94 protein-coding genes and 4 pseudogenes (2 of these 98 running past the window's edge) are annotated in these 115,343 nt (G+C 61.1%); 39 read left to right on the plus strand and 59 right to left on the minus strand.

Annotated elements, in window-relative coordinates; genetic code table 11:
* Positions 1-1,309, plus strand: the 3' portion of a protein-coding gene (mdoH, locus tag AB9L16_RS01500) for a glucans biosynthesis glucosyltransferase MdoH (RefSeq protein ID WP_375123006.1). Its footprint begins 1,262 nt before the window's first position; 1,309 of the gene's 2,571 nt are visible here — the last part of the coding sequence; its start codon lies beyond the left edge, outside the window; it ends in the stop codon at positions 1,307-1,309.
* Positions 1,310-1,562: 253 nt separating this feature from the next.
* Here the strand turns inward: mdoH and AB9L16_RS01505 are convergent, their stop codons facing one another.
* From AB9L16_RS01505 to ubiE, 11 genes and pseudogenes are all read right to left on the minus strand, one after another.
* On the minus strand, positions 1,563-2,435 hold the full coding sequence (locus AB9L16_RS01505; RefSeq protein ID WP_370695128.1) for a methyl-accepting chemotaxis protein: 873 nt from the start codon (positions 2,433-2,435) through the stop codon (positions 1,563-1,565).
* Positions 2,418-3,479 (minus strand): annotated as a pseudogene (locus AB9L16_RS01510) (methyl-accepting chemotaxis protein); the annotation flags it as partial. The gene AB9L16_RS01505 and the pseudogene AB9L16_RS01510, both read right to left, overlap by 18 nt.
* A gap of 206 nt (positions 3,480-3,685) precedes the next feature.
* A complete protein-coding gene (locus tag AB9L16_RS01515; protein WP_041477553.1) occupies positions 3,686-4,393 on the minus strand; it encodes a 16S rRNA (uracil(1498)-N(3))-methyltransferase in 708 nt (235 codons plus the stop codon).
* Positions 4,390-5,181 (minus strand): twin-arginine translocase subunit TatC, encoded by a 792-nt coding sequence (tatC, locus tag AB9L16_RS01520; RefSeq protein ID WP_016772075.1) that lies wholly within the window; start codon positions 5,179-5,181, stop codon positions 4,390-4,392. The genes AB9L16_RS01515 and tatC overlap by 4 nt, the downstream gene beginning before the upstream one ends.
* A complete protein-coding gene (tatB, locus tag AB9L16_RS01525) occupies positions 5,178-5,621 on the minus strand; it encodes a Sec-independent protein translocase protein TatB (RefSeq protein ID WP_258707481.1) in 444 nt (147 codons plus the stop codon). Before tatB ends, tatC begins: the two co-directional genes overlap by 4 nt.
* 10 nt (positions 5,622-5,631) lie before the next feature.
* Positions 5,632-5,913 carry a twin-arginine translocase TatA/TatE family subunit gene (locus AB9L16_RS01530; protein ID WP_016772073.1) on the minus strand — a complete coding sequence of 94 codons (282 nt, stop codon included), beginning with the start codon at positions 5,911-5,913 and terminating at the stop codon, positions 5,632-5,634.
* Positions 5,914-5,938: 25 nt separating this feature from the next.
* Complete coding sequence (locus tag AB9L16_RS01535) at positions 5,939-6,271, minus strand: phosphoribosyl-ATP diphosphatase (protein ID WP_003220849.1); 333 nt, start codon at positions 6,269-6,271, stop codon at positions 5,939-5,941.
* Positions 6,264-6,665 (minus strand): phosphoribosyl-AMP cyclohydrolase, encoded by a 402-nt coding sequence (gene hisI / locus AB9L16_RS01540; protein ID WP_007899278.1) that lies wholly within the window; start codon positions 6,663-6,665, stop codon positions 6,264-6,266. Before hisI ends, AB9L16_RS01535 begins: the two co-directional genes overlap by 8 nt.
* Before the next feature lie 120 nt (positions 6,666-6,785).
* A complete protein-coding gene (ubiB, locus tag AB9L16_RS01545) occupies positions 6,786-8,390 on the minus strand; it encodes a ubiquinone biosynthesis regulatory protein kinase UbiB (RefSeq protein ID WP_150741728.1) in 1,605 nt (534 codons plus the stop codon).
* A complete protein-coding gene (locus AB9L16_RS01550; RefSeq protein WP_375123007.1) occupies positions 8,387-9,010 on the minus strand; it encodes an SCP2 domain-containing protein in 624 nt (207 codons plus the stop codon). Before AB9L16_RS01550 ends, ubiB begins: the two co-directional genes overlap by 4 nt.
* Positions 9,010-9,780, minus strand: a complete 771-nt coding sequence (gene ubiE, locus AB9L16_RS01555) for a bifunctional demethylmenaquinone methyltransferase/2-methoxy-6-polyprenyl-1,4-benzoquinol methylase UbiE (RefSeq protein WP_016772069.1) — start codon at positions 9,778-9,780, stop codon at positions 9,010-9,012. The genes AB9L16_RS01550 and ubiE overlap by 1 nt, the downstream gene beginning before the upstream one ends.
* Before the next feature lie 154 nt (positions 9,781-9,934).
* Here ubiE and AB9L16_RS01560 point away from each other — a divergent pair, with 154 nt between their 5' ends.
* From AB9L16_RS01560 to AB9L16_RS01570, 3 genes are all read left to right on the plus strand, one after another.
* Positions 9,935-10,210, plus strand: a complete 276-nt coding sequence (locus tag AB9L16_RS01560; RefSeq protein ID WP_150638023.1) for a polyhydroxyalkanoic acid system family protein — start codon at positions 9,935-9,937, stop codon at positions 10,208-10,210.
* A 231-nt stretch (positions 10,211-10,441) separates the two neighbouring features.
* Entirely contained in the window at positions 10,442-10,864 is a 423-nt protein-coding gene (locus AB9L16_RS01565; RefSeq protein WP_375123008.1) for a phasin family protein, read from the plus strand.
* Between the two features lie 10 nt (positions 10,865-10,874).
* The gene (locus tag AB9L16_RS01570) at positions 10,875-11,756 is read left to right on the plus strand and encodes a phasin family protein (protein ID WP_252877282.1); all 882 of its coding nucleotides are present in this window, start codon (positions 10,875-10,877) and stop codon (positions 11,754-11,756) included.
* 254 nt (positions 11,757-12,010) lie between these two features.
* Here AB9L16_RS01570 and AB9L16_RS01575 read toward each other — a convergent pair whose 3' ends face one another.
* From AB9L16_RS01575 to argS, 9 genes are all read right to left on the minus strand, one after another.
* A complete protein-coding gene (locus AB9L16_RS01575) occupies positions 12,011-12,631 on the minus strand; it encodes a TetR/AcrR family transcriptional regulator (RefSeq protein WP_024011259.1) in 621 nt (206 codons plus the stop codon).
* 30 nt (positions 12,632-12,661) lie between these two features.
* The gene (phaC, locus tag AB9L16_RS01580; RefSeq protein ID WP_073471594.1) at positions 12,662-14,344 is read right to left on the minus strand and encodes a class II poly(R)-hydroxyalkanoic acid synthase; all 1,683 of its coding nucleotides are present in this window, start codon (positions 14,342-14,344) and stop codon (positions 12,662-12,664) included.
* A 140-nt stretch (positions 14,345-14,484) separates the two neighbouring features.
* A complete protein-coding gene (phaZ, locus tag AB9L16_RS01585) occupies positions 14,485-15,339 on the minus strand; it encodes a poly(3-hydroxyalkanoate) depolymerase (protein ID WP_016772063.1) in 855 nt (284 codons plus the stop codon).
* A 215-nt stretch (positions 15,340-15,554) separates the two neighbouring features.
* Positions 15,555-17,234, minus strand: a complete 1,680-nt coding sequence (gene phaC / locus AB9L16_RS01590; protein WP_041477559.1) for a class II poly(R)-hydroxyalkanoic acid synthase — start codon at positions 17,232-17,234, stop codon at positions 15,555-15,557.
* A gap of 257 nt (positions 17,235-17,491) precedes the next feature.
* On the minus strand, positions 17,492-17,869 hold the full coding sequence (locus AB9L16_RS01595; RefSeq protein WP_133337328.1) for a gamma-butyrobetaine hydroxylase-like domain-containing protein: 378 nt from the start codon (positions 17,867-17,869) through the stop codon (positions 17,492-17,494).
* A gap of 153 nt (positions 17,870-18,022) precedes the next feature.
* Complete coding sequence (gene hslU / locus AB9L16_RS01600) at positions 18,023-19,360, minus strand: ATP-dependent protease ATPase subunit HslU (protein ID WP_016772060.1); 1,338 nt, start codon at positions 19,358-19,360, stop codon at positions 18,023-18,025.
* 55 nt (positions 19,361-19,415) lie between these two features.
* Positions 19,416-19,946: an ATP-dependent protease subunit HslV gene (hslV, locus tag AB9L16_RS01605; protein WP_007968352.1), complete on the minus strand. Its 531-nt coding sequence runs from the start codon at positions 19,944-19,946 to the stop codon at positions 19,416-19,418.
* Positions 19,947-20,236: 290 nt separating this feature from the next.
* On the minus strand, positions 20,237-20,947 hold the full coding sequence (locus AB9L16_RS01610) for an SPOR domain-containing protein (protein WP_076565226.1): 711 nt from the start codon (positions 20,945-20,947) through the stop codon (positions 20,237-20,239).
* Position 20,948: 1 nt separating this feature from the next.
* Entirely contained in the window at positions 20,949-22,685 is a 1,737-nt protein-coding gene (argS, locus tag AB9L16_RS01615) for an arginine--tRNA ligase (protein WP_041477563.1), read from the minus strand.
* On the opposite strand from argS, the gene AB9L16_RS01620 reads away from it, so the two are divergent.
* Positions 22,684-22,806, plus strand: a complete 123-nt coding sequence (locus AB9L16_RS01620) for a hypothetical protein (protein ID WP_016772057.1) — start codon at positions 22,684-22,686, stop codon at positions 22,804-22,806. The genes argS and AB9L16_RS01620 overlap by 2 nt on opposite strands.
* 119 nt (positions 22,807-22,925) lie before the next feature.
* Here AB9L16_RS01620 and AB9L16_RS01625 read toward each other — a convergent pair whose 3' ends face one another.
* Positions 22,926-25,145 (minus strand): primosomal protein N', encoded by a 2,220-nt coding sequence (locus tag AB9L16_RS01625; RefSeq protein ID WP_064363276.1) that lies wholly within the window; start codon positions 25,143-25,145, stop codon positions 22,926-22,928.
* A gap of 284 nt (positions 25,146-25,429) precedes the next feature.
* Here AB9L16_RS01625 and rpmE point away from each other — a divergent pair, with 284 nt between their 5' ends.
* The 3 genes from rpmE (at position 25,430) to AB9L16_RS01640 (ending at position 27,928) form a co-directional block, all read left to right on the plus strand.
* A complete protein-coding gene (gene rpmE, locus AB9L16_RS01630) occupies positions 25,430-25,651 on the plus strand; it encodes a 50S ribosomal protein L31 (protein WP_041477565.1) in 222 nt (73 codons plus the stop codon).
* A gap of 41 nt (positions 25,652-25,692) precedes the next feature.
* On the plus strand, positions 25,693-26,475 hold the full coding sequence (locus tag AB9L16_RS01635; protein ID WP_375123009.1) for a thermonuclease family protein: 783 nt from the start codon (positions 25,693-25,695) through the stop codon (positions 26,473-26,475).
* Between the two features lie 184 nt (positions 26,476-26,659).
* Positions 26,660-27,928 carry a malic enzyme-like NAD(P)-binding protein gene (locus tag AB9L16_RS01640; protein ID WP_016772053.1) on the plus strand — a complete coding sequence of 423 codons (1,269 nt, stop codon included), beginning with the start codon at positions 26,660-26,662 and terminating at the stop codon, positions 27,926-27,928.
* Positions 27,929-28,248: 320 nt separating this feature from the next.
* On the opposite strand, the gene AB9L16_RS01645 is transcribed toward AB9L16_RS01640, so the two are convergent.
* Positions 28,249-30,693 carry a penicillin-binding protein 1A gene (locus AB9L16_RS01645; RefSeq protein ID WP_375123749.1) on the minus strand — a complete coding sequence of 815 codons (2,445 nt, stop codon included), beginning with the start codon at positions 30,691-30,693 and terminating at the stop codon, positions 28,249-28,251.
* Between the two features lie 219 nt (positions 30,694-30,912).
* On the opposite strand from AB9L16_RS01645, the gene AB9L16_RS01650 reads away from it, so the two are divergent.
* The 11 genes from AB9L16_RS01650 to hemE all read left to right on the plus strand — a co-directional run bounded on the left by AB9L16_RS01650 (position 30,913) and on the right by hemE (position 46,725).
* Positions 30,913-31,977: a pilus assembly protein PilM gene (locus tag AB9L16_RS01650; RefSeq protein WP_056787331.1), complete on the plus strand. Its 1,065-nt coding sequence runs from the start codon at positions 30,913-30,915 to the stop codon at positions 31,975-31,977.
* Positions 31,977-32,543: a PilN domain-containing protein gene (locus AB9L16_RS01655; protein ID WP_056787334.1), complete on the plus strand. Its 567-nt coding sequence runs from the start codon at positions 31,977-31,979 to the stop codon at positions 32,541-32,543. The genes AB9L16_RS01650 and AB9L16_RS01655 overlap by 1 nt, the downstream gene beginning before the upstream one ends.
* Positions 32,540-33,163 (plus strand): type 4a pilus biogenesis protein PilO, encoded by a 624-nt coding sequence (pilO, locus tag AB9L16_RS01660; RefSeq protein ID WP_041477570.1) that lies wholly within the window; start codon positions 32,540-32,542, stop codon positions 33,161-33,163. Before AB9L16_RS01655 ends, pilO begins: the two co-directional genes overlap by 4 nt.
* On the plus strand, positions 33,160-33,684 hold the full coding sequence (locus AB9L16_RS01665; RefSeq protein ID WP_041477571.1) for a pilus assembly protein PilP: 525 nt from the start codon (positions 33,160-33,162) through the stop codon (positions 33,682-33,684). The genes pilO and AB9L16_RS01665 overlap by 4 nt, the downstream gene beginning before the upstream one ends.
* A 13-nt stretch (positions 33,685-33,697) precedes the next feature.
* Positions 33,698-35,785, plus strand: coding sequence for a type IV pilus secretin PilQ (gene pilQ, locus AB9L16_RS01670; protein WP_056787342.1), 2,088 nt, complete (start codon positions 33,698-33,700; stop codon positions 35,783-35,785).
* Positions 35,786-35,789: 4 nt separating this feature from the next.
* On the plus strand, positions 35,790-36,308 hold the full coding sequence (aroK, locus tag AB9L16_RS01675) for a shikimate kinase AroK (RefSeq protein WP_024011270.1): 519 nt from the start codon (positions 35,790-35,792) through the stop codon (positions 36,306-36,308).
* Positions 36,309-36,460: 152 nt separating this feature from the next.
* The gene (aroB, locus tag AB9L16_RS01680; protein ID WP_073471604.1) at positions 36,461-37,561 is read left to right on the plus strand and encodes a 3-dehydroquinate synthase; all 1,101 of its coding nucleotides are present in this window, start codon (positions 36,461-36,463) and stop codon (positions 37,559-37,561) included.
* A gap of 10 nt (positions 37,562-37,571) precedes the next feature.
* Positions 37,572-39,158, plus strand: coding sequence for an AAA family ATPase (locus tag AB9L16_RS01685; RefSeq protein WP_041477574.1), 1,587 nt, complete (start codon positions 37,572-37,574; stop codon positions 39,156-39,158).
* 350 nt (positions 39,159-39,508) lie between these two features.
* On the plus strand, positions 39,509-43,954 hold the full coding sequence (gene gltB, locus AB9L16_RS01690; RefSeq protein ID WP_323620112.1) for a glutamate synthase large subunit: 4,446 nt from the start codon (positions 39,509-39,511) through the stop codon (positions 43,952-43,954).
* Between the two features lie 33 nt (positions 43,955-43,987).
* Complete coding sequence (locus AB9L16_RS01695; RefSeq protein WP_007909438.1) at positions 43,988-45,406, plus strand: FAD-dependent oxidoreductase; 1,419 nt, start codon at positions 43,988-43,990, stop codon at positions 45,404-45,406.
* Between the two features lie 251 nt (positions 45,407-45,657).
* Positions 45,658-46,725 (plus strand): uroporphyrinogen decarboxylase, encoded by a 1,068-nt coding sequence (gene hemE / locus AB9L16_RS01700; protein ID WP_056787355.1) that lies wholly within the window; start codon positions 45,658-45,660, stop codon positions 46,723-46,725.
* Positions 46,726-46,901: 176 nt separating this feature from the next.
* Here the strand turns inward: hemE and AB9L16_RS01705 are convergent, their stop codons facing one another.
* Positions 46,902-48,176 carry an MFS transporter gene (locus AB9L16_RS01705; protein WP_375123010.1) on the minus strand — a complete coding sequence of 425 codons (1,275 nt, stop codon included), beginning with the start codon at positions 48,174-48,176 and terminating at the stop codon, positions 46,902-46,904.
* Between the two features lie 118 nt (positions 48,177-48,294).
* Here AB9L16_RS01705 and AB9L16_RS01710 point away from each other — a divergent pair, with 118 nt between their 5' ends.
* Positions 48,295-49,197, plus strand: a complete 903-nt coding sequence (locus tag AB9L16_RS01710) for a LysR family transcriptional regulator (RefSeq protein ID WP_076565243.1) — start codon at positions 48,295-48,297, stop codon at positions 49,195-49,197.
* A gap of 103 nt (positions 49,198-49,300) precedes the next feature.
* On the opposite strand, the gene AB9L16_RS01715 is transcribed toward AB9L16_RS01710, so the two are convergent.
* From AB9L16_RS01715 to AB9L16_RS01820, 22 genes are all read right to left on the minus strand, one after another.
* On the minus strand, positions 49,301-49,738 hold the full coding sequence (locus AB9L16_RS01715; RefSeq protein WP_095181024.1) for an excinuclease: 438 nt from the start codon (positions 49,736-49,738) through the stop codon (positions 49,301-49,303).
* Positions 49,739-49,873: 135 nt separating this feature from the next.
* The gene (locus tag AB9L16_RS01720; protein WP_041477580.1) at positions 49,874-50,317 is read right to left on the minus strand and encodes a hypothetical protein; all 444 of its coding nucleotides are present in this window, start codon (positions 50,315-50,317) and stop codon (positions 49,874-49,876) included.
* A gap of 29 nt (positions 50,318-50,346) precedes the next feature.
* The gene (locus AB9L16_RS01725) at positions 50,347-51,573 is read right to left on the minus strand and encodes a beta-ketoacyl-ACP synthase (protein WP_375123011.1); all 1,227 of its coding nucleotides are present in this window, start codon (positions 51,571-51,573) and stop codon (positions 50,347-50,349) included.
* Positions 51,573-52,301, minus strand: coding sequence for a 3-oxoacyl-ACP reductase FabG (gene fabG / locus AB9L16_RS01730; RefSeq protein ID WP_375123012.1), 729 nt, complete (start codon positions 52,299-52,301; stop codon positions 51,573-51,575). Before fabG ends, AB9L16_RS01725 begins: the two co-directional genes overlap by 1 nt.
* On the minus strand, positions 52,294-52,758 hold the full coding sequence (locus AB9L16_RS01735) for a hotdog family protein (protein WP_056787367.1): 465 nt from the start codon (positions 52,756-52,758) through the stop codon (positions 52,294-52,296). Before AB9L16_RS01735 ends, fabG begins: the two co-directional genes overlap by 8 nt.
* Positions 52,755-53,951 carry a beta-ketoacyl-[acyl-carrier-protein] synthase family protein gene (locus AB9L16_RS01740; RefSeq protein WP_150638046.1) on the minus strand — a complete coding sequence of 399 codons (1,197 nt, stop codon included), beginning with the start codon at positions 53,949-53,951 and terminating at the stop codon, positions 52,755-52,757. Before AB9L16_RS01740 ends, AB9L16_RS01735 begins: the two co-directional genes overlap by 4 nt.
* The gene (locus AB9L16_RS01745; RefSeq protein WP_177327007.1) at positions 53,948-54,559 is read right to left on the minus strand and encodes a hypothetical protein; all 612 of its coding nucleotides are present in this window, start codon (positions 54,557-54,559) and stop codon (positions 53,948-53,950) included. Before AB9L16_RS01745 ends, AB9L16_RS01740 begins: the two co-directional genes overlap by 4 nt.
* Entirely contained in the window at positions 54,559-55,284 is a 726-nt protein-coding gene (locus AB9L16_RS01750; protein ID WP_375123013.1) for a class I SAM-dependent methyltransferase, read from the minus strand. Before AB9L16_RS01750 ends, AB9L16_RS01745 begins: the two co-directional genes overlap by 1 nt.
* Positions 55,281-56,528, minus strand: a complete 1,248-nt coding sequence (locus tag AB9L16_RS01755; RefSeq protein WP_122705111.1) for an NAD(P)/FAD-dependent oxidoreductase — start codon at positions 56,526-56,528, stop codon at positions 55,281-55,283. The genes AB9L16_RS01750 and AB9L16_RS01755 overlap by 4 nt, the downstream gene beginning before the upstream one ends.
* A complete protein-coding gene (locus AB9L16_RS01760) occupies positions 56,515-57,678 on the minus strand; it encodes a sodium:proton antiporter (protein WP_375123014.1) in 1,164 nt (387 codons plus the stop codon). The genes AB9L16_RS01755 and AB9L16_RS01760 overlap by 14 nt, the downstream gene beginning before the upstream one ends.
* The gene (locus AB9L16_RS01765) at positions 57,675-60,005 is read right to left on the minus strand and encodes an MMPL family transporter (RefSeq protein ID WP_375123015.1); all 2,331 of its coding nucleotides are present in this window, start codon (positions 60,003-60,005) and stop codon (positions 57,675-57,677) included. Before AB9L16_RS01765 ends, AB9L16_RS01760 begins: the two co-directional genes overlap by 4 nt.
* Positions 59,989-60,591, minus strand: a complete 603-nt coding sequence (locus AB9L16_RS01770; protein ID WP_056787382.1) for an outer membrane lipoprotein carrier protein LolA — start codon at positions 60,589-60,591, stop codon at positions 59,989-59,991. Before AB9L16_RS01770 ends, AB9L16_RS01765 begins: the two co-directional genes overlap by 17 nt.
* Positions 60,588-61,013 (minus strand): thioesterase family protein, encoded by a 426-nt coding sequence (locus AB9L16_RS01775; protein ID WP_056787385.1) that lies wholly within the window; start codon positions 61,011-61,013, stop codon positions 60,588-60,590. The genes AB9L16_RS01770 and AB9L16_RS01775 overlap by 4 nt, the downstream gene beginning before the upstream one ends.
* A complete protein-coding gene (hutH, locus tag AB9L16_RS01780; RefSeq protein WP_375123016.1) occupies positions 61,006-62,550 on the minus strand; it encodes a histidine ammonia-lyase in 1,545 nt (514 codons plus the stop codon). Before hutH ends, AB9L16_RS01775 begins: the two co-directional genes overlap by 8 nt.
* A complete protein-coding gene (locus AB9L16_RS01785; RefSeq protein WP_375123017.1) occupies positions 62,531-63,478 on the minus strand; it encodes a glycosyl transferase in 948 nt (315 codons plus the stop codon). Before AB9L16_RS01785 ends, hutH begins: the two co-directional genes overlap by 20 nt.
* Positions 63,475-64,209 (minus strand): glycosyltransferase family 2 protein, encoded by a 735-nt coding sequence (locus AB9L16_RS01790; RefSeq protein ID WP_056787395.1) that lies wholly within the window; start codon positions 64,207-64,209, stop codon positions 63,475-63,477. The genes AB9L16_RS01785 and AB9L16_RS01790 overlap by 4 nt, the downstream gene beginning before the upstream one ends.
* Complete coding sequence (locus tag AB9L16_RS01795; RefSeq protein WP_375123018.1) at positions 64,202-65,881, minus strand: AMP-binding protein; 1,680 nt, start codon at positions 65,879-65,881, stop codon at positions 64,202-64,204. The genes AB9L16_RS01790 and AB9L16_RS01795 overlap by 8 nt, the downstream gene beginning before the upstream one ends.
* Positions 65,878-66,423 (minus strand): hypothetical protein, encoded by a 546-nt coding sequence (locus AB9L16_RS01800; protein ID WP_076565270.1) that lies wholly within the window; start codon positions 66,421-66,423, stop codon positions 65,878-65,880. Before AB9L16_RS01800 ends, AB9L16_RS01795 begins: the two co-directional genes overlap by 4 nt.
* On the minus strand, positions 66,420-66,674 hold the full coding sequence (locus AB9L16_RS01805) for an acyl carrier protein (protein ID WP_150638062.1): 255 nt from the start codon (positions 66,672-66,674) through the stop codon (positions 66,420-66,422). The genes AB9L16_RS01800 and AB9L16_RS01805 overlap by 4 nt, the downstream gene beginning before the upstream one ends.
* A 9-nt stretch (positions 66,675-66,683) precedes the next feature.
* Positions 66,684-66,959: a phosphopantetheine-binding protein gene (locus tag AB9L16_RS01810; RefSeq protein WP_039756723.1), complete on the minus strand. Its 276-nt coding sequence runs from the start codon at positions 66,957-66,959 to the stop codon at positions 66,684-66,686.
* Positions 66,937-67,749 (minus strand): 1-acyl-sn-glycerol-3-phosphate acyltransferase, encoded by an 813-nt coding sequence (locus tag AB9L16_RS01815; protein WP_041477597.1) that lies wholly within the window; start codon positions 67,747-67,749, stop codon positions 66,937-66,939. The genes AB9L16_RS01810 and AB9L16_RS01815 overlap by 23 nt, the downstream gene beginning before the upstream one ends.
* Entirely contained in the window at positions 67,725-68,450 is a 726-nt protein-coding gene (locus tag AB9L16_RS01820; protein WP_041477598.1) for a beta-ketoacyl synthase chain length factor, read from the minus strand. Before AB9L16_RS01820 ends, AB9L16_RS01815 begins: the two co-directional genes overlap by 25 nt.
* A 356-nt stretch (positions 68,451-68,806) precedes the next feature.
* Here AB9L16_RS01820 and AB9L16_RS01825 point away from each other — a divergent pair, with 356 nt between their 5' ends.
* A complete protein-coding gene (locus AB9L16_RS01825; RefSeq protein WP_056787407.1) occupies positions 68,807-69,577 on the plus strand; it encodes a ParA family protein in 771 nt (256 codons plus the stop codon).
* A 132-nt stretch (positions 69,578-69,709) separates the two neighbouring features.
* Here the strand turns inward: AB9L16_RS01825 and trxC are convergent, their stop codons facing one another.
* Positions 69,710-70,144 (minus strand): thioredoxin TrxC, encoded by a 435-nt coding sequence (gene trxC / locus AB9L16_RS01830; RefSeq protein WP_375123019.1) that lies wholly within the window; start codon positions 70,142-70,144, stop codon positions 69,710-69,712.
* Positions 70,145-70,380: 236 nt separating this feature from the next.
* Between trxC and AB9L16_RS01835 the strand changes: the two genes are divergently transcribed.
* Together AB9L16_RS01835 and AB9L16_RS01840 are read left to right on the plus strand one after the other, a co-directional pair.
* A complete protein-coding gene (locus AB9L16_RS01835; RefSeq protein WP_008077592.1) occupies positions 70,381-70,650 on the plus strand; it encodes a hypothetical protein in 270 nt (89 codons plus the stop codon).
* A complete protein-coding gene (locus AB9L16_RS01840; RefSeq protein WP_056787412.1) occupies positions 70,650-71,012 on the plus strand; it encodes a type II toxin-antitoxin system PemK/MazF family toxin in 363 nt (120 codons plus the stop codon). The genes AB9L16_RS01835 and AB9L16_RS01840 overlap by 1 nt, the downstream gene beginning before the upstream one ends.
* Before the next feature lie 5 nt (positions 71,013-71,017).
* On the opposite strand, the gene selO is transcribed toward AB9L16_RS01840, so the two are convergent.
* The 5 genes and pseudogenes from selO to AB9L16_RS01865 all read right to left on the minus strand — a co-directional run.
* On the minus strand, positions 71,018-72,481 hold the full coding sequence (gene selO, locus AB9L16_RS01845; protein WP_375123020.1) for a protein adenylyltransferase SelO: 1,464 nt from the start codon (positions 72,479-72,481) through the stop codon (positions 71,018-71,020).
* A 48-nt stretch (positions 72,482-72,529) separates the two neighbouring features.
* Positions 72,530-75,883, minus strand: coding sequence for a mechanosensitive channel MscK (mscK, locus tag AB9L16_RS01850; protein WP_095181005.1), 3,354 nt, complete (start codon positions 75,881-75,883; stop codon positions 72,530-72,532).
* 34 nt (positions 75,884-75,917) lie between these two features.
* Entirely contained in the window at positions 75,918-77,660 is a 1,743-nt protein-coding gene (locus tag AB9L16_RS01855) for a potassium/proton antiporter (protein WP_056787420.1), read from the minus strand.
* A gap of 314 nt (positions 77,661-77,974) precedes the next feature.
* Positions 77,975-78,847: a methyl-accepting chemotaxis protein gene (locus AB9L16_RS01860; RefSeq protein WP_370695130.1), complete on the minus strand. Its 873-nt coding sequence runs from the start codon at positions 78,845-78,847 to the stop codon at positions 77,975-77,977.
* A gap of 30 nt (positions 78,848-78,877) precedes the next feature.
* A pseudogene (locus tag AB9L16_RS01865) lies at positions 78,878-79,600 on the minus strand (MCP four helix bundle domain-containing protein); the annotation flags it as partial.
* Between the two features lie 277 nt (positions 79,601-79,877).
* Between AB9L16_RS01865 and AB9L16_RS01870 the strand changes: the two are divergent.
* The 4 genes and pseudogenes from AB9L16_RS01870 to AB9L16_RS01885 all read left to right on the plus strand — a co-directional run bounded on the left by AB9L16_RS01870 (position 79,878) and on the right by AB9L16_RS01885 (position 82,444).
* A complete protein-coding gene (locus AB9L16_RS01870; RefSeq protein WP_122508526.1) occupies positions 79,878-80,108 on the plus strand; it encodes a hypothetical protein in 231 nt (76 codons plus the stop codon).
* Positions 80,105-80,407 (plus strand): cell division protein ZapA, encoded by a 303-nt coding sequence (locus AB9L16_RS01875; RefSeq protein WP_039756738.1) that lies wholly within the window; start codon positions 80,105-80,107, stop codon positions 80,405-80,407. Before AB9L16_RS01870 ends, AB9L16_RS01875 begins: the two co-directional genes overlap by 4 nt.
* Before the next feature lie 144 nt (positions 80,408-80,551).
* Positions 80,552-81,577, plus strand: a pseudogene (locus AB9L16_RS01880) (cache domain-containing protein); the annotation flags it as partial.
* Positions 81,578-81,712: 135 nt separating this feature from the next.
* Positions 81,713-82,444: a methyl-accepting chemotaxis protein gene (locus AB9L16_RS01885; protein WP_375123750.1), complete on the plus strand. Its 732-nt coding sequence runs from the start codon at positions 81,713-81,715 to the stop codon at positions 82,442-82,444.
* 201 nt (positions 82,445-82,645) lie between these two features.
* Here the strand turns inward: AB9L16_RS01885 and AB9L16_RS01890 are convergent, their stop codons facing one another.
* Both AB9L16_RS01890 and putA read right to left on the minus strand, forming a co-directional pair.
* Complete coding sequence (locus AB9L16_RS01890; protein ID WP_375123021.1) at positions 82,646-84,448, minus strand: acyl-CoA dehydrogenase; 1,803 nt, start codon at positions 84,446-84,448, stop codon at positions 82,646-82,648.
* A 312-nt stretch (positions 84,449-84,760) separates the two neighbouring features.
* On the minus strand, positions 84,761-88,714 hold the full coding sequence (putA, locus tag AB9L16_RS01895) for a trifunctional transcriptional regulator/proline dehydrogenase/L-glutamate gamma-semialdehyde dehydrogenase (protein WP_375123022.1): 3,954 nt from the start codon (positions 88,712-88,714) through the stop codon (positions 84,761-84,763).
* 458 nt (positions 88,715-89,172) lie between these two features.
* Here putA and putP point away from each other — a divergent pair, with 458 nt between their 5' ends.
* The 4 genes and pseudogenes from putP to AB9L16_RS01915 all read left to right on the plus strand — a co-directional run bounded on the left by putP (position 89,173) and on the right by AB9L16_RS01915 (position 94,376).
* Positions 89,173-90,657, plus strand: coding sequence for a sodium/proline symporter PutP (gene putP / locus AB9L16_RS01900; RefSeq protein WP_150638076.1), 1,485 nt, complete (start codon positions 89,173-89,175; stop codon positions 90,655-90,657).
* Between the two features lie 350 nt (positions 90,658-91,007).
* Positions 91,008-93,021: pseudogene (gene tssI / locus AB9L16_RS01905) on the plus strand (type VI secretion system tip protein TssI/VgrG).
* Complete coding sequence (locus AB9L16_RS01910; RefSeq protein ID WP_375123023.1) at positions 93,002-93,724, plus strand: DUF4123 domain-containing protein; 723 nt, start codon at positions 93,002-93,004, stop codon at positions 93,722-93,724. Before tssI ends, AB9L16_RS01910 begins: the two are co-directional and overlap by 20 nt.
* Positions 93,725-94,055: 331 nt before the next feature.
* On the plus strand, positions 94,056-94,376 hold the full coding sequence (locus AB9L16_RS01915) for a hypothetical protein (protein ID WP_122751665.1): 321 nt from the start codon (positions 94,056-94,058) through the stop codon (positions 94,374-94,376).
* Between the two features lie 165 nt (positions 94,377-94,541).
* Here the strand turns inward: AB9L16_RS01915 and AB9L16_RS01920 are convergent, their stop codons facing one another.
* The gene (locus AB9L16_RS01920) at positions 94,542-94,775 is read right to left on the minus strand and encodes a hypothetical protein (RefSeq protein WP_150638083.1); all 234 of its coding nucleotides are present in this window, start codon (positions 94,773-94,775) and stop codon (positions 94,542-94,544) included.
* A gap of 1,396 nt (positions 94,776-96,171) precedes the next feature.
* Here AB9L16_RS01920 and AB9L16_RS01925 point away from each other — a divergent pair.
* A complete protein-coding gene (locus tag AB9L16_RS01925; protein WP_016772007.1) occupies positions 96,172-97,011 on the plus strand; it encodes a 23S rRNA (adenine(2030)-N(6))-methyltransferase RlmJ in 840 nt (279 codons plus the stop codon).
* Positions 97,012-97,062: 51 nt separating this feature from the next.
* Here the strand turns inward: AB9L16_RS01925 and msrA are convergent, their stop codons facing one another.
* The 5 genes from msrA to aceE form a co-directional block, all read right to left on the minus strand.
* Positions 97,063-97,728, minus strand: a complete 666-nt coding sequence (gene msrA / locus AB9L16_RS01930) for a peptide-methionine (S)-S-oxide reductase MsrA (RefSeq protein WP_252883057.1) — start codon at positions 97,726-97,728, stop codon at positions 97,063-97,065.
* A 202-nt stretch (positions 97,729-97,930) separates the two neighbouring features.
* Positions 97,931-100,627, minus strand: coding sequence for a bifunctional diguanylate cyclase/phosphodiesterase (locus AB9L16_RS01935; protein WP_095180997.1), 2,697 nt, complete (start codon positions 100,625-100,627; stop codon positions 97,931-97,933).
* A gap of 254 nt (positions 100,628-100,881) precedes the next feature.
* Entirely contained in the window at positions 100,882-102,279 is a 1,398-nt protein-coding gene (locus AB9L16_RS01940) for an alkaline phosphatase D family protein (protein ID WP_375123024.1), read from the minus strand.
* A gap of 277 nt (positions 102,280-102,556) precedes the next feature.
* Positions 102,557-104,515, minus strand: coding sequence for a dihydrolipoyllysine-residue acetyltransferase (aceF, locus tag AB9L16_RS01945; RefSeq protein ID WP_375123025.1), 1,959 nt, complete (start codon positions 104,513-104,515; stop codon positions 102,557-102,559).
* Between the two features lie 11 nt (positions 104,516-104,526).
* Positions 104,527-107,172 (minus strand): pyruvate dehydrogenase (acetyl-transferring), homodimeric type, encoded by a 2,646-nt coding sequence (gene aceE / locus AB9L16_RS01950; RefSeq protein ID WP_024011316.1) that lies wholly within the window; start codon positions 107,170-107,172, stop codon positions 104,527-104,529.
* A gap of 262 nt (positions 107,173-107,434) precedes the next feature.
* Here aceE and AB9L16_RS01955 point away from each other — a divergent pair, with 262 nt between their 5' ends.
* The 7 genes from AB9L16_RS01955 to AB9L16_RS01985 all read left to right on the plus strand — a co-directional run.
* Complete coding sequence (locus tag AB9L16_RS01955; RefSeq protein ID WP_256584330.1) at positions 107,435-107,560, plus strand: hypothetical protein; 126 nt, start codon at positions 107,435-107,437, stop codon at positions 107,558-107,560.
* Complete coding sequence (glnE, locus tag AB9L16_RS01960; RefSeq protein ID WP_375123026.1) at positions 107,557-110,496, plus strand: bifunctional [glutamate--ammonia ligase]-adenylyl-L-tyrosine phosphorylase/[glutamate--ammonia-ligase] adenylyltransferase; 2,940 nt, start codon at positions 107,557-107,559, stop codon at positions 110,494-110,496. The genes AB9L16_RS01955 and glnE overlap by 4 nt, the downstream gene beginning before the upstream one ends.
* Positions 110,497-110,806: 310 nt before the next feature.
* The gene (waaF, locus tag AB9L16_RS01965) at positions 110,807-111,841 is read left to right on the plus strand and encodes a lipopolysaccharide heptosyltransferase II (RefSeq protein ID WP_056787465.1); all 1,035 of its coding nucleotides are present in this window, start codon (positions 110,807-110,809) and stop codon (positions 111,839-111,841) included.
* 1 nt (position 111,842) lies between these two features.
* On the plus strand, positions 111,843-112,904 hold the full coding sequence (gene rfaC, locus AB9L16_RS01970) for a lipopolysaccharide heptosyltransferase RfaC (RefSeq protein ID WP_252885200.1): 1,062 nt from the start codon (positions 111,843-111,845) through the stop codon (positions 112,902-112,904).
* Complete coding sequence (locus AB9L16_RS01975) at positions 112,904-114,025, plus strand: glycosyltransferase family 4 protein (RefSeq protein ID WP_041477621.1); 1,122 nt, start codon at positions 112,904-112,906, stop codon at positions 114,023-114,025. Before rfaC ends, AB9L16_RS01975 begins: the two co-directional genes overlap by 1 nt.
* A complete protein-coding gene (gene rfaP, locus AB9L16_RS01980; protein WP_375123027.1) occupies positions 114,025-114,831 on the plus strand; it encodes a lipopolysaccharide core heptose(I) kinase RfaP in 807 nt (268 codons plus the stop codon). The genes AB9L16_RS01975 and rfaP overlap by 1 nt, the downstream gene beginning before the upstream one ends.
* On the plus strand, positions 114,831-115,343 hold the 5' portion of the coding sequence (locus tag AB9L16_RS01985) for a lipopolysaccharide kinase InaA family protein (RefSeq protein ID WP_041477623.1). It continues 222 nt past the right edge of the window; the window shows 513 of its 735 coding nt (coding positions 1-513); it begins with the start codon at positions 114,831-114,833; its stop codon lies off the right edge, out of view. Before rfaP ends, AB9L16_RS01985 begins: the two co-directional genes overlap by 1 nt.

Below are 115,343 nucleotides of genomic sequence, written 5' to 3' on the forward strand. Positions count from 1 at the left end.
CAACGCGATCATCCGCATGAAGCCGTTTATCGACCACTGCGCTTTGGCGCCGTTGCCGGGCAAGGGCGCGTTCTCCGGTGCGATCCTGTCCCACGACTTCGTCGAAGCTGCGCTGATGCGCCGTGCCGGCTGGGGCGTGTGGATTGCCTACGACCTGCCGGGCAGTTACGAAGAGTTGCCGCCGAACCTGCTCGACGAGCTCAAGCGTGACCGGCGCTGGTGCCACGGCAACCTGATGAACTTCCGCCTGTTCCTGGTCAAGGGCATGCACCCGGTGCACCGCGCGGTGTTCCTCACCGGCGTGATGTCTTACCTGTCGGCGCCGTTGTGGTTCTTCTTCCTGGTGTTGTCGACCGCGCTGCTGGCGGTGAACACGCTGATGGAGCCGCAGTACTTCCTCGAACCGCGCCAGCTCTATCCGCTGTGGCCACAATGGCACCCGGACAAGGCCATCGCGCTGTTCTCGACGACCATCGTGCTGCTGTTCCTGCCGAAGCTGTTGAGCATCATCCTGATCTGGGCCAAGGGCGCGAAAGAGTTCGGCGGCAAGTTCAAGGTGACCCTGTCGATGCTGCTGGAGATGCTGTTCTCCATGCTGCTGGCGCCGGTGCGGATGATTTTCCACACCCGCTTCGTCCTCGCCGCGTTCCTCGGCTGGGCCGCGACCTGGAACTCGCCGCAGCGTGACGACGACTCGACGCCGTGGAGCGAAGCGGTCAAGCGCCACGGTCCGCAGACGTTGCTGGGCTTCTTGTGGGCGCTGCTGGTGATCTGGCTGAACCCGAGCTTCCTCTGGTGGCTGGTGCCGATCGTCGGTTCGCTGATGCTGTCGATCCCGGTATCGGTGATCTCCAGCCGTGTCGGCCTTGGTCTGAAGACCCGTGACGAGAGCCTGTTCCTCATCCCTGAGGAATACAATCCGCCACAGGCCTTGCTGGCAACCGATCAGTACACCCACGAGAACCGCTATCACGCCCTCAACGACGGCTTCGTCCGCGCCGTGGTCGATCCACAGCAGAACGCCTTGGCGTGCTCGCTGGCGACCTCGCGTCACGGCCAGGCCGAGCCGATCGAGTGGCTGCGTCAGGAACGTGTGCGCCACGCGATCAAGGTCGGCCCGGCCGGGCTGAACAACCATGATCGTCTGCAACTGCTCAGCGACCCTGTTGCACTGGCACGTTTGCACGAGCAGGTCTGGGCCGAAGGGCTTGCCGAGTGGCTCGATGCTTGGCGCGCTTCGGTGAAAGCCGATCCGCATGCGCCGTTGCTGCCGCTGCGACCGGTGAGCCTGCAGGCTCAGCCGGCCTGATAAGAGAACCCCGCTGATTCAGCGGGGTTTTTTATGTCCGCTGTTGAGCTGCGAACAAATCCCGATCAAACCTAAAAACCAGTGCATAGCATCCGTCGCCGAATTGGCGCGCCCGTTACCTACGACGCGCAGACCGCGCCGCTGCCTTCGCGAGCAGGCTCGCTCCCACCTTGGAATGCGTGTCCCTGTGGGAGCGAGCCTGCTCGCGAATGGCATCACCTCGGTTTCAGGCGAACCGAGGTTGTACATCAACTCAGACTTTAAAGCGGCCCACCAGCATCTGCAGATGCGTGCCCAACCGCGCCAGTTCAACGCTGGACGCAGCGGTCTCTTCACTCGCCGCCGAGGTCTGATCCGACACATCGCGCACGTTCAGCACGCTGCGGTTGATCTCTTCGGCCACGGCGCTCTGCTGCTCGGCAGCGGCGGCGATCTGCTGGTTCATCGCCTGAATCGCCGAGACGGTGCGAGTGATGCTCTCCAGTGAGCCGCCGGCGCGACGGGTCAGTTCGACGCTGCTGTCGGTGAGGCTGCGGCTGTTGTCCATGATCGTCGCCACTTGCTGAGTGCCGTTTTGCAGGCCGACGATCAGCTCTTCGATCTCTTCGGTGGACTTCTGGGTGCGCTGGGCGAGGCTGCGCACTTCGTCGGCAACCACGGCGAAACCACGTCCGGCTTCCCCGGCACGGGCCGCTTCGATGGCAGCGTTGAGGGCCAACAGGTTGGTTTGTTGGGCGACAGACTTGATCACGTCGAGGACGCTGCCGATCTTGTCGCTTTCACGCTTGAGCTCGCCCATGGCTTCAGTGGAGTGACCCACCTCGATTGCCAGACGCTCGATCTGGGCGATGGCTTCGCCGACGACCTTGTCACCTTCGCGGGCCTGTTGATCAGCGGCGACAGCGGCCTCGGAAGCTTCTTCAGCGTTGCGTGCGACTTCCTGCACGGTGGCGGCCATTTCGTTCATGGCGGTGGCGACCTGATCGGTCTCGACCTTCTGATTGTTGACCCCGGCGCTGGTCTGCTCGGTCACCGCCGAAAGTTCTTCAGCGGCGCTGGCGATCTGCGTGACGCCGTCGCTGATGCCACCGATCAACTCGCGCAGGCCCTGGGTCATGCTTTGCATCGAGCGCTGTAACTGGCCGAGTTCGTCGCGACGCAGGGAAACCAGGTTGTGGGTCAAGTCACCGGCGGCCACGCGCTCGGCGACTTTCAGGGTCTGGGTCAGCGGAATGATGATTTGTCGGGTGATCGCCCAAGCGGCAATCAGACCGAAGGCCAGCGCCAGCGCAGTGGCGATCAGCAGCATGTTCTTGGCGTGGGCGGCATCGGTGTCGCGCACCACGGTTTGCGATTCGGTGAGCTTTTTGCTCGCCGCGATCAGGATGTCGCCCTGAGCCGACATGTTGGCCAGTGCGGCGGCGTTCTTGACCTGTGAATCACGGAACTGAGCGACAGCGGCGCGGTAAGCCTTGAGCGAGTCGGTGGCTTGCTGCAGGTTGGCGATGTGCTGCTCTGGCACGCGGGTCGGCAGGCTTTCGAGGTTCTTCAAGGCGTTGTCGATGGCGGTCAGCGCCGGTTGCTCGGCATCGGCCTTGCCGCTGTAGGTGTAACCGCGCACCTGATAGCGCGCCTGCTGCAACAGTTTGCTCAGCTCGATGACAGCGTTGTACTGCGCAACGCTGTCGCCTTGCAGCAGCGCACTTTCGACTTCGCCGACCTTGGCCACAGCATTGTCAGCGTTGGCGCCAAGCTTGCTGCGCGCATCTTCACGGTGCACGGTGGCCTGGGTCATTTCGCCGAAAGCGCGTTTGTATTCGGCAACCGCAGCCAGTTGCTGGTCGACCATCGCCACATCGGACGGCTGCTCGATCATGCCGCGTGCCGACTGCAGACCGCTTTCGAGTTTGCTGAGCAATTCATTGACCGCGCCCGGACCCTGTTCACCACGACGCATGTCGTAGTCCATGCGCGCCAGGCGCAGGTCTTTGGTCAGCTCATTGAGGCTGGAAATGAAGCCGAGCTTGTCGCCACGGCTAATGATGCCGCTCATGCCGGTCCAGCCGGTGAACGTGATCAACAGCGTCAGCAACAGCACCAGGCCGAAACCGATGCCCAGCTTGCGTTTGACGCTGACGTTTCCAAGACTCTCGGCTAACCAACGGTACATGCGACCACTCCCTTCGGACCACTTAATTGGACTTATAGGGGTTGTATCGGCTGGGTGGTGGCAATCTGTAACGCCACTTGTCTGCGACTGTAGGGGCTTGTAGGAGCTGACGAGTGCAACGAGGCTGCGATCCTTTGATCTTGCTTTTAAAAACAAGATCAAAAGATCGCAGCCTTCGGCAGCTCCTACACAGGATCGGGGTCGCGTCAGAACAGGCGTGCGAGCAGGGCGGTGACGGCGGTTTCGACGCGCAGGATGCGCTCGCCCAATTGCACCGGTTGCAGGCCGGATTTTGCCAGCAGGTCGATTTCGTAGGGAATCCAGCCACCCTCGGGGCCAATGGCCAGGGTCACCGGTTCGTTCAGGGCGCGCGGGCAGGGCGGGAAGTGGCCGGGGTGGCCGACCAGGCCGAGGGTGCCCGCGCTGATCGCCGGCAGCCGATCCTCAACGAAAGGCTTGAAGCGCTTTTCGATGACGATCTCCGGCAATACCGTATCGCGAGCCTGTTCGAGCCCGAGGATCAACTGCTCACGAATCGCTTCCGGCTCCAGAAACGGAGTCTGCCAGAAGCTTTTCTCCACGCGATAACTGTTGACCAGAATCACCTTGGCCACACCCATGGTCGCGACGGTCTGGAACACGCGGCGCAGCATTTTCGGCCGGGGCAGGGCCAGCACCAGGGTCAGCGGCAGCTTGGCCGGCGGTGGCTGATCAAGGCTGACACGCAACTCTGCTTCGCCCGCTTCCAGACGCAGCAGCTCAGCCGAACCCATCAGTCCGTTGATGCGCCCGACGCGCAGGCTGTCACCGACTTCGGAGCGATGCACTTCCTGCATGTGGGTCAGGCGCCGGTCGCGCAGGATCACGCGGTCGGCCGCAATGAAGTCGGCCTCTTCGAGCAGCAGCAGGTTCATGCCTGAGTCGCTGGCGGCTGGTCGTTGTGGTCGTCGGCCGGGGTTTCGTCCGGGCGTTCGCGCTTGCTGACCAGCGCGCCGAAGAGGATGCCGATCTCGAACAGCATCCACATCGGCACAGCCAGCAGGGTCTGCGAGAAGATGTCCGGCGGGGTGAGGATCATGCCGACCACGAAGCAGCCGATGATCACGTACGGGCGGATCTTCTTCAGGTATTTGACGTCGACCACGCCGATCCACACCAGCAGGACCACGGCCACCGGGATTTCGAACGCCACGCCGAAGGCGAAGAACAGCGTCATGACGAAATCGAGGTAGCTGGCGATGTCGGTCATCATTTCCACGCCGGCCGGGGTGGCAGCGGCGAAGAATTTGAAGATCAATGGAAAGACGAAGTAATAGGCGAACGCCATGCCGATGTAGAACAGCAGGATGCTGGAGATCAACAGCGGTACCGCGACGCGTTTTTCATGCTTGTACAGGCCCGGCGCGATAAAGCCCCAGATCTGATGCAGGATCACCGGAATCGCGAGGAATAGCGAAACCATCATGGTCAGTTTCAGCGGCGTCAGGAACGGCGACGACACGTCGGTGGCGATCATCGTCGCGCCGACCGGCAGGTACTGGCGCAACGGCGTCGAGACGAAGGTGTAGATCTGCTGGGTGAACGCGAACAGCCCGGCAAAGATAATGAAGATCGCCGCCACGCAACGCAGCAGGCGGGTGCGCAACTCGGTGAGGTGCGATACCAGCGGCATGTGCTGGTCGTTTTCCGGAAGATCGCTCATGGGGCTCGCGGCGGCAGTGTAGGGTCTTGAGGCGCTGGTGTAGTCGGCGCGGCGGAGGGCGCTACGTGTTCAACCGATGTGTCTGTGGTAACCGGCGCCGGTCCTGGCGGTGTTACAACAGGTGAAGGAGTCGGAGCGGCAGCGCTGTGAATCGTCTGCTCGCCCACAGGCTCGACCGGCGTCGGCTCCTGCTGGTTCGGATTGAAGATCTTCCGCGCCTCTTGCTCCAGCGACAGAATATGTTCGTTGTGCAGTTGCCGACGGATCTCGTCGGCACCTATTTCACGTTCAACTTCCTGTTTGATCGCGTTGAAGCTGCGCTTCAGGCGGCCGACCCACAGACCGGCGGTGCGCGCCGCGCCCGGCAGACGCTCGGGGCCGAGCACCAGCAGGGCGACGAGGCCGACGAGCAGCAGTTCAGAGAAGCTGATACCAAACATTAGTCAGTGCTCACACGTCTTTGCGGATCGGCTCTTCGACTTTCTGCGCCTGCACGTCGATGGTGTGCGGCGGGTTGGCCTGAGCGGTGGTTTGCGGCTGCACCGGTGGCACTGGCTGGGCTGGCGGGGTCACGCTCGGTTCGGCCGGTTTTTCGTCGTCGTTCATGGCTTTGCGAAAGCCCTTGATCGATTCGCCAACGTCGGTGCCGAGGTTTTTCAGTTTTTTGGTACCGAACACCAGCACCACGACAATCAGAATGACGACCCAGTGTTTCCAGTCAAAAATGCCCATGTGGCGATTCCTCTCTAAAAGTTGTTCAGGCGGACGGACGCGAGGCTTTCTCGACGTGTCCGGACAAGCCGAAGCGACGGTCCAGTTCATCCAGCACGGCCTGCGGATGCTGCCCCAGTTGGGCGAGCATGACCATACTGTGGAACCACAGGTCGGCGGTCTCGTAGATCACATCACTGCAATCGCCGCTGATCGCGGCATCCTTGGCGGCAATAATGGTTTCGACCGACTCTTCGCCGACTTTCTCCAGAATCTTGTTCAGCCCCTTGTGATACAGGCTGGCGACATACGAACTGTCGGCGGCTGCGCCTTTGCGCTCTTCAAGTACCTGAGCGAGGCGGGTCAGGGTGTCACTCATGTGTGTGTCCTGCGGAATAGATAGCGTGCGGGTCTTTCAGTACCGGGTCGACCGTTTTCCAGTCGCCGTTTTCGAAGACCCGGTAAAAGCAGCTTTGACGGCCGGTGTGGCAGGCGATGTCGCCGATCTGTTCAACCATCAGGATGATCACGTCGGCGTCACAGTCCAGACGCATTTCATGCAGGGTCTGCACATGGCCGGACTCTTCGCCCTTGCGCCACAGCTTGCCACGGGAACGTGACCAGTAGATTGCACGATTCTCCGCAGCGGTCAGTTCCAGCGCTTCGCGGTTCATCCAGGCCATCATCAATACGCGCCCGGTCTTGTGATCCTGGGCAATCGCCGGCACCAGGCCGTCAGCATCCCACTTGATCTCGTCCAGCCAGTTTTTCATCGTCAAATCTCGAAAAGCAGCAGCAAGCCATGAGCTTCGAGCTGCAAGTAAACGCACGTTGCGGCGTGCCTGTAGCGTCAAGCTTGAAGCTGGCAGCTTATAACTTGCAGCTCAATCGTGCTATCGGCGAACGACCAGATACAAACCGACCGCGATCATGATTCCGGCGGGCCAGTGCGCCCACTCGGTCAACGGACCACCCGCTGCGAGGATCGCGCCGCCGGCCAGATGCGCGCAGCCGAGCAGGCGCAGGAACCAGTCGTCCTTGCGTTTGTGCCACGGCGGCGGAGGGTCTTTGGCGTGGGGTTGCGACATGCGTTCGAGCAGATCGCGGGCCATGTTCGACAGGTGCGGAATCTGCTCCAGCTGGCTCTGCACGTTGCCCAGCAAGGCTTTCGGGCTGACGCGTTCGCGCATCCAGCGCTCGAGAAACGGCTGCGCGGTGTTCCACAGATCCAGATCCGGATACAACTGACGACCGAGGCCTTCGATGTTCAGCAAGGTCTTCTGCAACAGCACCAGTTGCGGCTGCACTTCCATGTTGAAGCGGCGTGCGGTCTGGAACAGGCGCATCAGCACCTGGCCAAATGAAATATCTTTTAACGGTTTTTCGAAGATCGGTTCGCACACCGTACGGATCGCCGCTTCGAATTCGTTGAGTTTGGTTTCCGCCGGCACCCAGCCCGAATCGATGTGCAACTGCGCGACACGGCGGTAGTCACGCTTGAAGAAGGCGAACAGGTTGCGCGCCAGATAGTCCTGGTCTTCCGGGGTCAGGCTGCCGACGATGCCGCAGTCGATCGCGATGTACTGCGGGCTCCACGGATTGACGGTGCTGACAAAGATGTTGCCCGGGTGCATGTCGGCGTGGAAGAAGCTGTCGCGGAACACTTGAGTGAAGAAGATCTCCACGCCACGCTCGGCGAGCATTTTCATGTCGGTGCGCTGGTCAGCGAGGGTCGCCAGATCGGTGACCTGGATGCCGTAGATGCGCTCCATCACCAGCACTTTCGGCCGGCACCAGTCCCAATAGACTTGCGGTACATAAAGCAGCTGCGAGCCCTCGAAGTTGCGGCGCAACTGGCTGGCGTTGGCCGCCTCGCGCAACAGATCGAGTTCGTCGTAAATGGTCTTTTCGTAATCCTGCACCACGTCGACCGGGTGCAGCAGGCGTGCATCAGCGGAGAACTTTTCCGCCGCGCGGGCGAGGATGAACAGCCACGCCAGGTCCTGCGCGATGATCGGTTTCAGGCCTGGGCGAATGACCTTGACCACGACTTCTTCGCCGCTTTTGAGCTGCGCCGCATGCACCTGCGCTACCGAGGCCGAGGCCAGCGGGGCGACGTCGAAACGGCTGAACACTTCGCTGATTTTCTTGCCCAGCTGTTCTTCGATCAGCTTGATCGACACTTGCGAATCGAACGGCGGCACGCGGTCCTGCAGCAGCATCAGCTCATCGGCGATGTCTTCCGGCAACAGGTCGCGGCGGGTCGAAAGAATCTGCCCGAACTTGATGAAGATCGGCCCCAGATCCTGCAACGCCAGACGCAAGCGCGCACCACGATTGAGCTCCAGCGGCTTGCGCGGCAGCCAGCGCCACGGCAGCAAAAAGCGCACGGCCAGAAGGAACCAGGGCAGTGGCAGATCGAACAGCAGGTCATCGAGGCGGTAGCGGATCACGACGCGCTGGATGCGCAACAGACGGCGGACGGCAAGCAGCTTCATGCGTTATCGCTTGGGTCGAGGGATCGGGAAAGGCGCTCGAAACGCGCCTCGAGTCGTTCCAGATCAAGTTTGATCCGGTCCAGTTCGCTGAACCGCGCTTCGGCTTCGCGTTGCCCGACGAGGGTGCGCGATTCTTCGGCGAGGTATTCGGCAAGATTCTGGTTGAGGCTGGCAAATCCTTGTTGATACCAGCGTGCGCGGCTGCGCATATGGCCACCGAGCAATTGCGTGGCGACCGGACCGAGCCAGCGCGAGAGTTCGTACTCCCAGTCCAGCTCAAGATCCTGCAGCACGCCGGCCAGCTCCAGCAACACACCGCTGTCGCCATCGAGCTCGACTTCCGGTGCATGCAGCACGGCGGTCTTGTCCTTGCTCAGGGCCAGTTTCAGCAGGCTTGAGGCCGGTGCACGCAACGTGCAATCGACGTCCGCTGCCCACTGCGAAGCCAGCATCAGGCCTTCGTCACTGGGCAGTATGAACAGTTGCAGCGCCGGGCTGCGGCAGTCGACGGCAATCACCTTGCCGGTCAGATGCGCCAGGCGCGGCAGCGCCGTGCTGTCGAGACGCAGCACCCGGTTGAGGCCGAGTTCGACGCTGGCGAGCAGCCCGGTGAGCAACATCAGGGTTTGATGCCGCGGTGCAGGGCGACGATGCCTGCGGTCATGTTGTGATAGGTCACGCGGTCGAAACCGGCCTCCACCATCATCGACTTCAGGGTTTCCTGATTCGGGTGCATGCGGATCGATTCGGCCAGGTAGCGATAGCTTTCCGAGTCATTGGTGATCAGCTTGCCCATCAGCGGCATGAAGGCGAACGAGTAGGCGTCGTAGGCTTTGGACATCAGCGCGTTGGTCGGCTTGGAGAATTCCAGCACCAGCAGGCGGCCGCCGGGCTTGAGCACGCGCAGCATCGAACGCAACGCGTCCTCTTTGTGCGTGACGTTGCGCAGGCCGAAGGCGATGGTCACGCAGTCGAAATGGTTGTCCGGGAACGGCAGTTTTTCCGCGTCGGCCTGGACGAATTCGACGTTGCCGGCAACGCCCAGATCGAGCAGACGATCACGGCCGACCTTGAGCATCGACTCGTTGATGTCGGCCAGCACGACCTGGCCGGTCGGGCCGACGAGGTTCGAGAACTTGCGGGTCAGGTCGCCGGTGCCACCAGCGATGTCGAGTACGCGGTTGCCGCTGCGCACGCCGGAAAGCTCGATCGCGAAACGCTTCCACAGACGGTGCATGCCGCCCGACAGAAGGTCGTTCATGAGGTCGTATTTAGCGGCTACGGAATGGAAAACCTCAGCGACTTTTTCCGCTTTCTGGCTTTCCGGAACGTTTTTGAAGCCGAAGTGAGTGGTGGGTTCGGCATCGCTGCCTTTGCGCTGATCAGTCATATCGCTGTCACCAAAAGAGAATGCGCGACATTCTAATCCCCAAGCCATGCTTTGTCTTGGAATGGCTAAAGGTAAGATGGGCAACCTTCGGGACGATTTGCCGCAGATGCGGTCAAGATTCAACGTCAGCCATTCAATCATCAGGAGTCATTCCATGGCCAAAATCAGTGTTGAGCGCGCCCACACCCTGGGCAAGGAAGCCGCCCGCGAAAAGGCCGACAAACTGGCCACAAAGCTCAATGAACAATACGGCCTGGAGCCGCAGTGGTCGGGCGACACCCTGAACCTCAAGCGCTCCGGCGTGAAAGGCGAAGTGCATGTGGCGGACGATTCGATCAGGGTCGACGTCGAACTGGGCCTGATGATGTCGGCCATGAGCGGCATGATCAAAGCCGAGATCGAGAAAGCCCTCGACAAAGCCCTGGCCTGATTTCCAGATTGAAATCCAGTCCCCTGTGGGAGCGAGCCTGCTCGCGAAAGCGGTGTATCAGTTGACTGAAATGTTGGCTGATATGACGCATTCGCGAGCAGGCTCGCTCCCACATTTGTTTTGTTATGCTCCCGCTGGTTAGGGTGCCCTTTCTAATTTTTCTCCCTACTTTGTGCCTGAGCCCGACACTCGTCCGGCAGTTCCTCAAACCTTCTGCGCGTGAGGTGCACCATGGCCAAAGTCATTTTGAAGAAAAAAATCGACGCTCCGACTTCCACTCTGAGCGACGTCAAATCCTATGCCCGCAAGATCTGGCTGGCAGGCCTGGGCGCCTACACCAAGGTCGGCCAAGAGGGCAGCGAGTACTTTCAAGAACTCGTAGCCGCCGGTCAAACTGTTGAAAAGAAAGGCAAAAAAGCCGTCAGCGAAAAACTCCATGCGGCCAACGCCGAGATCGATGACGCGGCCACTCAGGTCAGCTCGTTCAAGGGTCGCGTTGAAGTTCAGCTCGACAAGGTCGAGAAGTCCTTCGACAACCGTGTGGCCAGCGCCTTGAATCGGATCGGCATTCCGTCTAAACATGACGTTGAGGCACTCTCTGCTAAGCTCGATGAGCTGACGGCATTGCTCGAACGCGTCGCGCGAAAATCTTAAGGAGAACGGGATGGCTGGCAAAAAGAACACCGATAAAGAAAGCAGCTCGTGGGTCGGGAAGGTCGAGTCCTACTCCCGCAAAATCTGGCTGGCTGGTTTAGGCGTGTACTCGAAGATCGACACTGACGGCAGCAAACTCTTCGATGCATTGGTCAAAGACGGCGAGAAAGCCGAGAAGCTCACCAAGACTGCCGTCGGCAAGAAAGTCGAGGACTCGACCTCCTCGGCCAAGTCGCGTATCAGCGGCGTGAAAGATCGCGCACTGGGCAAGTGGGACGAGCTGGAAGGGGCTTTCGACAAGCGCCTGAACAGCGCGATTTCGCGCCTGGGTGTGCCGAGCCGCAATGAGGTCAAGGCGCTCAACGCCAAGGTCGATACGCTGACAAAGCAGATCGAAAAACTCACCGGTCTGAAAGCTCAGCCCGTAGCGGCGAAAACCGCTGCGGCGAAACCTGCCAGTAAAACTGCAGCGGCCAAACCTGCGGCGAAAACCGCAGCCAAGCCACTGGCCAAAGCGGCGGCAAAACCGGCTGCGAAAGCTGCGGCAAAAACTGCAGCCGCCAAGCCTGCGGCCAAAGCGGCAGCCAAACCGGTTGCCGCCAAAGCAGCAGCAAAACCTGCGGCTAAAGCAGTAGCAAAACCAGCGGCCAAGCCAGCAGCGAAAACTGCTGCCGCCAAACCCGCTGCGAAGCCTGCGGCCAAACCGGCTGCGGCGAAAAAGCCAGCAGTGAAAAAGCCGGCCGCGCCGAAAGCCGCTGCGCCGAAACCGGCCGCCGCACCATCGACTGCGCCAACAGCTCTGGCCAACGCGGCAAACTCCGCTGCGGCACCCACGGCAGCAGCTACTCCGACTGCGGCATCGACACCGTCGACGCCATCCAGTCAGTCCTGATTTCAGGGCAAATCAAAAACGCCCGGCCTGTGAAGGTCGGGCGTTTTTGTTTGTGCATTCCAAGCGGCCCCTCACCCCAGCCCTCTCCCCAAGGAGAGGGAGCCGACCGAGGTGTCCTGCGTCATACGTCGACCTGAACAAATCGAGTCGATTATCGATTCAAAGAAGCTCGCTCAGGTCGGCGTAGCTCGCGAACATCCCCCAATCAGTCCCCTCTCCCTCCGGGAGAGGGTTAGGGTGAGGGGCTTTTCGGGTCAGTCGTGATCCTCAAGGTATTGCAAGGCCATCCGCTCTGTCGCCACCTTCACTGGCGGCAGCAAATGCGGCGCCACCAGCATCATGATCTGATAAACCACCAACCGAACCTCTCCCTCACGATCAAGAATCCGCTGGTAATCCAGCGAGAACAGCAACGTCATGGTCACCTGCTCCACCAGTTGCCCCAATGCCTGGGTATCGCTGACCAGTTGCCCCGAAGCCTTCAATCGCGCCAGCAACGACGCCAGCGTGCGCTTCAGCGCATTGAGCAGATTGCGAATCCCCTTGGCCAGTTTCGGCAAGCGCCCGGCGAGGTTCGACAGGTCCTGGAACAGGAACCGATACTGCGCCAGGCGCTCGACGATCAAATGCAGAAACAGCCAGTAATCCTCCGGTGCAAGCTCCACGTCCGGCGGCGGGTCGAGCAGGGGCGCGAGCTCGTGCTGGAAGCGTTCGAACAGGCCGAGAATCAGCGGTTCCTTACCGTGGAAGTGGTAGTAGAGATTGCCCGGGCTGATCCCCATTTCGTTGGCCACCTCCATGGTGGAAACGTTCGGTTCACCCTTTTCGTTGAACAGTTGCAGCGCACATTCGAGGATCCGGTCGCGGGTTTTCATCCAGTCTTCTTAGAAAATTTCGGTTGAGCGTCAGCGCACATGCACATAGGTGCCAGGTGCTGCTTCCATCGGTGGATAGTTCGGATTGCCGAGGGTGGTGCGAGTCTCATTCAGGGCGCCGGAGCGCTGGGCGACCCATTCCAGCCACTGCGGCCACCAGCTGCCGTCGACGTGTTTGGCATCGTAGTACCAGGCACGCGGGTCGCTGCTCAGTTTGGCGTTCTCGACGTAGGCAGCTTTCGGGTTGCTCGGCGGGTTGAGGATGCTCTGCACGTGGCCGCTGTTGGACAGCACGAAACGTCGTTCGCCACCGAGCAGCAGGGTCGAGCGATACACCGCGTCCCACGGCGTGATGTGGTCGTTCATGCCGGCGACGCTGAAGCTGTCGACATTGACCTTCTGCAGATCGATCGGCGTACCGCACACCTCGAGACCGCCCGCGTGGATCAGCGGGTTGTGCTTGAAGAAGTCCAGCAGATCGCCGTGCAGCGCCGCCGGCAGGCGCGTGTTGTCGTTGTTCCAGTAGAGGATGTCGAAGGCTGGCGGCTCCTTGCCCAGCAGGTAGTTGTTGACGAAATAGCTCCAGATCAAATCGTTGGGGCGCATCCAGGCGAAGACCTTGGCCATGTCGCGACCGTCGAGCACGCCTCGCTGGTACGAGCGACGTTTGGCCGCTTCCAGTGTTTGCTCGTCGGCGAACAGCGTGGCCGGGGTCTCGATCTGGCTGTCGAGCAGACTGACCAGATAGGTCGCGCTGGCGACCCGGCGCAGTTGCCGTTTGGCCTGCAAATGCCCTTGCAGGGCGGCAATGGTCAGGCCGCCGGCGCAGGCGCCCATCAGGTTCACTTCGCGGGCGCCGGTAATCGCCCGGCAGATGTTCATCGCTTCTTCGACCGCTTCGACGTAACTCGACAGGCCCCACTCGCGATGGCGCACATCAGGGTTGCGCCAGCTGATCATGAAGGTCTGCAGGCTGTTTTTCAGGGCGTACTGGACGAAGCTGTTCTGCGGGCTCAGATCGAAGATGTAGTACTTGTTGATTTGCGGCGGCACCACCAGCAAGGGCTTGGCGTACTGCTTTTCGCTCATCGATTTGTACTGGATCAACTCGAACATTTCATTGCGAAACACCACAGCCCCAGTGGTGGTCGCTACGGTTTTGCCGACCTCGAACGCCTGCCTGGTCACTTGCCGTGGCAGGCCGTCGTTGTGCAACAGATCATCGAACAGATGGCTCAGACCACGCACCAGACTCTGCCCGCCGGAATTGAACAACTCCTTGACCGCCAGCGGATTGAGCAGGGTGTTGGAGGGCGCTACGGCGTCATTGAGCAGAGTGAAAGCGAAGTGCGCACGGGCACGATCTTCAGGGCTCATGTCGCCTTCATCGATCCAGCTCTTGACCTGTTTCTGCCAGGCCAGATAAGCCTGCAGGCTGCGTCGGTAGAACGGGTTGAGGCTCCACGCCGGATCGGCGAAGCGGCTGTCTTGCGGATTGGTCGGGTGCAGGGTTTCGCCGAGCAGCACGCGCCCCAACTGTCCGCCAAGCTTCAGCGCATGCTTTGCGCTGTGCAACGGATTGCGCAAGCCGTGGGCGGCGACGCTGCGCAGTGTCGACAGCAGATCCCTGCCACGCAGACCGGCGATCGCACTCTGGGCGTTGATAAACACGGCGGGGCTGGGCACCACGCCCGTCGCTGGTTTTTCGCGCATGACTCAACACTCCTTCGTCTTCAGGGCAAAAACACACTCACCGAACCAGAACACCATAGACGCTGTTACCGGTTGCTGCCTGCGCGGCGTCCTGCCGCGCGCTTGATTTGAAAAGTGCTGCATAAAGCAGGCCGCCGCGATCAGCCGCCGAGCGGGGTCGGATGCGGGTGCATGACTGCGCGCAGACGCTCCTCTTCGAGAAACTTCATGATGATCGGCGCCACCGCTTCGGCGCGGGTAATCAGGAACAGATGGCCGTCATCGATGATGTGCAACTGGGCGTTGGGAATGCGCCAGGCGAGCATGCGCATGTTGATCAGCGGGATCAGCGGATCGTCATCGCCGGCCAGCACCAGCGTCGGCTGATGGATCTTGTGCAGCCAGTGGATGCTGGTCCAGCCGAGGCCGGCGAACAGTTGCCAGTAGTAACCGAGCTTGCCCGCCGAGCGCACTTTCGCCGCATGGCTGGCAGCCAGCGTCGGGTCGCGACGGAACGAGCCGCCGTAGATCATTGGCGCGATGCGGATCACATGGGATGGCTGAATGTAGCGGCGCGGGCTGGCCATCATCCACAGCACTTTCGGTTTGCCCGGCACCATCACCGCACCGGCCGCAGTGGCCGCCAGTACCAGTTTCTTGCAGCGCTCGGGATAGTCGTAGGCAAACTGCTGCGCCAGAGCTCCGCCCCACGACACGCCGATCACATTGACCTGACCGTAGTCGAGATAGTCGAGCATCCGCGCCGTCAGTTTGGCCAGGCCGGGAAAGCGATACGGCCGGTTGGGCGTCGAGGAGCCGCCGACCCCGGGCACGTCGAAGGCGATCACTTCCAGATCCGGGTCGAGCGCAGCGACAAACGGGAACACCAGCTCCAGGTTGGCGCCGATGCCGTTGAAAATCAGCAGAGGCGTCAAATGAGGCTTGCCGGGACGCACCGCCGTGCGGAGGGTCTGGCCATCCAGATCGACGGTGCGGAATATGAACGGTTGCGGCATGCTTCAGGCCCTGTAGATTTCAAGTCCACCCGTATTCCTGTAGGAGCGGACCTTGTGGTGAGGGGATTTATCCCCGTTCGGCTGCGAAGCAGTCGTGAATCGAGTAGCCGCGGTGCGTCTGACAAATCACGGTTTCAGGATTCGGGGTCGCTTCGCAACCCAACGGGGATAAATCCCCTCGCCACAAGGCCCTCTCCCACAATGGGTGGTGTCAGTTACCGTTCGTGAACATAAGTGCCCGGCGAAGCCTCGCCTGCCGGGTACGCTTTGTTGCCCAATTTCGTCGGGGCCTTTTTCAGGTTGCCCGAGCGCTCGGCCAGCCATGCCTGCCAGTACAGCCACCAGGAATCGGTGTGCTTGGTCGAGTTTTCCTGCCAGTCATCGGCAGTCGCCGCCATCTCTTCGCTGGTCATGTAACGCGATTTCGGATTGCCCGGCGGGTTGAGGATGCTTTGGATATGGCCGCTGCTCGACAGCACGAATTCAACTTTACCGCCGAACAGTTGCGCCGACTTGTAGCAGGACTTCCACGGCGTGATGTGATCGTTGGTGCCGGCCAGCGAGAAGATGTCGGCGGTGACCTGCTTGAGGTCGATCGGCGTGCCGCACACTTCCAGTGCATTGGGGCGGATCAGTGGATTGTTTTTGAACATCTCGATCAGGTCGCCGTGGAACGCAGCGGGCAGGCGGGTGGTGTCGTTGTTCCAGAACAGAATGTCGAACACTGGCGGCTCATTGCCGAGCAGGTAGTTGTTGACCCAGTAGTTCCAGATCAGATCGTTGGGGCGCATCCAGGCGAAGACCTTGGCCATGTCTTTGCCTTCGAGCACGCCGGCCTGGTAGGAGTGGCGCTTGGCGGTCTCCAGAGTCTGCTCATCGACGAACAGGGCGACGTCGCTGTCCAGGGTGGTGTCGAGCACGCTGACCAGCAGGGTGAGGGCGTTGACCTTGTTCTCGCCGAGGGCGGCGTAGTGGCCGAGCAGGGCGGTGCAGGTGATGCCGCCGGAGCAGGCGCCGAGCATGTTCACATCTTTGCTGCCGGTGATCGCCGTGACCACATCGACGGCTTCTTTCAGCGCTTCGATGTAGGTAGACAGGCCCCACTCGCGCTGGGCCTTGGTCGGGTTGCGCCAGCTGATGATGAAGGTCGGCACGTTGTTGCGCAGGCAGAAGCGCGCCAGGCTCTTGTCCGGGCTCAAGTCGAAGACGTAGAACTTGTTGATCTGCGGCGGCACTACCAGCAGCGGGCGTTCGTGGACCTGCTCGGTGATCGGCCGGTACTGGATCAGCTCCAGCACATCATTGCGGAACACCACAGCACCTTCGGTGACGCCCAGGCTCTTGCCGACCTCGAACGCGCCCATGTTGACCTGGCTCGGCATGCCGCCGTTGTGCACCAGATCCTTGGCCAGATGCGAGAGGCCATCGAGCAGGCTTTTGCCGCCGGTTTCGAAGAAGCGTTTGACCGCCGCCGGGTTGGCCGCCGTGTTGGTCGGCGCCATGGCTTCGGTCATCAGGTTGATGACGAAATGGCCGCGAGCGATGTCCTTGGGGGACAGGCTGCTGTCATCGATCCAGGCATGCAGTTCCTTGCGCCAGGCCAGGTAGGTTTGCAGATAACGTTTGTACAGCGGGTTCTGGCTCCACGCCGGGTCGGCGAAACGGCGGTCGTCACCGGCCGGTTGCAGCGCGGACTTACCCAGCAGCACGTTCTTCAGCTCGAGGCCGAAATGGGTCACGTGCCTGACGCTGTGAATCGGTTGTCTGATGGCCTGTTTCAGCACCATTCGAGCAGAGGCCAGCAGATCCTTTCCGCGCAGCCCGACGACGGGGTTAAGCCCCAGAGTGTTTTCCGAGGCTTGGTACTTCAGGTCATCGTTATTCTTGTCACTCATCTACGACGCTCCATTGTCCTGAGACGAGTACCCGGTTTCACGCTGTCGCTTCCACAGCCAATGCCGGGTACTACTGCTCGGGTGACCGTTGATTCTGCATAGCTGCTTTACAGTCGTAGAGCACTGCAGGGAACTTGCCAGCTCCATTGGTTACCCGAGTTTAATTTTTTTCGCAAGCGGCCGATCCGGGGCCATATGCGCGGAGCATTCAAACAGATGAAGTTAGAAAATGCCCTCTAAAGAGCAAGAGCCACGGCCTAGAGCATCAGCTTGACGAACGACTCGTTCGGATCGCGGGATTTTCCGGCAGCGCGCAGCTCGGCAAGATAATCGTCCCAGAGTTCGTTCTGGCGCTTGCCGAGTTCATAGAGGTATTCCCAAGTGAACAGGCCGCTGTCGTGACCGTCGTCGAAGGTCAGTTTCAGTGCATAGTTGCCGGCCGGCTCCAGCTTGCTCAGACCCACGTTGAGCTTGCCGAATTGCAGGATCGGTTTGCCGTGGCCCTGGACCTCGGCGGAGGGGGAGTGCACGCGCAGAAACTCCGCGGGCAGGGTGAATTCCTCGCCGGACGCGTAAGTGAGCGTCAGGGTTTTCGAGGCTTTGTGCAGTTTGATGTCGGTGGGGATTCGATTCATGGGCTGGCGTCCGATGTGTGGGCGACCCTGATTCAAATGTGGGAGCGAGCCTGCTCGCGAAAGCGGCGGGTCAGACGGCATTGATACCGCCTGACACGACCTCTTCGCGAGCAGGCTCGCTCCCACAGGGTCCGCTACCGCTGTAAGTATGGCTTACAGGATATAACGGGACAGATCTTCGTTCTGCGCCAATTCGCCGAGGTGGCTGTTGACGTAGTCGGCGTCGATCAGAATCGCCTTGTCATCGTGGGCGCTGGCCAGGTCGCCGGCGCTGAACGACACCTCTTCGAGCAGACGCTCAAGCAGGGTGTGCAGGCGACGGGCACCGATGTTCTCGGTTTTCTCGTTGACCTGCCAGGCGATCTCCGCCAGACGCTTGATGCCCTCGGGCTGGAACTGGATGTTCAGGCCTTCGGTTTTCAGCAGCGCGCAGTATTGCTCGGTGAGCGAGGCGTGCGGTTCGCTGAGGATGCGTTCGAAGTCTTCCGGGCTCAGGGCCTTGAGCTCGACGCGGATCGGCAGACGACCTTGCAGCTCCGGCACCAGATCGCTTGGCTTGCTCAAGTGGAACGCGCCGGAGGCGATGAACAGGATGTGGTCAGTCTTGACCATGCCCAGCTTGGTGTTGACGGTGCAGCCTTCGATCAGCGGCAGCAGGTCGCGCTGTACGCCTTCACGGGAGACATCGGCGCCGCCGACATTGCCGCGCTTGGCGACCTTGTCGATCTCGTCGATGAAGACGATACCGTGCTGCTCGACCGCTTCCAGCGCCTTGGCCTTCAGTTCTTCTTCGTTGACCAGACGCCCGGCTTCTTCATCGCGCACCAGTTTCAGCGCTTCCTTGACCTTGAGCTTGCGCGACTTCTTCTTGCCCTTGCCCATGTTGGCAAACAGCGATTGCAGCTGGTTGGTCATCTCTTCCATGCCTGGCGGCGTGGCGATCTCGATGCCGGAGACTTCGGCGACTTCGATTTCGATTTCCTTGTCGTCCAGCTGGCCTTCGCGCAGACGCTTGCGGAACAGCTGACGGGTGTTGGAATCGGAGCTCGGCGCTTCTTCGTTGCTGAAGCCCATGCGTGCCGGCGGCAGCAGCGCGTCGAGGATGCGGTCCTCGGCGGCGTCTTCGGCGCGGTGGCGTACGCGGGTCATTTCCTGCTCGCGGAGCATTTTGATCGCGGCATCGGCCAGATCACGAATGATCGACTCGACGTCACGGCCGACATAACCGACTTCGGTGAATTTGGTCGCTTCGACCTTGATGAACGGCGCATTGGCCAGTTTCGCCAGGCGACGGGCGATCTCGGTTTTACCGACACCGGTCGGGCCGATCATCAGGATGTTCTTCGGGGTCACCTCAACGCGCAGCTCTTCAGGCAGCTGCATGCGGCGCCAGCGGTTGCGCAGGGCAATCGCGACGGCGCGCTTGGCATCGTCCTGGCCGATGATATGGCGGTTGAGTTCGTGGACGATTTCGCGGGGAGTCATGGACATAGTAATTGACGGTCCTCAAGCAGAAACAAGCCGTGGCACACGGGCCGCAACATGCTTATTCAGCGAGATCCTGCTCCTCAATGGTCTGGGTGTGGTTGGTGAATACACAGATGTCGCCGGCGATGCCGAGAGCGGTTTCGACGATCTCGCGCGCCGACAGGTCGGTCTTTTTCAGCAGGGCGCTGGCGGCGGCTTGCGCGTAGGCGCCGCCGGAACCCATGGCGATCAGGCCATCTTCGGGTTCGACCACATCACCGTTGCCGGTGATGATCAGCGAAGCATCCTTGTTGGCGACCGCGAGCATCGCTTCGAGGCGGCTCAGGGAGCGGTCGGTGCGCCATTCTTTGGCGAGTTCGACGGCGGCGCGGATCAGGTGACCCTGATGTTTTTCGAGCTGGCCTTCGAAACGTTCGAACAGGGTGAAGGCGTCGGCGGTGGCGCCGGCGAAACCGGCGATGACCTGGCCGTGGTACAGGCGACGGACCTTTTTGGCGTTGCCTTTCATCACGGTGTTGCCGAGAGAAACCTGGCCGTCGCCGCCCATGACGACTTTGCCGTGGCGGCGGACTGAAACGATGGTGGTCAAGGGAAGAGTCTCCACGCAGCGGGGCGAAAATGCCTTATGCCCATTCATATGGGGGTGCTGGAGGGGATTTCAACCGGCAGGGACGATGGGAGACGAATGGTGTGTGTGATGACTGTGGCGAGGGGATTTATCCCCGTTCGGCTGCGGAGCAGTCGCGAAACCATCATTTGCGGTATGCCTGCTGCACCGCAATGGCTGGTTTCAGGGCTGCTCCGCAGCCAAACGGGTATAAATCCCCTCGCCACAAAGTTTGAAGGTCACCTGCAAGTTGCAGCTGACCTCTGAGAGCCTTAGCGGCTCTGGCGTTGTTGTAACAACAGGTTGCTGAAGCCGGCACCGGCCAGTTGTTTCTGCGCCGTGGTCAGTTGTTCGCGGTTGCTGAACGGGCCGACCAAGACGCGATACCAGGTTTCATCCTTGACCGTGCCGGACTCCACCGACACGGCTTGGCCGAGCAGAATGATCTGCGCGCGAACCTTGTCGGCATCGGTTTCCTTGCGGAACGAACCGGCCTGGAGGAAAAACTTGGTCACTGGCGCGGCCTTGCTCACCGGTGGCGCTGGCGGCGGCGTGATCCCCGCCAGAGCTGCCTGTGCCCGTGCGGTGTCGATCTTCGCCGCTTCGGCCGGGGTTACCGGCGTGGTCGGGACGGCCGGCACTTGCGGCGTCGGCAGGGTCTTTTCCGGCACCGCGTCCGGCGGCACGATCACTTCCGATTCCGGCAGCAGGGTGTAGAAGTCGTACTTCGGTTTCACCGGTTGCGTCGGGCTCGGCGGGGTCTTGTTGGCCTCGGCGATCTTCGACGCTTTCTGCTGCTGTTCGACCTTCTCGCGCTTGACCGTGTCGCTGCCCTTGCCCGGTTCCAGTTTCATCAGAAACACGATGAACGCGCCGACGGTCAGGCCGATGGCCATCCACAGCCAGCCCGGAATCGGTTGTTTCGCCGGGGCCTGATAGCGGCTGGCGCCGCGTTTGGGTGCAGGTTTTTTCTTGGCAGCCAACTTACATACGCTCCAGAGTTTCCAGACCCAACAGCTCCAGGCCTTGCTTGAGGGTGCGACCGGTCAGTGCGGCCAGACGCAGACGGCTCTGCATCTGCGCCGGGGTGTCGGCGGCGAGGATCGGGCAGTTCTCGTAGAAGCTGGAGAACAGGCCGGCGACGTCGTACAGGTAGGTGCAGAGAATGTGCGGCGTGCCTTTTTCAGCCACGTTGTTCAGCACTTCGCCGAACTGCGCCAGCTTCGCCGCCAGCTCCTGCTCGTGCGCCGCTTCGAGGACGATCTGGCCGTCGACTTCGCTGAAGTCCTTGCCCAGTTTGCGGAACACACCGGCCACACGGGTGTAGGCGTACAGCAGATACGGCGCGGTGTTGCCTTCGAAATTGAGCATCAGGTCGAAGTTGAAGCTGTAGTCGCTGGTGCGATGCTTGGACAGGTCGGCGTATTTCACCGCGCCGATGCCGACGACCTTGGCGATGTTGCGCAACTCGTCTTCGGCCAGGGTCGGGTTCTTCTCTTTCACCAGGTTGTAGGCGCGTTCCTGGGCTTCGGTCAGCAGGTCGATCAGCTTCACGGTGCCGCCATCACGGGTCTTGAACGGACGCCCATCGGCGCCGTTCATGGTGCCGAAACCCATGTGTTCCATTTCCATCGGATGGGTGACGAAACCGGCCTTGCGCGCCACCGCGAAGACCTGCTGAAAGTGCAGGGCCTGGCGCTGGTCGACGAAATACAACGCGCGATCAGCCTTGAGCTTGCCGCTGCGGTAGCGCACGGCCGCCAGGTCAGTGGTGGCGTACAGGTAACCGCCATCGGCCTTGACGATGATCACCGGCAGCGGGTCGCCATCGGCGTTCTTGAACTCGTCGAGGAACACGCACTGGGCGCCGTTGCTCTCGACCAGCATGCCCGCTGCTTTCAGGTCGTTGACCACGTTGATCAGGTCGTCGTTGTAGGCGCTTTCGCCCATCACGTCGGCCATGGTCAGTTTGACGTTGAGCAGTTCGTAGATCTTCTGGCAGTGCGACAGCGAGATGTCCTTGAACTTGGTCCACAGTGCCAGGCATTCAGCGTCGCCAGCCTGCAACTTGACCACCAGGCCACGCGCGCGATCGGCAAATTCTTCGGACTCGTCGAAACGCTGCTTGGCCGCACGGTAGAAGTTTTCCAGATCGGACAATTCGTCGCTGGTGATCGGATTTTCCTGCAGATAAGCCATCAGCATGCCGAACTGAGTGCCCCAGTCGCCGACGTGATTCTGGCGGATCACTTCGTCGCCGAGGAACTCAAGCACGCGGGCCACGCCGTCGCCGATGATGGTCGAGCGCAAGTGGCCGACGTGCATCTCTTTGGCCAGGTTCGGCGCCGACAGATCGACCACGGTGCGCTGCGCCGGGCCGGCCTTGCGCACGCCGACATGGGCGTCGGCCAGTGCGGCGTCGAGGCGCGAGGCCAGTGCCTGGGTGTTCTGGAAAAAATTGATGAAGCCCGGGCCGGCGATTTCGGCCTTGGTGACGTTCTCGTCAGCGGGCAGTGCGGCGATGATTTTCTCCGCCAGATCCCGTGGCTTCATGCCGGCCGGCTTGGCCAGCATCATGGCGATGTTGCTGGCGAAGTCGCCGTGGGTCTTGTCGCGGGCGTTCTCCACCTGGATCGCCGGCGTCAGGCCTTCAGGCAACACACCTTCGTTGACGAGTTGGGTGAGGGCTTGCTGGATCAGCTGGCGAATGGTGTCTTTCATGGTCTTCTCTTTCGACCGCAAGCGCGGCGGGCGCATCGATGCGCGGGTGGAAAAACTGGGCATTATCCGTTGCGAAGACGGGCTTGCCAACCTTAGCAGGCAGGATGTGGATATGTGGTGACAAAAAGTCCGCTTTCGCGAGCAGGCTCGCTCCCACAAGGTTTTTGCGCAGGACACACAAGGTATGTACGGCGCTGATCCACTGTGGGAGCGAGCCTGCTCGCGAAAGCGATCTTCAGCTCAATACAGATCCACCGGATCAACATCCAGCGACCAGCGCACTGCCCGCCCACTCGGCATCTGCTCCAGCACCAGCATCCAGCTCGCCAGCAAGCGGTGCAGCGGTGCCCGCGCGGTCGCCTGTAACAACAGCTGGGCGCGATAACGCCCGGCACGGCGCTCCATCGGCGCCGGCACCGGCCCGAGCAACTCGATGCCGCTCAGATTCAATTCGGCCAGCAAGCGTTCGGCTTCGCTGCACGCTTCATCGAGAAAACCTTCCGCCTGCCCCGGCTTGTGCGCTTCGGCACGCAACAGCGCCAAATGGGCAAACGGCGGCAACCCGGCCGCGCGGCGCTCGCTCAAGGCTTGTTCGGCGAAGGCGAAATAACCCTGCTCGGTCAGTTGCACCAATAAAGGGTGGTCGGCCAAATGCGTCTGGATGATCACCCTGCCCGGCTCCTCAGCCCGGCCGGCGCGCCCGGCGACCTGGACGATCAACTGCGCCATGCGCTCGCTGGCGCGGAAGTCGCCGGAAAACAGGCCACCGTCGGCATCCAGAATCGATACCAGCGTCACCCGGGGGAAATGGTGCCCTTTGGCCAACATCTGCGTGCCGACCAGAATGCACGGCTGGCCTTTCTGGATTGTCGCGAACAGCTGATTCATCGCGTCCTTTCGCGAGGTGCTGTCGCGATCGACGCGCAGTACCGGGTAATCCGGGAATAGAATCGCCAGACGCTCTTCGGCGCGTTCGGTGCCGGCGCCGACGGGGCGCAGATCGACCTTGCTGCACTTCGGGCACTGGCGTGGCGTGCGCTCAACGTTGCCGCAGTGGTGACAGCGCAACTCGCCGTAACGCTGGTGTACGGTCATGCGCGCATCGCAGCGCGAACACTCGGACATCCAGCCGCAATCGTGGCAGAGCAGGGTCGGGGCAAAGCCGCGACGGTTGAGGAACACCAGCACCTGCTGACCGTTGGCGAGGGTCTGGCCGATGGCTTGCTGCATCGGCCCGGAAATACCGCTGTCGAGCGGACGGCTTTTGACGTCCAGACGCAGAAAGCGCGGTTGCTTGGCGCCGCCGGCGCGCTCGTTCAGGCGCAGCAGGCCGTAGCGGCCGGTGTAAGCGTTGTGCAGACTTTCCAGCGACGGCGTGGCGGAGCCGAGCACGATCGGGATGTTTTCCTGCCGCGCGCGCACCAGCGCCAGATCGCGAGCGTGGTAGCGCAGACCTTCCTGCTGTTTATAGGAACCGTCGTGCTCTTCATCGATGATGATCAGCCCGGGATTTTTCATCGGCGTGAACAGCGCCGAACGGGTGCCGATAATAATGTCGGCCTCGCCATCACGGGCGGCGAGCCACGCGTCGAGGCGTTCGCGATCATTCACTGCCGAATGCAGCAGGGCGATACGCGCATTGAAGCGCTGTTCGAAACGCGCCAGGGTTTGCGGGCCGAGGTTGATCTCCGGAATCAGCACCAAGGCTTGCTTGCCGGCTTCGAGGGTTTCGCGGATCAGTTGCAGATAGACTTCGGTCTTGCCGCTGCCGGTGACGCCGGCCAGGAGAAACGCGTGATAACTGTCGAAACCGGCGCGAATCGCTTCATACGCCGCGCGTTGTTCGCTGTTGAGCGGCAGCTCCGGTTGTGCCAGCCAGTGTTCATGGCGAGCGCCGGGGGCGTGGCGGCGGATTTCGACCTGCACCAGCCCCTTGGCCAGCAGCAGATCGAGGCTGTCCTTGCTCAGCATCAGTTTGCTCAACAACTGATGGGCGACGCCGTGGGGGTGCTGGGCCAGCGTGGTCAGCGCCTCGCGCTGGCGTGGCGCACGGGCGACTCGCGGGTCATCGACGCTGGCGCCGGGGGCCACCGACCAGAAGCGTTCCTGGCGGGCTTCGGCCAACTCGCCCTGACGCAGCAGCACTGGCAAGGCCCAGTTCAAGGTGTCGCCGAGGCTGTGCTGATAATACTGCGCCGTCCACAGGCACAGCTTGAACAGCGCCGGCGGCAGCGGTGAAGTCGAGTCGAGGAGGGCCAGTGCCGGTTTGAGTTTTTCTGCCGGCACCTCGCTGGTGTCGGTGACCTCGACCAGAATGCCGATCATCTCGCGCCGACCGAACGGCACCCGCAAGCGCATGCCCGGCTGCAATTGCTCACGCCGCACCCCGGCCGGCGCCCGGTAATCGAACAGGCGGCGCAGAGGCGAAGGCAGGGCAAGGCGCAAAATGGCGTCGGGCACGCGGGGGGATCTCGATACGCAAAATGATCGGATATGCATGACCTGTGGGAGCGAGCCTGCTCGCGAAGGCGGTGGGTCAGGCAACACATGTGTCGACTGCCATGGCGCCTTCGCGAGCAGGCTCGCTCCCACAGGGAAGTGCGTTCAAGGCCGGGAGCCTAGCAGACGGTCGGTCTCGGTGACAGCTTGCGCGATTGAAAAGGTCTGGTAGAATCCGCGGCCTAATTACGTGCGGTATTCAACAATAGTGTTGGGTGGCGGCACGCTAGCCTGAGGAAGACACCATGAAAGCCGATATCCATCCGAACTACCCGGAAATTGCTGTTACCTGCAGCTGCGGTAACAAGTTCGAAACTCGTTCGACCTACGGCAAAGCCCTGGCGATCGACGTTTGCAACGAATGCCACCCGTTCTACACCGGTAAGCAGAAGACTCTGGACACCGGCGGCCGTGTGCAGAAGTTCGCAGACCGTTTCGCTACTTTCGGCGTCGGCAAAAAAGCCTGAGGCTGATCATTTTGGATGGTCGTTTCGACTTCTCCAGACTGATGAAAAAGGCGTCCCTTGCGGGCGCCTTTTTTGTGTCTGCGATTTGGCTGTCCGCCGCCCAGGCGTTCTGCCCGACACCCGCAGGGCTGACCAGCGTCAGCGTGCAGCGGGTGGTCGATGGCGACACCCTGCGCCTGAGCGACGGGCGCAATGTGCGCATGATCGGCCTCAATACGCCGGAACTGGGCAAGCAGGGCCGCAGCGACGAACCCTTCGCCGTGGCGGCGCGTAAACGCCTGCAAGCGCTGGTGGATGAGAGCGGCGGCCGGGTCGGCTTGCGGCCCGGCAAGCAGGCGAAAGACCATTACGGCCGTACGCTCGCGCATGTTTACAGCGTCAGCGGAGTGAATCTCGAAGCGCAAATGCTTGCCGATGGCCTGGGTTTTCACGTTGCGGTCGCGCCGAATGTCGACCTGGTCGCCTGCCAGCAGGCCGCCGAACGCAGCGCTCGACAGGCCGGGGTTGGTCTCTGGCGGCAATCGCCGGTGCGGAAAGCGCAGGAGATCCAGCGTTCAGGCTTTGCCGTAGTCAGCGGTCGGGTGAGCAAGGTGCAGCGCAATCGCGGCGGAATCTGGATCGAGTTGCAGGACAGGGTTGTATTGCGGGTTGCACCCAATCTGCTCGGACGATTTGACAGTACTGATCTGGAAGCACTGAAAGGCAGGCAGATCGAGGCGCGTGGCTGGGTGGTTGACCGATCCCGGCGCGGTGGATTGCAAAAGGGTCAGGCGCGCTGGTTGTTGCCGTTGACCGATCCTTCGATGCTGCACGTACCGCGTTGAAGAAAAATTGTAGACATTTTTACAGCTGATTGTGAACAGTCCAGCCCTTGTGCGCCGTGGCTCTTGGCCCAAAGTCGTAGGGCAGGGCGCTTGACAGCGGTGACTGCCCAGTCTTGTGGGGACTTTGCGAGGCGCGTATCCTCGCTGACCAGTCTGTCCAACAGTAAAAAAGCGGAATGCCAAAATGTCTGATCTGAAAACTGCCGCTCTCGAATACCACGCCAATCCTCGTCCGGGGAAGCTGAGTGTCGAGCTCACCAAGGCCACTGCTACCGCCCGCGACCTGTCGCTGGCCTACAGCCCCGGCGTAGCTGAACCAGTACGCGAGATCGCTCGCGATCCTGAACTGGCCTACAAATACACCGGCAAGGGCAACCTGGTGGCAGTCATTTCCGATGGCACCGCGATTCTCGGCCTGGGCAACCTCGGCCCGTTGGCTTCCAAGCCTGTGATGGAAGGCAAGGGCGTGCTGTTCAAGCGCTTCGCCGGCATCGACGTATTCGACATCGAAGTCGACTCGGAAAGCCCGCAAGCCTTCATCGACACCGTCAAGCGCATCTCCATCACCTTCGGTGGCATCAACCTGGAAGACATCAAGGCGCCAGAGTGCTTTGAGATCGAACGCGCTCTGATCGAGCAGTGCGACATTCCGGTGTTCCACGATGACCAGCATGGCACCGCAATCGTGACCGCTGCCGGCATGATCAACGCCCTGGAAATCGCTGGCAAAACCCTGCCGGAAGCAAAAATCGTCTGCCTCGGCGCCGGCGCTGCCGCCATCTCCTGCATGAAACTGCTGGTGAGCATGGGCGCTCGCATCGAAAACATCTTCATGGTTGACCGTACCGGCGTGATCCACTCCGGCCGTGACGACCTGAACCAGTACAAAGCCGTGTTCGCCCACGCTACCGAGAAGCGCACCCTGGCAGACGCACTGGCAGGCGCTGACGTATTCGTCGGTCTGTCCGGTCCGAACCTGCTGAGCGCCGAAGGCCTGCTCTCGATGGCGGCCAACCCGATCGTGTTCGCCTGCTCCAACCCGGATCCGGAAATCTCCCCGGAACTGGCGCACGCCACCCGTAGCGATGTGATCATGGCAACCGGCCGTTCGGACTACCCGAATCAGGTCAACAACGTACTGGGCTTCCCGTTCATCTTCCGTGGTGCCCTGGACGTTCGCGCCAAGCGCATCAACGAAGAAATGAAAGTCGCCGCCGCCAACGCCCTGCGCGAACTGGCCAAACTGCCTGTTCCACAGGACGTGTGCGATGCCTACGGCGGTGCTCCGCTGGAATTCGGCCGTGAGTACATCATTCCGAAGCCAATGGACAAGCGCCTGATCACCCTGATCTCCGACGCCGTGGCCAAGGCTGCGATCGAGACCGGCGTGGCCACCCTGCCGTATCCGAAGAACTACCCGCTGAAAAGCGTGGATGACGTGTTCAACGGCTAAGTCGTTGTAGCGTGTCAAACAAAAGCCCCGGCTCGTGAGAGTCGGGGCTTTTTTATGCCTGAAGATCAAGAGCCCCTCACCCTAACCCTCTCCCAGAGGGAGAGGGGACTGATTGGGGGACGCTTGGGAGCTACGCCGACCTGAATGTATGGTTTTGAATCCATAATCGACACCACACTTTCAGGTCGGTGTTTGACCCCAGACAACTCGGTAAGTCCCCTCTCCCTCTGGGAGAGGGTTAGGGTGAGGGGCTTTTGATCTTCGGGTAATAAAAAGCCCCGCACTTCTCACGAAGACGGGGCCTTTTTGCGGCATCAGGATCAGAACAAATCGATCGGCGCCTGTTCATCCGCCGGCAGCGGGCTGCCCGGTACGGCGCCGTTGCCCAGCTCGTTCACCGATGGCGGCGTGTCTTCGGCCTTGAACAGTTCGAAGTACGCCCCCGGTGTGCTCGGTGTTGCTGCACGGCCGCTGATCGGGTCTACCCGCAGGCTGAGCAAGCCTTCTGGCTCAGGCTGCACATGCGGCGGCTTGTCTTTCAGCGCGGCCGACATGTAATTCATCCATATTGGCAGCGCCACAGTACCGCCGAACTCACGGCGTCCGAGGCTTTCCGGTTGGTCGAAACCAGTCCACACCGTGGTTACGTAATCAGCGTTGTAGCCAGAGAACCAGGCATCTTTCGATTCGTTGGTGGTACCGGTCTTGCCCGCGATGTCACTGCGGCCCATGGCCAGTGCGCGCCGGCCGGTGCCGAGTTTGATTACGTCCTGCAGCATGCTGTTGAGGATGTAGGTGGTACGTCCATCGACAATCCGTTCGGCCACGGCCGGCGCTTGCGGCACTGCCGGATTGGCCGACGCTTCACCGGCAACCGGAGCGGCATTGACCGTGAACGACTCGGTAGCCGGCGCAGCGATACCGTCGGTCGCCGCGCCACCCTGTGGCACGGTCGGCGGGTTGGCGACGAACAAAGTGTCACCGTTACGGCTTTCGATCTTGTCGATGATGTACGGGGTGATCTTGTAGCCACCGTTGGCAAAGGTGCTCCAGCCAGTGGCGATTTCCATCGGCGTCAGCGTTGCGGTGCCGAGTGCCAGCGACAGGTTCGGCGGCAGGTCCTGCTTGTTGAAGCCGAAGCGGGTGATGTAGTCGATGGTCTTGCCCACGCCCATGGCCTGCAACAGGCGGATCGACACCAGGTTGCGCGACTTGTACAGCGCTTCACGCAGGCGGATCGGGCCGAGGAAGGTGTTGGTGTCGTTCTTCGGGCGCCAGACCTTGTCCAGGTACTCGTCGACGAACACGATCGGCGCATCGTTGACCAGGCTGGCAGCGGTGTAGCCGTTATCCAGCGCGGCGCTGTAAACGAATGGCTTGAAGCTCGAACCCGGCTGACGCTTGGCCTGCATGGCGCGGTTGTAGTTGCTCTGCTCGAAAGCGAAGCCACCCACCAGCGAACGGATCGCACCGTTTTGCGGATCCAGCGACACCAGTGCGCCCTGAGCCTGTGGTATCTGGCTGAATTTCAGCGAATTGTCCGTCTGGCGCTGCACGCGGATCAAATCACCGACCTGCGCCACATCCGACGGCTGGCGCGGGTTGGCGCCCATGCTGTTGGTGTTGAGGAACGGTCGCGCCCATTTCATCGTGTCCCAGGCTACGTGCTCTTCACCGGTGCGGGTCAACACCTGCAGGCCGGTTTTATCGACCTGGGTGACGATCGCAGGTTCGAGGCTGCTGATGGTGCGCTGCTTGGTCAGCTCGCTGGCCCAGGCTTCGCGGGTCTTGCCCGGCAGGCGCGACTCGGGGCCACGGTAGCCGTGGCGCTGGTCGTAGGTCATCAAGCCTTCGTGCAGCGCGGTGTTGGCCATTTCCTGCAGATTGCTTGGCACCGTGGTGGTGACACGGAAGCCTTCGGTGTAGGCGTCGCTGCCATAACGGCCGACCATTTCGGCACGGGCCATTTCGGCGATGTACGGTGCGTTCACTTCCGGGGTCGGCACGTGGTAGCTGGCGTTCAGCGGCTCGTTGATCGCCGCGGTGTAGTCGGCTTCGCTGATCTTGCCCAGCTTATACATGCGCCCGAGGATCCAGTCGCGGCGTTCTTTGCTGCGCGCCGGGTTGGCCAGCGGGTTGAAACGCGACGGTGCTTTTGGCAGACCGGCGATCATCGCCATCTGCGCCAGGCTGATGTCACGGATCGATTTGCCGTAATACACCTGCGCCGCCGCCTCGATGCCGTAGGCGCGGTTGCCCAGGTAGATCTTGTTGACGTACAGCTCAAGAATCTCGTCCTTGGTCAGCTGTCGCTCGATCTGCAGGGCCAGAAGAATTTCGGTGGTTTTGCGCGAGAAGCTGCGCTCGCTGGTGAGGAAGAAGTTCTTCGCCACCTGCATGGTGATGGTGCTGCCGCCGGACTGAATATGCCCGCTCTTGACCAGTTGCGTCGCCGCGCGCATCAGGCTGCTCGGGTCGACGCCATAGTGGTTGGCAAAATTGTCGTCTTCAGCACTTAGTAACGCATTGATGAAGTTGGGCGGAATGTCGGCGAAACGAATCGGTGTACGGCGCATTTCGCCAAATTCTGCGATCAACTTGTTGTCGCTGCTGTATACGCGCAGAGGAATCTGCAACTGAATGCTTCTCAGCGCCTCCACAGACGGCAAACCCGGACTAAGGTAAAGAAAGGCGCCGCTGAGACCTAAGAGCAGTCCGCAGAAAACGGCGACGATGGACCAACCGAAAAATTTCAGCAGACGAATCAAGGCTTTTGGACATCCAGGGCAAAGAATGAATTTGGCACGGGGCTGCGGTTACACACAGAGCCATCCGCGCTGGCAGTAAAAAGCGGAAAAAATCGCTGGGCATTATAAGCACTTTTCCGTCGGGGGCGTCATTGGCGCTTCTGTCAAGACGGGGGTGAAGGAACGCAATGCGTATTACAGAGTCCGTAACTCACGGAAAGTCATAGGGAATTGGTAGTGCTGGGACTCTTCAATAAAAAGACCAATGCGTTACTGGGGATCGACATCAGCTCCACGTCGGTGAAGCTGCTGGAACTGAGCCGTCAGGGCGAGCGCTACCGGGTCGAGGCCTATGCGGTGGAGCCCTTGCCGGCGAACGCCGTGGTCGAAAAGAACATCGCCGACCTCGAAGGCGTCGGCCAGGCGCTGAGCCGGTTGCTGGTGAAAGCGCGAACCGGGGTCAAGAGCGTGGCGGTGGCAGTGGCCGGTTCTGCGGTGATCACCAAGGTCATCGAGATGGACGCCGGGCTGTCCGACGACGAACTGGAAAACCAGCTCAAGATCGAGGCCGACCAATACATTCCCTATCCGCTGGACGAAGTCGCCATCGATTTTGAAGTCCAGGGCGTCTCGCCGCGCAACCCGGATCGGGTCAACGTGCTACTTGCCGCCTGTCGCAAGGAAAACGTCGAGGTGCGTGAAGCGGCGCTGGCGCTCGCCGGCCTGACCGCGCGGGTGGTGGACGTCGAGGCCTACGCCCTCGAGCGCTCGTTCGGTCTGCTGGCGACGCATCTGGCGGCCTCCCAGGAGCGCCTGACCGTGGCGGTGGTCGATATTGGCGCGACCATGACCACTCTCAGCGTCCTGCACAACGGCAAGATCATCTATACCCGAGAGCAATTGTTCGGCGGACGCCAGCTCACCGAAGAGATCCAGCGCCGCTACGGCCTCACGGTCGAACAGGCGGGCCTGGCGAAAAAACAGGGCGGGCTGCCTGACGATTACGTCAGCGAGGTCTTGCAGCCATTTCGCGAGGCGCTGGTGCAGCAAGTCTCGCGTTCGCTGCAGTTCTTCTTCGCCTCCGGGCAGTACAACGCGGTCGACCATATCCTGTTGGCCGGCGGCACCGCCTCGGTGCCCGGCCTGGACCGTCTGATCGAACAGCGGCTGGACACGCCGACGCAGGTCGCCAACCCATTCGCCGACATGGCCTTGGGCAGCAAGGTCAACGCAGGAGCGCTGGCCAGCGACGCGCCAGCCTTGATGATTGCCTGCGGGCTCGCGCTCAGGAGTTTCGACTGATGGCGCGGATCAACCTTCTCCCCTGGCGCGAGGAACGCCGCGAAGAACGGCGCAAACGCTTTCTGCTGGTACTTATCGGCGTGCTGGCCGGCTCGATCGGCGCGGTGCTGATTGCCGACCAGATCATCACCGCAGCGATCGAGCGGCAGATGGCGCGCAACGATTACATCGGCAAACAGATTGCCGTGGTCGACGAGCGCATCAAGCAGATCAGTGAACTCAAGGCGCGCCGCCAGCAACTGGTCGAGCGCATGCGCATCATCCAGGACCTGCAGGGCAATCGGCAGATCAGCGGGCGGGTCTTCGACCAACTGGCGCGTACCCTGCCGGACGGCGTGTATTTCACCGATGTGAAAATGGCCGGCAAGACCCTGTCCATCAGTGGCGCGGCGGAGTCGAACAACCGGGTCTCCGAGCTGATGCGCAATCTCGACGCGTCCGACTGGTTCGACGCGCCAAGCCTGAATGAGGTCAAGGCCACCAGCGCTGATCAGGTCGAACAAGCCAACGTCTTCCAGCTGACCGTTCGTCAGACCCAGCCCAAGGTTGTGGAGGACGAGCAATGAACGCCTCCGAATGGCTGCAAAGCCTGCGCAATATCGATTTCAACGACCTCGACACCAGCAACATCGGCTCCTGGCCCCCGGCGGTAAAAACCCTGTGCGGTGCGCTGGTGATGGTGTTGATCCTCGCGCTTGGCTATTACTTCTTCATCAGCGACATGGAAAATCAGCTCGACCTCAAGCGCGAAGAGGAAACCACCCTCAAGGAACAATTCGCCAGCAAGGCGCGGCTGTCGGCGAACCTTGAGCTGTATACCCAGCAAATGAAGGAAATGGAAAACACCTTCGGCGTGCTGCTGCGGCAATTGCCCAGCGACACCGAAGTGCCGGGCCTGCTCGAAGACATCACTCGCACCGGTCTGGGCAGCGGCCTGGAATTCGAAGAGATCAAGCTGCTGCCGGAAGTGACCCAGCCGTTCTACATCGAGCTGCCGATCCAGATCACCGTGACAGGCGCCTATCACGACCTCGCGACCTTCGTCAGCGGCGTCGCCGGGCTGCCACGAATTGTCACTCTGCACGATTTCGAACTGGCGCCAGCCAATCCCGAGGGCGGGACGAAGCTGCGCATGAGCATTCTTGCCAAGACGTACCGCTATAACGACAAGGGGCTGGAGAAATGACCCCGATTCGTTATCTCGTCCTGCCCATGATGCTGGCGTTAAGCGGCTGCGGTGGCGGCGATGACTTCAGCGACCTCGACGCGTACCTCAACGAAGTGCGCCTGCGTCCGGCGGGCAGGATTGAACCAACGCCGACATTCCGGTCTTACCCCACATTCACTTACAGCGCCGCCAACCTGCGCAGCCCGTTTTCGCGGCAGGCGCGGGTCGATCTGGCCGGGCAGAAACACGGTTCGCGCAACGTCAAACCCGACCCCAATCGGGTCAAGCAATACCTTGAAGGGTTCAATATCGAGCAGTTCGAAATGGTCGGCACGATTGCCAATGCCTCGGGCTCGTTTGCGCTGTTGCGCGGCGCAGGCGGGGTGCATCGTCTCAAGGTCGGAGACTACCTGGGCCGCAACGACGGCCGCATCGTCGCCATCAGCCCTACCCAGGTCGATGTCGTCGAGATCGTGCCCGACGGCGCCGGCGCCTGGCTGGAGCGGCCGCGCACCATTCCTTTGAAAGAGCACTCATAGTGGAAGTCGAATAATGAACAGGATTTTCTCCACCCTCGGTTTTTCGCTATGGATAGCGCTGGTGTCACCGATGGTAATGGCGGCCAGTCTGAAAGCGCTGGATGTTGCCGCGCTGCCGGGTGACCGCGTCGAACTGAAGCTGTCGTTCGACGGCCCGCCACCACAGCCCAAGGGCTACACAACCGAGTCACCGGCACGCATTGCACTGGATCTGCCGGGCGTGACCAGCCAGATGGCCAACAAGAATCTTGATCTGGGCAGCGGCAACGCGCGCACGGCCACGGTGGCCGAAGCCAAGGATCGCACGCGGCTGATTGTCAGCCTGACGCAGTTGGCGCCTTACAGCACGCGGGTCGAGGGCAATAATCTGTTTGTGGTGGTCGGTCAGGGCGCTTCCGCGACTGCGCCGCGCCCGGCTGCCGTTGCACCGCGTGCCGCCACGGCCGCCACGGCCGCTGCGGCACCTGCCAGACCAGCCGCGCAACGCAGCAGGGCGATTCGCGGCGTCGATTTCCAGCGCGGCACCGAGGGCGAGGGCAATGTGGTCATCGATCTCTCTGATCCGACCATCGCCCCGGATATCCAGGAGCACGACGGCAAGATCATCCTCAGCTTCGCCCGTACGCAACTGCCGGAAAAACTGCGCGTGCGCCTCGACGTCAAGGACTTCGCCACCCCGGTGCAGTTCGTCAACGCAGCGCTCACCGGCGATCGTACGGTGATCAGTGTCGAGCCCAGCGGCACCTTCGACTATTCCACATTCCAGACCGACAACAAGCTCACCGTGAGCGTTCGTCCGATGAGCATCGACGACCTGCAAAAGCGCAACGCCGACCGTCAGGCCTATGTCGGCGACAAGCTCTCGCTGAATTTTCAGGACATCGACGTGCGCTCGGTGCTGCAACTGATCGCGGACTTCACCAATCTCAACCTGGTGGCGAGCGACACGGTGCAGGGCGGCATCACGTTGCGTCTGCAAAACGTGCCGTGGGATCAGGCACTGGATCTGGTGCTGAAAACCAAGGGGCTGGACAAGCGCAAGATCGGCAACGTGCTGCTGGTCGCGCCGGCCGATGAAATTGCCGCTCGCGAGCGTCAGGAACTGGAATCGCAGAAGCAGATCGCCGAGCTGGCGCCCCTGCGTCGTGAGCTGCTGCAAGTCAATTACGCCAAGGCAGCGGACATTGCCAAGCTGTTCCAGTCGGTGACCAGTGCCGAGGCCAAGGTCGACGAGCGCGGTTCGATTACCGTCGATGAGCGAACCAACAACATCATTGCCTACCAGACCCAGGATCGCCTCGACGAACTCCGGCGGATCGTCGCGCAGCTGGATATTCCGGTACGCCAGGTGATGATCGAGGCGCGCATCGTTGAGGCCAACGTCGATTACGACAAGAGCCTGGGCGTGCGCTGGGGCGGTTCGGTGCAGAACAAGGGCAACTGGAACGCCTCCGGGGTCAACGGTTCGTCGAGCACTATCGGTACGCCGGGCAGCACCGGCACCAACTCGCCGTTCGTCGACATGGGCACGGTCAATAACACTTCGGGGATCGGCATTGCTTTCATCACCGACAACGTACTGCTGGATCTCGAACTGACGGCGATGGAAAAAACCGGCAACGGCGAAATCGTCTCACAGCCGAAGGTGGTCACCTCGGACAAGGAAACCGCGAAGATCCTCAAAGGCACCGAGATTCCCTATCAGGAGGCCAGCTCCAGCGGCGCGACCTCGGTGTCGTTCAAGGAGGCTTCGCTGTCACTGGAAGTCACCCCGCAGATCACCCCGGACAACCGCATCATCATGGAGGTCAAGGTCACCAAGGATGAGCCCGATTACCTGAACAAAGTGCAGGATGTGCCGCCGATCAAGAAAAACGAGGTCAACGCCAAAGTGCTGGTAAATGACGGCGAGACCATCGTAATCGGCGGTGTTTTTTCAAATACTCAGAGCAAGGTCGTAGATAAGGTGCCATTTCTTGGCGATGTGCCGTATCTTGGCCGCCTTTTCCGGCGTGATGTGGTTTCGGAGAAAAAATCCGAGCTGCTGGTATTTCTCACTCCGCGTATCATGAATAACCAGGCGATTGCTGTGAGTCGTTGATTCTGTGCGAAATTTGATACTTGTAGGACCGATGGGTGCTGGCAAAAGCACCATCGGCCGATTGCTGGCCAAAGAGCTGCGCCTGCCGTTCAAGGATTCCGACAAGGAAATTGAGCTGCGCACGGGTGCCAATATCCCATGGATCTTCGACAAGGAAGGCGAGCCCGGCTTTCGTGACCGTGAGCAGGCGATGATCGCCGAGCTGTGCGCGTTCGATGGCGTGGTGCTGGCGACCGGCGGCGGCGCAGTGATGCGTGATGCCAATCGCAAGGCCCTGCATGAAGGCGGGCGCGTGGTGTATCTGCACGCCTCCGTCGAGCAGCAGGTCGGCCGCACCTCCCGCGATCGCAATCGGCCGCTGCTGCGTACCGCCGATCCGGCGAAAACCCTGCGCGACCTGCTCGAGATCCGTGATCCGCTTTATCGGGAAATTGCCGATCTGGTGGTGGAAACCGACGAGCGGCCGCCACGCATGGTGGTGCTCGACATTCTCGACCGTCTCGCGCAGTTGCCACCCCGTTAAAGCATCGCCCGAAATGCGCTATCCTCGGCGTCCTGTCAGCGCCCGCCGAGGGTGTGGCGGATGCCGGGCGAGCGGCGTCATACCGCTACAGGCCGCAGAACACCAATAATTTCAGGGCAGGACGCCTGCTTCCATCTTCACTGTGGGGACACATGCAGACACTCAAGGTCGATCTAGGCGAGCGCAGCTACCCGATTCATATTGGCGAAGGTCTGTTGGATCAGCCGGAACTGCTGGCGCCGCATATCCACGGGCGGCAGGTGGCAATCATCTCCAACGAAACCGTCGCGCCGCTCTATCTCGAACGTCTGACCCGCAGCCTTGCGCAGTTTTCGGTTATCTCGGTGGTGTTGCCTGACGGCGAAGCCTTCAAGAACTGGGAAACCCTGCAACTGATTTTCGATGGTCTGCTGACCGCCCGTCATGACCGCCGCACCACCGTGATCGCCTTGGGCGGCGGGGTGATCGGCGACATGGCCGGTTTCGCTGCCGCCTGTTATCAGCGCGGTGTCGATTTCATCCAGATTCCTACCACGCTGCTGTCGCAGGTCGATTCCTCGGTCGGCGGTAAGACCGGCATCAACCATCCGCTGGGCAAGAACATGGTCGGCGCGTTCTATCAGCCGAACGTGGTGCTGATCGATACCGCATCGCTGAAAACCCTGCCGGAGCGCGAGCTGTCGGCGGGCCTGGCGGAAGTCATCAAGTACGGCCTGATCTGCGACGAGCCGTTCCTGACCTGGCTGGAAGAAAACGTCGACGCTCTGCGCGCGCTGGATCAAACCGCGCTGACCTATGCGATCGAGCGTTCCTGCGCGGCCAAGGCTGCGGTGGTCGGCGCCGATGAAAAGGAAACCGGCGTCCGCGCTACGCTCAACCTCGGCCACACCTTCGGCCACGCCATCGAAACCCACATGGGCTATGGTGTCTGGCTGCATGGCGAGGCGGTCGCGGCGGGCACGGTGATGGCGCTGGAAATGTCCGCGCGCCTGGGCTGGATCAGCGAGCAGGAGCGTGATCGCGGCATTCGTCTGTTCCAGCGGGCCGGCCTGCCGGTCATTCCGCCTGAAGAGATGAGCGAAGCCGATTTTCTCCAACACATGGCAATTGATAAAAAAGTGATCGACGGTCGTCTGCGCCTGGTGCTGCTGCGCCGGATGGGCGAAGCGGTAGTGACCGACGATTATCCGAAAGAGGTTCTACAGGCCACGCTGGGAGCGGATTACCGCGCCCTGGCTCAGCTTAAAGGTTAAAACGATTCCGATGACTAGTTTGCATGCCGACGAGGCGTTTCTCGGCCATTTCCAGTTAAGTCACGACCCGTTCGCGCCACGGGTGCCGGGCTTCAAATTCTTCCCGGCCCAGCGCAAACCGGTGCTGGGTCAACTGCATCACCTGGCGCGTTACAGCCAGTTGCTGCTGGTGGTCACCGGCCCGCAAGGCAGCGGCAAGACCCTGCTGCGGCAGGCGCTGGTGGCCAGCACCAATAAGCAATCGGTGCAGAGCGTGGTGGTTTCCGCCCGTGGCGCCGGTGATGCGGCCGGCGTGCTGCGCCAGGTGGCGCAGGCGCTGGATGTCGCGCAGGCCGAAGTCGGTGCGATTCTCGAGCAGGTGGTGCAACTGGGGCTGACCGGGCAGGAAGTCTATCTGCTGGTGGACGATGCCGAGCAGCTCGACGAGTCCGCGCTGGAAGCGTTGATGGCGCTCGGCGCCGGCACGCCGGAAGGTCGTCCGCATGTGTTCCTGTTCGGCGAGTCGTCGCTGATCGCTCAGCTCGAGGCGTTGCAGCTCGAAGAAGAGCGTTTCCACGTCATCGAATTGCAGCCGTACACCGAAGAAGAGACCCGCGAATATCTCGACCAGCGGCTGGAAGGCGCGGGCCGGGGTGTCGAACTTTTCACCGCAGATCAGATCTCTGATATTCACGAAAGCTCCGAGGGCTGGCCGGGCAACATCAACCAGGTCGCTCGCGATGCACTGATCGAAGTCATGATTGCCAGCCGCTCTGCGGTCAAGCGTCCAAGTATGGGGTTCAACATGCCGAAGAAACACGTATTGGCGATTTCCGCCGTCGTTGTGGTCGCGGTTGCCGCCGCCTGGCTGATGCCGGGTCGCAGCAAGGCACCGACCACCGGTGCTCCGGCCAACGAACAGGCGCAACTGCCATTGGGTCAGGGCGCAGCGAACGGCGCCAACCCGTCCGTCGAATTCGCCGGCAACACCCAGCCGATGCCGCTGCCATTGGTCGGCAACTCGCAGCCGGTCATGCGTGGCCCGCTGGCCGAGGCCGCCGGTGGCATTACCGAAGGCGACGACGGCGTGCCACTGGAAGGCTCCAGCGATACGCCGCCGACCGTAACCACCTCTGCACCGCCTGCGGGCGTTCCGGCCGGTCCTGCGCCGACACCGGCTCCGACCCCTGCCGCCAAACCGGCACCAACACCGGCACCGACGCAGATCGCCACGGCCAAGCCTGCTCCGGCCACGCCAGCGCCAGCCGCGAAACCGGCCCCCGCTCCGTCCAAGCCTGCCGACAAGCCGGTGACCGTGGCCAAGGCTGCCGGTGGCAGCTGGTACGCCGGTCAGCCGACCAGCAACTATGTCGTACAGATCCTCGGTACCAGCTCGGAAACCGCTGCGCAGAACTTCGTCAAGGAGCAGGGCGGCGAGTACCGTTATTTCAAGAAAGTCCTCAACGGCAAGCCGCTTTACGTGATCACCTATGGCAACTTTGCCAATCGTGATGCGGCCGTTTCTGCCATCAAGGCCTTGCCAGCGAAGGTTCAGGCTGGTAAACCTTGGCCTCGCACTGTCGCCAGCGTCCAACAGGAACTGGCAACAACTCGCTGAAGATTCGGCGGCCTTACCCAGGCCGCCTCTCCCGGCACCTCAAAATCTCCACGAGTGCGCGCCGCCTGAAAGGGCCGCGTGCCTTGTGGTGTCTGCGTCACAGTAGTCTTTGAGTCGTTGCGGTCAAAATTAAAAAAGTTTTGACTAGCACAGCAGATCGCTTTAAACCTTTCACAAATGCGACATGAATTTGCGACAGTTCGTCGTCAAATTTGTGAGCCTCTGTGTCGCTGTGTACAATGACCACCCTTTTGCCCCCGCTAAGCCGGCGTACGTTCGGCGCGGAACGCAAGTGGTTGAATTGAAAAGAAATTTGCCTCGAGTAGAGGCAGCCTGGTGAGAAAGTGTCTATGAAAGCAGGTCTGTACCAACCAGATGAATTCAAGGATAACTGCGGTTTCGGCCTGATAGCTCATATGCAGGGCGAGCCCAGTCATACCCTTTTGCAAACGGCCATTGAGGCCCTGACCTGCATGACCCACCGCGGTGGGATTAATGCCGACGGCAAGACCGGTGACGGTTGCGGTCTGCTGATTCAAAAACCCGACGCCTTCCTGCGAGCCATTGCCCAGGAAAGCTTCGGCGTCGAAATGCCCAAGCAATATGCCGTGGGCATGGTGTTCTTCAATCAGGATCCGGCCAAGGCCGAAGCCGCTCGCGAGAACATGAACCGCGAGATCCTCGCCGAAGGCCTGCAACTGATCGGCTGGCGCAAAGTGCCGATCGACACCAGCGTACTCGGCCGCCTGGCCCTTGAGCGCCTGCCGCAGATCGAGCAGGTCTACATCGGCGGCGAAGGCCTGAGCGATCAGGACATGGCGGTGAAGCTGTTCAGCGCCCGTCGCCGTTCGTCGGTGGCCAACGCCGCTGACTCCGACCACTACATCTGCAGCTTTTCGCACAAGACCATCATCTATAAAGGCCTGATGATGCCGGCCGACCTGGCCGCGTTCTATCCGGACCTGAGTGACGAGCGCCTGCAAACCGCGATCTGCGTGTTCCACCAGCGCTTCTCCACCAACACCCTGCCGAAATGGCCGCTGGCGCAGCCATTCCGCTTCCTCGCCCACAACGGCGAAATCAACACCATCACCGGTAACCGCAACTGGGCGCAGGCCCGTCGGACCAAGTTCACCAATGATCTGATGGATCTGGAAGAGCTCGGCCCGCTGGTCAACCGCGTCGGTTCCGACTCCTCGAGCATGGACAACATGCTCGAACTGATGGTCACCGGTGGCATCGACCTGTTCCGTGGCGTGCGGATGATCATTCCGCCTGCGTGGCAGAACGTCGAAACCATGGACCCGGATCTGCGTGCGTTCTACGAGTACAACTCGATGCACATGGAGCCGTGGGACGGCCCGGCAGGCGTGGTGATGACCGATGGTCGCTACGCGGTGTGCCTGCTCGACCGTAACGGTCTGCGTCCGGCGCGCTGGGTCACCACCAAGAATGGTTTCATTACCCTCGCCTCGGAAATCGGCGTGTGGAACTACCAGCCTGAAGACGTGCTCGCCAAGGGTCGCGTCGGCCCGGGCCAGATCTTTGCCGTGGATACCGAAACCGGGCAGATCCTCGACACCGATGCGATCGACAACCGTCTTAAATCCCGTCATCCGTACAAGCAATGGCTGCGCAAGAATGCCCTGCGCATTCAGGCGACCATGGAAGACAACGACCACGGTTCGGCTTTCTACGACGTCGACCAGCTCAAGCAGTACATGAAGATGTATCAGGTCACGTTCGAAGAGCGTGATCAGGTGCTGCGTCCGCTCGGCGAGCAAGGTTACGAAGCCGTGGGCTCGATGGGCGACGACACGCCGATGGCCGTGCTGTCCCAGCGTGTGCGCACGCCGTACGACTATTTCCGCCAGCAGTTCGCGCAGGTGACCAACCCGCCGATCGACCCGCTGCGTGAAGCGATCGTGATGTCGCTGGAAATCTGCCTCGGTGCCGAGCGCAACATTTTCCAGGAGTCGCCGGAACACGCCTCGCGCGTGATCCTCAGCTCGCCAGTGATCTCTCCGGCCAAGTGGCGCTCGCTGATGAACCTCGACCGTCCGGGTTTCGAACGGGCGATCATCGACCTCAACTACGACGAAAGCCTCGGCCTCGAAGCGGCGATCCGCAACGTTGCCGATCAGGCTGAAGAAGCCGTGCGCGCCGGGCGTACTCAGATCGTCCTGAGCGACCGCCATATCGCCCCGGGCAAGCTGCCGATCCACGCTTCGCTGGCGACCGGTGCGGTGCACCACCGCCTGACCGAGAAGGGCCTGCGTTGCGATTCCAACATCCTCGTTGAAACCGCGACCGCCCGTGACCCGCATCACTTCGCGGTGCTGATCGGTTTCGGTGCCTCGGCGGTCTATCCGTTCCTGGCCTACGAAGTGCTGGGTGACCTGATCCGTACCGGTGAAGTACTGGGCGACCTCTATGAGGTGTTCAAGAACTACCGCAAGGGCATCACCAAAGGCCTGCTCAAGATCCTGTCGAAGATGGGTATCTCGACCATCGCTTCGTACCGTGGTGCGCAGCTGTTCGAGGCCATTGGTCTGTCCGAAGAAGTCTGCGAACTGAGCTTCCGTGGTGTGCCAAGCCGGATCAAGGGTGCGCGTTTCGTCGACATCGAAGCCGAGCAGAAAGCCCTCGCCGTCGAAGCCTGGAGCCCGCGCAAGCCGATCCAGCAGGGCGGTCTGCTGAAGTTCGTCCACGGTGGCGAATATCACGCGTACAACCCGGACGTGGTCAACACTCTGCAAGCCGCTGTGCAGCAGGGCGACTACGCCAAGTTCAAGGAATACACCTCACTGGTGGACAACCGTCCGGTGTCGATGATTCGCGACCTGTTCAAGGTCAAGACCCTCGACACGCCGCTGGACATCAGTGAAGTCGAGCCGCTGGAATCTGTGCTCAAGCGATTCGATTCCGCCGGCATCTCGCTGGGCGCACTGTCGCCGGAAGCTCACGAAGCCCTGGCCGAAGCCATGAACCGCCTCGGCGCGCGTTCCAACTCCGGCGAAGGTGGTGAAGATCCGGCGCGTTACGGCACCATCAAGAGTTCGAAAATCAAGCAGGTCGCGACTGGCCGTTTCGGTGTAACCCCGGAATACCTGGTCAATGCCGAAGTGCTGCAGATCAAGGTCGCCCAAGGCGCCAAGCCGGGCGAGGGCGGGCAACTGCCGGGCGGCAAGGTCAACGGGCTGATCGCCAAACTGCGTTACGCAGTGCCGGGCGTGACCCTGATTTCGCCACCGCCGCACCACGATATCTACTCGATCGAAGACTTGTCGCAACTGATCTTTGACCTCAAGCAGGTCAACCCGCAGGCGCTGGTTTCGGTGAAACTCGTAGCTGAAGCGGGCGTCGGCACCATCGCCGCCGGTGTGGCCAAGGCCTATGCCGACCTGATCACCATTTCCGGTTACGACGGCGGTACCGGTGCTTCGCCGCTGACTTCGATCAAATACGCGGGCGCACCTTGGGAACTCGGCCTCGCTGAAACCCACCAGACCCTGCGCGGCAACGACCTGCGCGGCAAAGTCCGGGTGCAGACCGACGGCGGCCTGAAAACCGGCCTCGACGTGATCAAAGCGGCAATCCTCGGCGCCGAGAGCTTCGGCTTCGGTACCGCGCCGATGATCGCACTGGGCTGCAAATACCTGCGCATCTGCCACCTGAACAACTGCGCCACTGGCGTCGCGACGCAGAACGAGAAGCTGCGCAAGGATCACTACATCGGCACCGTCGACATGGTGGTGAATTTCTTCACCTACGTCGCCGAAGAAACCCGTGAGTGGCTGGCCAAGCTTGGTGTGCGCTCCCTCGAAGAGCTGATCGGTCGCACTGATCTGCTGGAAATCCTCGAAGGCCAGACCGCCAAGCAACATCACCTGGACCTGACCCCGCTGCTGGGCAGCGATCACATCCCGGCGGACAAACCGCAGTTCTGCGGCGTCGAGCGCAACCCGCCGTTCGATAAAGGTCTGCTGGCGGAGAAGATGGTCGAGCTGGCCTCGTCGGCGATCAACGACCTCAGCGGTGCTGAGTTTGAGCTGGATATCTGCAACTGCGACCGTTCGATCGGCGCCCGGATCTCCGGCGAAATCGCGCGCAAGCACGGCAACCAGGGCATGGCCAAGGCGCCGATCACCTTCCGTTTCAAAGGCACGGCCGGGCAGAGCTTCGGTGTGTGGAACGCCGGCGGTCTGAACATGTACCTGGAAGGCGACGCCAACGACTACGTCGGCAAAGGCATGACCGGCGGCAAGCTGGTCATCGTGCCGCCGAAGGGCAGCGTCTATAAAACTCAGGAAAGCGCCATCATCGGCAACACCTGCCTGTACGGCGCCACTGGCGGCAAGTTGTTCGCCGCCGGCACCGCAGGCGAGCGTTTCGCCGTGCGTAACTCCGGTGCCCACACCGTCGTGGAAGGCACTGGCGATCACTGCTGCGAGTACATGACCGGTGGTTTCGTCTGCGTGCTGGGCAAGACCGGTTACAACTTCGGTTCTGGCATGACCGGTGGTTTCGCCTACGTGCTCGATCAGGACAACACCTTCGTTGACCGGGTCAATCACGAACTGGTGGAAATCCAGCGGATCAGCGGCGAGGCGATGGAAGCCTATCGCAGCCACCTGCAGAACGTGCTGAACGAGTACGTCGCCGAAACCGACAGCGAGTGGGGTCGTGAACTCGCCGAGAACCTCGACGATTACTTGCGGCGTTTCTGGTTGGTCAAGCCCAAGGCTGCCAGCTTGAAAACCCTGCTTTCCAGCACTCGTGCCAACCCGCAGTGATATGCGCCTGAAGAGTTTGATGAGGTTTTAACAATGGCTGAACGTCTGAATAACGACTTCCAGTTCATCGATGTCGGGCGCAAGGATCCGAAGAAGAAACTGTTGCGTCAACGCAAGAAAGAGTTCGTTGAAATCTACGAACCGTTCAAACCCCAGCAGTCGGCCGATCAGGCCCACCGCTGCCTGGGTTGCGGCAACCCGTATTGCGAATGGAAGTGCCCGGTGCACAACTTCATTCCAAACTGGCTCAAATTGGTCGCCGAGGGCAACATTCTTCAGGCCGCCGAGTTGTCGCACCAGACCAATACCCTGCCGGAAGTCTGCGGCCGGGTGTGCCCGCAGGATCGTCTGTGCGAGGGCGCCTGCACCCTCAACGACGGCTTCGGCGCGGTGACCATCGGTTCGGTCGAGAAGTACATCACCGACACCGCGTTCGCCATGGGCTGGCGCCCGGACATGTCCAAGGTCAAGCCGACCGGCAAACGTGTCGCGATCATCGGCGCAGGCCCGGCGGGTCTGGGTTGCGCCGACGTGCTGGTGCGTGGCGGCGTAACCCCGGTGGTGTTCGACAAGAACCCGGAAATCGGTGGCCTGCTGACCTTCGGCATCCCCGAGTTCAAGCTGGAAAAGACCGTGCTGAGCAATCGTCGCGAAGTCTTCACCGGCATGGGCATCGAGTTCCGTCTCAACACCGAAGTCGGTAAAGACGTGACCATGGAACAACTGCTCGCCGAATACGACGCGGTGTTCATGGGCATGGGCACCTACACCTACATGAAGGGCGGTTTTGCCGGGGAGGATCTGCCGGGCGTTTATGACGCGCTGGATTTCCTCATTGCCAACGTCAACCGCAACCTGGGCTTTGAAAAGTCGCCGGAAGATTTCGTCGACATGAAAGGCAAGAAGGTCGTGGTACTCGGCGGCGGCGACACGGCGATGGACTGCAACCGCACCTCGATCCGTCAGGGCGCCAAGTCGGTGACCTGTGCCTATCGTCGTGACGAAGCGAACATGCCCGGCTCGCGCAAAGAGGTGAAGAACGCCAAGGAAGAAGGCGTGAAATTCCTCTACAACCGCCAGCCGATCGCCATCGTCGGTGAAGACAAGGTCGAAGGCGTGAAGGTGGTCGAGACCCGTCTCGGCGAACCGGATGCCCGTGGCCGTCGCAGCCCCGAGCCGATCCCGGGTTCCGAAGAGATCATCCCGGCCGATGCCGTGGTCATCGCCTTCGGCTTCCGCCCGAGCCCGGCGCCGTGGTTCGAACAGTTCGAGATCCAGACCGACAGCCAGGGCCGCGTTGTTGCGCCTGAGCAAGGTCAGTACAAGCACCAGACCAGCAACCCGAAAATCTTCGCCGGTGGCGACATGGTGCGCGGTTCCGACCTGGTGGTGACGGCGATCTTCGAGGGGCGCAATGCGGCTGAAGGGATCCTCGATTACCTGGGTGTCTGATCACTTTCCAAAATTGGAATGGGATTAATTGTGGGAGCGAGCCTGCTCGCGAAAGCGGTGGATCAGTCAACAGAGATGTTGAATGTGAAGCCCTCTTCGCGAGCAGGCTCGCTCCCACAGTTGTTTCTCGGTGTTGCTGATAGCGCATTCCAGCGCGACAAATTGACCCGATAGACAAAAGGCTGACCCACATCCGTGCCTTTTGCCTCGCGCTCTGAGAAAATGCCCGCACTTTTTTTCCGGATGCCGACATGACTGCCCTGAAGAACGACCGTTTCCTCCGCGCCCTGCTCAAGCAACCCGTTGACGTCACCCCTGTGTGGATGATGCGCCAGGCCGGTCGCTACCTGCCGGAGTACCGCGCCAGCCGCGCGCATGCCGGCGACTTCATGAGCCTGTGCATGAATCCGCAATTCGCCTGCGAAGTCACCCTGCAACCGCTCGACCGCTACCCGCAACTGGACGCGGCGATCCTGTTTTCCGACATCCTCACCATTCCCGATGCCATGGGCCAGGGCCTGTACTTCGAGACCGGTGAAGGTCCGCGCTTCAAAAAAGTCGTCAGCACGATGGCCGACATCGAAGCGTTGCCGATCCCGGATCCGCACAAAGACCTCGGCTACGTGATGGATGCGGTCAGCACCATCCGTCGCGAACTCAACGGTCGCGTGCCGTTGATCGGTTTCTCCGGCAGTCCGTGGACCCTCGCGACTTACATGGTTGAAGGCGGCTCCTCGAAAGACTTCCGCAAGACCAAGGCGATGCTCTACGACAACCCGCAAGCCATGCACCTGCTGCTCGACAAACTGGCGCAGTCGGTGACGTCGTACCTCAACGGCCAGATCATGGCGGGTGCGCAAGCGGTACAGATCTTCGATACCTGGGGCGGCAACCTGTCGGCAGCCGCGTATCAGGAATTCTCCCTGGCCTACATGAAGAAAATCGTCAGCGGCCTGATCCGCGAGAACGACGGACGCAAAGTGCCGGTGATTCTGTTCACCAAGAACGGCGGCCTGTGGCTGGAAAGCATCGCCGAAGCCGGCGCCGACGCCCTCGGCCTGGACTGGACCTGCGACATCGGCAACGCCCGTGCCCGTGTCGGCGACAAGGTCGCGCTGCAAGGCAACATGGACCCGACCGTGCTCTACGCCAAACCGGAAGCGATCCGCACTGAAGTCGGGCGCATTCTGGCCAGCTACGGCAAGGGCAGCGGCCACGTGTTCAACCTTGGTCATGGCATCACCCCGGAAGTCGATCCGGAACATGCCGGCGCATTCCTGCGTGCGGTGCATGAGCTTTCGGCGCAGTATCACGAGTGATCAGCGCCCAATAAAAAACGCCCGGCCAATGCCGGGCGTTTTGGTTTGCACGATCCAATGTCGGACACAGATCAACTGTGGGAGCGAGCCTGCTCGCGAAAGCGGTGTGTCATTCAACACTGATGTTGCCTGACACAGTGCATTCGCGAGCAGGCTCGCTCCCACAGGGTTTTATGTCAGGCTTTGACACCCTGCAACGGCGGCAACTTCGCCAGCTTCAACGCCACCAGAAGGGCAATCAGCAACAACGCACCAATAAACAGGCCGATGCCGTTCCACCCGCCCAGATGCCAGAACACCCCGCCCGCCGTCCCGGCAATGCTCGACCCGGCGTAATAACTGAACAGATACAGCGACGACGCCTGACCCTTGGCGGTCAATGCGCGCCGGCCGATCCAACTGCTTGCTACCGAGTGCGCGGCGAAGAAGCCGAAGGTGAACACCAGCATGCCGACGATCACCAGCAACAACGAGGTGAACATGGTCAGTGCCAGTCCGGCGAACATCAGCGCAATGGTCGCCCAGAGCACTTTGCGCCGCCCCAGTTTGTCCGCCAGCGAACCGATCTTCGCCGAGCTGTAGATCCCCGACAGGTAGACCACCGAGAGCAATCCGACAAATACCTGATCGAGGTTGTACGGCGCAGCCAGCAAGCGGTAGCCGATGTAGTTGAACAGCGTGACAAACGCGCCCATCAGCACAAACGCTTCAAGAAACAGCAGCGGCAGACCGGCGTCGCGAAAGTGCATGGTGAAGCCGTCGAGCAGGCTGCGCGGGTGCAGCGAGCGGGCGCGGAAGTTGCGCGACTCCGGGAGGATCTTCCAGAACACCGCCGCCGCGACCAGCGCCAGACCGCCGATCACCAGCATCGCCGTGTGCCAGCTGACGAAGTCGATCAGCACGCCAGTTATCAAGCGTCCGCTCATTCCGCCGATCGCGTTGCCGCCGATGTACAAACCCATCGCCAGGCCGATGTGCTGTGGATGGATTTCTTCGCTCAGATAGGTCATCGCCACTGCTGCCAGGCCGCTCAACGACAGGCCGATCAGCGCGCGCATGATCAATACGCCGTGCCAGCTCGGCATCATCGAACTGGCGATGGTGCACAACGCGGCAGCGAACAGCGCCGCGACCATCACTGGTTTACGGCCGATGCGGTCGGAGATCGGCCCGGTGATCAGCAGACCGAAGGCCAACATGCCGGTTGCCACCGAGAGGATCAGACTGCTCTGCGCCGCGTTGATCCCGTATTCGTGGGACAGCAGCGGCATCATCGGTTGTACGCAGTAGAGCAGGGCAAACGTCGCAAAGCCGCCACAGAACAGCGCCAGCACCGTGCGCATGAACGCCGGCGTGCCTTTTTCGATGTAGATCTCTTGCAGCTCGGCGAGGGTATCGTCGCCGGCAGCGGGCGGGACTTCGTGGGCAAGGGGCGCGACAGCAGTTTTCACTTCAGACCTCGGAAAGCACAGCCGGGCAGGCAATGAAAAAATCATATAGCTGGCTAATGTTTCTATCCAATATATTGTTCGACCTGTTTGATAGCTTTTGCGACCCAATGGAAATTCTATGGAATTGCGTCATCTGCGTTACTTCATCGCCGTCGCCGAAGAACTGCATTTTGGCCGCGCCGCACAGGTGCTGGGCATCTCCCAGCCACCGCTGAGCCAGCAGATTCAGGCGCTGGAGCAACAGCTCGGCGCGCGCTTGTTCGAACGCACCAATCGTCGGGTCGAGTTGAGCGAGGCCGGTCGCCTGTTTCTGCAGGAGGCGCGGCTGGTGCTGGCACAAGTCGACAAGGCAGCGGATGTCGCGCGCCGTGCGCAACTTGGCGAGCTGGGTGAATTGAAGATTGGTTTCACTTCGTCGGCGCCGTTCAACTCGACCATTCCGCAGGCGATCTTTTCCTTTCGTCAGCGCTTTCCGGCGGTGCATCTGAACCTGCGCGAAATGAGCAGCACCATGGTCGCCGATGCTCTGGTGGACGAGTCGATCGAAGTCGGCATCATGCGCCCGCTCGGATTGCCAGATTCACTGAGTGTTGTGGAGTTGATGCGCGAGCCATTGGTGGCGGTGCTCAGCTCCAAGCATCCACTGGCCCAAAGTAGCGATGAAGGCCTGTTTCTATCGGCGCTGGCGCTGGAGCCATTCGTGTTTTTCCCGCGCAGCTATGGCAGCGGGCTCTACGCACAACTGCTGAGCCTGGCCCGTGACGCCGGCTTCAGCCCGCACTTCGCTCAAGAGGCTGGTGAGGCGATGACCATTATTGGTCTGGTGGCGGCGGGCTTGGGTGTATCGGTGCTGCCAGCGTCCTACCAACGCATGCGCATCGACGGCGTGGTCTACCGTCCGCTGCTCGATCCCGAAGCGATTTCGGCGGTGTGGCTGGTGCAGCGCAAAGATCAGAAATCGCCGATGGCCAAGGCATTTGTCGAACTGCTGACGCGCAAGGTTGAACCGCTGACGGTGTGAAGGCGGCTGGCGCTTTCGCGAGCAGGCTCGCTCCCACAGGGAAACGCATTCCAAGGTGGGAGCGAGCCTGCTCGCGAAGGCGTCGGCCCAAACATCACAGATTTCAGGGCAACCGCACCAAATCCCCCTTCAAAGCCACCCGGGTAACAAAAACTCCTGCCCGGCACTCGTAGGTATTCAAATCCTTGCGTACACGTTGGTCGTAGTAACTGACGATGTTGACCACCGCATTCGCCCCGACCCGCTTGGCATCAGCCTGCAATTTGATCAGATTCGACTGCAACACCCATTCACACGAAGCCTGATCGCTCTTGTTGAAGCCGTTGGTTTGCAAATCACTGACCACCCCTTGGCGCAGCAACTGCTGAGTGCCCTGCGGCCCGTTGCCGATCAGGTAGAACTTCACACTGCCATCCAGCCGCCCGGCGCGAATGGCGTCCGACAGCACGGTTTCGAAAGGCATGTACATGAGGTTGGTGGCATGGCTGGCACTGGGCAGCAGGGCGATAAGCGCAGCGGCCATCAGGGCTTTCACTTGCATGGTCATCTCCTTTGACGGTGAAAGAGACTGCGAGGGCAGGTGACGGTGCTGCGACCTGCATCAGCGAGTGTAGATGCTGCTGAATCACTGCAAATAAAAAGGGCGCCAAACGGCGCCCTTTGTCATTTCTGGCGTTTACTGAACCTTCGCCAGATCACCCTTCAGCGCAACGCCCGCCATGATCGCGCCGGCGTGGCATTCGTAGGTTTGCGCGTCCTTGCGCTCGTTGCGCTTGTAGAAGCTGACGATGTTGGTCACGGCGTTGGCGCCGGCGTTTTTCGCGGCCTGGTGCAGGCTGATGATTGCCGATTGGGCAACCCATTCGCAGGCGACTTCGTCGGACTTGTTGAAGGCGTTGGTTTTCTTGTTGGTCACAGCGTCGGGGCTGACCACGGTGACTTTGCCGGCCGGGGTGTTGCCGGCCAGATAGAATTTCACGCTGCCATCGATCTTGCCGGAGCGGGTGGCTTCGGCGACGGCTTTGTCGAATGGCAGGTACACCGCCGTGTCGCGGGCCTGGCTGACCGCTGGCAGGGCGCAGAGCAGCAGGGTAACGGCGGCGAATTTCTTGAAGTGCATGTAGGTCTCCTTGACCTGGATTGATTCGGTTATGCCCAGCGGCGGAAGATCAACGAGGTGTTGACGCCACCGAAAGCGAAGTTGTTGTTCATCACGTAGTCGTGGTGCATCTGACGAAATTCGCCGCGCAGGTAATCGAGCTTGCCGCAGTGCGGGTCGACCTCGTCGAGGTTGAAGGTGTGCACGTAACGGTCGCTGTTGAGCATCTCGATGCTGAACCATGACTCCAGCGCACCGCAGGCACCGAGGGTATGGCCGAGAAAGCTCTTTTGCGAGCTGATCGGCATGTGTTCGCCGAACAAGCTGCTGGTGGCCAGCGTTTCGGCGATGTCGCCCTGTTCGGTCGCGGTGCCGTGGCCGTTCACATAGCCAATGGCGTCCGGACTGAGGCCGGCATCTTCCAAGGCCAGCTCCATGGCGCGGCGCATGGTGACCTGTTCCGGGCGGGTGGTGTGCTGGCCGTCGGCGTTGCTGCCGAAACCGACGATTTCCGCGTGAATGTGCGCGCCACGGGCGAGGGCGTGTTCCAGCTCTTCAAGCACCAGCATGCCGCCGCCTTCGCCGATCACCAGACCGTCGCGGCCCTTGTCGTACGGGCGTGGGCTGGTCTGTGGTGCATCGTTTTTCAGGCTGGTGGCGTAGAGCGCGTCAAACACCATGGCTTCAGTCGGGCACAGTTCTTCGGCACCGCCGGCGAGCATCAACGGCAAGCGGCCGAACTTGATTGCCTCGTAGGCGTAGCCGATGCCCTGGCTGCCGCTGGTGCAGGCGCTGGAGGTCGGGATCAGGCGCCCGGTGAGGCCGAAGAAAATGCTGATATTGGCGGCGGTGGTGTGCGGCATCATCCGCACATAGGAGTTGGCGTTGAGCCCCTCGGCCACCGAGTTGAGCAGCATGTTGCCGAAGGCTTTGATCTCGTCAGTGCTACCGGTAGATGAACCACAAGCGACGCCCATGCGCCCGTCCTTGATCGATTCGTCACAGAGCAGGCCAGCATCGGCCAGAGCCTTTTCTGCTGCGCCGACCGCCAGTCGCGAAACCCGGCCCATGCTGCGCAATTGCTTGCGGGTCCAGTGCGACGGTACGAGAAAATCATCGATAGGCCCGGCCAGACGCGTGTTGAGCTCAGTGAAGCGATCCCACTCGTCCATCCGGCGAATGCCGCTGCGATTGGCCGCGAAATTGCCGGCGATGGTCGGCCAGTCGCTGCCCAGCGAGGTGATGCCGGCCATGCCGGTGACGACGACGCGCTTCATCAGCACAGGCCTCCGTTGACCGCCAGCACCTGGCGGGTGATGTACGAGGCTTCCGCCGACATCAGGAAATTCACCGCAGCGGCCACTTCTTCAGGGGTGCCCATGCGTTGCGCGGGGATCATTTTCATCAGTTCCTCCACCGGCACGTTTTCGTCGAGCATGGCCGTGTCGATCAGGCCAGGGGCGACGCAGTTAACGGTGATTTTGCGCTTGCCCAGCTCGATCGCCAATGCCTTTGCCGCACCGATCACGCCGGCCTTCGAGGCGCTGTAATTGACTTGGCCACGGTTGCCGATCAGGCCCGATACCGAAGTGATGCAGACGATGCGCCCGGCGGCGCGACGACGGATCATCGGCATCATCACCGGGTGCAGGACGTTGTAGAAACCGTCGAGGTTGGTGCGCAGGACCACGTCCCAATCGTCATCGCTCAGCGCCGGAAACGCGCCGTCGCGGGTCAGCCCGGCGTTGAGCACCACGCCGTAATAGGCACCATGGTTTTCGACGTCGGCTTCGAGAATGCTTCTGCAGGTTTCACGGTCGGCGACGTCGAATTGCAGAATGCGTGCGCGGCGACCCAATGCTTCGATTTCGGCCTGCACCGCTTGGGCTTCGGTCATGCCGCTGCGGCAATGCAGGACGATGTCGTGCCCGGCTTGCGCCAGACGCAAGGCAATGGCGCGGCCGATGCCACGGCTGGAGCCGGTGACCAGTACGGATTCAGTCATCGTGCGACTCCTTTGTCTGTTGCAGATATTGGTTGGCATGCGGCGGACGGAACACGTTCAGCCGGGCGCTGGCATGAATGCCGTCACCGTGGATGTGACATTCGAATACGCCCATGCCGTTGTCGTCTTCCAGTGAGCGCAGGCCGTGGATGGTCAGCACGCTGCCAGGCGCAAAGGCTTCGACGTTGCACTCGAATTTGCGCGTGCCGAGGAGAAAGCCCAGCTCCGGCGGATTGCCTTTCTGCCGGGCGTGGCAACCGGCGAAAGCGGCGACGCTCTGCGCCATCAGCTCGACGCCGACCCACGCCGGCAGGCTGCCGTCGGGCAGGTTGAACAGGCCGTCGGGCTTGACCGTGAGGCGGGTGAAAATCTGCTCATCGTCGAAGCGCTCGATCGCGTCGATCAGAATCATGTCGCCGGCATGCGGCAGCAGTTCGGCGAGCGGCCAGTGGCTCATGGGGCGTCTCCGATAATCAGGCTGACGTTGTTGCCGCCGAAGGCAAACGAGTTGCTCATCAGGTAGCGCGGTGCAATGGACGTCAGGCGTTCGCTCGCGGTCACCCACTTGAGCGGCGGCAGCGCGGGATCGGCCTGGCCGTCCCAGATATGCGGCGGTAACGCCTGCTCAGGGTTGTCGGCACTCAGGCTCAGCCAGCAGAACGCCGCTTCCAGCGCGCCAGCCGCGCCGAGGGTGTGGCCGGTCAGCGGCTTGGTTGACGAGCAGGCGACGCCTTGGGGAAACAGCGCCGCGACCGCCAGACTTTCCATCGCGTCGTTGTGCTGGGTGGCGGTGCCGTGCAGGTTCAGGTAGTTGATTTGCCCGGCTTGCAGATGCGCGCGACCAAGGGCTTTTTGCATGGCTTGCAGGGCGCCGCGACCGCTCGGCTCCGGCGCGGAGATATGGTGCGCATCCGAGCTGGCGCCCGCACCCAGCAGGGCGATGCCCGGGCCTTCGTCGCGCTGTTTGCTCATCACGAACAGCACCGCTGCCTCGCCGATATTGATGCCGTTGCGGTTGGCGGAGAACGGATTGCAGCGCTCATCTGAAACGGCTTCCAGCGAAGAGAAACCGTTCAGCGTGAGCTTGCACAGACTGTCGACGCCGCCGCACAGTACCGCGTCGCACAAGCCCAGATCGAGCAGGCGCTGAGCGCTCATCAGCGCGCGGGCGCTGGAGGTACAGGCGGTGGAAATCACGTAGGCCGGGCCGCTCAGTTGCAGCCATTCGGCGAGAAAATTCGCCGGGGCGCCGAGTTCCTGTTGGCGATAGTCGTACTCGCGGGGAAATTGCTGTTCGCGGATGTAATGCGCCAGACCCCGGCTGGCCTCGTCGATGCCCGAGGTGCTGGTGCCTAGCACCACGCCTATGCGCTCGCGGCCGAAGGTCTGGATCGCACGATCGATGTCGTCTCGAATCTGCAGCGCGGCTTCCAGCAGCAGCTGATTGTTGCGACTGCTGTGCTCGACCAGGTCCGTAGGGATCGCCGCCAATTCACCGTGTACGCCAGCCACAGGCAGTTCACGTTCGGCGACCCAGCCGGACTCGCGGCGCATCCCCGAACAGTCGCCGGCGAACAGATTGCGCGCGACTTCAGACTTGTCGCGGCCCAGGGCGCAGATCACGCCGAGGGCATTCAGGTAAGCGGTCATGGCGTCGATTCACCTAACTGGGAAACGCGATAGTGCGGGCCTTGGGGCAGATTCAATTGGAAGCTCAACGGTTGTGAATAGCGGATGTTCCAGCGCGCCGGCAGTGAACGCTGATCGGCCTGTTGCCGGGCGTCGGGATAGTTGCGCAGCAGCTCGGCAGGAGGCGTCAAGGCGAACAGCAGTGCGGCGAACAACTCCCGCGCTTCCGGGTTCGGCGGCAGCAGACCGTCGGCCTGCCAGTGCCCGTCGATCAGTTGCTGGCGGGCCTGGGGAATGCCCAGCGGATCCATCATCGACCAACGCGTGCCGGCGCCTTCGCGCTGGATCACCAGCAGCCAGTCCTGACGCTGCCCGGCTTGCTCGCGCTCAATGTGCAGTTGCAGCGGCAGAGGCAGCGTCGGGTTGGCCGCTGGCAGCGGTGGCTGGCTGGCGCAGGCACTCAACAGCAAGGCTGACAAAACGATCGCCAGCCATGCAGCAAACCCTGTGGGAGCGAGCCTGCTCGCGAATGCCATCTGACATTCGCCACTTTGGCTGACTGATACACCGCTTTCGCGAGCAGGCTCGCTCCCACAGGGTTTCAGGTGTTCAGATCGATAGCCGTACATCAGACAGATTCCTGCAATGGCTTGCGCGCGACGACGTTTACCAGCGTCTCTTCGCGCTCACCGGATGGCTTGGGTTTGCTCAACCCCAGCCGCTCCAGCAAACCAAAATCCTTCGACCGGCTCCACCACAGATACGGGTAGGACACATTGCGCTCGGCAAACTCGAAACCCTGCTCGCGGATCATCTGCAGATAGCCGGCGGCGCTCTTCTGTACGTGCATCGGATGGCGGAACAGCCAGCGAATCACCCAGGTATCAATGTAAGCCTCGGTGGACTCGGCGAACAGCAGATAGCCGCCCGGCTTGAGCACGCGATAGAACTCGGCCAAGGCCTTTTCCTGCTCGACCAAGTGGTGGAAGGTCTGGTGACAGAACAGCAGGTCAACGCTGGCGTCCGCGACGTTCAGCGTGGCGCAATCGCTGCCGATCAACTCGACTGGCATGCCCAGGCGCGTGGCCTCTTCGGCGCTGAGTTGCAGGCTGTGCGGGTCGGCGTCGACGCCGATCAGTCGCTGCGGGGCGAAGGTCTGACGCAGGTGGCCGAAGGACTTGCCCTGACCGCAACCGGCGTCGAGCAGCACCGGGCGTTCCGGCAGCGGCTCACTGAATAATCCACGCAGATCATTGATCGCCACGCGCAGCACATGGTGCTGCCAGGTGTGGCTGCGCAAGAACCAAAGACCGAAGCGGGTTTCCTCTACGTAACTGTCGCTCAAGTAATTCATGAGGCGTCCTGCGCGCAGAGTTGGGAAATCATCTTCAGCCGGCGCCGCGCTTCGCTGACAAACGGGTTGCGCTCGTCCCAGGCATAACCGGCGAGGATCGAGCAGATCATCCGGCGAATCTCCGCCTGGCTGTCCTCATAGAAAATCACGTCCTGGAAGGTGCCGGCGTACCAGCCTTCGACGTAGCAACGGAAGGTATCGACGCCGCGTTTCAACGGTTCGGCAAATTCGCTTTGCCAGTCCACCGTTTCACCCTGCAACTGACGGTGCAGCACGCCGGCAGCCATGCTCGCCGAACGCATGGCGATGGTCACGCCGGAGGAGAACACCGGGTCGAGGAATTCTGCGGCGTTGCCCAGCAGCGCAAAGCCCGGGCCGTGCAGGGTTTTCACGTTGGCCGCATAGCCGCCGAGGGTGCGCGCCGGGGTGTCCCAGACCGCGTTGTTCAGAACCCCGGCGAGGCTCGGCGTCTCGGCGATGAAGCTGCGCAGGCAGGCATCAAGATCGCTGTCGCGGCCCTGAAAATGTTCCTCAGCCGCGACCACGCCCACCGAGCAGCGGCCGTTGCTGAACGGGATGGTCCAGAACCACACATCGCGATGCTCGGGATGGGTGGTGACGAGGATCTTTTCGCGGTCGAACGCCGGGTTGTCGATGTGATCTTCGACGTGGGTGAACACCGCCTGACGCACCGGGAAGTTCGATGGTGCTTCCAGATCCAGCAGACGCGAAAGCACGCGGCCGTAGCCGCTGGCGTCCAGCACGAAATCGGCTTCGACGCGATACTCGCTGCCATCTTCGCGACGCACATCGAGTTGTGGTTTCGCCTGATCGAAATCGACGCTGACAATCGCATCGCCATAACGGATTTCCGCACCTTGCAATGCTGCTTGATCGGCCAGCAACTTGTCGAAATCGGCGCGCTGCACCTGGAACGTGGTCGGCTTGCCGGCGGTGAAAGTGTCGCCAAAATCGAAAGCGCTGTAGCGCTCGCCCCAGGCAAACGCCGCGCCGGTCTTGCGCTGGAACCCGGCGGCGTTGACGGCGTCGAGCATGCCGGCTTCTTCAACGAAGTCCAGGCAGTGGCTGAGCAGGCTTTCGCCGATAGAGAAGCGTGGGAAGTGCTGGCGCTCGAGCACCAGCACATCGTGGCCCTTGCGCTTGAGCAGGGCAGCGGCGATAGCACCGGACGGGCCGGCACCGATGATCACGACCTGACGGGATTCCATTTCAACGATTGGCACGTGAGCTCCGGGGCAGAGGACTGTTCAGATTCAGGGGCGCGCGATGCAGGCCGATCAGGGCCGGTAGCAGCGTCGCGATCAGGCCCATCAGCATCAGCGCGAAATACAGCGCCGGAGTGATGAGCTGTTGTTGCAACAGCAGATTGAGAAAGACGATTTCGCTCAGGCCGCGAATGTTCAGCAGTACGCTTTCGCGCCAGCGGCTGGCACCCGCGAACGAGGCTCCAGCCCAACCGAGGCCGAGCCAGTTGCCCAGCAGTTTACTGGCAATCGGCAACAGCAGCAGCGCCGCCCATTGCCCGGCGTCGAGGCTGGCGAGGGCGCTGTGGACGTCGATCTGGACGATGCCGAACGTGAGGATCAGCGGGATCGCGATCCACGTCTGCAAACGGCTCATCCAGCGTGCCGGCAACGGCAGCACCAACGGCACTTTCAGCAGCGCCATGCACAGCAGATAGCCGATGCCGAAAATCAGCGCGTTGAGTTTGTAATGCTCGGCCATGACCAGCAACGCGAAGAAGCCGAGGCTGTAGGTCAGCGGGCGACGCACGCGCAGCAGGTGCAAAAGCAGCGGCACGCCGGCCATGGCCACAGGCAGCAACAGGCTGCTCAGGTGCAGGCTGCCTTGGGCTAGGCCGAACAGCGTCCAGCAGGTCAGATCGATCAGGATCGCGGTCTGCACCAGCCGCCGCGTGGCAGCGGGCGGGTAATCGATATGACGCAGGTACAGGTACAACACCGGGATCGCGGTAATCGCGAAGACCAGTCCGATGGCCAGTGCGTTGAGCCACGGCTGCGACGGCAGCAACCAGTACGCAACCGCCAGCCCGCAAGCGAACGGCACAGCGAAACTCGGTATAGCGATTTTCACGCTCTGGCGATCCAGACGCAGATCGATGACATCGCTGAGGATATGCCCGAGCAGCAAGGCGAAGCTCAGGCTGTAGAGGTTTTTCAGCCAGTCCGGGGCGATCAGTTGTGCGCCGCTGAGCTGCCAGCCCGGCTCGATCCAGAAATACATCAGCAACGGCAAACCGAAGCTCGCCAGCAGCAACTGACTGACGATCGGAATCAGGCCGAAGTGACGGCCGACACGAGTCGCCAGCGCAAACAGCGCCAAGGCCAGCAACCAGAAGCCGAAGACCATCATGCCGCTGGCTCCGCAACCGGTTCATGGCGCCCGGCCCACGGCGCGAGCATGAAGCTGAACGCCAGGCCGAGGCTCACCGACAGGCCGAAATTACTCACCGCCGGGGTGCTGGACACCGCTAGCAGGCCGAACGACAGCCACGTCGTCACTGCTGCAAGCAAGGTGCCGAGCAGGCTCACCGCCGCGCCGCCCACCTGTTCGTGCATGAGGATTGCGTAATCGACACTGATCGCCGTCACCAGCAACAGGCCGAACAGGCTGAACAGGGTCAGCGGCTGACCGAGCCAGCCAAGGCTGGCCAGACTGCACAGCGCCGCCAGCAGCGGCAGGGCGACGATACGCAGGGCGCCGGTCAGGCCGAACGGCAGCATCAGCACCAGCACGATCAACACGCAGGAGGCCAGTTTCAGTTCGGCGGCGCTGATCTGCGTGGCGGCGAACACCTTGTTCAGATCACCGAGGCGATCGACCAGCACCACCCCCGGCAAATCGAGCGCCTGCACGCGCAACAACGACGGATTGTTCAAGCCCTGCAGGCTGGTGATTGCTGCGACGCCGTCTTCAGTCGTTCCAAGCCACAGTGTCCGATACGGCTCGCCGAGCGGGCCGGCCAGCGCGGCGTCAATGTCTTCGGCGGGCAGGGTCTGCAATTGCTGCAATTCGTTTTGCAACGCCGTCGCTGGCACGCCGAGATCGAGCAGCGGTTGCCAGAATGACGGCAGCTTGTTCAGTGATTCGCGCACTTGCTGTTGCTGGCTCGGCGCGCTGACCAGTTGATCGAGGGCCAGATAGCCTTGCAGTTTGTCGAGGTTGACCAGTTGCTGCAGGCGCTCGCTCAGCGCTGCCTGACGCTCGAGCAATTGCTCCTGATTGGCCGCGCGGATCAGGAAGAACTGGCTCGTCGGTTGATACCCGGTGATGCGCGCGATGGTCTGCGCTTCGTCGGTCAGCTGTTGTGGCGCGCCGACCCATTGGCGGATGTCGTTCTTGCTCTGCAACTGCATCAAGCCGCCGATGCAGAAGGCGATCAGCAGCGCCAGCAGCGCGGGCGTGCGAATGCAACCGAGCAGCGCCTCACGCAGATGAATCAGGCGCTCGGCCAGACGCAGCGGCCATTGCGCCGGGCGCAGTTGAACATTTTTCAGCAGCGCCGGCAGCAGGCAGACCGCCGACAGATAGGCACCGAGCAAGCCGGCGGCGGAGAACACGGCGATCTGCGTCAGCGCCGGGAACGGTGTCCAGGCCAGCGCCAGGTAGCCGATAACGCTGGTGATCAGGCTCAGGGTCAGCCCCGGCAAGGTCAGGCGCAGGGCCGGCCAGCTGCGCCACGGCTTGAGGCTCCAGCTCTTGGACAGATAGTGCAGCGGGTAATCGACGGCGACGCCGATCAGACTCGAACCGAGCACCAGCGTCATCACATGCATGTGGCCGAACAGCGCCACGCAGGCCACCGCGCCGAACAGCATGCCGACCAGCACCGGAACAAATGCCAGCAGCACGCCCCAGCGGCGAAACGCCAACAGCAGCAACAGCAGAATGCCAACCGTCGCACCACCGCCGACCCAGGTCATTTCGCGGGTGGCTTGTTGCTGGCCGTTGGCGGCGTAGAGCAGGCCACTGGCGGCGAGCAACTGCACGTCGCCTTTCGCCGCCTGTTCGCGGCTGTGCTGGAGCAGATCCGCAACTTGCAGCGGCAGGTTCATATCGAAGGCATTGCCGGTGGTGCGCGCACGCATCATCACCCAGCTCTTGCCGTCGGCATCGGCGACCAGTGCGCCGCTGCCAATGTCCAGTTGCACTGCGCCATGTTTCGGCTGGCTGTTCTGGATGCGCCCGGTCAGGCCCAGCCAGTCGTCCTGGCTCGGCACCAGGGTAAAGCCGTTGAACGGATCGAACAGCGCCTGCACCCGCTGCTGGATGAACGCGTCGGGGTGCTTGCTGAGTAGCTGCCGATCATCCGCCGAGAGCATCGCAAGGCGTCCTTGCAGCAATTGCTTGCGCAGCGCCGGCAAGTCGGCTTGCAGGTTCCATTGCACGGTTTCGAACAGACCGCTGGCCTGCCATTGTTCGCCCAGTTGTTGGGCCATGGTCAGCGCTTGCTGACGATCGGCGTGGCCGACCAGCACCAGCATTTCGCGATTGAGCGGTTCTTGCATGCGCTGTTCGGCGCGCAACTCCAGCGCGTCTGGACTGGTCCCGGGTACCAGCTCCATGAGATTGGCCGACAGCGGCGCACCGTCGCGCCACTGCCAGGCAGCCAGCACGACAACGGCCAGCAGCAGGCTCAGAAACAGCCAGGGCAGCTTGCGTTCACTCGGCAAAGTCATGTTGCTCCGCTTCGCTCAAGGGTTGCTCGGCCGTGCTGTCCTGCATGCGCAGCAGGGTGCTGTCGCCTTGGGTTTCCAGCAGCTCGATGGTTTGCACAAGGGCGCCGCCATCGATATTGATCTGCTGGAACACTTGCTTGAGCAGCATCGAACGCGGCGTCAGGGTCAGTTGCCACTGCTGCGCCGTGCCGCTCAGGGCCAGTTCGAAATCGCGCTGCAAACCGCTGCTGTCACCTTGCAGCACGGCGAGGAACAAACGGTTCTGCTCGGCACCGGCGCTCTTGTTCGGCAGGAGTTGCCAGCCATTGGTGTCACGGCGGGCGATGCCATTGGCGGTGATGCGGTAATCCTGTTGCAGCGGAGTTTTCAACAGCCACAGCAGGCCATGATTTTTCGCGAGGACGAAGCTGCCCTTGCTGATCAGCGGCTGCGGCAGGGCGCGCAGGTGTTTTTCCTGAGTGAACTGGCCGTGGATAACATCCGGTTTCGCCAGTTGTTCACTGAGTTGTTGCAGGTCGAAGGCATTGGCCCATGACGACACGGCCAGCAGCGCCAACGCGCCAAGGCTTTTGAACAACACATTCATCGCAGCATCCTTTCCACGGCATCGGTGAAGACTTTGGGTGAGGCCAGTTGCATCTCGCGGCTGCTGACTTCCACAGCGACTTGCACAGAGCTTGCGCGGGTCAGGCGCTCGCCGGTCTGCAGGTCGCTGATCAGATAATTGATCTTCAGACGGTTTTCCCACTCGATCAGGCTGGCGCGCACGTTCAGCCGTTGGCCGAACACCGCGCTGCGCACGTAGCGCAATTGCAGATCGATGATCGGCCAGGCGTAACCCGACTCGACCATGTGCGTGTAGTTGTGGCCGATCTTGTCCAGCAACGCGCAGCGCGCCACTTCGAGGTATTTGACGTAATGGCCGTGCCAGACCACGTGCATGGTGTCGACGTCGAAAAACGGCACGAGAATCTCGGTATCGGCGTGAAGCACTCCGGCACTACGCATGCAGCCTCCAGTGTTGCGCGGCGATGCGTTGCAGGCACAGGCGCAGTTCGCCTTCCAGGGCGCGGTCTTCGATGACCGGCGGGAAGTCCTTGCCCAGCTCTTCGTGCATCGCTGCCAGTGCCGGCGGCAGCGGGCGCGCATCGGCGGCTTGAGCGCGCAGCCACACGCCCTGATTGGCGGCGAGCAGCGTGGCGGCGGCGACCTGTTCGGTCAGCTCCAGCACGCGAATCGCATCACGGGCGGCGATGGTGCCCATGCTCACCTTGTCCTGGTTGTGGCACTCGGTGGAGCGCGAGAACACGCTGGCCGGCATGGTGTTTTTCAGTGCTTCGGCGGTCCAGGCGCTGGTGCCGATCTGCACCGCTTTGAAGCCGTGATTGATCATGGCCCGATCGGCTGGCGCGCCGGAGAGGTTGCTTGGCAAGCCGTGGTTGTAGCGCTCGTCGACCAGCAACGCCAATTGCCGATCGAGCAGATCGGCGACGTTGGCCACGAGGTTTTTCAGGCTGTCCATAGCGAACGCAATGTGCCCGCCGTAGAAGTGCCCGCCATGCAGAACGCGCTCGGCTTCGGCATCGATGATCGGGTTGTCGTTGGCGCTGTTCAGCTCGGTTTCGATGAAGCCGCGCAGCCAGTTCAGGCTGTCGGCCAGCACGCCGAGCACATGCGGCGCGCAACGCAGCGAGTAACGATCCTGCAGACGATGCAGTGGCGCGGTCGGCGCGTCGATCGCCAGATCCTTGCGCAGCCACGCGGCGACCTGCATCTGCCCCGGGTGCGGTTTGGCGGCGAACAGGCGTTCGTCGAAGTGCTCCGGATTGCCTTGCAGCGCGACGACGTTGAGCGCAGTGATGCGCGTGGCCAGTTGCAGCAGGTAATCGGCGCGGGCGAAAGCGAGACAGGCGAGGCCGGTCATCACCGCCGTGCCGTTCATCAGCGCCAGCGCCTCTTTCGGGCGCAGCACCAGCGGCGTCCAGCCTAGCTCGCGATGCACGTCGGCAGCCTGACGACGTTCGCCACGGAACAGCACTTCGCGCTCGCCGGACAGGGTTGCGGCGACATAGGACAACGGCGTCAGATCGCCGCTGGCACCCACCGAACCCTCTTCGGGAATCAGCGGCAGGATGTCGTATTCGAGAAACGCGTGCAGACGCTCGAGCAGTTCGACGCGCACCCCGGAAACGCCGTGACACAACGACTGCAAGCGCGCCGCCAGCACCGCGCGGGTCGCCTGCGCGTCGAGCAGTTTGCCCAGGCCGCAACCATGAAAGGTGTAGAGATGACGCGGCAGCGCCTCGACGTGATGCAGCGGCACCGCGACCACGCAGGAATCGCCGTAGCCGGTGGTGACGCCGTAGATCACGCCTTCCTTGTCCAGCAGCGAATCGAGAAACCGCGCGCCCTTGGCGATGCGCTCGCGATAGTCGGCGTCAGCCTGCAACTGCACGGGCGCCTCACGGTTGGCCAGGGCCAGCACGTCTTCGATGCGCAAAGGGCGTTCGCCGAAGGTTACCGGCTCATGGGTTGGCGTCGTCATCGGTCTTCCAGAAAGGGTAAAAGTTGAACCATTGCTGCGGGGCTTCGAGGCAATAGTGACTCAGGCGCTGCGCGTAGCGGGTGGCCCACTGATGAATGACCTGCTCGCGTTCGCGGCGTGTCCACACCACCGCGTCGGCGAACGGTTCGAGGGTCAGGCGATAGTGGCCGTCGGCTTGCTTGAGGCACATCAGCAGATTGACCGGGCACTTGAGCAGGCCGGCCAGTAACCACGGGCCTTGCGGAAATGGCGCCGGGTGGCCGAGAAAATCCACCGTCACGCTGCGCCCGCCGTGCAGCGGCACGCGGTCACCGGCAATCGCCAGCCACTCGCCGCGTTCCAGCCGTTCGTGCAGTTGCAGCATGATCACCGGGTCGAGTTCGCTGACCTGAATCAGGCGCAGATTGGTCGCCCCGGCCTCGCCGAGCAGGCGGTTGAACTGTTCGGCGTGCTTGGTGTGCACCAGCACGTTCATGGTGACCTTTTCGCCGATCTCCGCCAGCGCCCGGCAGACTTCGAGATTGCCCAGATGCGCGCCGACCAGCAGTTGCCCGCGACTGCCGCGCAACTGCTTGCGCAGCAGCGCCGGGTCGATGATTTCGATCTGCTCGATGCTCAGCTTGCCGTTCCACACGTCGAGCTTGTCGAGCAGCGAATCGGCAAAGGTCATGAACTGGCCGAACACCCGCCAGTGGCTCGGGCGCAGGTCGTCGCGCCGGCTCCACTCGGCCAGCCGCTGCTGGTACTGCCAGGCACTGCGCCGGGCGACGCGGCCGAAGAGGAAAAAATACAGGACGATGGCGTACAGCAACGGGCTGAGCAGGCGCCGTCCGAGGACTTTGGCGGCGAATGCAGTGAATTTCATCAGCAGGAAACTGCCGCGCTCTTCGCGGTCGGCCCAGTGCTTCTTGTCGACTTCTTCGCTCATGGTTTCCACCGCCGCCAGAGGATCACCGGCCAACGCAGCAACATGCCGAAGAACAGCCGCGTGTGCATGCTGGAAATCAGCGCGTTGTCGTGGAACAGGCGAAAGTGCGACACGCCGTCCAGCGGGTAATGCACGCTTGTCTGCAGCCAGCGCATCGGCTGATTGCGCCAGGCCAGCCGCACAAGAATGTCCGAGTCGAAATCCATGCGCTTGCCGACCTTCGCCGAGTCGATCACGGCCAGAGTTGGCGCCAGCGGGTAGACGCGGAAGCCGCACATCGAATCGCGAATCTGCAACGACAGGGTGTTGATCCAGACCATCACGTGCGTCAGGTAGCGCGCGTACAAACGCCCTTTCGGCACGCTCTCGTCGAACAGCGGATAGCCGCAGATCATCGCCTCGGGATGGCCGCGGGATTCGCCGACGAAGCGCGCGACGTCGTGCAAATCGTGCTGGCCGTCGGCATCGACCTGCAAGGCATGGCTGTAACCCAGACGCGAGGCTTCACGCAGACCGGTCATCACCGCGCCGCCCTTGCCCTGATTGGCCGTCAGGCGCACCAGAAAAACCCTGTCGCGCTCGGCCAGGGTGTCGAGCACCCGCGCGCAGGATGGCTCGCTGGCATCGTCCACCAGAATGCACGGCAGACCTTGTGCGAGCAGGGCATCGACCACGGTGGTGATCGCGGTTTCGTGGTTGTATACCGGGATTACGGCGCAGGGGTTATGCATGGGCAGGCCCCAGGAGAATGCGTCCGCTGGAACAGGTCGCCGTGTCGTTGCGATAAGCGAAATACAACTTGCCGCGCTCGGCATCGAAACGCAGATGCAGCTGGATTTCATCACCCGGGCGCACCAGTTGCTGAAACTTCAGCACCTCCATTCCCGCGAACCCGCCATTCAGCTTCAGCAACTGCCGACCCAGATTCAGCGCCCATTCCACCTGCACCACACCGGGCAACACCGGTGCCTTGGGAAAATGCCCGCTGAAGTAGGCCAGATCCGGCGGCACGCTGAGTTGCAGGCTCCACTCGCCGTCGCTTTCGCTTTGCTCCAGCACTTCGGGGGCTTTGGGTCGCGCGGCCAGCAGCAATGCTTCGACGTCGGCTTGCGCCAGTTTGCCCTGGCTGTTCAATGGCATCTGCCGCAGCAGGCGCCAGCGTCGGGGCAGGGCGAGGGCTTCGCAATGTTGGCTCAGATGTTTGCGCAGGGTTTCGGTCAGGTCGCGGCGACCGTGCTCGCGCAGGGCGAACAGGCCCGATTCGCTGAGCACCAGCAGCGCACCGAGCGAGGCGCGGTTTTCCTGCACGACACCGAGGCGCGCTTCGGCGACCCAGTCATGGGCTGCCAAGGCTTGCTCAAGCATCGGCAACGAGATGCGTTTTTCTTCCAGTTTGACGATGCGGTCCAGTCTCCCCAGCAGTTCGAAGCGACCATCGGTGGCAATGCGTGCGGCGTCGGCGCTGTGTTCGACGTGGCCGGCAGGCAGATAAGGCGAAGAAATAAGCAGGGCGCCGTCGCTGTCCTGGCTCAGTTCGACGCCAGCAAACGGCCGCCACAACGACTCGCCCTGACGCCAGGCGATGCCGCCAGTTTCCGAGCTGCCGAGGATTTCCGTCGGCCATTGCTGCAAGCGCTGTTGCAGACTTTGCGCCGCTTCCGACGGCAACGCGCCCCCGGAGGAAAACACCCGGCGCACCGCGCTCAGGGCCGGCCAGTCGAGGTTGTCGCCCATGCGCTTGAGCAGCGCTGGGCTGGCGACCCAGGCAAAGGCCGGATGCTCGCGGCTGGCGCGTTGCAGGTCTTCGGAAAAGGCCAGTTGCCGGCGCACGAACGGACGCCCGGCGCACAATGGCCACAACACGCGAAACAGCAGGCCATAGATGTGTTGCGTGGCGACACTGCCGATGATGCAGGCTTCACCGAGGTCTGCGCCCCACAACTGTTCCAGCGCTTCGACCTCGTTGGCCAATTGGCGCAGGGTCTTGTCGATGCGCTTGGGCTCGCCGCTAGAGCCGGAAGTGCACAGGCTCAGGCGGCATTGATCGAGATCCAGTTCTGCACCGGGCAGGCCGGGCTGAGTGAAGTCGTGCAACTGGGCGTCGCCGGGTTGATCGGTCAGCCATAGATCGACTTCCTGCGACCAGCGCTGACGCGTCTGCGCTTGCAGATCCGCCGGCAGCAACACGCTGACGCCGGCACGCCACGCGCCGAGCAGGGCGATGGCAAGGTCGGCGGCATCTTCCAGATGCACGGCCAGCCTTTTCACGCCTCGGCTTTGCAGACCCGCGGCGACGCTCAGGGCCTGCGCTCGCAGTTGCGTGTGATCGAGTGCCGGCGCCTGGCAGATCGCCCGTGCCGGCAGTGCCTTGAGCGACAGCTGCTCAAGTTTTATCCAATTCATGTACGGCCTCTTACCCGTTGTCGTATCAGCCATTCAATGGCAAACATCAGGCCGATCAATCCATAGGAGATCAGGCCGGTGTACAACATCCACCAATCCAGCGGCGCCCACAGGGTGAGGAGGGCGGCGCACAAACCGTTGCAGAAGAAAAACACGCTCCAGGCCAGCGTGACCTTGCGCGTATAGCGAATGGCAACCTGCGGCAGTTCCGGCTCGCGCAAGCGCGCCAGACGCTCGACCATTGGTGGGCCGTATTTCAGGCTGGCGCCGAACAGCACCAGCATGAATGCGCTGATCAGCACCGGGTACCAGCGCAGCAGCTGCGGGCTGTCGAACACCGCCAGCAGCAGGCAGAACACCATCGCCACGCACGCCATCCACAGGCTGCCGGGCTTGCGTTCGCCGGTCAGGGCTCGCGCCAGCCACAGGCTGCCCAGCAGCAGTGCAAATTGCCACGGGGCGAAATGCTCCATGCCGAAATACACCGCAAAGGGGTACAGCAGACCGGCCAGCAGCAGGCCCAGGCCGATCAGTCGGCTCATGCGGCCGGTTGAACCAGACGGAACACCGCCTCGACCACGTCACCGACGGTGCGCACCGATTTGAATTCTTCGGCGGCGATTTTCTTGCCGGTCTGGCGTTTGATGTGATCGATCAGGTCGACCGCATCGATGCTGTCGATTTCCAGATCCTGATACAGATTGGCTTCCATGCTTACACAAGCGGGATCCAGTTCGAACAGCTCGACCAGGGCATCGCGCAGGGTGTTGAAAATATCGTCACGAGTTTGCATGGTCCGGTCTCAAGCTGCCTGTTTTGCCGTGACGAATGCCGCAAGGCTGGCCACGTTGGTGAAATGGTTGCGGGTGTCCTTGGCATCGGCGTCGATCTTGATGCCGTATTTTTTCTGGATCGCCAGGCCCAGTTCCAGCGCGTCCACGGAGTCCAGGCCGAGGCCTTCGCCGAACAATGTCTGCTCGTCGCCGATGTCCTCGGGGCTGATGTCTTCCAGGCCCAAGGCGTCGATGATCAGCAGTTTGATGTCACGCACCAGGCTAGCGGTGTTCAGTTCGCTCATCTGCGGCGAGCTCCTTAATGAAATAGTCATGCAAATAATCGTTGAGCTTGCGCGAAGCCTGCGGTGCGGGGCCTTGCGCGGCGAAGGTCTGTGGGTCTATATCGGCCCCCACGCGAAAACTGAAGTGCACGCGGCGATGGGGGATGCGATACCACGGCTCGGCTTTGGTCAGGGTGGTCGGGCTGACCTTGATGATCACCGGGGTAACGATTTTCGCACCGCGCAGGGCAATTGCCGCCGCCCCCCGATGAAAGGCCGGCGCCTGCCCCGGCTGTGTGCGGGTGCCTTCGGGGAAAATGATCAGGGTCTGGCCGTCCTGCAATGACTGCGCGGCGGCGTCGAGCATGTCCATGCTGCCGTCGTTGCTGATGTACTCGGTGCGGCGCAGCGGGCCACGGGTGAACGGGTTTTCCCAGAGGGTTTTTTTCACCACGCAATTGGCGTGGCGCACCAGACCGATGAGAAACACCACATCAATCAGCGACGGGTGGTTGGCAATGATCATCTGCCCCGGTCGGCCAAGGCGCTCGGCACCCTCGATGTCGTAGGTGAGCACGCCGGTGCGGGCCATGAAACGCACGAAAAACCAGAACAAGCGACTGACCGTACGCCGCGCGCGCAGGCGATGGACCAGCGCGTCACCGGGCAGGCAGCCGAGCAGCGGAAATACCAGCAGGCGCAGACACAGCCCGCCGAGCCCGAACAAGGCGAAGCTCGCAGCAGTGGCCAGCAGGCGCCAGTAGTAGGCGTCGCGGTGTTTGGCGGTCACGGGTTGCGATGCCAGGTCCATACACGATTTTTCCACGCATGTTGGCAGTCAGGTTGCTGGCCGAGCAGGGTTCGCAGCAGGTTGAGCGCGTGCGGCCAGTGCGCCTTTGACCGGGTTTCGGTGCTGCTGTTCAGGGTCAGCCGCCAGTCGGTACCGGGCGTGAGCAACAAGCCCAGCGCATAAGGGAACGGCACATCATCGACCCACTGCGAATACGCCTCGGGCGGCTGCTCTTCGGTGATCACCAGCAGCACCGCCGGGGCGCCTTCATCAAGCAGTGCCGCCGCTTCGAGCATGCCGTGTTCGAGGCCGTCGCCAGCAGCGGCGAGGGCGGTCATTTCGCTGGTTTCACCGCGCATGATCGACCACAAACCGATGATCGCGTTATGCACCGACAGGCTGAATTGGGTCGGCGACAAGGGCTGCTCGGTGGCCAGATCGCGGAGGATTTCAAACGTGCGGGGGGTTTCGCCGTGCCGCGAGACGAACACCAGCGGCAGATTGTCCCGCCCGTCGGCCAGCGGCCAGCCAACGCTGAAGGCCATCCGCGCCAGGCGGCTGAGGCGGCGGCGCTGCATGGCCGGCAGAAACGACACATCGGGCGCGGCATCACTGCTCTGCAGCACGACCGGTTGTCGGCTCCAGGCCTGCCAGGCGTCCACGCTGTCGAGCCCCGGGGCCCACGCGCGCCATTGGGCGATGTTGAAGTTGATCACGGACATTCATCCCGCCCCTGCGGGCTTTCGTTGACGCGTTGAGTCGCCAGCGCCGCAGCAGGCTTGGCTTGGCGCAGGGCGCCGGGTGGCGCGCATTATCCCGGTGCGACGGGTGTGTAGCAAATGTTGGTTACATTTTGCCCAACAAAATGTACCGAGCGGTTCGCTGTATGGCTATCACTTGGCCATTATCCAGATTTGACGCGGCGTGTCTGTCAGGTGTCTCCGTAATGGCTGGCGGTTTTTTCCATGCCTGGGCGTCGATTTTTACACCTGACGACGTAGTCCATGTCGGTGAAGGTAGCGAAGCGCGGTCACCGCCAACTACACTCGGTCATTCTTTGATACACGGAGGTTTGGTCATGCGGCGCGTGGTGTTCAATCAGAAAGGTGGCGTGGGCAAATCCAGCATCGCCTGCAATCTGGCGGCGGTCAGCGCCAGCGAGGGTTATCGCACGTTGTTGGTCGACCTCGATGCCCAGGCCAATTCCACTCAGTATCTGACCGGGCTCACCGGTGATGACATTCCGATGGGCATCGCCGATTTCTTCAAACAGACCCTGTCGTCCGGGCCGTTCTCGAAAAAGAATCAGGCGGACATCTATGAAACGCCGTTCGACAACCTGCACATCATTACTGCCACCGCCGAGCTGGCTGACCTGCAGCCCAAGCTCGAGGCGAAACACAAGATCAACAAGCTGCGCAAGTTGCTCGACGAATTGTCCGAGGATTACGACCGGATTTATCTGGATACCCCGCCGGCACTGAATTTCTACGCGGTATCGGCGCTGATTGCCGCAGATCGAGTGTTGATCCCCTTTGACTGCGACAGCTTTTCACGTCAGGCCCTGTATGGGCTGATCGCCGAGATCGAAGAGTTGAAGGATGACCACAACGAAGGATTGGAAGTCGAAGGCATCGTGGTCAATCAGTTTCAGGCGCGGGCCAGCCTGCCGCAGCAGATGCTCGATGAGTTGATCGCCGAAGGCTTGCCGGTATTACCGGTGTACCTGAGCAGTTCGGTGCGCATGCGCGAGTCGCACCAGGCCAGCATGCCGCTGATCCACCTCGACCCACGGCACAAGCTCACGCAGCAATTCGTCGAATTGCACAATTTGCTGGAAGGCCACTGATTTTCCGACTCACACGCAAATCTCCTGTGGGAGCGAGCCTGCTCGCGAAGAGGCCGGCACATTCAACATCAGCGTTGAATGATCGGCCGCCTTCGCGAGCAGGCTCGCTCCCACAGGGGGATCTGTGGTGGGTCAGATGCCTTGGCTACGCAGCCACGCCATCAACTGCGGCAATGGCAACGCACCGCTCTGCCGCGCCACTTCCCTGCCGTTTTTAAACATAATCAGACTCGGAATTGAGCGAATCCCCAACTGCGCCGACAACTGCTGATTCGCTTCGCTGTCGAGCTTGGCCAGCCGACACTTGCCCGCCAACTGCGCCGCAGCCTGTTCGAACACCGGCGCAAACGATTTGCACGGCCCGCACCAGTCCGCCCAGACATCCACCAGTAACGGCAGATCGCCCTTGATCTGACTGGCGTAATCGCCTTGCTTGAGTTCGAAAGGCTTGCTCAGCAGTACCGCAGATTTGCAGCGTCCGCACTTGGGTTGATCGGCGAGACGCTCGGCTGGAATGCGGTTGACGCCATTGCAGGAGGGGCAGGGGATGAGGAGTGGGGTGGTCATGATTGGTTCTCTGATAGGCAGTCTATAGAACTGATTTGGAGTCGATCTGCCAACTTATCAATGTCGCAACTGCTCACATTTTTCTCAAAACAGTTCCGGGATCGATGGCTAGTCTGAAGACCAATTCGGCGTTTTACGCTTGTCGTGAGGAGATCGCTTTGTCTTTATCCGCGTGCTACTTTTGTTGCACTAATCCAGGAATCGATGATTCCTATGCATCAAATCGGAGCGACATAATGTCCGTAACTTCCAAGATACGCCGCCAAGGTGGCGCTGCCGTCATTACGATTCCGCCCACGCTTTTAAAGTTGTTGCATCTGGAGGTTGGCGCACAGCTAGAGCTGAATGTGGTCGATGGCGAACTGATTGCTCGTCCAGCCGTAGCCGCTACGCGTAAGCGTTATAGTTTGTCAGAGCTACTCGAAGGCGCAGAAGAATTGCAGAAACTTAACGCCCAGACTAGCGAGACCCTTGAAGGTGATTCTGTCGGCCGGGAGCTGGGTTGATGGTGCGCCGACAGCCCCCTCAGCGGGGTGACGTTTACTGGATTGATCCAAACCCAGTGGCGGGGCGGGAGATGATGAACAGACATCGCTTTGTGGTGATCACGCCCAGAGAGATCAACGCATTGGGCGTGAGCATGACGGTGCCTGTTACTAGCGGTGGGAATTTCAGCCGGTATATGGGTTTGGCGGTCGCCATTACTGGCCACGAAACCAATGGTGTAGCGGTGTGTAATCAGGTTCGCAGTTTTGACATAGAACAACGGGTACGAGACGGCACGGCCAAATTCATCGAGCGACTGGATGACGTGACAATGTCTGACATCGTCGACCGTGTAATCAGTGCAATCGACCCGCTAAGCTGAAGCGCCTACGAAGAACAACTGATCTCCAAATGCTTTCCCCACTCCGGTGGCCGCTCGGCGTAACCCTCCATCCCCGGCTGCTCCTCAAACGGTTTGCTCAGCACCGCATGCAATCGGCGCACCTCGGAATAGTCGCCTTGCTCGGCCGCATCGATGGCTTTTTGCGCAAGGTAATTGCGCAAGATGTACAGCGGATTGACTGCATGCATCCGTGCGCGGCGTTGTGCCTGATCGGCATTGCCGTCGCGGCCGACGCGGGCGACGTAGCGTTCGCCCCAGGCATCGAAACCTTTGATATCGACAAAATCGTCGCGCAGGCGGGCGATGGCCTGTTCGGCTGACTCTTCACCGAGGCGGCGGAAAAACAGCGTGTAGTCGACGCCGCTGTTCTGCATCAGTTGCAGCAGGTTTTCCAGCAGTTGCTGGTCCTCCTCCTCGGCGGTGGTGAAGCCGAAGCGACGGCGCATCAGGTCGAGGTAGTGCGCCTGGAACAGCGGCAGGTACAAGCCGAGGGTTTCACGCAGGGCCTCGACGCTGATGAACGGCGTCAGTGCCTGGGCGAGGGCGCTGAGGTTCCACTGCCCCACCGGCACCTGATTGCTGAACGAGTAGCGGCCCTGATCGTCGGAGTGGTTGCAGATGAAATGCGCGTCGAAGTCATCGAGGAAGGCGAACGGGCCGAAGTCGAAGGTGATGCCGAGGATCGACATGTTGTCGGTGTTCATCACGCCGTGGCAGAAGCCATAAGCCTGCCACTTGGCGATCAGCTCGGCGTTGCGCTCAACGATTTCGCGAAACATCGCCAGATACGGTTCCGGTTGTTCGAGGCATTCGGGAAAGTGCATCGCCAGCACATGCTCGCCAAGCTGTTTCTGCTGCTCGGGGCGCTTGGTGTAGTAGAAATATTCGAAGTGGCCGAAGCGGATATGGCTCGGCGCCAGACGCAGCACCATCGCCGCGCGTTCCTGTTTTTCCCGCCAGACCGGCGTGTCGGAGTCGATCACGCAGGCTGCCCGCGAAGATGGAATGTTCAGCGCAAACAGCGCCTCGGAGGCGAGAAACTCGCGAATCGATGAGCGCAGCACCGCGCGGCCATCGCCCATGCGTGAAAACGGCGTCTGCCCGGCGCCTTTGAGGTGCAAGTCCCAATGCTCGCCAGCGTTGTTGTACACCTCACCCAGCAGCAGGCCGCGCCCGTCACCCAGTTGCGGGGTATAACCGCCGAACTGATGCCCGGAATACACCATCGCCCGTGGCTCGGCATCGGCCCACAGCTTGTGGCCGCCAAACAGTTGCGCAAATTCTTCGGTTTCGGCGCTGGCCGGATCAAGATCCAACAGAGCCAGGGCGGCCGGGCTGGCGACCACCAGACGCGGATTGTCGATCGGCTCGGGCAGCACGTGCGCGGAGAACGCGTCGCCCAGGCGGGCAAAGCGGTTGTCGAAAGTCAGTTCGTCGAGGGCTTTCACGGGCCGGCTCCAGCAGAATGTCCGAGCATTCTGCTGGGACCATGTCGGTTAGTCGAGTTTGCTCGGTGGCGGTTCCGGCAAAGGTTTCTGCCCGTCGACGATCGGCACGATGGTTTTGTTCTCGGGTTCCACAGGCACCATCTTGTATTCCTGACCGTGGAGGTTCTTCAGATAAACCTCCATCTGCCGGAACGAGATGTTGATGTGCTGCTTCTTGAACTCGCGATTGATGAAGCGGTTGACCTCATCCAGCACCGGGTTGCGGTCACCGAGATCGCGCACATGCATGCGCAGTTCGTGGTCGAGGGTGCTTTCGCCGAAGTTGAGGAAGTACACGTGTGGCTCAGGTTCTTTGAGCACGCGCGGGTTCTCCCGAGCCGCTTTGAGCAGCAACTCCTTGACCAGATCCAGATCCGAGCCGTAGTCGACGCCGAGTTTCAGCGTGACGCGGGTGATGGTGTCGGTCAGCGACCAGTTGATCAGTTGCCCGGTGATGAACGTTTTGTTCGGGACAATGATGTCCTTGCGGTCGAAGTCGGTGATGGTTGTGGCGCGGATGCGGATCTTGCTCACCGTGCCCGACAGGTTGCCGATGGTGATGGTGTCGCCGATCCGCACCGGGCGTTCGAAGAGGATCATGATGCCGGAGATGAAGTTGGCGAAGATCTCCTGCATACCGAAACCGAGGCCCACCGACAGCGCTGCCACCAGCCATTGCAACTTGTCCCAACTGACGCCGAGGGTCGACAGGGTGGTGACAAAACCAACGCCGGCAATCACGTAGGACAGCAGCGTCGTTGTCGCATAAGCGCTGCCCTGGGCCAGATTGAGTTTGGACAGCACGAACACTTCGAGCAGGCCGGGCAAGTTGCGCGCCAGAGCGAAGGTGATACCGATGATGATCAGCGCGCCGAGCATGTCGCCGATGCTGATCGGCACCATGCTCATGTTGGCGCCGGTGCCGCTGGTGTATTCGTAAAGGGTGATGTTGTCCAGATACGAGAACACCGAAATCAGGTCCGACCAGACCCAGTACAGCGCCGCGATGAAACCGCCGAGCAGGGCCAGGCGGATCAGACGCAGGGACTGTTCGTTGACCTTTTCGATGTCCAGGGTCGGCTCTTCGATCACCGCTTCGCCGTCGCCAGCTTCTTTTGCCGCCTGCCGTTTGGCCAGCGCGCGCTGGTAAGCCAGACGCCGCGCGGCAACGCTCAGGCCCCGTACGAAAGTGGCCTCGATCACTAGCCAGAACATCAGCAGGTACAGGGTGTTGATCAAACGGTCGCTGAGTTTCAGCGCGGTGTAGTAGTAGCCGAAACACACCGCAACAAACAGGGCGATCGGCAGCAGGGTGAACATCACTCCGACGGCTTTGCGGAACAGCGAAGCGTTCTGGTGCGTCGGGCTGCTGATCAGCAGGCGACTGAGCAGCCATGCCATCAAGGCGTAGCAGGTCAGCACCACCGGCATGCCGAGCACGTCATCGGCCAGCGCCGCCGGTTGCAACTCGGCGACGGCCACCACGGCCACCAGCGCCATGACCACAAGGCCCAATCGACGTACCCAGCCCTGAAGGAACTCGACCTGCGGTTTTTCCCAGCGGAAGTGCAATTCCGCCACGCCACCCGGCGCGAGAATCCGGTACGCGGTGTAGAACACCAGCCAGGCCTGGCCCATCTGCAACAGCGCCGCGCCCATGTTGGCGTTCTGCCCGCGCGCGTCGATCTGCAGGGCCAGACCGCACAGCGCCAGACCCAGCGCCACCGGCATTGCCAACAGGATGTTGATCAGAATCGCCTGCGGCGTGTGCCACTGGCTGTCGCGCTTGAAGTGGCCGATGTCCTGGTGAACCTTGTTGAGTCGTCCGTACAGCGCTTTGCGTCGCCACAACAGGGCGCCGATCAGCAGCGCCAATGGCAGGAACAGCAAGGGACGCTGGGTCAGGCCGTCAGTCAGTTCGCTCAGACTCGACGCCCAGGGCAGGGTGTTGACCTGTCGCTCGAGACGCTCGGGCACGCCGCGCATCCATTCCACGTCCAGCGGCTTGTTGCTGGGGATCCAGAACATCTGTTCGTCGAGGGTCGCGCGCAGGCTTTGCGCGGTGCTCAGCAATTGTTTCTGGTTGAGCTGCAGGGTGATCGATTCATTGAGCATCGCGCTCAACTCGCGGTTCAGCCGCTCGAGCAGATCAGCGCGTGTGTTGGCCAGATCGAGCAGGCTTTTGCGCAGTTGCGGGGTGACCTGCTCTGGCGGCTGGGTGGCCAGCAAATTGTCGACGTAGGTCGCCGGATTGCTCAACAGCTCCCGCTGCTGGCTGACATCGAACTGATACAGGCGAATATCGGCAATCTGGTCGGCGAGGTCGCGGTCGACCTTCAAGTGCGGCAGCGCCTGCTTCTGTTTGTAGAGAATTTTCGACAGCAACAGGCTGCCCTTGAGCACGCTGATCTGTTCGTCCAGTGCCGAATCGCTCTGGGTCAGGGTGTCGAGTTGCTGTTTGGTCTGCAGGTTCTGCTGCGTGACTTCGTTGAGACGGTCGGTGCTCTTGAGCAAATAGTCGGAAAGCTTGAGGTTGGTCGCGCTCTCGCTCGCCAGCAGGCTGCTGCCGCCGGCCTTCTGCGCTTCGATCGATTGCTGGGTAACGGTTTCCTGCGACTGCGCCAGACGTTTCTGGTTAATCAGGGTTTGCAGTTCCTGGATCTCGCGGTCGAGGCGGTCGGATTTCTCCGAGAGCAAATCGTGCTGGGCATTGCCCAGATCCTGCAACTGGGTGTTGCCGGCCAGTTCCTGGCGGCGCAGCGGAATCAGCGCATTGAGTGCGGCCAGTTCGGCGTTCAACTGGTCGCGCTGTTCGGCGGTGACCGTTTTGCCCGTGTCCTTGCCGGATTTGAGGATGGTGTTGATCTGCTGGATGCGCGTCTGGCTGGCGGAAATCTCCGCCTGCGCACGCTCGGGGCGAGTCTGCGCGGTGATGATCAGACTGTTGGCTTCGGCCAGGGCTTTTTGCAGATCGCTTTGCTGGGTCGAGCGATCGGTGAGGATCTGCTCCAGTTGCTGGATCGACTCTTTCGGAAAACGTTGCGCTACCGGCACCGGTGCAGTGGCCTTGAGGCGGCTCAGTTCGCGGGTGTTTTCAATCGTCTGCTTCGGCGCGTTGGCCAGCTGACGCTTGAGATCGATCAGCTTCTGCTCGTAATCACGCTGGTTGTTCAGCTGGTTGAGGGTGTTCTGCAGGACGGTCTGCAGGGTCTTCTTGTCGGCGTCCGGCAGTTTGCTGTCAGCCAGCTTGTCGAGGCTGGCCTGCACGGCATCGCTGGACGGTGGTTCGGCAGCATGCAGCGGGCCGACGACAAGACTGAGGCCCAGCAGGGCCGCGGCGAAAAAGGAGCGCAGGGTAGGCATAGAGACCGGTCAAGCAAGTGAGAGTGGAAGCAGTTTAGAGGAAGAGTCCGGGGCCCGGGCGACTTCCTTCGGGGAATCTGACGCCCACTTTGCCGATCTTGTTCCCGTCCATGACCGCAACCGTCCAGTGGGTGTTGTTCCACTCCACCTGGTCGCCGACGATGGGGGCGCCCCCGACTTTTTGCGCGATGAACACGCCCAGGGTCATGTCCGGATCGATGCCTTCGGCCGGCAAGCCATACAGCGCTGCAACCGCTTTAAGCTGGGCGTCTCCTTCAAGCACGAAGTCGCCGAAGAAGCGCAGATCGAGGCCACGTTGCGGCGCCTGGCTGAACAGTTTGCCGAGGGCCGACAAGTTGTGTTCATGGCCAATAACACACAGCAAATCATCGACTTCCAGCACCGTACTACCCGACGGATGGAGCAGTTGCTGGCCACGAAACAGCGCCGCGATGCGTGTGCCTTCGGGCATTTTCAGCTCACGCAGGGGCGAACCGATGCACCATTTCTCCGCGCCGAGCTTGTAAACGAACAGTTCCCACTCGCTGGTGACGTGCACTTCCAGTGCCGCCCGGGATATCGGCGCGGGTTCTGGCGGAACGGTCACCTTGAGCAATTTGGCCACCCACGGCAGGCTCGTGCCCTGCACCAGCAGCGACACCAACACGATGAAGAACGCGAGATTAAAGTAGAGCTGCGCTTGCGGCAGGCCGGCCATCAGCGGGAACACCGCGAGAATGATCGGCACCGCGCCGCGCAGGCCGACCCAGGAAATAAAGGCTTTTTCACGACCATGGAAAGCCTTGAACGGCAGCAGGCCGACCATCACCGACAGCGGCCGCGCGAACAGGATCATCCACAGCGCCAGACCGAGGGCGGGCAGGGCGATCGGCAGCAGATCGTGGGGCGTGACCAGCAGGCCCAGCACGAGGAACATGCCGATCTGCGCCAGCCAGGCCATACCGTCGAGCATGTGCAGAATGCCGTGGCGGCTACGCACCGGGCGGTTGCCGATCACCAGACCGCACAGGTACACGGCGAGAAAACCACTGCCGTGCAAGGCGTTGGTCAGCGCGAACACCACCAGACCGCCAGCGATGATCAGAATCGGATAGAGCCCGGCCGCGAGATTGATGCGGTTGACCAGTTGCAGCATCACCCAGCCGCCGCCCAGACCGATCACACCACCGATGCCGAACTCGCGGATCAGGTGGGTCAGCAGGCTCCAGTGCAGGCCGGTTTCGCCGCTGGCGAGCATGTCGATCAGGGTCACGGTGAGGAACACCGCCATCGGGTCGTTGCTGCCGGATTCGATTTCCAGACTGGCGCTGACCCGTTCGTTGAGGCCTTTACCGCCGAGCAGCGAGAACACCGCAGCGGCGTCGGTCGAACCGACGATGGCGCCGATCAGCAGGCCCTGAATCAGATTGAGGTCGAACAGCCACGCAGCGGCCATGCCGGTCAGCCCGGTGGTGATCAACACCCCGACCGTGGCCAGCGACAGCGCCGGCCACAAGGCCACGCGGAAACTCGACACCCGCGTACGCAAGCCGCCGTCGAGCAGGATCACTGCCAGGGCGAGGTTGCCGACCAGATAGGCCGTCGGGTAGTTATCGAAAATGATCCCGCCACCATCGACCCCGGCAGCCATGCCGACCGCGAGAATGATGACCAGAATCGGAATGCCGAGACGTGAAGAAAGAGAACTGACAAGAATGCTTGCGCCTACCAGCAACGCGCCGATCAAGAACAGGCTGTTGATGGTCGTCGCATTCAAAGGCAGTACTCCAGAAGCGTAAAGACGGGGGCACAAACTGACCATGCAGTCTGCGTGCCAGCGATTCTAACCTGTTGAAATGTGATGCTGTCAAAAAGGTTTTCAGGGTGCATCAGGTTTTGCGGCAGGCGGAGGATTGCGGCCCTCACCCTAGCCCTCTCCCGGAGGGAGAGGGGACTGACCGAGGTGTTTGTGCAGGTTACACCGACTTGCAATATCGAGCCGAACTCAAAATCTGAAAGGCCCTCAATCAGCTCCCTTTCCCCCTCGCCCCCTTGGGGGAGAGGGCTGGGGTGAGGGGGTAGCCTTTGATCTTAGAGGCTGAACCGCCCAACCATGTTGTTCAAATCCAGCGCCAGGCGCGACAGCTCATTGCTCGCCGCGCTGGTCTGATTGGCGCCGGTTGCCGACTGCACCGACAGATCGCGGATATTGACCAGGTTGCGATCGACTTCCCGCGCCACCTGCGCCTGCTCTTCGGCAGCGCTGGCGATGACCAGGTTGCGCTCGTTGATTTCGACGATGGCGCTGTTGATCGTGTCCAGCGACATCCCGGCGCCACGGGCGATGTTGAGCGTCGACTCGGCGCGCTCGGTGCTGTTGCGCATCGAATCCACGGCATGCTCGGTGCCGCTCTGGATGCTGCCGATCATGCGCTCGATTTCGCTGGTCGACTGCTGGGTGCGATGGGCCAGTGCGCGCACTTCGTCCGCCACCACGGCAAAACCACGACCGGCCTCACCGGCACGGGCCGCTTCGATCGCTGCGTTCAATGCCAGCAGGTTGGTCTGGTCGGCGAGGCCACGGATCACGTCGAGCACCTTGCCGATGTCGCGGGATTCATTGGCCAGGTCGCCGATCAGCGACGCGGTGCTCTGCACATCGGCGCTCATGCGTTCGATGGCGCTGACGGTTTCCTGCACCAGATCACGACCGTCGCCCGCCGAAGTGGTGGCGTTTTTCGAGGCTTCCGAAGTGCTGACCGCGTTGCGCGCGACTTCTTCGACAGCGCTGGTCATCTCATTGACCGCAGTGGCGGCCTGCTCGATTTCGTTGTTCTGCTGGGTCAAGCCGCGCGCACTTTCGTCGGTGACGCTGTTCAGCTCTTCCGCAGCAGACGCAAGCTGTGTGGCCGAACCGGAGATGCGCTGCAGGGTGTCGCGCAGCTTCGATTGCATCTTCGCCATCGCCGCCAGCAAGCGCCCGGCTTCATCTTCGCCATCGACATGGATCGGCTGGGTCAGGTTGCCTTCGGCGATGGTTTCCGCCGCCTCCAGTGCCTTGGAAATCGGCTTGGTAATGCTCACGGTCAGCAACCAGGCGAACAGCAGGGTCAGGCCGCTGGCGATCACCAGCAAGGTCACCACCAGATTGAACGACATCGAATACTGATCCTTCGCGCCCTGGTCGGTTTCGGCGATCTGCTGGGTGTTGATCTCCAGCAAGCGCGCCAGCGCGGTATTCACCGCTTCCGAATTGCTCAGCAAATCGCTGTTGAGCATCTGCCGCAACTCGTCGATCTGATTGTTGCGCGACAGGGTTTTCATCCGCTCTTCGAGCTGACGGTACTGCGCCAGCAATTGCACGTACTGATCGTACGCCGCACGTTCCTGCGGGCCTTCGATCAGTGGCTCGTATGCGCGTTGCGCATCGGCGATCTGGCGATTGCGCAGGTCGAACAGTTCGATGGTTTTCTGCTGCACGTCGGGTTCGCGGTTGATCAGCAAACGATAGGAGAGCACGCGCAGGCGCAGGGTCAGTTGGGTGAATTCGTCCAGAGCCTTGATCGACGGCACGCTGGCGGTAGCGATGTCTTCGCCGGCCGCGCGGATCTTGCTCATCTGGTTCAGCGCAAACACGCCGAGGATCAACATCAGGCCGCCGATCAGGGCGAAGCCGGTGAACGCCCGGGGGGCGATGTTCATATTGCGAAGGGACATGGGCGGATACCGAAAAGGGCCGCATCCATGCGGGCTGAGACTGCTGTATGGGTGACTTATCGGTCATACGACTAAAGTCTTGAGGTGGTGTGCGTATTTGTCGCAGACAGGCTTGAGCGACGAAGTGCAGGAACCAGATCGACCAATCACAGTCTTTTAAACTCGCGAGAAGCTTCGCCACCCAGGAAAATCAAGGCCTTGCGCCGGTTTAACCCTGGCATCCGTGGTGACTTTTCTTTATCGTACGCGCCCTTTGAAAAACGCTTGGAAGATCAAAATGTTGGAAGCATCCCTCAGCCAATTGGAACAGCTCGTCAGCGACCTGGTGCAACAGAACCAGACCTTGCTGCAGACCAACCAGACCCTGTCCACGGAACTGGCCCAGGCCAAGGATGAAAACGAAAGCCTGCAACTGAACCTGATGGAGCAGGAAGAAAAACACGGCGCCACCGCCGCGCGCATCCAGGCGCTGGTTGATCGCGTCAATGCCGGTCCTGTCAGCGCATGAACCACGGCACAGCAGGGGTAAAAGTCATCTCCATTCTCGGCGAGGACTATTCGATCAAGGCACCGGCCGGGGAAGAACAGACCCTGCTGGACGCGGCGATGATGCTCAAGGCAGCGCTGGAAGACACCAAGCGCAAATACCCGACGCTGATCGGCGACCGTTTGCTGGTGCTGGCGGCGATGAATCTGTGCTCGCAGCAGATCGAAATGAAGAAGCAGCACAAAGAAGAACTCGAGCGTTATCAAGAGCAAGTCAGCGCCACGGTCGAGACGATTGCCAAGACCATCAGTCAGGGCTGATGGGGTTGCGCACAACCAGGGAATAGATTGTCGGTTGGTTTGTATACAATCGGCACGGCCGTTGCAGTGTTTCGGCCACTTATTCCTTGGGGGTGCTCCATGCAGTGGTGGCGACGCAGTATTCAGTGGCAGTTGATTCTCGGCATGGGCGCGGCCCTGCTGATCAGCATCGTGATTGTGGTTGGCATTTATACCCTGGTGGTCAACCGCCTCGCCCAGAGCTATCTGGTCGAACAAGCGCTGCCGTCGAGCATTGAAGCGACGCGCAACGATATCGAACGCATCCTCGTGCAACCGCTCACCGCCGCCAAGGACATCGCCAGCAACACCATGGTGCGTGACTGGCTGGCGACAGGCGAGGACAGCAGCAAAACCGCGCTCTTTGCGCAGTATCTGGAAGGCATCCGCGCCGAACACAAGGCCTTCACTGCGCTGATCATCGGCATCGAATCCAATCACTACATCACCGAAAAAGGCCTCGATCGCACCCTCAGTCGCGCGAAACCGGCCGACGCCTGGTTCTATTCCTTTCTCGACAGCAATCAGCCGCGCACGCTCAATATCGACAACGACGGCGCCACTGGCGAGCTGGCCCTGTTCATCGATCTGAAGGTCGAGCAGGCCGGCAAAGTTGTCGGTGTCGCCGGGCTTGGGCTGAGCATGAAAGAGCTGTCGGAGCTGATTCACAACTTCAATTTCGGCGAGCGCGGCAAGGTCTATCTCGTGCGCTCCGACGGTCTGATTCAGGTCCATCCTGAGGCGCAGTTCAGCGGCAAACGCACCTTGACCGAGCAGATCGGTGCCAACGCGGCGCAAGCGCTGATGGGGCACAAGGACGCGGTCAACAGCAGCTTCCAGCGCGACGGTGAAGACTTCCTCGCCTTCAGCCTGCCGCTGCGCGATCTCGGCTGGACCCTGGTGGCCGAAGTGCCGCAGTCGCAGATCTACGCCGAAGCACGGAAAGCGATGTGGATGAGCGGCGGCATCGGTCTGGTGGTGGCGCTGGTCTGCCTGGCGTTGGTGGTGTGGCTGGCGCAGGGGCTGGTGCGACCGATTCGACAAGTAACACGGGCGCTGGTGGCCATCGGTAGCGGTGGTGGAGATTTGACCCACCGGTTAGATTCCAGCCGTGCCGATGAGCTGGGCGACCTGGCGCGCGGCTTCAACCGTTTCCTCGACAGCCAGCGCGCAATGATCGGTGAAGTGCTGACCACCAGCGAGCGCCTGCGCACAGCCGTAGGGCAAGTGGCTACGGTGGTGGACAACACCGCCGAGCGTTCGGGCCGGCAGCAGGAAATGACCGACATGGTTGCCACCGCCGTCCACGAAATGGGCCTGACCGTGCAGGAAATCGCGCAGAACGCTGGCAACGCCGCGCTTGCCTCGCAAACCGCGCGCGATGAGGCGTTACAGGCACGGGAAGTGGTCGGTGGCTCGATCCGTCATATCGAAAGCATGTCCGATGAGATCGGCTTAGCGGCGGGCGCAGTGGGTGAGCTGGCGCAGCAAGTGGCGTCGATCGATTCGGTGCTGGCGGTGATTCGTGGCGTTTCCGAACAGACCAATCTGCTCGCACTCAACGCCGCCATCGAAGCCGCCCGCGCTGGCGACATGGGCCGTGGCTTCGCGGTGGTCGCCGATGAAGTGCGCACCCTCGCGCGCAGGACCCAGGCCTCGACCGACGAAATTCAATTGATGATCGGCAGCCTCAAGCAAGGCGCGGAAAACGCCGTGTCATCGATGCGCACCGGTCAGGCTGCAACCGGGACCGGGGTTGAATCGAGCCAGCGTACCGGCGCGTCACTGACGGCGATCACCGGTCAGGTCGAGCGCATCAGCGATATGAACCATCAGGTGGCGACGGCAACCGAAGAGCAGTCCGCGGTGACTGAAGAGATCAACCGCAACGTGCAGGGGATTTCCGATCTGGCGCGGGCGACGGCGGGGGAGGTTCGTGCGTGTCGTGAGGATTGTCAGATGTTGCAGCGGCTGGCGGATGATCTGGCGCGGCAGATGGGTGGGTTCAAACTGAGTTGAGTATCAGACCTGAAAAGCCCCTCACCCTAGCCCTCTCCCGGAGGGAGAGGGGACTGACCGAGGCGTCTATCGCTATACGTCGACCTGAAAACACCAGTCGATTATGGATCCGGCAAGGCCCTTTCAGGTCGGCGTACTTCTTGAATATCCCCCATTCGGCCCCCTCTCCCTCCGGGAGAGGGCTGGGGTGAGGGTAGCGTTTCAGAACCACGCGTCCTGCATCCCCAGACACGTATCATCCCGCGCCTCCAGCAAGTCCAGCTCATGCTGGCAACCTGGCACTTCCCATGTCAGGAAATACCGCGCCGCCTGCAACTTGCCCTTATAGAAGTCGACATCCGCCGCATTCCCTTTGGCCAGGCCTTCCTCGGCGCGGATCGCCTGCTCCAGCCAGCGCCAGCCGATCACTGCGTGGCCGAACACTTTCAGGTACAGCGCCGAGTTCGCCAGGCTGCTGTTGACCTTGCCTTGGGCCAGATCGGTGAGCAGGCCGATGGTCACGGTTTGCAGGCGGGCAACGAGTTTTTCCAGCGGTTCGCGCAGTGCATCCAGCGAGTCGTATGCAGTAGCGCGTTCGGCCGTGTTGGCGATCAATCGAATCAGCTGCTTGAGACCGGCGCCACCGTTCTGCGCCAGTTTGCGCCCGAGCAAATCCAGAGACTGGATGCCGTGGGTGCCTTCGTGGATCGGGTTCAAGCGGTTGTCGCGGTAGTACTGCTCCACCGGGTACTCACGGGTGTAGCCGTGGCCGCCAAGAATCTGGATCGCCAGTTCGTTGGCTTTGAGGCAGAACTCCGAAGGCCAGGATTTGACGATGGGCGTCAGCAGGTCCAGCAGCTCATGAGCCTGTTTGCGTTCGGCTTCGGTTTCCAGCGTGGTGGTGTCATCGAACAACCGCGCGGCGTACAGGCCGAGGTCAAACGCACCTTCGACGTAGGATTTCTGCGTCAGCAGCATGCGTCTGACGTCCGCGTGCTGAATGATCGCCACCGGCGCAGTGGTCGGATCCTTGCTGTCCGGCACCCGGCCCTGCGGCCGCTCACGCGCATATTCCAGTGAATACAGGTAACCGGCATAGCCGAGCATCACCGCGCCCATGCCGACGCCGATTCGCGCTTCGTTCATCATCTGGAACATGTAGCTCAAACCATGGTGCGGTTTGCCCACCAGATAGCCGACGCACTCGCCGTTATCGCCGAAGTTCAGCGCCGTCGATGTGGTGCCGCGCCAGCCCATCTTGTGGAACAAGCCGGCGAGCAGCACGTCGTTGCGCTGGCCGAGGCTGCCGTCGTCGTTGACCAGAAACTTCGGCACGATAAACAGCGAAATACCTTTCACCCCCGGCGGTGCGTCCGGCAGTTTGGCGAGCACCATGTGTACGATGTTTTCCGACAGCGGATGATCGCCGCCGGAAATGAAGATCTTGTTGCCCTTCAGGCGATAGGTGCCGTCGGACGCAGGCTCGGCGCGGGTACGAATGTCCGACAGCGATGAACCGGCATGGGGCTCGGTCAGGGCCATGGTGCCGAAGAAACGTCCGTCGATCATCGGTTGCAGGAAGCGCTGTTTCTGCTCTTCGCTGCCAAAGCTCTCGATCAGATTGGCCGCGCCCATGGTCAGGAACGGGTACGACGTCGACGCTGCGTTGGCGGACTGAAAGTGCGCGAAGCAGGCTTGCGACAGCAGGGTCGGCAATTGCATTCCGCCGGCGTCGAAACTGCGCGCTGCGTTAAGGAATCCGGCCTCAAGGAAGGCATCCACCGCCGGTTTCACTTCAGGAATCAGGATCGCCTTACCATCCTCGTAGCGCGGCTCGTTCTCGTCGCCCTTGCGGTTGTGCGGGGCGAAATACTTCTCGGCGATATTGCGCGCGGTGCCGATGGCGGCGTCGAAGGTCTCGCGATTGTGCTCGGCAAAGCGCTCGCGCCGGGTCAGGCCCTCGGCATCGAGGACTTCGTACAGCTCGAAAGCCAGATTGCGGGAACTGAGCAGCGTCTCGGACATGGCGGCCTACCTGGAAATTGGGGTTGGGCCGAGTCTAAGTCGGTGGAATAGAGGCTGGATAGGATGATTGATGAGAGTGATGCAGAAGCAAAAGATCGCAGCCTTCGGCAGCTCCTACATTTGGAATGCGTTTCCCTGTAGGAGCTGCCGAAGGCTGCGATCTTTTGATCTTCTGTGGAAGCGAGCCTGCTCGCGAAAGCGGTGGGTCAGGCAACATTGATGTCGACTGAAACGCCGTCTTCGCGAGCAGGCTCGCTCCCACAGAGTATTGCGTACCAGGCGACCATTGCGGTCGCCTGGATTTACAGCGGTTTAACCGATCGTCATCAAGCTGGCGTTACCCCCCGCCGCAGCGGTGTTCACGCTCAATGCACGCTCGATCACCAGGCGCTCCAGGGCAATGTTGGTCTCGCCTTGGGACAGTCCCTGAACGCCAACGATCGCGCCGCCACGCTGGGCGATCTGCTGGCAGACGCCGCGCAACTGGTCGGAGTGGCCGTGATGCAGCACGGCATCGAACACCACTTCGTCCTTGTTCCAGTCGGCAACGCGTTTGATCCGCGCCTGGACTTCCTTCGGCAGACGGGCGAATAGCGTCTTGGTCAGCTCGGTTTCCGGCCACACTGCCGAACCGCCAACCGCCAGCACCGCCGCCAGTTGCGTCAGCAGATCACCTTCAACTTCTGCCAGGCACAGCACGTGTTCGCGCGGCAGGATCGCGTAGCTGTTTTTCTCGCCGGTCGGGCCAGCCAGCACGCGGGTAATGCCGCTCTGCGATTGCGCTGCGTATTGCACGCACAGGGTGCTCAGATCGGCGAACTTGTTGTTGTCGGCCCAGGCTTTCAGAGCGTTCAACGATTGGCTCATGGCATCGCGCAAACGCACGTCCGGGGCGACGATGGCGTCACCGCGAGCGAAGGATTGCTCGATGGCGTCGCTAGGACGCGTCGACAGCAAACGGTACAGATACAGCGGGCCGCCGGCTTTCGGGCCAGTACCCGACAGGCCTTCGCCGCCGAATGGCTGCACGCCGACCACGGCACCGACGATGTTGCGGTTGACGTAGACGTTACCGGCGTTGACGTTGTCGATCACCTTGGCGATGGTCTCGTCGATGCGCGTGTGCACGCCCAGCGTCAGGCCGTAACCGGAGGCGTTGATCTGACCGATCAGTTGATCCAGCTCTTTGCGCTTGTAGCGCACCACGTGCAGTACCGGGCCGAAGATCTCGCGTTGCAGTTCGTCGAAGCTTTCCAGCTCGATCAGGGTCGGCATGACGAAGGTGCCGCGCTTGATCTCTTCGCTGTCGGCAATCGCAACCTGGTAAACATTGCGACCTTTGTCGCGCATGCCCTGGATGTGCTTGTCGATGCCGGCCTTGGCTTCGGCGTCGATCACCGGACCGATGTCCACGGACAGACGCTCGGGGTTGCCGAGACGGCTTTCGGCCATGGCACCCTTGAGCATTTCGATGACGCGATCGGCGGAATCTTCCTGCAGGCACAGCACGCGCAACGCCGAGCAGCGCTGACCGGCGCTGTCGAAGGCCGACGACACTACGTCGATCACGACTTGTTCAGTCAAAGCCGAGGAATCGACGATCATCGCGTTCTGGCCACCGGTTTCGGCGATCAGCGGAATCGGACGGCCCTGGCTGTCGAGACGGCCAGCGATGTTGCGTTGCAGCAAGCGCGCGACTTCGGTGGAACCGGTGAACATCACGCCTTTGACGCGCTCGTCACCGACCAGACCGGCGCCGACGGTTTCACCGCGACCCGGCAGCAGTTGCAGCACGCCTTCCGGGATGCCGGCTTCGAGCATCAGGCGCACAGCCTGAGCCGCTACCAGCGGAGTCTGCTCGGCCGGTTTGGCCAGTACCGGGTTACCGGCGGCCAATGCCGCAGCGACCTGGCCGCTGAAGATTGCCAGCGGGAAGTTCCACGGGCTGATGCACACCACCGGGCCGAGTGGGCGGTGGGCGTCGTTGCTGAAATCGTTGCGCGCCTGCACCGCGTAATAACGCAGGAAGTCGACGGCTTCGCGGACTTCGGCGATGGCGTTGGCGTAGGTCTTGCCGGCTTCGCGAGCCAGCAGGCCCATCAGCGGCTGGATCTCGCCTTCCATCAGGTCAGCGGCACGTTCCAGGATCGCAGCACGTTCGGCCGGCGGGGTGGCCTGCCAGATCGGCGCGGCGTTCAGCGCGCATTGAATGGCGTTGTCGACGTCTTCGACGGTCGCTTCTTGAACGTGACCGACCACATCGCGGTGATCGGACGGGTTCAGCACGGCGACCGGCGTTTCGTTGCTGGACGCGCAACCGAGCATCGGCGCGGCTTTCCAGTCGTTGTGCGCGGTGGCGAGCAGGGCGCAGGACAGCGAGGCCAGACGATGTTCGTTGGCCATGTCGATGCCGCTCGAGTTGGCGCGCTCGGCACCGTACAGGTCACGCGGCAGCGGAATGCGCGGGTGCGGCAGGCCGAAACCACCTTCCACGGTGGCCATCTGCTCGATCTGCGCCACCGGATCGGCCACCAGTTCCTGAATCGAAATCGACTGGTCGGCGATACGGTTGACGAACGAAGTGTTGGCGCCGTTTTCCAGCAAACGACGTACGAGGTACGCCAGCAGGGTTTCGTGGGTGCCGACCGGTGCGTACACGCGGCATGGACGGTTCAGCTTGCCTTCGGCAACCTTGCCGACAACCTGCTCGTAGAGCGGTTCGCCCATGCCGTGCAGGCACTGGAATTCGTACTGGCCCGGGTAATAGTTCTGACCGGCGATGTGGTAGATCGCCGACAGGGTGTGGGCGTTGTGCGTGGCGAATTGCGGGTAGATGACTTCCGGTACCGACAGCAGTTTGCGTGCGCAAGCAATGTAGGAAACGTCGGTGTACACCTTGCGGGTGTAGACCGGATAGCCTTCCAGGCCTTCAACCTGGGCGCGCTTGATTTCGCTGTCCCAGTACGCGCCTTTTACCAGGCGGATCATCAGGCGATGGCGGCTGCGGCGGGCCAGATCGATCACGTAGTCGATCACGTACGGGCAACGCTTCTGGTAAGCCTGGATGACGAAACCGATGCCGTTCCAGCCAGTCAGTTGCGGCTCGAAGCACAGACGTTCGAGCAGATCCAGCGACAGCTCGAGGCGGTCGGCTTCTTCGGCGTCGATGTTCAGGCCGATGTCGTATTGCTTGGCCAGCAGGGTCAGCGACAGCAGGCGCGGGTACAGCTCGTCCATCACGCGCTCGTACTGCGCACGGCTGTAGCGCGGGTGCAGCGCCGAGAGCTTGATGGAGATGCCCGGGCCTTCATAAATTCCACGACCGTGGGACGCTTTGCCGATCGAGTGGATCGCTTGTTCGTACGAGGCCAGGTATTTTTGCGCGTCGACTTCAGTGAGTGCCGCTTCACCGAGCATGTCGTAGGAGTAACGGAAGCCTTTGGCTTCGAACTTGCTCGCATTGGCCAGTGCTTCGGCGATGGTTTCGCCGGTAACGAACTGCTCGCCCATCAGGCGCATGGCCATGTCGACGCCCTTGCGGATCATCGGCTCGCCGCTCTTGCCGATGATGCGGCTCAGCGACGAAGTCAGGCCGGCTTCGTTGTGGGTGGAGACCAGTTTGCCAGTCAGCAGCAGACCCCAGGTCGCAGCGTTGACGAACAGCGAAGGGCTGTTGCCCAGGTGCGGATGCCAGTTGCCGGTGCTGATCTTGTCGCGGATCAGCGCATCGCGGGTGCCTTTGTCCGGGATGCGCAGCAGCGCTTCGGCCAGGCACATCAGCGCCACGCCTTCCTGGGACGACAGGGAAAATTCCTGCAGCAGGCCCTGAACAATGCCCGCACGACCGCCGGCACTCTTCTGGTTACGCAGTTTTTCCGCGATGGTCGCCGCGAGCTTGTTGGTGGCTTCGGCCATCGGGGCCGGCAGGCGTGCCTGCTCGATCAGCATTGGCACCACTTCCGGCTCAGGACGGCGGTAAGCAGCGGTGATGGAAGCGCGCAGCACCGATTGCGGCAGGATGCTTTCAGCGAATTCGAGGAAGCATTGGTGAGCGTGATCGGTCTGCACTTCGCCTGCGTCATCGGCGTCTTTGGCGGTCAAACCGTTCAACTCGGTCAGGGTTGCACCACCCTCGAGTTTTTCCAGGTAATTGAAAATTGCCTGCTTGATCAGCCAGTGCGGCGTGCGATCAATCGAGGTTGCGGCAGCCTTCAGGCGCTCGCGGGTCGGGTCATCGAGTTTGACCCCAAGGGTGGTGGTAGCCATATTTTTATCCTCATGGTTGCCACAGTTGCGTGGCATCAGCTGGCCGCAAGATTAGCCTTGCGCTGAATGAGGTGCAACCGGGTGCAACCCTTTTTTTGCCGGAATAATACGCAGCTCGTCAGGAAATAATTTCTGGTACGAAAGTGCTGCTCCTGCTTGGTGCTTTTACTTCTAGTAAAGAGGCGTGACTGCCACAAAAGGGAGCAAAAACGGGGTGATCGTCGATTAATTCGACTGGGTGCAACTAATTCTCGCGAAACTGGTTGCACCTTATTTGCTTTGTTGCATAGCATTCGCCGCCAAGGTGCAACCGGGAATAACCCGGTGTACCGGCTGATGGCTTTCCTGGGGAAACATCAGTCTTAAATGCGCGGGATCCCGGATCGTCTGCCAAACGTCGTCGTTTGCGAGCGGTTCACCACCGCCGCTACATAAAAACAAAGCCAGGGCGTAACTCAATGAGCGTAAGCAATCCAACCCTGATCACGTTCGTGATCTACATCGCAGCAATGGTGCTGATCGGCTTCATGGCCTATCGCTCCACCAATAACCTTTCCGACTATATTCTCGGCGGTCGCAGCCTCGGCAGCGTCGTCACCGCGCTGTCTGCCGGTGCCTCCGACATGAGCGGCTGGTTGCTGATGGGCCTGCCGGGCGCCATCTACATGTCCGGTCTGTCCGAAAGCTGGATCGCCATCGGCCTGATCGTCGGTGCCTACCTGAACTGGCTGTTCGTCGCCGGCCGTCTGCGGGTGCAGACCGAGCACAACGGCGATGCACTGACTCTGCCGGACTACTTCTCCAGCCGTTTCGAAGATAAAAGCGGCTTGCTGCGGATTATCTCGGCGGTGGTGATTCTGGTGTTCTTCACCATCTACTGCGCTTCCGGCATCGTCGCCGGTGCGCGTCTGTTCGAAAGCACCTTTGGCATGTCCTACGAGACGGCGCTGTGGGCCGGTGCTGCGGCGACCATTGCTTACACCTTCGTCGGCGGTTTTCTCGCGGTGAGCTGGACCGACACCGTACAAGCGACCCTGATGATCTTCGCGCTGATCCTTACGCCGATCATCGTCCTGCTGGCCACCGGCGGCGTCGACACCACGTTCCTGGCCATCGAAGCGCAGGATCCGAGCAACTTCGACATGCTCAAAGGCACCACCTTCATTGGCATCATCTCGCTGATGGGTTGGGGTCTGGGCTACTTCGGCCAGCCGCACATCCTCGCGCGTTTCATGGCGGCGGATTCGGTGAAGTCGATCGCCAAGGCGCGTCGCATTTCCATGGCCTGGATGATCCTGTGCCTGGGCGGCACCGTGGCGGTGGGCTTCTTCGGTATCGCTTACTTCTCGGCGCACCCGGAAGTGGCCGGTCCGGTCACCGAGAACCCGGAGCGCGTGTTCATCGAACTGGCGAAAATCCTCTTCAACCCATGGGTTGCCGGTGTGCTGCTGTCGGCCATTCTGGCTGCGGTAATGAGCACCCTGAGCTGCCAGTTGCTGGTGTGCTCAAGCGCCCTGACCGAAGACTTCTACAAGACCTTTCTGCGCAAGTCCGCCTCCCAGCTTGAGCTGGTCTGGGTCGGTCGTGCCATGGTGCTGCTGGTAGCCTTGATTGCCATCGCGATGGCTGCCAACCCGGAAAACCGCGTACTGGGTCTGGTGTCCTACGCCTGGGCCGGTTTCGGTGCTGCGTTCGGTCCGGTGGTGCTGATCTCGGTCGTCTGGAAAGACATGACCCGCAACGGCGCACTGGCCGGTATTCTGGTCGGCGCAATCACCGTGGTGGTCTGGAAGCATTTCGAACTGCTGGGTCTGTACGAAATCATTCCTGGCTTCATCTTCGCCAGCCTGGCCATCTACTTTGTCAGCAAGGCGGGTGAACCGACTCGCGGCATGGTTGAGCGTTTCGAGGCAGCGGAAAAAGACTTCCATCTGAACAAGTGATGGACTGAGCTTCGGCTCACATGAAAACGGCCCGCTTCCTACCGGAGGCGGGCCGTTTTTTATGGCCTGTGATTTCTCGAATCCTGTGGAAATCCATTGTGGGAGCGAGCCTGCTCGCGAATGCGATTGATCATTCAATGAATGTATCGACTGACATGCCGCTTTCGCGAGCAGGCTCGCTCCCACAGGGTGGGTGGCAGGTTTGATTGAATTGTCTGTAGTCGAACGGCCGAATTAACAAGGTCCTTTCAGCAAACCACGTAGGGCAAATCTGAATTTCCCGTCACCTGCTCATCACCCCTTGCCCCTCATGCAGAATCGCCCGCCCTCACACTGCAGAGAGACATCGGATGTTCGCGCCTGCCAATCAACCGCGTTTCACGTTGACCCTCGAAGGCGCCCAGCATGACCTCAAGGTCCTTGAGTTCACAGGCAGGGAAGCCATCAGCCAACCCTTTCGCTTCGAACTGGAACTGGTCAGCGAGCGGCCGGACCTGGATCTGGAAAGCCTGCTGCATGGTCAGGCGTTTCTGAGTTTCGATGCTCAGGGTTGCGGTATTCATGGTCAGATTTATCAGGTCGGGCAGGGCGATTCCGGGAAACGTCTGACACGCTATCACCTCAGCCTTGTCCCGCGTCTGACGTATCTGGGGCATCGCATCAACCAGCGGATTTTTCAGCATCAGAACGTGCCGCAAATTGTCACGCAGATTCTCAAGGACCATTCGATCCTGCGCGATGCCTTTGAATTTCGCCTGGGCAGCGAATACCCGGAGCGCGAATACTGCGTGCAATACGCCGAAAGCGATCTGGCCTTCATCCAGCGTCTGTGTGCCGAAGTCGGCATTCATTACCACTTTCAACACAGCCCCGAAGGCCATTTGCTGGTATTCGGCGACGACCAGACCGTGTTCCCCAAGCTGCCCGAGCCGACGCTGTATCTGCCGGGCAGCGGCATGTCGGCGGGCGCGCCGGCGATTCAGCGTTTCAATGTGCGCGTGGAAACCCGCACCAGCGTCGTCACCCGGCGCGACTACAACTTCGAAAAACCACGCCTGTCGCTGGAAAGTCGCAGTGACGGCGAGCAGCGTCCAGTGCTGGAGGACTATCACTTTCCCGGTCAATTCAATGATCGCGAAACCGGCAAAGGCCTGACGCGCCGCGCTTGAACGTCATGTCGCCGATTACCGTCAAGCCGAAGGCACCAGCGACGAATCCTCACTGGTCTGTGGGCATTTCCTGCAACTCACCGAGCATCCGCGCAGCGACTGGAATGATCTGTGGTTACTCACCTGTATCGAGCATCGCGGCCGCCAGCCGCAGGTACTGGAGGAGTCGGTGACCAGCGATGGCGAATCCTTTCAGGGTTATCGCAATACTTTCGTTGCCACGCCGTGGGACGTGGTCTTTCGTCCGGCACTGTGCCTGGAAAAACCGCGCATGTCGGGCTACCAACCTGCCGTGGTCACCGGCCCGAAAGATCTGGAAATCCATTGCGATGAATACGGCCGGGTCAAGGTGCAACTGGCCTGGGACCGCGATGGCGAACTCAACGAGCACTCCAGTTGCTGGCTGCGCGTTGCGACCGGTTGGGCTCACGATCACTACGGCAGCGTGTTGATTCCGCGCGTCGGCATGGAAGTTTTGGTCGGCTTCATTGATGGCGATGCCGACAAGCCGCTGGTCATGGGTTGCCTGCCGAATGCGGCGACCCCGGTGCCGCTGGATCTGCCGGCAGACAAGACCCGCAGTATCTTCCGCAGCCAGAGCAGCCCTGGCGGTGGCGGTTATAACGAACTGCGCATCGAAGACAAGAAAGGCGCCGAGGAAATCTACCTGCGTGCCCAGCGCAACTGGACCCAGCATGTGCTCAATGACCAGCAGTTGCAGGTCGATAATCAGCGCAGTGTGGTGGTCACCGGCACCGCTCGCCATGAACTCAAGGCCGACGAGCAACGCATCACCCACGGCCAGCGCCAGACCGAAGTCAGGCAGGATGATCATTTGTCCGTGCTCGGCGACCAGCAGGTCCGGGTGAACAATCAAGCCACCAGCGCCTCGGCGCAGATCCATATCAGTGCTGGTCAGCAAGTGGTCATCGACGGCGGCGCGAGCGCGACGATTCAGGCCGGCGGACAGTGGATCAACATCGGCCCCGGCGGAATTTTCAGCAGCGTGCCGATTGTTGTGGGTGGCGCGCCGATGGCGGCGACCAGCGCTGCGCCGGTGGTGCCGGGATTGCCGGAGAAACTGGCCGCTGCGCCGGCGGCGATTCTCACCGCCGCACAGATCATGAGTCTCAAAGGTGATGCGCCATTCTGCGAGGAGTGTGAGCGTTGTAAGGATGGTGTTTGTGCAGCGTGAGGAATTGACGCCCGAACAATGGCTGGCGCGGCAGCCGCTGCATGCGTCGGAACAACTGTTCGCCATTTTCAGCCGCGCCAGCGACGCCGATGCCTTCAAAGCCTGGCAGGGCACGGCGAATCCGGTCTGGGCCGAGACCATTTATGCCGAGTGGGACGCGGTGATGCCCTACGTGGGAATTGTCGCTGCAGACAGTGAGTTTTTACGTTGGGTGGCGGAAACAGAATCCCGGGATTGGGGATGGTTGGCGGTGTCTTCGGCGGATCTTGACGTGCTGGTCGAACATTTCCGCAGCCTCACTCAAGTGCTGATGCCGGACGGTAAAACCGTGTTTTTCCGCTTTTGGGATGGTCGGTTTCTGCTGCCTCTTTTGCACTCTGAGGAGGTCAATTCCGCGCAATTGCTGCCAGTCGTTTCACGAGCCTTGATCAATGGCCAAGCCATCGAAATCGCGGGCCGTGCGCTGGTTTCGGGGCGGGTCTTTCCGTGGTGGAGCGTGCCGCAATCGCTCTTGGCGCAGACAGATGCAAGCGTACGCATCGCCAATGCTCTGCAATGGCTGAGCGAGGAGCAACCGGCCATATTCGAGGCGTTTCCCGAGACGGTCCTGCGCTGCAAGGTCGGGCAGTTTTTCAAATTATCGATGTCGGAAGATTCGTCACGATCGGCGCTTCTGGAGTTTTTGCTGGCAGAGACAGAGTGAAATTTCGGGGCAAACGCTTCGGACGTTTCCTTCGAATCGCGGCGGTTTTCATGAACTGGTGCGTGGTGGGTTGCAGGGATAGTCTTTTCGTTGTCACCGCGAGAGTGGTGGCAGGGTGAAGGATTCCCGCATTCATGACGTTACAGTTCGTTGGCTTTTTGCGGCACTTGGTTCAAGTCCGTAAGATCGTTCGCGGCGGCTGTGCGTGGGGCACGCTTCGGCGTGGCCGAGGTCCATGATTGCTCGGTTCCTACTCCCGCGCACAGCTGCCACCCTAACCCGTAGGAAGGTGTGATGGCGGCCCACGTTTATCAATCATGGGACCCGGAAAATGACCAATATGCATACTGATTCACCCTACGAAAAAATCACTCCTCACCCCGACAACCGCTTCATGGCCCTCACCGGCAATTGCAGCGACATGCCCAGCCTGTTCGTCGACACCCATGTGCCTCTCGATATCCTCATGGACGCTGCCAACCACCGCATCCGCGCCGTGGTCCAGGTCCTGGAAAACATGTGCATGCGCGGCTCGATCGAATGCGACTCCGTGATCCTCAGCGACTTCGCCCTGCTGTGCGCCATCCCATTGCGCGATGGCTGTGATGTGCTCGATGTCATCGGCAAGCGCTTGCGCAGCTTGCCCGCCTGAAGATCAAAAGACCGCAGCCTTCGGCAGAGTGGACGCCTATCCCATGTAGGGGCTGCCGAAGACTGCGATCTTTTGTCGTTGAAGAGCAAGTCACGGCGTTGTTTTAGGCTGCGAAGCCAACCTTATTGAAGCGGTAAACAGAATTTTTTATCAGGGTTACTTTTTTTATATCTTTGTCACATTTCCCAGAAGTCTGCCAGCAGCGCCGTCGCTAATGGTAAAGCTGACCTTGTCACCAACTTTCAGGCGGGGATCGCCCGGAGTGCTTACGCTCAGGTCTCCACTGTTGTCATCGGGTTTCACCGTTATTGAGTATGTTGGGTACGGCCCGCCTGCACCACTGGTATAGGCGCTAATCACGGTGCCATTGCCCGATGTATTTACAGTAATTTTTGCCATTTCCAATCTCCTTCCAGTCGTAGTCTAGAATCAGGGCGATCGATTGATTTTCGCGTCGTTCAGACTATGGATCAGTAGCTACCGATAACGCCACTGTCAGATCTGACAGGTAATTGCATTAAATACTACCGTCTATCCAAATTCGACCTTTGTGCAGCTCCGTAAAATTCCTCATCTCCGATTTCCTGATATGGCCTTCAACTACCCCCCACTTTGCGCCGTGCTCCTGGTGCTGGAGAATATATGCATGCGCCGTTCGATCAAGGTGACTCGATGATCCTCAGCGACTTCGCCAAATTCTGCGCCATCCCCTTGCTCGACGTCATCGGGCGACGTCTGGGCGCCATGCCTGCCTGAATTGTTCAGAAGCAAAATCAAAAGATCGCAGCCTTCGTCAGCTCCTACACGGGATCATCTGTAGTAGCTGCCGAAGGCTGCGATCTTTTGACGTTTAGGGTTCAGCAGTCAGTCTGCGATGTGCCGATCCTGGGTCTCGATAAAACTGTCGAAAGCCTCTGACTTGAGACCTCCAGGCACCCATAAAAAACGAAATGGCTTTTCGAGTGTTTGCTGATCGACGGTGTCTGCTCAGATGCCGCATACACATAGTTTCTGGTTGTTTTATAACGATCGTGCAGCACTTGCAGCGTGTCTTCATTTTGCTGGATGGAATGCAGGCCGTTGCCCATGAATGAGTAGGCATTGGCGGATAGTGCAATGTCTTTTCTCTGGGCTGATTGCTCATTGAATGGCGCCAGGATGCAGTTGGCTCCGCCCGTAGTTCTTTAGAGTCTGGCGTGCCTGTTCAATGTGGGTTTCGTCGGCAAGGGCGAGGTATGGACTAAGAAGGCTGAGTAAACAGATGATCAGATATCGCATGAATTTTTGACTTCCTGTCGTTGATGGTTAGCCAGTTTAACGCCATAAAAGCAAAGCCCCTCACCCTAGCCCTCTCCCAGAGGGAGAGGGGACTGACCGAGTTGTCTGGGTGTTGTACGCCGACCTGCGACTTCAGCGGTGAACTTCGCTTGGCCAAGCCTGGATGGTGGTGTTCTTTCGGGGGACTGACCGAGTTGTCTTGGTGTTGTACGCCGACCTGCGACTTCAGCGGTGAACTTCGTTTGGCCAAGCCTGGATGGTGGTGTTCTTTCGGGGGACTGACCGAGTTGTCTGGGTGTTGTACGCCGACCTGCGACTTCAGCGGTGAACTTCGTTTGGCCAAGCCTGAGATTACGTCGATCATTCAGGTCGATGTAACTCGCAAGATCGCCACCGTAAGTCCCCTCTCCCTTCGGGAGAGGGTTAGGGTGAGGGAAAGGCGTTTGTCCACTCGGCTGCGAACCCCTGACTTGCCGCCCGGTAAAAGGTAAACTTTGCGGCCCTCGCAGGAGCAGCCATGAATTATCGTCACGCCTTCCATGCCGGCAATCACGCCGATGTGTTCAAACACCTGACCTTGACCCGCCTCATCGCTCTGATGTCGCGCAAGGAGCAGCCGTTTGCCTATCTCGACACGCACGCCGGCATCGGTCTGTATGACTTGCAGGGCGATCAGGCCAATCGCACCGGCGAGTACCTGGAAGGCATTGCGCGGTTGTGGGATCAGCCGGACCTGCCGGCGCTGACCGCCGATTACATGAAGGTGCTGCACGAGATGAACCCGGATGGCCAGTTGCGCTATTACCCGGGTTCGCCGGAGCTGGCACGGCGTCTGACGCGGCCGCAGGATCGGGTGATGCTCAACGAGAAGCATCCCGAAGATGGCGTGTTGCTCAAGGACAACATGGCCGGCGATCGTCGAGTGAAAGTGCATCTGGGCGAGGGCTGGCACGTGGCGCGGGCGATGTTGCCGGTGCAGGAGAAGCGTGCGGTGATGCTGATCGATCCGCCGTTCGAGCAACTGGACGAGATGCAGCGTTGCGCGGCGTCGATGAAAGAGGCCATCGGCCGCATGCGCCAGACCGTGGCAGCGATCTGGTATCCGGTGAAGGATCAGCGTGCATTGCGGCGTTTCTATCAAGACCTGGCGGGCACGGGTGCGCCGAAGTTGCTGCGTGTGGAGCTGCTGGTGCATCCACTGGACACGCCGAACAGCCTGAACGGTTCCGGGCTGGCGATCGCCAATCCGCCGTGGGGGCTGGAAGAAGAGTTGCGTGAGTTGCTGCCGTGGTTGTCGAAGAAGCTGGGGCAGACCCAGGGTGGCTGGCAGATGGATTGGTTAATTGCCGAGAGTTGATCACTGACTTATCGTTCCCACGCTCCGCGTGGGAACGATCGGTCGGTGGGGTTAGTTGCCCGCAAGGCTCGCAGGCATGCACACGCCGGTGCCGCCAATCCCGCAATAACCCTCAGGGTTCTTCGCCAGATATTGCTGGTGATACGTCTCGGCGAAGTACACGGTCGGTGCCAGTTCGATCTCGGTGCTGATTTCGCCCAGACCCGCCTTCGACAGTTCCGCCTGATACACAGCCTTGCTCTTCAGCGCCGCGTCCAGATGCTCAGGCGAGGTCGCGTAGATCACCGAGCGGTACTGGGTGCCGATGTCGTTGCCCTGACGCATACCCTGAGTCGGGTTGTGCAGTTCCCAGAACATCGCCAGCAGCTCTTCATAGCTGACTTGGGCCTTGTCATACACCACCAATACCACTTCGGCGTGGCCGGTCAGGCCCGAGCAGACTTCTTCGTACGTCGGGTTCGGCGTGAAGCCGCCGGCGTAACCGACCACGGTGCTGACCACACCTTCGCGCTGCCAGAAACGTCGTTCCGCGCCCCAGAAGCAACCCAGACCGAAAATCGCAAAGTCGACGTCCTGAAAGAATGGACCGAGCAGCGGGGTGTCTTCGAAGACAAAGTGTTTTTCCGGCAGGGTCATCGCGGTTTCGCGGCCGGGCAGGGCTTGTTCTTTGGTTGGAAGCACGTTTTTGTTCACCAGAATTTCCGAGCGCAGAACCATGAGCGTTCCTCTCAGTCAGGTTGGAGGTAAAAAGTCAGACCGCCAGTGTGCCGAATGATGCCGAGTTAATCACTACCCAATGTAGGAGCTGCCGAAGGCTGCGATCTTTTGATTTTGCTTTTTAAAAACCAGATCAAAAGATCGCAGCCTTCGGCAGCTCCTACAGGGGGCGGCATGTTATGGCGAGAATGGGGTAGCGGGGTTAGAGGCAGAGCGGGCCGCGCGGATAGCGCTTGAGAGCCTGGATCAGCTCGCCGCCTGGAATCGGTCGGTCGAACAGATAACCCTGGCCGACGTCGCAACGGTGTCGACGCAGGAAGGCCAGTTGCTCGGCGGTTTCGATGCCTTCAGCCACAACCTTGAGTTTCAGGTTGTGGGCCATGGCGATCACCGCCGAGGTGATTTCCATATCGTCCTGGTTGTCGGGGATTTCGTGGATGAAGCTGCGATCGATCTTGATGATGTCGATCGGGAATTTCTTCAGATAGCTCAGCGACGAGTACCCTGTGCCGAAGTCATCCATGGCCAGGGTCAGGCCCAGGCGCTTGAGCTGGTCGAGTTGCAAATGCGTGTCTTCGGTGGCTTCCAGCAGCAGGCCTTCGGTCAGCTCGAGTTCGAGCAGATTGGCCGGCAGCGCTTCTTCCCTGAGGATGTTGGCGATCGAGGCGACCAGATCCGGATCAGAGAACTGTTTCGGTGACAGATTGATTGCCACCTGCAGATTGCCCAGGCCGGCAGCGGTCAAGGATTTGCTCATGCGGCACGCCTGACGCGCGATCCACTTGCCGATCGGAATGATCAGGCCGGTTTCCTCGGCGACGCTGATGAACTGATCCGGGCGAATCATGCCGCGCTCCGGGTGGTTCCAGCGCAACAGCGCTTCCATCCCCAGCAGACGACCGCTGCGCAGGCACAGTTTCGGCTGGTAGAACACGTCCAGCTCGTTCTGCGTCAGGGCGCGGCGCAGGTTGTTCTCGACGAACAGTTTGTAACTGGCCTCGGCGTTCAGCGCCTCAGTGAACACCTGCAACTGGTGTTTGCCGTTGGCCTTGGCCTTGTGCAGTGCCAGACCGGCGTTGCGCATCAGGGTTTGCGGATCGCGCCCGTGCAGTGGCGCGCAGGCCAGGCCCACGGAGCCGGTGACGCTGATCAGCTGATTGTCGACGAACATCGGCTTGTCGAGGGTCATCAGCAATTGACTGGCGATCTGCTGCCCGGCTTCAAGATCGGTGTCGTCGAGCAACACGGCGAACTCGTTACTGGCAAAACGCGCCAGACTGCCACTCGGGCTGAGGCTGTTGCGCAAGCGCCGGGCGAGGCTGATCAACAGTTTGTCGCCGGTCTGGTGACCGAGGCTGTCGTTGATCCGCTTGAAGTTGTCGATGTCCACCAGCAACAGGCTGATCGGCGTATCGCTGTCGCGGGCGAAGCGCTCATCGAGATTGCGGATGAATGCCGGACGGTTGCCGAGGTTGGTCAGGTTGTCGGTATAGGCCAGGCGCTCGATACGTTGCTGCGCGAGTTTGGTCTGGGTGATGTCTTCGTAGATGCCGATGTAATGCGTCAGCTCACGGTTATCGCCATAGACCTTGGAGATCGACAGCTGGCCCCAGTACGGTTCGAGGTTCTTGCGGCGGCTCTTGAATTCACCCTGCCAACTGTTGCTCTGGGCCAGCGCCGAAGGTGCGTCGAACAGCAGTTCGCTGAGATTTTCCAGCGCCGGCAATTCCGACAAGCGCTGACCGTGGACTTCCTCGGTTGTGTACTGGGTGATCGCGGTGAAGCTCGGGTTGACGTACTCGACCACGCCGTCGCAGTTGACCAGCAAAAAGGCGTTGGCGCTTTGCTCGACCGCGCGCTGAAACAGGTGCAGGGCGCTGGTGGCAGTGCGTCGGTTGTGGTTGTTGATCACTTGTGCGAACTGGTCGGCCAGTTCGCCGGCAAAGGCGATTTCGTCGGACTGCCAGGCGCGGGTGACGCCGGTCTGTTCCAGGCACAACACGCCGACTACCTGGCCGTCGACGCGAATGCTGGCATCGAGCATGGCGTTGACGTCACGCGGACGCATCGCCTCGGCCATCTCGCGGGTACGCGGGTCGTGCATGGCGTTATGGGCATCGATGGCGCGGCTGCTGTGCAGGGCTTCCATGTAGTCGGGGAAGCCGCTGATATCGATCGGCTCCGGCAGGATGTATTCCTGGGTCGCGCGATGGTAAGCGGAGATCGGCAGCAAGCGCTGGCCTTCGAGGTTCCACAGGCTGGCGCAGTCGATCTCGTAGATATCGCAGGCGCAGCGGGTGATCAGTTCAGCGGCTTCCTGCAGCGAGTTGTGCGTGCTGTAGCGCTGGCGTGCGAGCAGCAGAATCAGATCCTGCTGGGCACGCACGCGCTCCAGATGCTGCAGTTGTTCCTGCTGGGCACGCTGGTTCAGCTCAAGGGCGATTTGCAGGCGCGAGTTCTGGGTTTCCAGATCCACCGAAGGCAGCGCCTGGGTTTCGTCGAACACCTCGTCGACCGCCAGCAGGTAGCCGCGCAGCAAATGCCGGTTGTGCTGTTTGTAGGCTTCACCCAGCTCGAGGATGTTCAACGCGCCGGCGGCGGTGTGCAGGGTGTAGCGCACGACGTAATGTGCGCTTTTGCTCAGTTGCTGCTGGATCGCATCGTGCAGTTGATAGCGCGCCTCGGGCTCCATCAGGCTGGCGTAAGGCGAGCCGACCAGTGCGCAGAGCTCGACGGCCGGCTGGCCAAACTGGCGTTCGCAGTTGGGATCGAGGAACAGCATTGCCCAACTCGCTTCATTCAAGCGCTCGAAACGCAGCATGCCGAGCCGCGAGGGCACAGGCAACTGCGTCACTACCTCGGCCGCCATACGGCTGGCGGCATCGGGCTGGCTCTTCATGAAGGAAACTCGCTTGGAAATATGCTGAATGCGCCGGGCTCTCGCCCTCTTGTCTGTTGGCTGCGGCAAGGTTGCATCATTGCGGCACCGACTGACAAGAGAGATGAAGGCCAAGTGCTATAAGAATATGTCGGCTGCAGTGAACATTTCTCCAGTGCACAACTGAAATGAGCAGAAGATCGCAGCTTCACGCAGCCCCAACAGGGTAATGCGCCTTGTGTAGGAGCTGCCGAAGGCTGCGATCTTTTGGTGTTTCAACGCAATTTCATACTGATCGACTGCAACTTCTTGCCATCGCGGTCATGGTAATTGACCAATATCTGATCAGCCTCAACGACCACATGCGCAAAATTGTCTTGGCTCACCACTGCACTGGTGAGCTCGTGCTGATAATCCCCTGCCGCCGTGCGCACCAGCGGTTGATCGAGGATAAACGTCGAGGCCTTGGCATACGGCAGCAATTTGCTGTTGTGCAGCGGCGAGGACACGATGGTGTGCACTTCGAAATCGGCGTCCTCGCTGTGAGACAGGCGACTGGTCAGAGAGCCATGAACGTCGCCGGAGACGAACACCACGTTCTTGATCCGGTGAGTGCGGATGGTTTCCAGCAGGCGCAGACGCTGTTCGGGAAATGCTTTCCAGGCATCGTCACCGTTGAACTTGCGATCGGGATAGAACATCACGCTGGTCACCACGAACTTCACTCGCGCCGGGCTATGGATCAGCCATCGCAGCAGGGCCTGTTCTTGCTCGATGTCGAGAATGCGCCGGTCATCCTTCGACAAGTTGCGTCGGGTGCGGCTGTCGGTGACGAACCAGGCGATATCGCTGTCGCCAAACTGATACCAGTAATGCTTCAACGTATCCCGGTCTATCTGACCCTTCTCATTACATGCATAAACCGGGCTGTGGCTGGCTTGATAAAGTTCATAAGCGGCCATGGCGTTGCGATATAAGTCCTCGTCCGCTGCGGTGGCATTGGCAGGCCAGTTATCTTCTATTTCATGATCGTCGAGCATCATGTAAGTCGATGTATTGGACATCAGTCGCTGAATATTCGGTTGCGAAAATGCCGTTCGATATTTCTTCAGGATGTCTTTGGCTTCGCGATCCGGAGCAATGACATTCAAATCATCTACATACACTTGATCGCCGGTCATGATCACCGCACTGACCGGTAAATGACTGTTTTCGACGAGCTGATTGATCGAGCCAAAGATGCGGTCGCCCAGTTGCGGCAAGGAAGCGACGCCAGCGGTAATCCGCAGATAACGGCACGAACCGACGACAAAGCCCCGAGGCTGGCTGGCTTTCGCGGTGCGGGTGCGAAAGCGGTAGAGCTGTCGCGGCCATTGCAATGGAAACTCAATGACCGTGTCGATGGTATGCACCGGATTCATCGGACTTAACCAGCCGGCTTGATATTCGTATTCACAATCAGCTTCGAGATCCTGCAATACCAGTACACCCGACATGTCATTGGCCGGGTTCAAAAGTGCAAATACGCTGTTCGACCATTTTTCCGTGCCGGCCTTGCGAGCGCGAACTCCGGCAAATACACGTTTTTTGTCCTGTCGTTCGCCGCGCATGAAAATGCGCACTTCGTTAGTTGTGGCGTGGCCCACGATGGGGCCGATAGTCGGTTTGAACATGATCGATTCCGTTCGAGATTTTAATAAACAAGATTTAAATAAGCGGAGCGCGTTGAAGCAACTTTCCTGAGCAGAGGTTAGTTGGCCAGCGGCGGAAAATATTGGCGTTAAGTGGACCAGACCTGTGGCCGATGTCAGCGCAGGTTGTAGGAAAGAGGCGCGATCCGGTTTATTTCAGGCAAAAAAAAGCCCCGTCAATTGACGGGGTTGAGGTACGAGCGTGTGGCGCTCGAAAGGGTGCAGCAAGCGGCCCTCCGTCGCCGGAGGGCCGTTTGAGTTACAGCAGGATGGTGCGGATGTCGCCCAACAGACTGCCCAGACGCTGAGTGAAGCGTGCCGCTGCAGCGCCGTTGATCACGCGGTGATCGTAGGACAGCGACAGTGGCAGCATCAGCTTCGGCTGGAAGGCTTTGCCGTCCCAGACTGGCTGGATGGTTGCCTTGGAAACACCAAGAATCGCCACTTCCGGCGCGTTGACGATCGGCGTGAAGCCGGTGCCGCCAATATGGCCGAGGCTGGAAATGGTGAAGCAGGCGCCTTGCATCTCGTCCGACGACAGCTTCTTGGTGCGGGCTTTCTCAGCCAGCGAAGCCGCTTCGGCTGCCAATTGCAGCAGGCTCTTCTGGTCGACGTTCTTGATCACCGGCACCAGCAGGCCATCCGGAGTGTCGACGGCGAAGCCGATGTTCACGTATTTCTTGCGGATGATCGCCTTGCCGCTTGGCGCCAGCGAACTGTTGAAGTCCGGCAGCTCCTTGAGCAAGTGCGCGCAGGTCTTGAGCAGCAGCGGCAGGATGGTCAGCTTGACGCCAGCCTTCTCGGCCACGGCTTTCTGCGCAACACGGAAAGCTTCCAGCTCGGTGATGTCCGCCGAGTCGAATTGCGTCACGTGTGGCACGTTCAGCCAGCTGCGGTGCAGGTTGGCGGCGCCGACCTGCATCAGTCGGGTCATCGGCACTTCTTCGATTTCGCCGAAACGGCTGAAATCGACCACCGGAATCGGCGGAATGCCCGCACCACCGGTAGCGCCGCCGGCAGCGGCCGGCGCTTCCTTGGCCTTCTGCATCATCGCCTTGACGTAAACCTGCACGTCTTCCTTGAGGATGCGACCGTGCGGACCGCTGGCGCCAACAGCGCTCAGCTCGACGCCGAACTCACGGGCCAGTTGACGCACGGCAGGGCCGGCGTGAACTTTCGCGCCCGGCTTGGCCGGTGCGGCGGCTGGAGCGGCGGCAGCAGGTGCAGCGGCAGCCGGAGCAGCAGCGGCAGGTGCCGGAGCGCTCGGAGCTGCGGCAGCTGGAGCCGGGGCAGCAGCAGGGGCCGCGCCTTTGACTTTCAGCTTGAGGATCAGATCGCCGGTACCGACTTCGTCATCCAGCTTGATGGAAACGCTTTCCACCACGCCAGCGGCAGGTGATGGGATTTCCATGCTTGCCTTGTCGGATTCCAGGGTGATCAGCGACTGGTCGGCTTCAACGGTATCGCCCGCCTTGACCAACACTTCGATGATCTTGGCTTTGCCAGCCGAGCCGATGTCCGGAACGTGGATGTCCTGAACGCTGTCGGCAACCGGTGCTGCTGGCGCGGCTGCCGGAGCAGGCGCAGCGGCAGCGGCCGGTGCAGCAGCCTGGGCCGGAGCGGCAGCCGCAGGGGCCGCAGCACCCGCCACTTCCAGATCCAGAATCAGGTCGCCAGTGCCGACTTCGTCGTTGAGCTTGACGCTGATGGCCTTGACCACGCCAGCGGCAGGCGACGGGATTTCCATGCTGGCCTTGTCGGATTCCAAGGTGATCAACGACTGATCAGCTTCGACGCTGTCGCCGACCTTGACCTGGATCTCGATGATCTGCGCCTTGCCCGACGAACCGATGTCCGGCACGTGCACTTGCTGTACCGAAGCGGCAGCAGGAGCAGCGGCAGGCGCGGCAGCAGCAGGTGCCGCAGCCGGTTTCTCTTCGGCTTTGGCAGGAGCAGCGGCAGGAGCAGGGGCCGCTTCGGCAGCGCCCTCGACTTCCAGCTCAAGCAGTTCGTCGCCTTCTTTCAGACGGTCGCCCAGCTTCACTTTCAGGCTCTTGATGACGCCGGCTTTCGGGGCCGGCACTTCCATGCTGGCCTTGTCCGATTCCAGGGTCAGGATGCTCTGGTCGGCTTCGATGCGGTCGCCGACCTTCACAAACAGTTCAATTACTTCACCTTCACCGCTGCCGATGTCAGGTACGCGAATGAGTTCGCTCACAAAATGTCTCCTCAGCAGTCCAGTGGGTTGCGTTTTTCCGGGTCGATGCCGAACTTGGCGATGGCTTCGGCCACAACCTTAGGTTCGATATCACCACGGTCAGCCAGTGCTTCCAGGGCTGCCAACACCACGAAATGACGGTCGACTTCGAAGAAATGACGCAATTTCTTGCGGCTGTCGCTGCGGCCGAAACCGTCGGTGCCCAGGACTTTGAATTCCTTGGACGGTACCCACTGACGGATCTGCTCGGCGAACAGCTTCATGTAGTCGGTAGAAGCAATGACCGGACCTTTACGGCCGTTCAGGCACTCTTCGACGTAGCTCAGCTTAGGCTTCTGGCCAGGCTTGAGACGGTTGCTGCGCTCTACGGCGAGGCCGTCGCGACGCAGTTCGTTGAAGCTGGTAACGCTCCACACGTCAGCGCCGATGTTGAACTCTTCACGCAAGATCTTCGCCGCTTCACGCACTTCACGCAGGATGGTGCCGGAGCCCATCAGCTGAACGTGGTGCGCCGCATCGCGAGTGTCTTCCTCGAGCAGGTACATGCCTTTCTTGATGCCTTCTTCGGCACCGGCCGGCATGGCTGGCTGCTGGTACGACTCGTTCATCACGGTGATGTAGTAGAAGATGTCCTGTTGCTCTTCGGTCATCTTCTTCATGCCGTCCTGAATGATCACCGCCAGCTCGTAGCCGTAGGTCGGATCGTAGGTGCGGCAGTTCGGGATGGTCGCGGCCAGCAGGTGGCTGTGACCGTCTTCGTGCTGCAGACCTTCACCGTTCAGGGTGGTGCGGCCAGCGGTGCCGCCGATCAGGAAGCCACGGGTACGGCTGTCGCCAGCGGCCCAGGCCAGGTCGCCGATACGCTGGAAGCCGAACATCGAGTAGAAGATGTAGAACGGCAGCATCGGCTGGTTGTGGCTGGAGTACGAAGTACCGGCAGCGATGAACGAGCTCATGGCGCCTGCTTCGTTGATGCCTTCTTCAAGGATCTGACCTTTCTGGTCTTCCTTGTAGAACATCACCTGGTCCTTATCGACTGGCTCGTAGAGCTGGCCGACGGAGGAGTAGATACCCAGCTGACGGAACATGCCTTCCATACCGAAGGTACGGGCTTCGTCCGGGATGATCGGGACGATGCGCGGGCCGATTTCCTTGTCCTTGACCAGTTGCGCGAGGATCCGCACGAAAGCCATGGTGGTGGAAATTTCACGGTCGCCCGAGCCATCGAGGATGGCTTTCAGAGTGTCCAGATCCGGAGTCGGTACGCTGAAGCTCTGCGCGCGGCGCTGTGGCACGAAACCGCCCAGTGCGGCACGGCGCTCGGCGAGGTAGCGGGCTTCGGCGCTGTTTGGCTCTGGTTTGAAGAACGGCAGGTTCTCCAGCTCCTCGTCCTTGACCGGGATGTCGAAGCGGTCGCGGAACAGCTTCAGGCTGTCGACGTCGACTTTCTTGGTGTTGTGCGCAGTGTTTTTCGCTTCGCCGGCACCGGTGCCATAACCCTTGATGGTCTTGGCGAGGATGACGGTCGGTTGTTCCTTGTGGTTGACCGCTTCGTGGTACGCCGCGTAGACCTTGTACGGGTCGTGGCCGCCACGGTTGAGTTTCCAGATCTCGTCGTCGGACAGATCGGCAACCATCGCCTTGAGTTCAGGCGTGTTGAAGAAGTGCTCGCGAACGAACGCGCCGTCTTTGGCTTTGTAGTTCTGGTACTCGCCGTCGATGACTTCGTCCATGCGACGTTGCAGGATACCGTCGACGTCTTTGGCCAGCAGCGGGTCCCAGAAACGGCCCCAGATGACTTTGGTCACGTTCCACTGCGCACCACGGAACACGCCTTCGAGTTCCTGGATGATCTTGCCGTTGCCGCGAACCGGGCCGTCGAGGCGCTGCAGGTTGCAGTTGATGACGAAGATCAGGTTGTCCAGCTTCTCGCGGCCGGCCAGGGAGATCGCGCCCAGGGATTCCGGCTCGTCGCACTCGCCGTCGCCCAGGAAGCACCAGACTTTCTGTTTGCCCGGCTGGATGAAACCGCGGTGCTCCAGGTACTTCATGAAGCGCGCCTGGTAGATCGCCTGGATCGGACCCAGACCCATCGATACGGTCGGGAACTGCCAGAAGTCAGGCATCAGCCAAGGGTGCGGATAGGACGACAGGCCTTGACCATCGACTTCCTGACGGAAGTTGTTCATCTGGTCTTCGGTGATGCGGCCTTCCATGAATGCGCGGGCGTAAACGCCTGGCGAGGTGTGGCCCTGGAAGTAGATCAGGTCGCCGCCGTGTTCGTCGGTCGGGGCCTGGAAGAAATAGTTGAAGCCGATGTCATACAGGGTCGCACTGGAAGCGAAGCTGGAGATGTGACCACCCAGGTCCGAATCTCGCAGGTTCGTGCGCATTACCATGGCCATCGCGTTCCAGCGTACCAGCGAGCGAATGCGGCGTTCCATGAACAGGTCGCCAGGCATGCGTGCTTCGTGGGTAACGGGGATCGTGTTGCGGTAAGGCGTGGTGATCGCGTAAGGGAGCTGCGAGCCGCTGCGGGTCGCGAGTTCGCCCATACGGGTCATCAGATAGTGAGCACGGTCTTCGCCTTCTTTGTCGAGAACCGATTCCAGGGCGTCCAGCCATTCCTGGGTTTCGACGGGATCGAGGTCTTGCATGGCTTGCTCCAGGGCGGAAAGGCTTCCAGAATCGGTTGCCTGAGTTTGCGACTGGCCTTGTGGGCAGACGATTTAAAATTCTTGGATTGCCGACAGGTTGTTCCGGCGGCGTGTAGTTTTACTACAAATCTTCCGGCATTTCAGCCTTTCGAATGTATAGACGAGTAGTAAAACTACAGATGAAAGGCTTGTGGCCTCCGACTGCGTTGTGAGAATAATCGTTAAGGCGGGTCGATTTCCATCCGAATAAGGTGAAAGTTTGATGCTGGATGCCAAAGAAGAAGAAATTTCAGCTATTTCTAACTTTTGTTCGACAGTCCTTCACGTAGCGGGTTTTCATCATTCACTACAAGCGGCCCTTATTACGCCGATCAAGGATAGACCATGACCCTGCCCGTGCTTGCCGAACTGCCCGCCATTCTCCTGCCGTTGGTCAGCCGATCCGAGCAGTCGTTCCGTACGTCCGTCGCCGCCCTTGAAGACGATCACGGCCTGTCGAACTGGACGTCGGAGCGCTGGGCGCAATTCGCCCGCGTCAGCGCCGCCAGCGAATTTGTCATTGAACAGAGCATTCGTGACCCTTTGATGTTGCTGTCGCTGGTGGCGTCCGGCGAACTTGATCGGGCGTTCGCGCCCGGCGAACTGTGCGCACAGATCGCCGCCGCCGTGAACTGCGCGCAGAGCGAAGACGAAGTCGGCCGCGCCTTGCGCCGTCAGCGTGCACGGCATCAGGTGCGGATCATCTGGCGCGACCTGACCCGTCAGGCCGATCTGGTGCAGACCTGCCGTGACCTCTCGGACATGGCCGACGCCACCATCGATCAGGCTTATCAATGGCTGTACAGCCGCCATTGCGAGCAATTCGGCACACCCACCGGCCGGCGCAGCGGTGAGCCGCAGCAGATGGTCATTCTCGGCATGGGCAAGCTCGGCGCGGTCGAGCTGAATCTGTCTTCCGACATCGACCTGATCTTCGCCTACCCCGAAGGCGGCGAAACCGTCGGCGTGAAACGCTCGCTGGATAATCAGGAATTCTTCATCCGCCTCGGCCAGCGTCTGATCAAGGCGCTCGACCCGATGACGGTCGACGGCTTCGTTTTCCGCGTCGACATGCGCCTGCGTCCATACGGATCGTCCGGTGCGCTGGTGCTCAGCTTCAACGCGCTGGAGCAGTATTACCAGGATCAGGGCCGCGACTGGGAACGCTACGCGATGATCAAGGCGCGGGTGGTGGCTGGCGATCAGGTTGCCGGCGCGCAGTTGCTCGATATGCTGCGGCCGTTCGTTTATCGGCGCTATCTGGACTTCTCGGCGATCGAAGCGCTGCGCACCATGAAGCAGCTGATCCAGCAGGAAGTGCGACGCAAGGGCATGGCCGACAACATCAAGCTCGGCTCCGGCGGCATCCGCGAGGTCGAGTTCATCGCTCAGGCCTTTCAATTGATCCACGGTGGCCGCGACCTGAGCCTGCAACAGCGTCCTCTATTAAAGGTGCTGAGCACGCTGGAAGGGCAAGGCTATCTGCCGCCGGCGGTGGTCAGTGAGTTACGCGAGGGTTACGAGTTTCTGCGTTACACCGAACATGCCATTCAAGCGATTGCCGACCGCCAGACGCAGATGCTGCCGGACAGCGCTCAGGATCAGGCGCGGATCGCCTTCATGCTGGGCTTCGCCGATTGGTCGGCGTTCCATGAACAACTGATGTACTGGCGCGGGCGCGTAGCCTGGCATTTCGCCCAGGTGATCGCCGATCCCGACGAAGAAGAGGGCGGCGAAAGCGAAGTGGTGGTCGGTGGTGAGTGGCTGCCACTCTGGGAGGAAGAACAGGACGAAGAGGCCGCGTGCCGACAGTTGCAGGAGGGCGGTTTCGTCGATGCCGGCAAAGCCCTGAAAGCGCTGGCCGGTTTGCGTGGCAGTCCGCAATTGCGCGCGATGCAGCGGCTGGGGCGCGAGCGTCTCGATGCTTTTATTCCTCGACTGCTCGCGCAAGCGGTGGAGCACGACAATCCCGATCTGGTGCTCGAGCGCGTGCTGCCACTGGTGGAAGCGGTGGCGCGGCGTTCGGCGTATCTGGTTTTGCTCACGGAAAACCCCGGCGCGCTGCGCCGCCTGCTGACCTTGTGTGCGGCGAGCCCTTGGATTGCCGAGCAGATCACGCGCTTCCCACTGCTGCTCGACGAATTGCTCAACGAGGGTCGGCTGTTCAAGCCGCCGCTGGCGCCGGAACTGGCGGCCGAGTTGCGCGAACGCCTGACGCGAATTCCCGAGGACGACCTCGAGCAGCAAATGGAAGCCCTGCGCCATTTCAAACTGGCGCACCGCTTGCGCGTCGCCGCCTCGGAAATCGCCGGCAGCCTGCCGTTGATGAAAGTCAGCGATTACCTGACCTGGCTGGCCGAAGCGATTCTCGAACAGGTGCTGGCCCTGGCCTGGCGGCAGACCGTGGCCAAGTACGGCACGCCGCTGCGCACCGACGGTACGCTGTGCGATCCCGGCTTCATCATTGTCGGTTATGGCAAAGTCGGCGGTATCGAATTGGGGCATGGTTCCGATCTGGATCTGGTGTTCATCCATGACGGCGATCCGCAGGCGGAAACCGACGGGCCGAAATCCATCGACGGCGCGCAGTTCTTCACGCGCCTGGGGCAGCGGATCATTCATCTGCTCACAGCGCAGACCAATTCCGGCCAGCTGTATGAAGTGGATATGCGTCTGCGGCCGTCCGGTGCTTCCGGGTTGCTGGTGAGTTCGCTCGGCGCGTTCGCCCGCTATCAGGAAAATGAAGCCTGGACGTGGGAGCATCAGGCCTTGGTGCGCGCGCGGGTGCTGGTGGGCAGTCAGGATGTTGGCCAGGCCTTCGAAAAAGTCCGTGCGCAAGTATTGGGCAAACCTAGGGATCTGGCCAAGCTGCAACAGGAAGTCAGCGAGATGCGCGCCAAGATGCGCGACAACCTCGGCACCCGCAGCACCGCAGCCGGCACGGCAGCGAATGCGTTCGACGCGGGCGTGCCGTTCGACCTCAAGCAGGACGCCGGAGGTATCGTCGATATTGAATTTATGGTGCAATACGCGGCCCTGGCGTGGTCGCACAGCCATCCGCCGCTGCTGCGCTGGACCGATAACATCCGCATTCTGGAAGAGCTGGAACACGAAGGGCTGATGCCCGCAGAAGATGCCAGTCTGTTGCGCGAGGCCTACAAAGCCTACCGCTCCGCCGCCCACCGGCAGGCCTTGCAGAAGGACGCCGGGGTAATACCGGGCGACCAGTTTGCCGACGAACGCCGGCAGGTTTTGCGGATATGGAAAGAGATGGGGCTAAGCTGAAAAAGCGCCAATGAAGACAATGAGATTCAAAAGGTGGGAGCGAGCCTGCTCGCGAACGCGGAGTGTCAGTCAACAGCAATGTTGAACGTGCCGGCCCCTTCGCGAGCAGGCTCGCTCCCACAGTGATCTGCGCTGAGCGCAGTAATGTGAACAGATGCAAAACAATGTAGGAGTGAGCCTGCTCGCGATAGTGGAGTGACAGTCGACAGTCATGTTGAAGGAAATGACCCATCGCCAGCAGCGCCGCTTCCACAATGATTATCGAGGCGGGGAGGCGTAAATGCCTCCCCGGTTCGTTTTTGGAAACCACATGAATATTCTGATCGTTGGGCCCAGTTGGGTCGGTGACATGGTGATGGCGCAGACACTGTTTCAGTGTCTCAAGCAGCGCCACCCGCAATGCGCAATCGACGTGCTGGCCCCCGAGTGGAGCCGGCCGATCCTTGAGCGCATGCCCGAGGTGCGCAAGGCCTTGAGCTTCCCGCTCGGCCATGGCGCGCTGGAACTGGCGACGCGTCGGCGCATCGGCAAATCCCTGCGCGGTCAGTACGATCAGGCGATCCTGCTGCCCAACTCGCTGAAGTCGGCGCTGGTGCCGTTTTTTGCCGGCATCCCGAAACGCACCGGTTGGCGCGGTGAATTCCGCTATGGCCTGCTCAACGACGTGCGTACCCTCGACAAAGAACGCTACCCGCTGATGATCGAGCGCTTCATGGCCTTGGCCTATGAAGCGAACGCCGAACTGCCGAAGCCGTACCCGCGCCCGAGTCTGCAAATCGACCCGGTGACCCGCGAGGCGGCACTGGCCAAGTTCGGCCTGAGCCTCGATCGCCCGGTCCTGGCCCTGTGCCCCGGCGCCGAGTTCGGCGAATCCAAGCGCTGGCCGTCCGAGCATTACGCCAAGGTCGCCGAAGCGCGCATCCGCGAAGGCTGGCAGGTGTGGCTGTTCGGCTCGAAAAACGATCACGCGGTCGGTGAAGATATCCGCGCACGTTTGATCCCGGGCCTGCGCGAAGAATCGGTCAACCTCAGCGGCGGCACCTCGCTGGCCGAGGCCATTGACCTGCTGTCCTGCGCCGATTCCGTTGTGTCCAATGACTCCGGCCTGATGCACGTCGCTGCGGCATTGAATCGTCCGCTGGTCGCGGTATACGGCTCGACCTCGCCGGGCTTCACCCCGCCGCTGGCTGAGCAGGTCGAGATCGTGCGCCTGGGCATCGAATGCAGCCCGTGCTTTGATCGCACTTGCCGGTTCGGCCATTACAACTGCCTGCGTCAGTTGATGCCGGAAGCGGTCAACGATGCCTTGCAGAAGTTGCAGGGCTCCGTGGTCGAGGTTCATTAACTTGCGGGTATTGTTGATCAAGACCTCATCGCTGGGCGACGTGATTCACGCGTTGCCGGCGCTGACCGATGCTGCACGCGCGATCCCGGGGATCAAGTTCGACTGGGTGGTGGAAGAGGGCTTCGCCGAGATTCCGAGCTGGCACCCGGCGGTCGATAAAGTGATTCCGGTGGCGATCCGCCGCTGGCGCAAGAATCTTTGGAAAACCATCACCAGCGGCGAGTGGAAACGCTTCAAGCAAAGCGTGCGCGCCAATAAATACGATCTGGTGATCGATGCCCAAGGCCTGCTGAAAAGTGCCTGGCTGACCCGCTACGTCAAAGCCCCGGTGGCCGGCCTCGATAAAACCTCGGCCCGCGAGCCGATGGCTGCGCGCTTCTACGATCGCAAGCTCGCCGTCGCCCGTGGTCAGCACGCCGTCGAACGCGTGCGCCAGTTGTTCGCCATTGCCTTGGGTTACGACCTGCCCAAAGGCCTCGGCGATTACGGCCTCAACGTTGAACGACTGGTCGAGTTGCCGCGCAAGAACGCCTACGTGGTGTTCCTCCACGGCACCACTTGGGACACCAAGCACTGGCCGGAAATCTACTGGCGCGAGCTGACCGAGCGGGTCGGCTACCTCGGCGTTGGCGTCAGGCTGCCATGGGGCAACCCTCAGGAAAAGGCCCGCGCCGAACGCATCGCTGCCGGCTTCAAACACGCCGAAGTGCTGCCGAAGCTCAATCTGGCCGGCGTCGGCAAAGTCCTCGCCGGCGCGCAAGCCTGCGTGGCGGTGGACACCGGGCTCGGCCATCTGGCCGCTGCGCTGGATGTGCCGACCATCTCGTTGTTCGGCCCGACCAACCCGGGCCTGACCGGCGCTTACGGCAAGCTGCAGATTCATCTGGCCAGCGACTTCCCGTGCGCGCCCTGCATGCAGAAAAAATGTACTTATCAACCGACCGAGCAGGATGCCCGTCAGTTTGACCTGAAACGCGAGCAGCCTTTGTGCTTCACGCGTGTGAACCCCGAGCGTGTCGCCAGCCGACTGAGCACGTTGTTAATGGCTGAGGAGCTGCGCTGATGCAATTGGCATTTGTCCTGTACAAATATTTCCCGTTCGGTGGCTTGCAGCGCGACTTCATGCGCATCGCTCTCGAATGCCAGAAGCGCGGCCATCAGATTCGCGTCTACACGCTGATCTGGGAAGGCGACGTGCCGCCGGGTTTCGAAGTGCTGGTGGCGCCGGTCAAAGCGTTCTTCAACCACCGTCGCAACGAAAAGCTCAGCGCGTGGATGGCAGCGGATCTGGCCAAGCGTCCGGTCGATCGCTTGATCGGCTTCAACAAGATGCCGGGCCTGGACGTCTACTACGCCGCCGACGGCTGCTTCGAAGACAAGGCGCAGAACCTGCGCAACTCGCTGTACCGCCGTTGGGGCCGCTATCGCCACTTCGCCGAGTATGAGCGCGCGGTGTTCGCCAAGGACGCGAAGACCGAAGTGCTGATGATTTCCGAAGTGCAGCAGCCGCTGTTCATCAAGTATTACGACACGCCGCTCGAGCGCTTCCACCTGCTGCCGCCGGGCATTGCCCAGGACCGTCGGCGGCCGGCGGATGCCGATGAGATTCGCGCCGGTTTCCGCGCTGAATTCAATCTCAAGGACGACGAGTTGCTGCTGGTGCAGATCGGCTCCGGCTTCAAGACCAAGGGGGTCGATCGCAGCCTCAAGGCGCTGGCCGCCCTGCCGGCCGAATTGCGCAAACGCACCCGGCTGTTTGTAATCGGCCAGGATGACCCCAAATTGTTCCAGATGCAGAGTGCGACGCTGGGCCTGGGCGACAATGTGACCTTCCTTAAAGGCCGCAGCGATATCCCGCGTTTCCTGCTCGGTGCCGACCTGTTGATTCACCCGGCCTACAACGAAAACACCGGCACCGTGCTGCTTGAAGCGCTGGTGGCCGGGTTGCCTGTACTGGTCAGTGCGGTCTGCGGTTACGCCCATTACATCGCCGAAGCCGATGCCGGGCGAGTGCTGGACGAGCCATTCGAGCAGGCGCAGCTGACCCGATACCTGACCGAGATGTTGAGCGACGACGCTGCACGGGCGGCCTGGAGCCGCAACGGTCTGGCCTTCGCCGAGACGGCCGACCTCTACAGCATGCCGCAGCACGCGGCGGATGTGATTCTGGCGGAGCACGCTTAATGAAGTTGATGCTGGCTGAACCGTTCAAAAGCCTTTGGGCCGGACGCGACCCGTTCGCCGAAGTCGAAGGCTTGCAGGGCGAGGTGTACCGCGAGCTGGAAGCGCGCCGGACATTGCGCACGGAAGTCGACGGCAACGGGTTTTTTGTGAAAATCCACCGTGGCATCGGCTGGGGCGAGATCTTCAAGAACCTGCTGACCGCCAAGCTGCCGGTGCTCGGCGCGGGTCAGGAGTGGAAAGCCATTCAGCGTCTGCAGGAAGCCGGCGTGCCGACCATGACTGCCGTCGCCTACGGCGAGAAAGGCAGCAACCCGGCGGATCAGCATTCGTTCATCGTCACCGAAGAACTCGCGCCGACCATCAGCCTCGAAGACTTCAGCATTGACTGGGTCAAGCAGCCGCCGCAGCCAACACTCAAGCGCGCGCTGATTGCTGAAGTCGCGCGGATGACCGGGATGATGCACCGCGCCGGGGTCAATCACCGCGACTGCTACATCTGCCATTTTCTGCTGCACACCGACAAACCGGTCACACCGCAGGATTTCAAACTCTCGGTGATTGACCTGCATCGAGCCCAGACCCGCGCAAAGATCACTCAGCGCTGGCGCAACAAGGATCTGGCGGCGCTGTACTTCTCCGCGCTGGACATCGGCCTGACCCGCCGCGACAAACTGCGTTTCCTCAAAGGCTATTTCCAGCAACCGCTGCGGCAGATTCTGGCGGAAGAAGCGCCATTGCTGAGCTGGCTGCAAGGCAAGGCCGACAAGCTCTACGAGCGTAAACAGCGTTACGGGGATGCGCTCTGATGGCGGGTTGGACACTTGAGCCGCAGTACGGCGAACTCGCCGAAGATTTCGGCAGCCTCGAAGCCGTATTTGCCTTGCAGGGCGAACGCCTGACCCGCGATCCGCTGTCGGAGGTGGTTCGGGTGCAGCGCGACGGCGTCAATTATTACGTCAAACGCTACGTCGGCGCCGGTAAAGGCCTGCGCCGTTACCTCGGCAAGCCGCGCGTAAAAATGGAATGGCAGAACCTCAAGCGCTTCGCCAAGTGGGGTATCCCCACTGCCGAGGTGGTGGCCTGGGGGCTGGAGCGGCGGGGCGCGGCCTACGATCGGGGCGCGATGATCACCCGTGAGCTGCCCAATACCGAAGACCTCTCGGCACTGGCCGAGCGCAAGGATCCCAGGCTCAAGGATCGCGCCTGGGTCGACGGTGTCAGCCAGCAATTGGCCGGTTACACCCGGACCATGCACGACCATCGGTTTACGCATAACGATTTGAAATGGCGCAACCTGCTGATCGACGATCAGGCGCGC

The organism is Pseudomonas sp. LW8, from assembly GCF_041956865.1.
Taxonomy (GTDB): domain Bacteria; phylum Pseudomonadota; class Gammaproteobacteria; order Pseudomonadales; family Pseudomonadaceae; genus Aquipseudomonas; species Aquipseudomonas siliginis.

What these genes read in the sequence shown, in the direction of transcription:
- AB9L16_RS01505 (WP_370695128.1), bottom strand. Translation starts at nt 2,435, where the DNA reads ATGCAAAGCATGACCCAGGGCCTGCGCGAGTTGATCGGTGGCATCAGC.
- AB9L16_RS01515 (WP_041477553.1), bottom strand. Translation starts at nt 4,393, where the DNA reads ATGAACCTGCTGCTGCTCGAAGAGGCCGACTTCATTGCGGCCGACCGC.
- tatC (WP_016772075.1), bottom strand. Translation starts at nt 5,181, where the DNA reads ATGAGCGATCTTCCGGAAAACGACCAGCACATGCCGCTGGTATCGCAC.
- tatB (WP_258707481.1), bottom strand. Translation starts at nt 5,621, where the DNA reads ATGTTTGGTATCAGCTTCTCTGAACTGCTGCTCGTCGGCCTCGTCGCC.
- AB9L16_RS01530 (WP_016772073.1), bottom strand. Translation starts at nt 5,913, where the DNA reads ATGGGCATTTTTGACTGGAAACACTGGGTCGTCATTCTGATTGTCGTG.
- AB9L16_RS01535 (WP_003220849.1), bottom strand. Translation starts at nt 6,271, where the DNA reads ATGAGTGACACCCTGACCCGCCTCGCTCAGGTACTTGAAGAGCGCAAA.
- hisI (WP_007899278.1), bottom strand. Translation starts at nt 6,665, where the DNA reads ATGAAAAACTGGCTGGACGAGATCAAGTGGGATGCTGACGGCCTGGTG.
- ubiB (WP_150741728.1), bottom strand. Translation starts at nt 8,390, where the DNA reads ATGAAGCTGCTTGCCGTCCGCCGTCTGTTGCGCATCCAGCGCGTCGTG.
- AB9L16_RS01550 (WP_375123007.1), bottom strand. Translation starts at nt 9,010, where the DNA reads ATGTTGCTCACCGGGCTGCTCGCCAGCGTCGAACTCGGCCTCAACCGG.
- ubiE (WP_016772069.1), bottom strand. Translation starts at nt 9,780, where the DNA reads ATGACTGATCAGCGCAAAGGCAGCGATGCCGAACCCACCACTCACTTC.
- AB9L16_RS01560 (WP_150638023.1), top strand. Translation starts at nt 9,935, where the DNA reads ATGGCCAAAATCAGTGTTGAGCGCGCCCACACCCTGGGCAAGGAAGCC.
- AB9L16_RS01565 (WP_375123008.1), top strand. Translation starts at nt 10,442, where the DNA reads ATGGCCAAAGTCATTTTGAAGAAAAAAATCGACGCTCCGACTTCCACT.
- AB9L16_RS01570 (WP_252877282.1), top strand. Translation starts at nt 10,875, where the DNA reads ATGGCTGGCAAAAAGAACACCGATAAAGAAAGCAGCTCGTGGGTCGGG.
- AB9L16_RS01575 (WP_024011259.1), bottom strand. Translation starts at nt 12,631, where the DNA reads ATGAAAACCCGCGACCGGATCCTCGAATGTGCGCTGCAACTGTTCAAC.
- phaC (WP_073471594.1), bottom strand. Translation starts at nt 14,344, where the DNA reads ATGCGCGAAAAACCAGCGACGGGCGTGGTGCCCAGCCCCGCCGTGTTT.
- phaZ (WP_016772063.1), bottom strand. Translation starts at nt 15,339, where the DNA reads ATGCCGCAACCGTTCATATTCCGCACCGTCGATCTGGATGGCCAGACC.
- phaC (WP_041477559.1), bottom strand. Translation starts at nt 17,234, where the DNA reads ATGAGTGACAAGAATAACGATGACCTGAAGTACCAAGCCTCGGAAAAC.
- AB9L16_RS01595 (WP_133337328.1), bottom strand. Translation starts at nt 17,869, where the DNA reads ATGAATCGAATCCCCACCGACATCAAACTGCACAAAGCCTCGAAAACC.
- hslU (WP_016772060.1), bottom strand. Translation starts at nt 19,360, where the DNA reads ATGTCCATGACTCCCCGCGAAATCGTCCACGAACTCAACCGCCATATC.
- AB9L16_RS01620 (WP_016772057.1), top strand. Translation starts at nt 22,684, where the DNA reads ATGGTCTTCTCTTTCGACCGCAAGCGCGGCGGGCGCATCGATGCGCGG.
- argS (WP_041477563.1), bottom strand. Translation starts at nt 22,685, where the DNA reads ATGAAAGACACCATTCGCCAGCTGATCCAGCAAGCCCTCACCCAACTC.
- rpmE (WP_041477565.1), top strand. Translation starts at nt 25,430, where the DNA reads ATGAAAGCCGATATCCATCCGAACTACCCGGAAATTGCTGTTACCTGC.
- AB9L16_RS01635 (WP_375123009.1), top strand. Translation starts at nt 25,693, where the DNA reads ATGAAAAAGGCGTCCCTTGCGGGCGCCTTTTTTGTGTCTGCGATTTGG.
- AB9L16_RS01640 (WP_016772053.1), top strand. Translation starts at nt 26,660, where the DNA reads ATGTCTGATCTGAAAACTGCCGCTCTCGAATACCACGCCAATCCTCGT.
- AB9L16_RS01655 (WP_056787334.1), top strand. Translation starts at nt 31,977, where the DNA reads ATGGCGCGGATCAACCTTCTCCCCTGGCGCGAGGAACGCCGCGAAGAA.
- pilO (WP_041477570.1), top strand. Translation starts at nt 32,540, where the DNA reads ATGAACGCCTCCGAATGGCTGCAAAGCCTGCGCAATATCGATTTCAAC.
- AB9L16_RS01665 (WP_041477571.1), top strand. Translation starts at nt 33,160, where the DNA reads ATGACCCCGATTCGTTATCTCGTCCTGCCCATGATGCTGGCGTTAAGC.
- pilQ (WP_056787342.1), top strand. Translation starts at nt 33,698, where the DNA reads ATGAACAGGATTTTCTCCACCCTCGGTTTTTCGCTATGGATAGCGCTG.
- aroB (WP_073471604.1), top strand. Translation starts at nt 36,461, where the DNA reads ATGCAGACACTCAAGGTCGATCTAGGCGAGCGCAGCTACCCGATTCAT.
- AB9L16_RS01685 (WP_041477574.1), top strand. Translation starts at nt 37,572, where the DNA reads ATGACTAGTTTGCATGCCGACGAGGCGTTTCTCGGCCATTTCCAGTTA.
- gltB (WP_323620112.1), top strand. Translation starts at nt 39,509, where the DNA reads ATGAAAGCAGGTCTGTACCAACCAGATGAATTCAAGGATAACTGCGGT.
- AB9L16_RS01695 (WP_007909438.1), top strand. Translation starts at nt 43,988, where the DNA reads ATGGCTGAACGTCTGAATAACGACTTCCAGTTCATCGATGTCGGGCGC.
- hemE (WP_056787355.1), top strand. Translation starts at nt 45,658, where the DNA reads ATGACTGCCCTGAAGAACGACCGTTTCCTCCGCGCCCTGCTCAAGCAA.
- AB9L16_RS01710 (WP_076565243.1), top strand. Translation starts at nt 48,295, where the DNA reads ATGGAATTGCGTCATCTGCGTTACTTCATCGCCGTCGCCGAAGAACTG.
- AB9L16_RS01715 (WP_095181024.1), bottom strand. Translation starts at nt 49,738, where the DNA reads ATGCAAGTGAAAGCCCTGATGGCCGCTGCGCTTATCGCCCTGCTGCCC.
- AB9L16_RS01720 (WP_041477580.1), bottom strand. Translation starts at nt 50,317, where the DNA reads ATGCACTTCAAGAAATTCGCCGCCGTTACCCTGCTGCTCTGCGCCCTG.
- AB9L16_RS01725 (WP_375123011.1), bottom strand. Translation starts at nt 51,573, where the DNA reads ATGAAGCGCGTCGTCGTCACCGGCATGGCCGGCATCACCTCGCTGGGC.
- fabG (WP_375123012.1), bottom strand. Translation starts at nt 52,301, where the DNA reads ATGACTGAATCCGTACTGGTCACCGGCTCCAGCCGTGGCATCGGCCGC.
- AB9L16_RS01735 (WP_056787367.1), bottom strand. Translation starts at nt 52,758, where the DNA reads ATGAGCCACTGGCCGCTCGCCGAACTGCTGCCGCATGCCGGCGACATG.
- AB9L16_RS01740 (WP_150638046.1), bottom strand. Translation starts at nt 53,951, where the DNA reads ATGACCGCTTACCTGAATGCCCTCGGCGTGATCTGCGCCCTGGGCCGC.
- AB9L16_RS01745 (WP_177327007.1), bottom strand. Translation starts at nt 54,559, where the DNA reads ATGTACGGCTATCGATCTGAACACCTGAAACCCTGTGGGAGCGAGCCT.
- AB9L16_RS01750 (WP_375123013.1), bottom strand. Translation starts at nt 55,284, where the DNA reads ATGAATTACTTGAGCGACAGTTACGTAGAGGAAACCCGCTTCGGTCTT.
- AB9L16_RS01760 (WP_375123014.1), bottom strand. Translation starts at nt 57,678, where the DNA reads ATGATGGTCTTCGGCTTCTGGTTGCTGGCCTTGGCGCTGTTTGCGCTG.
- AB9L16_RS01765 (WP_375123015.1), bottom strand. Translation starts at nt 60,005, where the DNA reads ATGACTTTGCCGAGTGAACGCAAGCTGCCCTGGCTGTTTCTGAGCCTG.
- AB9L16_RS01770 (WP_056787382.1), bottom strand. Translation starts at nt 60,591, where the DNA reads ATGAATGTGTTGTTCAAAAGCCTTGGCGCGTTGGCGCTGCTGGCCGTG.
- AB9L16_RS01775 (WP_056787385.1), bottom strand. Translation starts at nt 61,013, where the DNA reads ATGCGTAGTGCCGGAGTGCTTCACGCCGATACCGAGATTCTCGTGCCG.
- hutH (WP_375123016.1), bottom strand. Translation starts at nt 62,550, where the DNA reads ATGACGACGCCAACCCATGAGCCGGTAACCTTCGGCGAACGCCCTTTG.
- AB9L16_RS01785 (WP_375123017.1), bottom strand. Translation starts at nt 63,478, where the DNA reads ATGAGCGAAGAAGTCGACAAGAAGCACTGGGCCGACCGCGAAGAGCGC.
- AB9L16_RS01790 (WP_056787395.1), bottom strand. Translation starts at nt 64,209, where the DNA reads ATGCATAACCCCTGCGCCGTAATCCCGGTATACAACCACGAAACCGCG.
- AB9L16_RS01795 (WP_375123018.1), bottom strand. Translation starts at nt 65,881, where the DNA reads ATGAATTGGATAAAACTTGAGCAGCTGTCGCTCAAGGCACTGCCGGCA.
- AB9L16_RS01800 (WP_076565270.1), bottom strand. Translation starts at nt 66,423, where the DNA reads ATGAGCCGACTGATCGGCCTGGGCCTGCTGCTGGCCGGTCTGCTGTAC.
- AB9L16_RS01805 (WP_150638062.1), bottom strand. Translation starts at nt 66,674, where the DNA reads ATGCAAACTCGTGACGATATTTTCAACACCCTGCGCGATGCCCTGGTC.
- AB9L16_RS01810 (WP_039756723.1), bottom strand. Translation starts at nt 66,959, where the DNA reads ATGAGCGAACTGAACACCGCTAGCCTGGTGCGTGACATCAAACTGCTG.
- AB9L16_RS01815 (WP_041477597.1), bottom strand. Translation starts at nt 67,749, where the DNA reads ATGGACCTGGCATCGCAACCCGTGACCGCCAAACACCGCGACGCCTAC.
- AB9L16_RS01820 (WP_041477598.1), bottom strand. Translation starts at nt 68,450, where the DNA reads ATGTCCGTGATCAACTTCAACATCGCCCAATGGCGCGCGTGGGCCCCG.
- AB9L16_RS01825 (WP_056787407.1), top strand. Translation starts at nt 68,807, where the DNA reads ATGCGGCGCGTGGTGTTCAATCAGAAAGGTGGCGTGGGCAAATCCAGC.
- trxC (WP_375123019.1), bottom strand. Translation starts at nt 70,144, where the DNA reads ATGACCACCCCACTCCTCATCCCCTGCCCCTCCTGCAATGGCGTCAAC.
- AB9L16_RS01835 (WP_008077592.1), top strand. Translation starts at nt 70,381, where the DNA reads ATGTCCGTAACTTCCAAGATACGCCGCCAAGGTGGCGCTGCCGTCATT.
- AB9L16_RS01840 (WP_056787412.1), top strand. Translation starts at nt 70,650, where the DNA reads ATGGTGCGCCGACAGCCCCCTCAGCGGGGTGACGTTTACTGGATTGAT.
- mscK (WP_095181005.1), bottom strand. Translation starts at nt 75,883, where the DNA reads ATGCCTACCCTGCGCTCCTTTTTCGCCGCGGCCCTGCTGGGCCTCAGT.
- AB9L16_RS01860 (WP_370695130.1), bottom strand. Translation starts at nt 78,847, where the DNA reads ATGGCGAAGATGCAATCGAAGCTGCGCGACACCCTGCAGCGCATCTCC.
- AB9L16_RS01870 (WP_122508526.1), top strand. Translation starts at nt 79,878, where the DNA reads ATGTTGGAAGCATCCCTCAGCCAATTGGAACAGCTCGTCAGCGACCTG.
- AB9L16_RS01875 (WP_039756738.1), top strand. Translation starts at nt 80,105, where the DNA reads ATGAACCACGGCACAGCAGGGGTAAAAGTCATCTCCATTCTCGGCGAG.
- AB9L16_RS01885 (WP_375123750.1), top strand. Translation starts at nt 81,713, where the DNA reads ATGGTTGCCACCGCCGTCCACGAAATGGGCCTGACCGTGCAGGAAATC.
- AB9L16_RS01890 (WP_375123021.1), bottom strand. Translation starts at nt 84,448, where the DNA reads ATGTCCGAGACGCTGCTCAGTTCCCGCAATCTGGCTTTCGAGCTGTAC.
- putA (WP_375123022.1), bottom strand. Translation starts at nt 88,714, where the DNA reads ATGGCTACCACCACCCTTGGGGTCAAACTCGATGACCCGACCCGCGAG.
- putP (WP_150638076.1), top strand. Translation starts at nt 89,173, where the DNA reads ATGAGCGTAAGCAATCCAACCCTGATCACGTTCGTGATCTACATCGCA.
- AB9L16_RS01910 (WP_375123023.1), top strand. Translation starts at nt 93,002, where the DNA reads ATGGTGTTTGTGCAGCGTGAGGAATTGACGCCCGAACAATGGCTGGCG.
- AB9L16_RS01915 (WP_122751665.1), top strand. Translation starts at nt 94,056, where the DNA reads ATGACCAATATGCATACTGATTCACCCTACGAAAAAATCACTCCTCAC.
- AB9L16_RS01920 (WP_150638083.1), bottom strand. Translation starts at nt 94,775, where the DNA reads ATGGCAAAAATTACTGTAAATACATCGGGCAATGGCACCGTGATTAGC.
- AB9L16_RS01925 (WP_016772007.1), top strand. Translation starts at nt 96,172, where the DNA reads ATGAATTATCGTCACGCCTTCCATGCCGGCAATCACGCCGATGTGTTC.
- msrA (WP_252883057.1), bottom strand. Translation starts at nt 97,728, where the DNA reads ATGGTTCTGCGCTCGGAAATTCTGGTGAACAAAAACGTGCTTCCAACC.
- AB9L16_RS01935 (WP_095180997.1), bottom strand. Translation starts at nt 100,627, where the DNA reads ATGAAGAGCCAGCCCGATGCCGCCAGCCGTATGGCGGCCGAGGTAGTG.
- AB9L16_RS01940 (WP_375123024.1), bottom strand. Translation starts at nt 102,279, where the DNA reads ATGTTCAAACCGACTATCGGCCCCATCGTGGGCCACGCCACAACTAAC.
- aceE (WP_024011316.1), bottom strand. Translation starts at nt 107,172, where the DNA reads ATGCAAGACCTCGATCCCGTCGAAACCCAGGAATGGCTGGACGCCCTG.
- AB9L16_RS01955 (WP_256584330.1), top strand. Translation starts at nt 107,435, where the DNA reads ATGCTGGATGCCAAAGAAGAAGAAATTTCAGCTATTTCTAACTTTTGT.
- glnE (WP_375123026.1), top strand. Translation starts at nt 107,557, where the DNA reads ATGACCCTGCCCGTGCTTGCCGAACTGCCCGCCATTCTCCTGCCGTTG.
- waaF (WP_056787465.1), top strand. Translation starts at nt 110,807, where the DNA reads ATGAATATTCTGATCGTTGGGCCCAGTTGGGTCGGTGACATGGTGATG.
- AB9L16_RS01975 (WP_041477621.1), top strand. Translation starts at nt 112,904, where the DNA reads ATGCAATTGGCATTTGTCCTGTACAAATATTTCCCGTTCGGTGGCTTG.
- rfaP (WP_375123027.1), top strand. Translation starts at nt 114,025, where the DNA reads ATGAAGTTGATGCTGGCTGAACCGTTCAAAAGCCTTTGGGCCGGACGC.